Annotated in this window: 100 protein-coding genes and 13 pseudogenes; 57 read left to right on the top strand and 56 right to left on the bottom strand. The window is 69.4% G+C overall.

Annotated features, from left to right (window positions below; all coding sequences use genetic code 11):
• A partial coding sequence (locus tag ACIGEZ_RS32420; RefSeq protein WP_399838384.1) for a hypothetical protein occupies window positions 1–527 on the bottom strand: 527 nt, incomplete at its 3' end.
• 291 nt (window positions 528–818) lie between these two features.
• Here ACIGEZ_RS32420 and ACIGEZ_RS32415 point away from each other — a divergent pair.
• The gene (locus tag ACIGEZ_RS32415) at window positions 819–1,661 is read left to right on the top strand and encodes a TniB family NTP-binding protein (protein WP_399838381.1); all 843 of its coding nucleotides are present in this window, start codon (window positions 819–821) and stop codon (window positions 1,659–1,661) included.
• Between the two features lie 328 nt (window positions 1,662–1,989).
• Here the strand turns inward: ACIGEZ_RS32415 and ACIGEZ_RS32410 are convergent, their stop codons facing one another.
• Both ACIGEZ_RS32410 and ACIGEZ_RS32405 read right to left on the bottom strand, forming a co-directional pair.
• On the bottom strand, window positions 1,990–2,670 hold the full coding sequence (locus ACIGEZ_RS32410) for a hypothetical protein (RefSeq protein WP_399838378.1): 681 nt from the start codon (window positions 2,668–2,670) through the stop codon (window positions 1,990–1,992).
• A 15-nt stretch (window positions 2,671–2,685) separates the two neighbouring features.
• Entirely contained in the window at window positions 2,686–3,174 is a 489-nt protein-coding gene (locus ACIGEZ_RS32405; protein ID WP_399838375.1) for a hypothetical protein, read from the bottom strand.
• A gap of 424 nt (window positions 3,175–3,598) precedes the next feature.
• Between ACIGEZ_RS32405 and ACIGEZ_RS32400 the strand changes: the two genes are divergently transcribed.
• Window positions 3,599–4,348: a transposase family protein gene (locus ACIGEZ_RS32400; protein ID WP_399838373.1), complete on the top strand. Its 750-nt coding sequence runs from the start codon at window positions 3,599–3,601 to the stop codon at window positions 4,346–4,348.
• A 320-nt stretch (window positions 4,349–4,668) separates the two neighbouring features.
• Here the strand turns inward: ACIGEZ_RS32400 and ACIGEZ_RS32395 are convergent, their stop codons facing one another.
• The 5 genes and pseudogenes from ACIGEZ_RS32395 to ACIGEZ_RS32375 all read right to left on the bottom strand — a co-directional run bounded on the left by ACIGEZ_RS32395 (window position 4,669) and on the right by ACIGEZ_RS32375 (window position 7,383).
• The gene (locus ACIGEZ_RS32395) at window positions 4,669–5,139 is read right to left on the bottom strand and encodes a DUF5959 family protein (RefSeq protein WP_399838370.1); all 471 of its coding nucleotides are present in this window, start codon (window positions 5,137–5,139) and stop codon (window positions 4,669–4,671) included.
• A gap of 85 nt (window positions 5,140–5,224) precedes the next feature.
• Window positions 5,225–5,422: pseudogene (locus tag ACIGEZ_RS32390) on the bottom strand (ATP-binding protein); the annotation flags it as partial.
• A gap of 428 nt (window positions 5,423–5,850) precedes the next feature.
• Window positions 5,851–6,411 (bottom strand): hypothetical protein, encoded by a 561-nt coding sequence (locus ACIGEZ_RS32385; protein ID WP_399838368.1) that lies wholly within the window; start codon window positions 6,409–6,411, stop codon window positions 5,851–5,853.
• A 135-nt stretch (window positions 6,412–6,546) separates the two neighbouring features.
• On the bottom strand, window positions 6,547–7,089 hold the full coding sequence (locus ACIGEZ_RS32380) for a hypothetical protein (RefSeq protein ID WP_399838365.1): 543 nt from the start codon (window positions 7,087–7,089) through the stop codon (window positions 6,547–6,549).
• A gap of 18 nt (window positions 7,090–7,107) precedes the next feature.
• Window positions 7,108–7,383, bottom strand: a complete 276-nt coding sequence (locus ACIGEZ_RS32375; protein ID WP_399838362.1) for a hypothetical protein — start codon at window positions 7,381–7,383, stop codon at window positions 7,108–7,110.
• Between the two features lie 306 nt (window positions 7,384–7,689).
• Between ACIGEZ_RS32375 and ACIGEZ_RS32370 the strand changes: the two are divergent.
• Window positions 7,690–9,148: pseudogene (locus ACIGEZ_RS32370) on the top strand (NF041680 family putative transposase).
• Here the strand turns inward: ACIGEZ_RS32370 and ACIGEZ_RS32365 are convergent.
• Window positions 9,093–10,904, bottom strand: coding sequence for an RHS repeat-associated core domain-containing protein (locus ACIGEZ_RS32365; RefSeq protein WP_399838403.1), 1,812 nt, complete (start codon window positions 10,902–10,904; stop codon window positions 9,093–9,095). The pseudogene ACIGEZ_RS32370 and the gene ACIGEZ_RS32365 overlap by 56 nt on opposite strands.
• Before the next feature lie 16 nt (window positions 10,905–10,920).
• Window positions 10,921–11,088: pseudogene (locus ACIGEZ_RS32360) on the bottom strand (ATP-binding protein); the annotation flags it as partial.
• A 23-nt stretch (window positions 11,089–11,111) separates the two neighbouring features.
• Here ACIGEZ_RS32360 and ACIGEZ_RS32355 point away from each other — a divergent pair.
• The 4 genes and pseudogenes from ACIGEZ_RS32355 to ACIGEZ_RS32340 all read left to right on the top strand — a co-directional run.
• Window positions 11,112–11,612: pseudogene (locus ACIGEZ_RS32355) on the top strand (ATP-binding protein); the annotation flags it as partial.
• Window positions 11,613–11,731: 119 nt separating this feature from the next.
• A complete protein-coding gene (locus ACIGEZ_RS32350) occupies window positions 11,732–12,184 on the top strand; it encodes a GNAT family N-acetyltransferase (protein ID WP_399838359.1) in 453 nt (150 codons plus the stop codon).
• A gap of 287 nt (window positions 12,185–12,471) precedes the next feature.
• Complete coding sequence (locus ACIGEZ_RS32345; protein WP_399838357.1) at window positions 12,472–13,728, top strand: ISL3 family transposase; 1,257 nt, start codon at window positions 12,472–12,474, stop codon at window positions 13,726–13,728.
• Complete coding sequence (locus tag ACIGEZ_RS32340) at window positions 13,688–14,062, top strand: transposase (RefSeq protein WP_399838355.1); 375 nt, start codon at window positions 13,688–13,690, stop codon at window positions 14,060–14,062. Before ACIGEZ_RS32345 ends, ACIGEZ_RS32340 begins: the two co-directional genes overlap by 41 nt.
• Before the next feature lie 123 nt (window positions 14,063–14,185).
• On the opposite strand, the gene ACIGEZ_RS32335 is transcribed toward ACIGEZ_RS32340, so the two are convergent.
• Window positions 14,186–14,818, bottom strand: a complete 633-nt coding sequence (locus ACIGEZ_RS32335) for a DUF4241 domain-containing protein (RefSeq protein WP_399838352.1) — start codon at window positions 14,816–14,818, stop codon at window positions 14,186–14,188.
• Window positions 14,819–15,098: 280 nt separating this feature from the next.
• Between ACIGEZ_RS32335 and istA the strand changes: the two are divergent.
• Window positions 15,099–16,756, top strand: a pseudogene (istA, locus tag ACIGEZ_RS32330) (IS21 family transposase).
• A pseudogene (gene istB / locus ACIGEZ_RS32325) lies at window positions 16,753–17,550 on the top strand (IS21-like element helper ATPase IstB). Before istA ends, istB begins: the two co-directional pseudogenes overlap by 4 nt.
• A gap of 273 nt (window positions 17,551–17,823) precedes the next feature.
• On the opposite strand, the gene ACIGEZ_RS32320 reads toward istB, so the two are convergent.
• A complete protein-coding gene (locus ACIGEZ_RS32320) occupies window positions 17,824–18,297 on the bottom strand; it encodes a nuclear transport factor 2 family protein (protein ID WP_399838349.1) in 474 nt (157 codons plus the stop codon).
• A gap of 17 nt (window positions 18,298–18,314) precedes the next feature.
• Here ACIGEZ_RS32320 and ACIGEZ_RS32315 point away from each other — a divergent pair, with 17 nt between their 5' ends.
• Window positions 18,315–18,773 (top strand): hypothetical protein, encoded by a 459-nt coding sequence (locus tag ACIGEZ_RS32315; protein WP_399838346.1) that lies wholly within the window; start codon window positions 18,315–18,317, stop codon window positions 18,771–18,773.
• Between the two features lie 507 nt (window positions 18,774–19,280).
• Here ACIGEZ_RS32315 and ACIGEZ_RS32310 read toward each other — a convergent pair.
• On the bottom strand, window positions 19,281–20,267 hold the full coding sequence (locus tag ACIGEZ_RS32310; RefSeq protein WP_399838343.1) for an aldo/keto reductase: 987 nt from the start codon (window positions 20,265–20,267) through the stop codon (window positions 19,281–19,283).
• A gap of 763 nt (window positions 20,268–21,030) precedes the next feature.
• Window positions 21,031–21,513, bottom strand: a complete 483-nt coding sequence (locus ACIGEZ_RS32305) for a DedA family protein (protein WP_399838340.1) — start codon at window positions 21,511–21,513, stop codon at window positions 21,031–21,033.
• A 746-nt stretch (window positions 21,514–22,259) separates the two neighbouring features.
• On the opposite strand from ACIGEZ_RS32305, the gene ACIGEZ_RS32300 reads away from it, so the two are divergent.
• Complete coding sequence (locus ACIGEZ_RS32300; protein ID WP_399838337.1) at window positions 22,260–22,865, top strand: YrhB domain-containing protein; 606 nt, start codon at window positions 22,260–22,262, stop codon at window positions 22,863–22,865.
• A 136-nt stretch (window positions 22,866–23,001) separates the two neighbouring features.
• Here ACIGEZ_RS32300 and ACIGEZ_RS32295 read toward each other — a convergent pair whose 3' ends face one another.
• The 3 genes and pseudogenes from ACIGEZ_RS32295 to ACIGEZ_RS32285 form a co-directional block, all read right to left on the bottom strand.
• On the bottom strand, window positions 23,002–23,373 hold the full coding sequence (locus tag ACIGEZ_RS32295; RefSeq protein WP_399838406.1) for a hypothetical protein: 372 nt from the start codon (window positions 23,371–23,373) through the stop codon (window positions 23,002–23,004).
• Between the two features lie 414 nt (window positions 23,374–23,787).
• Window positions 23,788–24,027: pseudogene (locus ACIGEZ_RS32290) on the bottom strand (transposase); the annotation flags it as partial.
• Entirely contained in the window at window positions 24,014–24,481 is a 468-nt protein-coding gene (locus ACIGEZ_RS32285; RefSeq protein ID WP_399838334.1) for a hypothetical protein, read from the bottom strand. The pseudogene ACIGEZ_RS32290 and the gene ACIGEZ_RS32285, both read right to left, overlap by 14 nt.
• A 611-nt stretch (window positions 24,482–25,092) precedes the next feature.
• On the opposite strand from ACIGEZ_RS32285, the gene ACIGEZ_RS32280 reads away from it, so the two are divergent.
• Entirely contained in the window at window positions 25,093–26,007 is a 915-nt protein-coding gene (locus ACIGEZ_RS32280) for a YncE family protein (protein WP_399838331.1), read from the top strand.
• Between the two features lie 993 nt (window positions 26,008–27,000).
• Complete coding sequence (locus ACIGEZ_RS32275) at window positions 27,001–28,059, top strand: phosphotransferase family protein (RefSeq protein ID WP_399838328.1); 1,059 nt, start codon at window positions 27,001–27,003, stop codon at window positions 28,057–28,059.
• Window positions 28,060–28,676: 617 nt separating this feature from the next.
• Here ACIGEZ_RS32275 and ACIGEZ_RS32270 read toward each other — a convergent pair.
• Window positions 28,677–29,741 (bottom strand): glycosyltransferase, encoded by a 1,065-nt coding sequence (locus tag ACIGEZ_RS32270; protein WP_399838326.1) that lies wholly within the window; start codon window positions 29,739–29,741, stop codon window positions 28,677–28,679.
• 926 nt (window positions 29,742–30,667) lie between these two features.
• Here ACIGEZ_RS32270 and ACIGEZ_RS32265 point away from each other — a divergent pair.
• Both ACIGEZ_RS32265 and ACIGEZ_RS32260 read left to right on the top strand, forming a co-directional pair.
• Window positions 30,668–31,204: a hypothetical protein gene (locus ACIGEZ_RS32265; RefSeq protein WP_399838323.1), complete on the top strand. Its 537-nt coding sequence runs from the start codon at window positions 30,668–30,670 to the stop codon at window positions 31,202–31,204.
• A gap of 109 nt (window positions 31,205–31,313) precedes the next feature.
• Window positions 31,314–32,438 (top strand): DUF5954 family protein, encoded by a 1,125-nt coding sequence (locus ACIGEZ_RS32260; protein ID WP_399838321.1) that lies wholly within the window; start codon window positions 31,314–31,316, stop codon window positions 32,436–32,438.
• Between the two features lie 169 nt (window positions 32,439–32,607).
• On the opposite strand, the gene ACIGEZ_RS32255 is transcribed toward ACIGEZ_RS32260, so the two are convergent.
• The 3 genes from ACIGEZ_RS32255 to ACIGEZ_RS32245 form a co-directional block, all read right to left on the bottom strand.
• Window positions 32,608–32,829, bottom strand: coding sequence for a helix-turn-helix domain-containing protein (locus ACIGEZ_RS32255; RefSeq protein ID WP_399838317.1), 222 nt, complete (start codon window positions 32,827–32,829; stop codon window positions 32,608–32,610).
• Window positions 32,829–33,320, bottom strand: a complete 492-nt coding sequence (locus ACIGEZ_RS32250; protein ID WP_399838315.1) for a DUF2975 domain-containing protein — start codon at window positions 33,318–33,320, stop codon at window positions 32,829–32,831. Before ACIGEZ_RS32250 ends, ACIGEZ_RS32255 begins: the two co-directional genes overlap by 1 nt.
• 496 nt (window positions 33,321–33,816) lie before the next feature.
• Window positions 33,817–34,263, bottom strand: a complete 447-nt coding sequence (locus ACIGEZ_RS32245; protein ID WP_399838312.1) for a MarR family winged helix-turn-helix transcriptional regulator — start codon at window positions 34,261–34,263, stop codon at window positions 33,817–33,819.
• A gap of 118 nt (window positions 34,264–34,381) precedes the next feature.
• Between ACIGEZ_RS32245 and ACIGEZ_RS32240 the strand changes: the two genes are divergently transcribed.
• Window positions 34,382–35,509: an NADH:flavin oxidoreductase gene (locus tag ACIGEZ_RS32240; RefSeq protein WP_399838310.1), complete on the top strand. Its 1,128-nt coding sequence runs from the start codon at window positions 34,382–34,384 to the stop codon at window positions 35,507–35,509.
• A 298-nt stretch (window positions 35,510–35,807) separates the two neighbouring features.
• Here the strand turns inward: ACIGEZ_RS32240 and ACIGEZ_RS32235 are convergent, their stop codons facing one another.
• Window positions 35,808–38,198, bottom strand: coding sequence for a xanthine dehydrogenase family protein molybdopterin-binding subunit (locus ACIGEZ_RS32235; protein ID WP_399838307.1), 2,391 nt, complete (start codon window positions 38,196–38,198; stop codon window positions 35,808–35,810).
• A gap of 256 nt (window positions 38,199–38,454) precedes the next feature.
• Between ACIGEZ_RS32235 and ACIGEZ_RS32230 the strand changes: the two genes are divergently transcribed.
• The gene (locus tag ACIGEZ_RS32230; protein ID WP_399838304.1) at window positions 38,455–40,077 is read left to right on the top strand and encodes a PucR family transcriptional regulator; all 1,623 of its coding nucleotides are present in this window, start codon (window positions 38,455–38,457) and stop codon (window positions 40,075–40,077) included.
• A 254-nt stretch (window positions 40,078–40,331) separates the two neighbouring features.
• On the opposite strand, the gene ACIGEZ_RS32225 is transcribed toward ACIGEZ_RS32230, so the two are convergent.
• Window positions 40,332–40,769, bottom strand: coding sequence for a hypothetical protein (locus tag ACIGEZ_RS32225; protein WP_399838301.1), 438 nt, complete (start codon window positions 40,767–40,769; stop codon window positions 40,332–40,334).
• A 123-nt stretch (window positions 40,770–40,892) separates the two neighbouring features.
• Window positions 40,893–41,309 (bottom strand): hypothetical protein, encoded by a 417-nt coding sequence (locus ACIGEZ_RS32220; RefSeq protein ID WP_399838299.1) that lies wholly within the window; start codon window positions 41,307–41,309, stop codon window positions 40,893–40,895.
• 409 nt (window positions 41,310–41,718) lie between these two features.
• Here ACIGEZ_RS32220 and ACIGEZ_RS32215 point away from each other — a divergent pair, with 409 nt between their 5' ends.
• On the top strand, window positions 41,719–41,967 hold the full coding sequence (locus ACIGEZ_RS32215) for a hypothetical protein (RefSeq protein WP_399838296.1): 249 nt from the start codon (window positions 41,719–41,721) through the stop codon (window positions 41,965–41,967).
• Between the two features lie 574 nt (window positions 41,968–42,541).
• Entirely contained in the window at window positions 42,542–42,877 is a 336-nt protein-coding gene (locus ACIGEZ_RS32210) for a hypothetical protein (protein WP_399838294.1), read from the top strand.
• Window positions 42,878–43,065: 188 nt separating this feature from the next.
• Here ACIGEZ_RS32210 and ACIGEZ_RS32205 read toward each other — a convergent pair whose 3' ends face one another.
• The 4 genes and pseudogenes from ACIGEZ_RS32205 to ACIGEZ_RS32190 form a co-directional block, all read right to left on the bottom strand.
• Window positions 43,066–44,106: an FAD-dependent oxidoreductase gene (locus tag ACIGEZ_RS32205; protein ID WP_399838291.1), complete on the bottom strand. Its 1,041-nt coding sequence runs from the start codon at window positions 44,104–44,106 to the stop codon at window positions 43,066–43,068.
• Complete coding sequence (locus tag ACIGEZ_RS32200; RefSeq protein WP_399838288.1) at window positions 44,091–44,426, bottom strand: FAD-dependent oxidoreductase; 336 nt, start codon at window positions 44,424–44,426, stop codon at window positions 44,091–44,093. Before ACIGEZ_RS32200 ends, ACIGEZ_RS32205 begins: the two co-directional genes overlap by 16 nt.
• Window positions 44,423–44,950 (bottom strand): annotated as a pseudogene (locus tag ACIGEZ_RS32195) (alpha/beta fold hydrolase); the annotation flags it as partial. The gene ACIGEZ_RS32200 and the pseudogene ACIGEZ_RS32195, both read right to left, overlap by 4 nt.
• A gap of 257 nt (window positions 44,951–45,207) precedes the next feature.
• Window positions 45,208–45,870 carry a glyoxalase gene (locus ACIGEZ_RS32190; protein ID WP_399838285.1) on the bottom strand — a complete coding sequence of 221 codons (663 nt, stop codon included), beginning with the start codon at window positions 45,868–45,870 and terminating at the stop codon, window positions 45,208–45,210.
• Between the two features lie 172 nt (window positions 45,871–46,042).
• Here ACIGEZ_RS32190 and ACIGEZ_RS32185 point away from each other — a divergent pair, with 172 nt between their 5' ends.
• Window positions 46,043–46,756, top strand: a complete 714-nt coding sequence (locus ACIGEZ_RS32185; protein ID WP_399838282.1) for an alpha/beta fold hydrolase — start codon at window positions 46,043–46,045, stop codon at window positions 46,754–46,756.
• Between the two features lie 87 nt (window positions 46,757–46,843).
• Window positions 46,844–47,059: a hypothetical protein gene (locus tag ACIGEZ_RS32180; RefSeq protein ID WP_399838280.1), complete on the top strand. Its 216-nt coding sequence runs from the start codon at window positions 46,844–46,846 to the stop codon at window positions 47,057–47,059.
• A 53-nt stretch (window positions 47,060–47,112) separates the two neighbouring features.
• Here ACIGEZ_RS32180 and ACIGEZ_RS32175 read toward each other — a convergent pair whose 3' ends face one another.
• Entirely contained in the window at window positions 47,113–47,610 is a 498-nt protein-coding gene (locus tag ACIGEZ_RS32175) for a hypothetical protein (RefSeq protein ID WP_399838277.1), read from the bottom strand.
• A gap of 890 nt (window positions 47,611–48,500) precedes the next feature.
• On the opposite strand from ACIGEZ_RS32175, the gene ACIGEZ_RS32170 reads away from it, so the two are divergent.
• From ACIGEZ_RS32170 to ACIGEZ_RS32145, 6 genes are all read left to right on the top strand, one after another.
• Window positions 48,501–50,582: an FG-GAP repeat domain-containing protein gene (locus ACIGEZ_RS32170; protein WP_399838274.1), complete on the top strand. Its 2,082-nt coding sequence runs from the start codon at window positions 48,501–48,503 to the stop codon at window positions 50,580–50,582.
• 265 nt (window positions 50,583–50,847) lie between these two features.
• Entirely contained in the window at window positions 50,848–51,624 is a 777-nt protein-coding gene (locus ACIGEZ_RS32165; protein WP_399838272.1) for a hypothetical protein, read from the top strand.
• 101 nt (window positions 51,625–51,725) lie between these two features.
• Window positions 51,726–52,229 carry a DinB family protein gene (locus ACIGEZ_RS32160; RefSeq protein WP_399838269.1) on the top strand — a complete coding sequence of 168 codons (504 nt, stop codon included), beginning with the start codon at window positions 51,726–51,728 and terminating at the stop codon, window positions 52,227–52,229.
• A 542-nt stretch (window positions 52,230–52,771) separates the two neighbouring features.
• A complete protein-coding gene (locus ACIGEZ_RS32155) occupies window positions 52,772–53,935 on the top strand; it encodes a Rieske 2Fe-2S domain-containing protein (protein ID WP_399838267.1) in 1,164 nt (387 codons plus the stop codon).
• 200 nt (window positions 53,936–54,135) lie between these two features.
• Window positions 54,136–54,510 (top strand): FKBP-type peptidyl-prolyl cis-trans isomerase, encoded by a 375-nt coding sequence (locus ACIGEZ_RS32150; RefSeq protein ID WP_399838264.1) that lies wholly within the window; start codon window positions 54,136–54,138, stop codon window positions 54,508–54,510.
• Between the two features lie 83 nt (window positions 54,511–54,593).
• Complete coding sequence (locus tag ACIGEZ_RS32145) at window positions 54,594–55,745, top strand: hypothetical protein (protein WP_399838261.1); 1,152 nt, start codon at window positions 54,594–54,596, stop codon at window positions 55,743–55,745.
• Window positions 55,746–55,957: 212 nt separating this feature from the next.
• Here the strand turns inward: ACIGEZ_RS32145 and ACIGEZ_RS32140 are convergent, their stop codons facing one another.
• Window positions 55,958–56,206 carry a hypothetical protein gene (locus tag ACIGEZ_RS32140; RefSeq protein ID WP_399838258.1) on the bottom strand — a complete coding sequence of 83 codons (249 nt, stop codon included), beginning with the start codon at window positions 56,204–56,206 and terminating at the stop codon, window positions 55,958–55,960.
• Between the two features lie 153 nt (window positions 56,207–56,359).
• Window positions 56,360–57,874, bottom strand: a complete 1,515-nt coding sequence (locus ACIGEZ_RS32135) for a DHA2 family efflux MFS transporter permease subunit (RefSeq protein ID WP_399838255.1) — start codon at window positions 57,872–57,874, stop codon at window positions 56,360–56,362.
• Between the two features lie 310 nt (window positions 57,875–58,184).
• Between ACIGEZ_RS32135 and ACIGEZ_RS32130 the strand changes: the two genes are divergently transcribed.
• Window positions 58,185–58,757, top strand: a complete 573-nt coding sequence (locus ACIGEZ_RS32130) for a HutD family protein (RefSeq protein WP_399838252.1) — start codon at window positions 58,185–58,187, stop codon at window positions 58,755–58,757.
• 7 nt (window positions 58,758–58,764) lie between these two features.
• On the opposite strand, the gene ACIGEZ_RS32125 is transcribed toward ACIGEZ_RS32130, so the two are convergent.
• Window positions 58,765–60,213 carry a purine-cytosine permease family protein gene (locus ACIGEZ_RS32125; protein WP_399838399.1) on the bottom strand — a complete coding sequence of 483 codons (1,449 nt, stop codon included), beginning with the start codon at window positions 60,211–60,213 and terminating at the stop codon, window positions 58,765–58,767.
• 338 nt (window positions 60,214–60,551) lie between these two features.
• Between ACIGEZ_RS32125 and ACIGEZ_RS32120 the strand changes: the two genes are divergently transcribed.
• A complete protein-coding gene (locus tag ACIGEZ_RS32120; RefSeq protein WP_399838396.1) occupies window positions 60,552–61,799 on the top strand; it encodes a geranylgeranyl reductase family protein in 1,248 nt (415 codons plus the stop codon).
• 45 nt (window positions 61,800–61,844) lie between these two features.
• Here the strand turns inward: ACIGEZ_RS32120 and ACIGEZ_RS32115 are convergent, their stop codons facing one another.
• The 4 genes and pseudogenes from ACIGEZ_RS32115 to ACIGEZ_RS32100 form a co-directional block, all read right to left on the bottom strand.
• Window positions 61,845–62,297, bottom strand: coding sequence for a tetratricopeptide repeat protein (locus ACIGEZ_RS32115; RefSeq protein ID WP_399838249.1), 453 nt, complete (start codon window positions 62,295–62,297; stop codon window positions 61,845–61,847).
• Window positions 62,298–62,462: 165 nt separating this feature from the next.
• Window positions 62,463–62,867, bottom strand: coding sequence for a hypothetical protein (locus tag ACIGEZ_RS32110; protein WP_399838246.1), 405 nt, complete (start codon window positions 62,865–62,867; stop codon window positions 62,463–62,465).
• A gap of 451 nt (window positions 62,868–63,318) precedes the next feature.
• On the bottom strand, window positions 63,319–63,513 hold the full coding sequence (locus ACIGEZ_RS32105; protein ID WP_399838244.1) for a hypothetical protein: 195 nt from the start codon (window positions 63,511–63,513) through the stop codon (window positions 63,319–63,321).
• Window positions 63,514–63,721: 208 nt separating this feature from the next.
• A pseudogene (locus ACIGEZ_RS32100) lies at window positions 63,722–63,778 on the bottom strand (hypothetical protein); the annotation flags it as partial.
• A gap of 194 nt (window positions 63,779–63,972) precedes the next feature.
• Here ACIGEZ_RS32100 and ACIGEZ_RS32095 point away from each other — a divergent pair.
• From ACIGEZ_RS32095 to ACIGEZ_RS32080, 4 genes are all read left to right on the top strand, one after another.
• On the top strand, window positions 63,973–64,617 hold the full coding sequence (locus tag ACIGEZ_RS32095) for a dihydrofolate reductase family protein (protein WP_399838241.1): 645 nt from the start codon (window positions 63,973–63,975) through the stop codon (window positions 64,615–64,617).
• Window positions 64,618–64,925: 308 nt separating this feature from the next.
• The gene (locus tag ACIGEZ_RS32090) at window positions 64,926–65,543 is read left to right on the top strand and encodes a hypothetical protein (protein ID WP_399838393.1); all 618 of its coding nucleotides are present in this window, start codon (window positions 64,926–64,928) and stop codon (window positions 65,541–65,543) included.
• Window positions 65,544–66,046: 503 nt separating this feature from the next.
• Complete coding sequence (locus ACIGEZ_RS32085) at window positions 66,047–66,976, top strand: hypothetical protein (protein ID WP_399838238.1); 930 nt, start codon at window positions 66,047–66,049, stop codon at window positions 66,974–66,976.
• 325 nt (window positions 66,977–67,301) lie between these two features.
• Window positions 67,302–67,724, top strand: a complete 423-nt coding sequence (locus ACIGEZ_RS32080; protein ID WP_399838235.1) for a ribosomal protein L7/L12 — start codon at window positions 67,302–67,304, stop codon at window positions 67,722–67,724.
• A gap of 21 nt (window positions 67,725–67,745) precedes the next feature.
• On the opposite strand, the pseudogene ACIGEZ_RS32075 reads toward ACIGEZ_RS32080, so the two are convergent.
• Window positions 67,746–67,823 (bottom strand): annotated as a pseudogene (locus tag ACIGEZ_RS32075) (AAA family ATPase); the annotation flags it as partial.
• A gap of 97 nt (window positions 67,824–67,920) precedes the next feature.
• On the bottom strand, window positions 67,921–68,304 hold the full coding sequence (locus tag ACIGEZ_RS32070; RefSeq protein WP_399838233.1) for a hypothetical protein: 384 nt from the start codon (window positions 68,302–68,304) through the stop codon (window positions 67,921–67,923).
• Between the two features lie 95 nt (window positions 68,305–68,399).
• On the opposite strand from ACIGEZ_RS32070, the gene ACIGEZ_RS32065 reads away from it, so the two are divergent.
• Window positions 68,400–68,888, top strand: coding sequence for a MarR family transcriptional regulator (locus ACIGEZ_RS32065; protein WP_399838230.1), 489 nt, complete (start codon window positions 68,400–68,402; stop codon window positions 68,886–68,888).
• A 309-nt stretch (window positions 68,889–69,197) separates the two neighbouring features.
• On the top strand, window positions 69,198–69,842 hold the full coding sequence (locus tag ACIGEZ_RS32060) for a GNAT family N-acetyltransferase (RefSeq protein ID WP_399838227.1): 645 nt from the start codon (window positions 69,198–69,200) through the stop codon (window positions 69,840–69,842).
• A 14-nt stretch (window positions 69,843–69,856) separates the two neighbouring features.
• Here the strand turns inward: ACIGEZ_RS32060 and ACIGEZ_RS32055 are convergent.
• A pseudogene (locus ACIGEZ_RS32055) lies at window positions 69,857–70,046 on the bottom strand (S26 family signal peptidase); the annotation flags it as partial.
• Between the two features lie 215 nt (window positions 70,047–70,261).
• On the opposite strand from ACIGEZ_RS32055, the gene ACIGEZ_RS32050 reads away from it, so the two are divergent.
• The 3 genes from ACIGEZ_RS32050 to ACIGEZ_RS32040 all read left to right on the top strand — a co-directional run bounded on the left by ACIGEZ_RS32050 (window position 70,262) and on the right by ACIGEZ_RS32040 (window position 73,264).
• The gene (locus tag ACIGEZ_RS32050) at window positions 70,262–70,435 is read left to right on the top strand and encodes a hypothetical protein (RefSeq protein WP_399838224.1); all 174 of its coding nucleotides are present in this window, start codon (window positions 70,262–70,264) and stop codon (window positions 70,433–70,435) included.
• Between the two features lie 410 nt (window positions 70,436–70,845).
• Window positions 70,846–71,067: a hypothetical protein gene (locus ACIGEZ_RS32045; protein ID WP_399838221.1), complete on the top strand. Its 222-nt coding sequence runs from the start codon at window positions 70,846–70,848 to the stop codon at window positions 71,065–71,067.
• A gap of 1,648 nt (window positions 71,068–72,715) precedes the next feature.
• Window positions 72,716–73,264: a hypothetical protein gene (locus ACIGEZ_RS32040; protein ID WP_399838218.1), complete on the top strand. Its 549-nt coding sequence runs from the start codon at window positions 72,716–72,718 to the stop codon at window positions 73,262–73,264.
• Window positions 73,265–73,535: 271 nt separating this feature from the next.
• Here the strand turns inward: ACIGEZ_RS32040 and ACIGEZ_RS32035 are convergent.
• Window positions 73,536–74,506, bottom strand: a pseudogene (locus ACIGEZ_RS32035) (helix-turn-helix transcriptional regulator).
• A 123-nt stretch (window positions 74,507–74,629) separates the two neighbouring features.
• Between ACIGEZ_RS32035 and ACIGEZ_RS32030 the strand changes: the two are divergent.
• The gene (locus tag ACIGEZ_RS32030) at window positions 74,630–75,001 is read left to right on the top strand and encodes a RidA family protein (protein ID WP_399838215.1); all 372 of its coding nucleotides are present in this window, start codon (window positions 74,630–74,632) and stop codon (window positions 74,999–75,001) included.
• A gap of 256 nt (window positions 75,002–75,257) precedes the next feature.
• On the opposite strand, the gene ACIGEZ_RS32025 is transcribed toward ACIGEZ_RS32030, so the two are convergent.
• Window positions 75,258–75,587: a MarR family transcriptional regulator gene (locus ACIGEZ_RS32025; protein ID WP_399838212.1), complete on the bottom strand. Its 330-nt coding sequence runs from the start codon at window positions 75,585–75,587 to the stop codon at window positions 75,258–75,260.
• Here ACIGEZ_RS32025 and ACIGEZ_RS32020 point away from each other — a divergent pair.
• The 3 genes from ACIGEZ_RS32020 to ACIGEZ_RS32010 all read left to right on the top strand — a co-directional run bounded on the left by ACIGEZ_RS32020 (window position 75,570) and on the right by ACIGEZ_RS32010 (window position 77,275).
• On the top strand, window positions 75,570–76,091 hold the full coding sequence (locus ACIGEZ_RS32020; RefSeq protein ID WP_399838209.1) for an STAS domain-containing protein: 522 nt from the start codon (window positions 75,570–75,572) through the stop codon (window positions 76,089–76,091). The two genes, ACIGEZ_RS32025 and ACIGEZ_RS32020, sit on opposite strands and share 18 nt — an antisense overlap.
• 32 nt (window positions 76,092–76,123) lie before the next feature.
• Window positions 76,124–76,441: a hypothetical protein gene (locus ACIGEZ_RS32015; RefSeq protein ID WP_399838206.1), complete on the top strand. Its 318-nt coding sequence runs from the start codon at window positions 76,124–76,126 to the stop codon at window positions 76,439–76,441.
• A gap of 348 nt (window positions 76,442–76,789) precedes the next feature.
• A complete protein-coding gene (locus ACIGEZ_RS32010) occupies window positions 76,790–77,275 on the top strand; it encodes a hypothetical protein (RefSeq protein WP_399838203.1) in 486 nt (161 codons plus the stop codon).
• A gap of 84 nt (window positions 77,276–77,359) precedes the next feature.
• Here the strand turns inward: ACIGEZ_RS32010 and ACIGEZ_RS32005 are convergent, their stop codons facing one another.
• Complete coding sequence (locus ACIGEZ_RS32005; RefSeq protein ID WP_399838201.1) at window positions 77,360–78,094, bottom strand: SOS response-associated peptidase; 735 nt, start codon at window positions 78,092–78,094, stop codon at window positions 77,360–77,362.
• A gap of 588 nt (window positions 78,095–78,682) precedes the next feature.
• Complete coding sequence (locus ACIGEZ_RS32000; protein ID WP_399838198.1) at window positions 78,683–79,825, bottom strand: PP2C family protein-serine/threonine phosphatase; 1,143 nt, start codon at window positions 79,823–79,825, stop codon at window positions 78,683–78,685.
• A 199-nt stretch (window positions 79,826–80,024) separates the two neighbouring features.
• Here ACIGEZ_RS32000 and ACIGEZ_RS31995 point away from each other — a divergent pair, with 199 nt between their 5' ends.
• On the top strand, window positions 80,025–80,525 hold the full coding sequence (locus tag ACIGEZ_RS31995; RefSeq protein WP_399838195.1) for an alpha/beta fold hydrolase: 501 nt from the start codon (window positions 80,025–80,027) through the stop codon (window positions 80,523–80,525).
• Between the two features lie 808 nt (window positions 80,526–81,333).
• Here the strand turns inward: ACIGEZ_RS31995 and ACIGEZ_RS31990 are convergent.
• Window positions 81,334–82,317, bottom strand: coding sequence for an aldo/keto reductase (locus ACIGEZ_RS31990; protein ID WP_399838192.1), 984 nt, complete (start codon window positions 82,315–82,317; stop codon window positions 81,334–81,336).
• A 103-nt stretch (window positions 82,318–82,420) separates the two neighbouring features.
• On the opposite strand from ACIGEZ_RS31990, the gene ACIGEZ_RS31985 reads away from it, so the two are divergent.
• Complete coding sequence (locus ACIGEZ_RS31985) at window positions 82,421–83,008, top strand: TetR family transcriptional regulator (protein WP_399838189.1); 588 nt, start codon at window positions 82,421–82,423, stop codon at window positions 83,006–83,008.
• On the opposite strand, the gene ACIGEZ_RS31980 is transcribed toward ACIGEZ_RS31985, so the two are convergent.
• Entirely contained in the window at window positions 82,980–84,314 is a 1,335-nt protein-coding gene (locus tag ACIGEZ_RS31980; RefSeq protein WP_399838186.1) for an MFS transporter, read from the bottom strand. The two genes, ACIGEZ_RS31985 and ACIGEZ_RS31980, sit on opposite strands and share 29 nt — an antisense overlap.
• 133 nt (window positions 84,315–84,447) lie before the next feature.
• On the opposite strand from ACIGEZ_RS31980, the gene ACIGEZ_RS31975 reads away from it, so the two are divergent.
• Window positions 84,448–85,401, top strand: a complete 954-nt coding sequence (locus ACIGEZ_RS31975) for a LysR family transcriptional regulator (protein ID WP_399838183.1) — start codon at window positions 84,448–84,450, stop codon at window positions 85,399–85,401.
• Between the two features lie 256 nt (window positions 85,402–85,657).
• On the opposite strand, the gene ACIGEZ_RS31970 is transcribed toward ACIGEZ_RS31975, so the two are convergent.
• Window positions 85,658–86,359, bottom strand: coding sequence for a DUF4230 domain-containing protein (locus ACIGEZ_RS31970; protein WP_399838181.1), 702 nt, complete (start codon window positions 86,357–86,359; stop codon window positions 85,658–85,660).
• A gap of 131 nt (window positions 86,360–86,490) precedes the next feature.
• Window positions 86,491–87,084: a VanZ family protein gene (locus ACIGEZ_RS31965; RefSeq protein ID WP_399838178.1), complete on the bottom strand. Its 594-nt coding sequence runs from the start codon at window positions 87,082–87,084 to the stop codon at window positions 86,491–86,493.
• A gap of 130 nt (window positions 87,085–87,214) precedes the next feature.
• On the opposite strand from ACIGEZ_RS31965, the gene ACIGEZ_RS31960 reads away from it, so the two are divergent.
• Both ACIGEZ_RS31960 and ACIGEZ_RS31955 read left to right on the top strand, forming a co-directional pair.
• Window positions 87,215–88,225, top strand: a complete 1,011-nt coding sequence (locus ACIGEZ_RS31960; protein WP_399838175.1) for a hypothetical protein — start codon at window positions 87,215–87,217, stop codon at window positions 88,223–88,225.
• A gap of 262 nt (window positions 88,226–88,487) precedes the next feature.
• Window positions 88,488–88,898, top strand: coding sequence for a RidA family protein (locus tag ACIGEZ_RS31955; RefSeq protein WP_399838172.1), 411 nt, complete (start codon window positions 88,488–88,490; stop codon window positions 88,896–88,898).
• Window positions 88,899–89,027: 129 nt separating this feature from the next.
• On the opposite strand, the pseudogene ACIGEZ_RS31950 reads toward ACIGEZ_RS31955, so the two are convergent.
• Window positions 89,028–89,288, bottom strand: a pseudogene (locus ACIGEZ_RS31950) (ATP-binding protein); the annotation flags it as partial.
• Window positions 89,289–89,738: 450 nt separating this feature from the next.
• On the opposite strand from ACIGEZ_RS31950, the gene ACIGEZ_RS31945 reads away from it, so the two are divergent.
• On the top strand, window positions 89,739–90,389 hold the full coding sequence (locus ACIGEZ_RS31945) for a DUF4360 domain-containing protein (protein ID WP_399838169.1): 651 nt from the start codon (window positions 89,739–89,741) through the stop codon (window positions 90,387–90,389).
• Between the two features lie 80 nt (window positions 90,390–90,469).
• On the opposite strand, the gene ACIGEZ_RS31940 is transcribed toward ACIGEZ_RS31945, so the two are convergent.
• The gene (locus ACIGEZ_RS31940) at window positions 90,470–90,997 is read right to left on the bottom strand and encodes a PadR family transcriptional regulator (protein WP_399838390.1); all 528 of its coding nucleotides are present in this window, start codon (window positions 90,995–90,997) and stop codon (window positions 90,470–90,472) included.
• A 139-nt stretch (window positions 90,998–91,136) separates the two neighbouring features.
• Between ACIGEZ_RS31940 and ACIGEZ_RS31935 the strand changes: the two genes are divergently transcribed.
• Window positions 91,137–91,907: an alpha/beta fold hydrolase gene (locus ACIGEZ_RS31935; RefSeq protein ID WP_399838166.1), complete on the top strand. Its 771-nt coding sequence runs from the start codon at window positions 91,137–91,139 to the stop codon at window positions 91,905–91,907.
• Here the strand turns inward: ACIGEZ_RS31935 and ACIGEZ_RS31930 are convergent, their stop codons facing one another.
• Entirely contained in the window at window positions 91,908–92,693 is a 786-nt protein-coding gene (locus ACIGEZ_RS31930; protein WP_399838163.1) for a GNAT family N-acetyltransferase, read from the bottom strand.
• Between the two features lie 310 nt (window positions 92,694–93,003).
• Here ACIGEZ_RS31930 and ACIGEZ_RS31925 point away from each other — a divergent pair, with 310 nt between their 5' ends.
• A complete protein-coding gene (locus ACIGEZ_RS31925; protein ID WP_399838161.1) occupies window positions 93,004–93,348 on the top strand; it encodes a hypothetical protein in 345 nt (114 codons plus the stop codon).
• 293 nt (window positions 93,349–93,641) lie between these two features.
• Here ACIGEZ_RS31925 and ACIGEZ_RS31920 read toward each other — a convergent pair whose 3' ends face one another.
• Both ACIGEZ_RS31920 and ACIGEZ_RS31915 read right to left on the bottom strand, forming a co-directional pair.
• Entirely contained in the window at window positions 93,642–93,797 is a 156-nt protein-coding gene (locus ACIGEZ_RS31920) for a hypothetical protein (RefSeq protein ID WP_399838158.1), read from the bottom strand.
• Window positions 93,798–94,150: 353 nt separating this feature from the next.
• Window positions 94,151–94,654, bottom strand: coding sequence for a hypothetical protein (locus tag ACIGEZ_RS31915; protein WP_399838155.1), 504 nt, complete (start codon window positions 94,652–94,654; stop codon window positions 94,151–94,153).
• 163 nt (window positions 94,655–94,817) lie between these two features.
• Here ACIGEZ_RS31915 and ACIGEZ_RS31910 point away from each other — a divergent pair, with 163 nt between their 5' ends.
• Window positions 94,818–96,218 carry a hypothetical protein gene (locus tag ACIGEZ_RS31910; protein WP_399838152.1) on the top strand — a complete coding sequence of 467 codons (1,401 nt, stop codon included), beginning with the start codon at window positions 94,818–94,820 and terminating at the stop codon, window positions 96,216–96,218.
• A gap of 1 nt (window position 96,219) precedes the next feature.
• Here ACIGEZ_RS31910 and ACIGEZ_RS31905 read toward each other — a convergent pair whose 3' ends face one another.
• Window positions 96,220–97,284: an RNA ligase family protein gene (locus ACIGEZ_RS31905; RefSeq protein WP_399838149.1), complete on the bottom strand. Its 1,065-nt coding sequence runs from the start codon at window positions 97,282–97,284 to the stop codon at window positions 96,220–96,222.
• Window positions 97,274–98,272, bottom strand: coding sequence for an MBL fold metallo-hydrolase (locus tag ACIGEZ_RS31900; protein ID WP_399838146.1), 999 nt, complete (start codon window positions 98,270–98,272; stop codon window positions 97,274–97,276). Before ACIGEZ_RS31900 ends, ACIGEZ_RS31905 begins: the two co-directional genes overlap by 11 nt.
• Window positions 98,273–98,642: 370 nt before the next feature.
• Here ACIGEZ_RS31900 and ACIGEZ_RS31895 point away from each other — a divergent pair, with 370 nt between their 5' ends.
• From ACIGEZ_RS31895 to ACIGEZ_RS31880, 4 genes are all read left to right on the top strand, one after another.
• Window positions 98,643–99,182, top strand: a complete 540-nt coding sequence (locus ACIGEZ_RS31895; RefSeq protein ID WP_399838143.1) for an RICIN domain-containing protein — start codon at window positions 98,643–98,645, stop codon at window positions 99,180–99,182.
• A gap of 216 nt (window positions 99,183–99,398) precedes the next feature.
• Window positions 99,399–100,064, top strand: a complete 666-nt coding sequence (locus tag ACIGEZ_RS31890) for an NAD-dependent epimerase/dehydratase family protein (RefSeq protein WP_399838140.1) — start codon at window positions 99,399–99,401, stop codon at window positions 100,062–100,064.
• A 360-nt stretch (window positions 100,065–100,424) separates the two neighbouring features.
• On the top strand, window positions 100,425–101,039 hold the full coding sequence (locus ACIGEZ_RS31885; protein ID WP_399838137.1) for a hypothetical protein: 615 nt from the start codon (window positions 100,425–100,427) through the stop codon (window positions 101,037–101,039).
• Between the two features lie 56 nt (window positions 101,040–101,095).
• Window positions 101,096–101,974 (top strand): hypothetical protein, encoded by an 879-nt coding sequence (locus tag ACIGEZ_RS31880; RefSeq protein ID WP_399838135.1) that lies wholly within the window; start codon window positions 101,096–101,098, stop codon window positions 101,972–101,974.
• Window positions 101,975–102,068: 94 nt separating this feature from the next.
• Here ACIGEZ_RS31880 and ACIGEZ_RS31875 read toward each other — a convergent pair whose 3' ends face one another.
• Together ACIGEZ_RS31875 and ACIGEZ_RS31870 are read right to left on the bottom strand one after the other, a co-directional pair.
• Window positions 102,069–102,890: a class I SAM-dependent methyltransferase gene (locus ACIGEZ_RS31875; protein ID WP_399838132.1), complete on the bottom strand. Its 822-nt coding sequence runs from the start codon at window positions 102,888–102,890 to the stop codon at window positions 102,069–102,071.
• 350 nt (window positions 102,891–103,240) lie between these two features.
• Window positions 103,241–104,161: a zinc-binding dehydrogenase gene (locus ACIGEZ_RS31870; protein WP_399838387.1), complete on the bottom strand. Its 921-nt coding sequence runs from the start codon at window positions 104,159–104,161 to the stop codon at window positions 103,241–103,243.
• A 104-nt stretch (window positions 104,162–104,265) separates the two neighbouring features.
• On the opposite strand from ACIGEZ_RS31870, the gene ACIGEZ_RS31865 reads away from it, so the two are divergent.
• Both ACIGEZ_RS31865 and ACIGEZ_RS31860 read left to right on the top strand, forming a co-directional pair.
• A complete protein-coding gene (locus ACIGEZ_RS31865) occupies window positions 104,266–104,841 on the top strand; it encodes a TetR/AcrR family transcriptional regulator (protein ID WP_399838130.1) in 576 nt (191 codons plus the stop codon).
• A 30-nt stretch (window positions 104,842–104,871) separates the two neighbouring features.
• Window positions 104,872–105,282, top strand: a complete 411-nt coding sequence (locus ACIGEZ_RS31860; RefSeq protein WP_399838127.1) for a recombinase family protein — start codon at window positions 104,872–104,874, stop codon at window positions 105,280–105,282.
• Window positions 105,283–105,407 lie beyond the last annotated feature (125 nt).

The following is a 105,407-nucleotide window of genomic DNA, read 5'->3' as shown; positions in this document are numbered from 1 at the left end:
CCCGCCCACTCCCCTCCCCCAGCCAGCGAAAACACCCCGACCTGACATACCGTCACTGACACCCACCCACTGACACCCACCCGGCACATCACAGGTGGCCGGTCGCCGGCCGCAGCGGGAAATGGGAGATCCACTACAACCCCCACGACGTACGCCAGATCTGGGTCCGGCTTCCCGACGGCGAACTCACCGAGATCCCGTGGATCCACCGCGACCACGTCCACTGGCCCTTCGACGAACGCACCTGGCAGCACATCCGCACCCAGGCCGCTGACAGCAACCACGGTGACACCGAGCAGTACGAAGCCGGCCTCGCCGACGCCCTCGACCAGCTCATGCGCCGCGTCCACGGCGGCCACGCCACCAAAACGGAGCAGGCCATCATGGCCCGCACCGCCCACATCCCGCTCCCCCCAGCCCGCGATCGGAACCACGACACCGAAGCACCCACCGACAGCCCTGCGCAGCAAGACGCCGAAGGCAACGACGACAGCATCGACGACCTCGACGACCTGCCCGACAACCACGTCAGCCCCGCCCCGGCCGCCGGATTCGGGCTCTACAACGCACACGAGGAAGCTGCCACATGGTGAACCCGAGCCAGACAAGCACGGACAGCACACAAGGCGGCACCGACGACAGCGGCGAGGCCGAGCTGTCCTGGCCCCTGACCACCTGGCAAGGCTGGGACCGCTTCGCCACCACCGACCCGCCCCCCCCTCCGCCCTGGCGACCCGCCCCGCAGCACAGAGGAACGCCTGGCCTACCACTCCGCGTTCGTCACCATCCGTACCCTCGCCACCCAGGTCCGCACCCTGATGATCCTCGGCCGCCACCAGCAGACCACCGCCCGGCCCTCACTGATCGTCACCGGACCCGCCGCAGCAGGGAAAACGACCGCGCTCCTCAACGTCGGCCGCACCTGCCACCTCGCCCACACCCTCAAAAACCCCGCACCGCCCGGATCAGCGCACGCCGCGGTACCCGTCGCGTATGTCCTGGTCCCGCCCGGGTGCGACCGTGAAAACCCTCGTCACCGAATTCGCCCGCTACCTCGGCATCCCCGTCACAGCCCGCATGACCCAGACCCAGATCACCGACGCCGTCTGCCACACACCTACACCCAAGCCGGTGTACAGCTGGTGATGATCGACGAGATCCACCGCCTCAACCCCCGCACCACCACCGGCGCCCAAACCGCCGACCTGATCAAAGACCTCAGCGAGCGCCTCCCCGCCACGTTCGTCTACGCAGGCATCAACGTCACCGACACACCCCTGTTCACCGGCGTGCGAGGCGCCCAACTCGCCGGACGCGCCACCCTCGTCCACTGCGGCCCCCTCCCCGCCCGCCATGGACAGAACGAACCATTTCGCGATGTCATCACCGACATCGAAAACGCCCTCGACCTCCAACTCCCCCGGCACGCCCCCTACCTCCACCAGCGCACCGCCGGCCGTATCGGAAGCCTAACAAGCTCATCCGCCAAGCCGCCATCTGCGACGGCACCGAAAGAATCACCAAAGCGGCCCTCGACGCGGTACGACTCGACCACCTCGCCGAAACCCACCACCGCCCCCGCCGAGGCCGATAGGCCCACCTGCCAGGCAGGCAGAACAGCTCTGACCAGTACAAACACCAGCCGGGCCTTTACACACTAGAACTACCTACAACAAACCCCGCCCCACTCAACACAGAACGCATAACCCCAGCCCACACACCTCGACCAACCTGCTCAAGCCGTCAATTCCACCTCTCAGCAAACCAGCAACACCCCAGGACAGCCACCACCCCGTCTACCAACAAACCCCCCTCCCAGCGTTACCGCCGGCCCGAGATCCGACAGACCAGGGCGTCCGGGGCGAGGGGCATGATGTCGCCCGTGTCCCAGGTCCTGGTCAGGGCGGCAGCATGCGCAGTCGCGGCCGCCTTCCGGTTCCGCGCTGCCTGCCGGGCGCGACGGCCAGAAGAAGAGCAAGGGCGTCGAGATCAGAACGAGGAGCTGTCTTGCAGGACCGACAAGATCTCGCTACTGAATTCGTCGCAGAGTTGCTGAACTTCTCGCCCGTCCCTGCTTGCCCAGAGCTCCATGTCGTCCGAGGACCCCAGGATCACGTCATTACATCTTCGCTCGATTTCGATATTCCGAGTGCCAAAATATCCAAGCCCATACTCGGCAAGTGTTCTGTCGACGCCATCCAGATAAGCCTGACGTTCAGCCTCACCTGAGATCACCGAAAGAGATTGTTGGACGCCCGCATCCTCACCAATCGTCAACTGCCGCACCTTCATGAGAAGGCTCTTGGTTGCACCCTCGCGCATCTCCTCCCAAACTTCGCACAGGTTGATCCAGGCAGCCAGAACCTCCAGTTGAAGCTCTTGGTTTCCCTCTGCGTAAAGATCATCCTCCTCATCTGCAAAGATTGGGGCCCTCAAAATCTCCTCGACGGCAGCATGCAGCGAGCCATCATAGGCGTTCTTCAGAGCCGATTCACCTGCCCGCAGGACTGCTTTCAGGACCTGACTGTCGACCCCCCACTCTTGTGGCATGGCTAATCCAGTCAACGGCTGCTGAAGACGCCGCAGAGCCAGGATGGCCGCTTTTCGGCGTTGCACGGGCGTCATGCTTCTTACTTCACCAGCAAGACGCTCATCGTTGTACCAGTCCACCAATTTGACCGCCAATTACCGATAGCCCTGAGCCCCAAGGAATTCATTCCAGGTGCCATAATCTCGCCAAATACAGATGGCCTGGCCTGGAACTTTTTGCTTTGACCCCGCTGTCACTGGCCCTGTTTGGACTGCGCCAACCTGCGGCAGGAAGTCTTCACACCCCATGGGAGCAGGGCGGGCGTTACGGTTAGTCGCGCCAGCAATCGGGGTTAGCCCGTTGGACGCAATGTAGTGTACCGCGGTTGTCTCGGCATGAGCCTCCTTCATCCATGGCGATAGCGCCACCATGTTGGGGCGACCTTGCTCATCAGTGGTGGTAATAGATTCCACGTACTCCAACTGTTCGGCTGTCAGTCCCCTCTTACCCGCACCAGACACCACTGCAACAATCGAGCCATCCTGCCGCGACGCCATCGTTACGGCTGTTGTTGTCCAGATGGTCTTGATCTTCCAATAGCCTGTGATCTTGTCGTGGATCTCGTCGGCAAGGAGCTTAGCCATGACAGCGAGCTGCTCCGGAGTGCATTCCGTTGTCTTGCAGTTCGCGAATCCAGAACTACCACCAACCTTGGAACCAAGCGCCTCCCAGAATGGAACGCAGGTATTTCCCGTTCCCTGCCCCCCAGCTGGGTTGCAGTAGGTAACGCCGGTTTCTGGGTCAAGGAGATTTCCACTAGCTGTGCACTGGAACCCCGGAAGCCCTCCAGAGCAAACCTCCTCCGGGGTGAACTCTCCCTGCTCGCTGTTCAGAAGGGCCAGAAGGTACTCGGCTGCGTAGATTACATCCCAGTTATCACCGAGCGTTTTCAACGAGGCCACCGATCAGGTGAGGCCGACGAGACCGAGATGAGGGCCGCAACGCACAAGGCTCCCGTGCCGTTGGGGGAGGTGTTCGAAGTCTCAACCCATCAGCGTAGGAGCCCTGTTGGTTCCCTATCCTGCCGTACTCGACCTCCCGCACCGGCTGGTCGAGTGGGTCACGATGCTCATCGTCACCCGTGAGGGTGACCGGCGGTGCAAACTCCCGCCGCACCAGCGGGCGCTCGTCGCTCTGGTGTACCTACGTCGCCACGACACCCTCGCCCGGATCGCGGCCGGTTTCGGGATATCGGTCGGCACCGTACACGCGTATGTCACCGCCGTGACCGGCCTGCTCGCTGAACGGGCGCCGGGCTTGCTCAAGACACTGCGCGAGCGTGATCCGGAGTTCGTCCTGCTGGACGGGACACTCGCCGAGTGCGACCGCGTCGGCGACAGCCGGGCCGACTACTCGGCCAAGCACCGCCGGCACGGCGTGAACGTCCAGGTCGTCACCGATCCCGCCGGTGAGGTGCTGTGGATCTCGCCCGCACTGCCCGGCCGCACCCACGACCTGACCGCAGCCCGCACCCACCGCATCATCCGGATCTGCGAGCGTCAGGGCGTTCCCGTCCTCGCCGACCGCGCCTACCAAGGCGCCGGCCCCTGGGTCACCACCGGACTCAAACGCCCACCGGGCGGTGAACTCACCCTCACCCAGCGCACCGTCAACCGGGCCCTGGCCGCAGCCCGGGCACCGGTCGAACGCGGCATGGCGCGACTGAAGTCGTGGCAGATCTTCCGCAGATCCCGCATCAGCCCCAACCGCATGACCGTCATCACCAAAGCCGTCCTCACCCTGGAGCGGCAACGCTGAAAACGCTCACGAATTTCCACTTCCCGTCCTCAAACTCGCGCTGGGGTGCCGGCTTGTCAGGTGCGGGCTGGGGATTCTTTCCGCCATTGACGTTCTGGGGTACTTGCGGCTTTTCAATCGACCGAGTACCACCGCCACCACCGCCACTGGAGCTGCCAGCGGAACCTCCGGGGCCCTTCGGCTTTCCGCTGCCGCAGTTCGTCCTGGACGGCTGGTTGCCACGTCCGGGGTTACCTGAGGGTGGTGGGCTCTTGGTCATAGGGGCCCAGACCGTGACTACTGAACTTGAATGCGTCATGTCGGTTGCTGGGATCAGGTGGTCACCGCTTGCGGTTGGAGCTCCACTCGTAGGTTCCTGGTGCCGTCTCGATGACTTCGCGGGGCCAGGTCTGCCGGACCTGTTCCAGGCGCCCGCGGTGCTCCGCGATCCAGTCTCCCTGGGGTCGGGTTCCCAGGACCGCCGTAAGGCGGTCCGGGTCGCTGACCTGGATCGACAGCCAGCCGTCTTCGTGCACGTGGATGTCAAGGCACAGGCCGCGGTCTCCGCCGATGCTGGCTGTTTGGCCCGGTCCTAGGTTGGACAGCTCCTGCTCCCAGGAGTCCAGGTCGTGCTGGAAGAGGTAAAGGTCGAGCCGGGCGTCCACGAAGCTCGCGGAGGCGAGTACGTCCGCGTGCAGGATGTCGTGGCCGGTCAGCGCGCCCGGCTGGGACCGTCCCGTGACGCGCACGACGCAGCGATTCCCGTCCGGATCGGCGAGGTGGATCAGGTCCATCGGAGCGGGTTCCGTCATGAAGTTGCTCGCTTTCGTGCGCTGGTGTGGGCTGCATCGTCTCCTACCGGCGGACGCGTGCTTCTCGCGGGATCGCCGGCCCGGATCAGGCAACGTCGTCGTCTCGATCGATGGCCATGAGGCGGTTCTTCAGCCGGTAGCTGGGGCCGTTGATGGAGATGACGTCGCAGTGGTGGAGGAGGCGGTCGAGGATGGCGGTGGCAAGGACCTCGTCGCCGAACACCTGGCCCCACTCGCTGAAGGTCTTGTTCGAGGTCAGGATGATGAAGCCCCGTACGGTCCGTTCCCCATCGACGGGCCTCCCGCCAAGCTTCCCCTCCCACAAGGGGGTGGCGTCGTGACCGGACCACGAACAGCTCGCCCTGTGCTCACCGGAAGCCCTTGGGGGCGTGGCCCCCACGCGGCTCGCCGACGCCGAGCTCACGGTGTCCCCGCCCCCGCTGTCACCAGTGGGAGTGGAGGCGGGACTACTCGTCCCGTCCGCGCCAGCCAGCAGCGCCGCGCTCTCCCTGTCGGAAAATGGCCCGCCTGAAGTGGCGCGGGACAGGCCTGTCGGACCGGGCACGACGAGCTTGTCGGACACAGCGCACAGAGCCGCCGTCCGCGCTCCTCGTCGACGCGCCCCACCCTCGCGCACAAGCCCCTACGAGAGCTGGGACTACCACCAGATCGGCGTGCGCCAGCCCTTCGCGAACTCCCCCAGGTACGCCTTCATGCTCCGCTCTCAAGTCGGTAACGGAGAAGAACAGAGCTGACCTCACTCGAGTACTCGTCACACTTCTCCAAGAGGTCTCGCCCTTCCTTCAGCTCGAACACACTCTCATTTCCAGAGATCCCCCGAATCATCTCATGACATTGCCGCTCAAGGTCAATGTTACGGGAGCCGAAATACCCTAGACCAAAGGCACGGAGATCGTCAGACATAGCCGAAAGGTACGCCTGCCTTGCAGATTCTCCATCGAATTCCAACTTCGGATTGGTCATCCATTCATCGACGTACTTGGCCACCCCCCTGACCGTACGGATGATCTCGAACACAGTCGATTCATCCATTTCACTCAGGACTTCCTCGAGTGCCATCCAAGCCGTGAGAGTGTCCAGTTGGATTTCCTCGCAGAAATTCGGCGAGAGTTCGTCCCCGAAGAACGGCGCTTCAGCTACCTCAGAAATTGCGGCATGGAGCCCCTGGGTATCTACCGCACCTAGCTCAACTTGCCCGCACTGGACGATTGATTCCACAGCCTGGGGAGGGATACCCCACTCCGCAGGCATCGGGATATGAAGCAGTGGAGCCTGAAGCCGCCGCAAGGCAATGGCTGCAGCCTCATACCTCTGAGACTGCCCCATTTCGCCTACCTGCTGGACCAGCAGCTCGTCTCGCGCCCAATCCATCTGTACGCTCTCCCTCTACTCCCCGTGCTCTACGTACCTTGACCACGCCTGATAGTCGCCCCAGAAGTACTGAGCTTGGCCTGGGATCTTCTTCTTCGTCGCAATAGTAATCGGGCCGTACATCGTAGCACCCACCTTCTGGACGAGTTCATTGCACCCCTCTGGCGAACAGGCATTTAGATAGGCAGCTCCAGCGAGTGGCCGCAGATCATTCTCCGCCATATAGATGACCGCGTTCCTCTCCGCGTGAGTATCTGGGATGTTTGTCGCAAGAACCATATTAGGCCGGCCGAACTCATCGTGCGTGGTCAGGGATTGGACATGCTCCACTGACGCAGACTCCAGACCCCTTCCAGACCCCGAGACAACTGCCACCACTGACCCATCCCGTCTCGCAGCAAAGGTCACCGCTGTCACCTTGAACCACTCCCTCACCTTGAACCAAGGGATCTTTCCATGGATCTCATCAGCGAGCGCTTTAGCACGATTCGCAAGGTCTTGAAGGGTTACAAGCCTCAGGTTTCCAGAACTTGACGGCAGCACATCAGAAAGGGGCACACAGGTGTTTCCAACTCCTTACCCACCGGCAGGATTGCAGTATGTGACGCCCGTCTCGGGATCGAGGAGATTTCCACCTGCTGTGCACTGAAACCCCAGAAGACCTCCGGAACAGACTTCTTCCGGGGAGAATTCCTCCTGCTCACCATTAAGAAGAGACAGGAGGCACTGGGCGGCGAAAATGACTTCCCAGCCGTCCCCGATTTCCCACTTGCCGTCCTTGAATTCAGGCTTGGGCGCTTCCCGTTCTGGTGCAGGCTTGGGATTCTTTCCACCGTTGACGTTCTGAGGCACTTGCGGCTTTTCAATCGACCGAGTGCCACCGCCGCTACCGCCGCCGCTACCGGAGCTGGAGGTGCCAGCCGAACCTCCAGGACCCTTCGGCTTCCCCTTGCTGCAGTTGGTCCTGCATTGCTGGCCTCCGCCTCGCCCACGGTCACCGGCCGAAGGAGGACTGCTAGCTTGATCTTTAACCTCGGGCGTCGAACGGCCTCTCGTACTTGATCACCCGGTCTGGTAACTGCCGTACGTGCAGGCGGCCTTCGGCTGAGCATGTGCTCCGACCAAGGAACACACACGCTCAGCACGAAGGCCGTGGGGATGAGTCTGCTGCATCAAGCTGGCCGGCAGGATCCGTTCGAGGAACTGTCACGCTTCCGGGGCGAGTTCTACTCCTGCCTGACCAGACGTGCGGACGCTCTGTTCGAGCTGGCCGACGCCGTGCTGTGTGCGGACGGCCCGGTCCGGTCGCTGGTGGAGCTGTCGCTGGTGGGCGAACACCGTCGTGGGCATGGCGGGCTCTACGACGCCTTGGCCGCCGGCCGGGTGGAGGTGGCCCGGCTGCGTCGGGCACTGGCCACAGTGCCTTTGCCACGGGCGGCGGACGGGCGGCTGGTGCTGGCCGCCGACATCACCTGCTGGCTGCGGCCCGACGCGCACACCTCACCACAACGGATCCTGTGCCACACCTACGGACGCGGCAAGGACCAGCACATTCCCGTCCCCGGCTGGCCGTACTCGGTGATCTGCGCGCTGGAGACGGGCCGCAGCTCGTGGACCGCTCCGTTGGATGCACTGCGTCTCGCACCGGGTGACGACGCCGCCACGGTCACCGCTGGGCAGATGCGTGAACTGCTCGAGCGGCTCGTCAGCGCCGGGCAGTGGCGAGGCGGCGACCCGGACATCCTGATCGTGGTGGACGCCGGTTACGACGTGCCCCGCCTGGCCTTCCTGCTCAGGGATCTGCCGGTGCAGGTGCTGGGCCGGATGCGCTCGGACCGCGTCCTGCGCCGGGTGGCACCACCCCGTGAGCCCGGCACCCGGGGCCGTCCGCCCCGCCACGGTGGCGAGTTCGTGTTCGGCGACCCCGCCACCTGGAACACCCCTGACGCGGCGACCGTGACGGAGACCCGCCTCTACGGTGTCGCAGCCGCCCGGGCCTGGGACCGGCTCCACCCGAGGCTGACCCATCGCTCCGCCTGGACCGCCCAGCTGGGTGCGCTGCCGGTGATCGAGGGCACCGTGATCCTCCTGAAGGTCGAGCGCCTGCCCATCGGCGCCACCCCCAAGCCGGTATGGCTGTGGTGGTCGGGCACCGACGCCACCGCCGCCCAGGTCGACCTGCTCTGGCAAGCCTTCCTACGGCGCTTCGACATCGAGCACACCTTCCGCCTGTTCAAGCAGACCCTGGGCTGGACCTGTCCGAAGATCCGAACCCCGGAGGCCGCCGACCGCTGGACCTGGCTGATCCTCGCGGCCTTCACCCAGCTCCGGCTCGCCCGCCCGCTCGCCGCCGACCTTCGCCGGCCGTGGGAGAAACCGGCCCCCGACCGACAGACTCACCCCTGCCCGAGTCCGCCGCGACTTCCGGCACCTCCGACCGAAGACCGCCTGTCCCGCCGGAGCACCGAAATCCTCCCGCCCCGGTCCCGGACGACCACCCGGACGCAAGAACACCCGGCCGACCCCACGCCACGACGTCCACACAGTCCGCAAAACGGGCATCACGAAACCGAAAGCGAAGAAGTCCACTTCTCCTCGCCCACGCCGCACAAGTTAAAGATCAAGCTAGCCGGATACCTCGGCGCCCAAGCGACGACAAGCACCGGATCAGCTACAAATACGTCAACGATGGCCGATGCCCAGCTAACACGCGAGAAGAGAGACCTCGCGAACCCCCAGCCTCCACGTGTACTGACGCCCCGAGCCGACGTGTGTACCTGACCAGAACCCTTCCTCTTGAATACGGTCCGAGTCTTGGTTCCCAGGCTCATGTGCCCGGTGGGGTCCACGTTGCTGAGCGGGTTGGCCGACCCGTAGCCATATCGATTCGTCTGCGCTGAGGGGGTCGGTTCGAGCTGCCAGGTGTCGCGGGAGGTGAAGTTGCCGGTGCCGGGCTGGTACCAGCGGGCGGCCATGTTGACCTCGCCGGTGGCGTCGTCAGTCCAGCCGGACTGATAGCCGAGGGCGGGGTTGGTGCCGGTGGTCGCGGTGGTCTTGCCGAAGGGGTCGTAGGCGCGGGATGCCTGGACGGTGGTGCCGTCGGAGCTCAGGCTGGCGATGAGGTCGGTGTGCTGGTCGGTAACCGCGAGCTGTGCGAGGGCCGTGTTCGTCTTGGGTGTGCTGGCGAGAAGTGCACCGCCAGGAGTGCGTGTGTAGGTGGTGGTGTTGTCGGTGGTGAGGTTGTTGGAGCCGCCGTCGTAAGTGAAGGCGGTGCCGCCTGCGGTGAGGACGCGGTCGAGGGAGCCGTAGGTGTAGGTGTTGGGTCCGTTGGTGATGGTGCATTCGAAGGCGTCGGAGGTGACGGTTCGAGTGGTGCCGTTTGTGGTGACGGAGTCGGTGGTGCCGCGGGCTGTGTAGGTGTAGCTGTCGGTACCCCAGGTCTCCAGGCGGTTGCGGGCGTCATAGACCGCGCTGGTGGTGCCTTGCTGGATAAGGTTGCCGGCCTTGTCCCAGACGTAGGGGATGGTGCTAGTGCCGTTGGTCCAGGAGTCCATACGGCCGGCGAGGTCGTATGTGTAGGTGTTGGTTGAGGCGCCTGCGGTGCCGGTGGTGGTCTTCTTCGTCTGGTGGTCGGCGTCGTCATAGCTGTAGGTGATGCCGGTGACCGGCGCGCCCGTTCCGGTGTTGGTGACGGTGTCGGAGGTCAGGCGGCCGAGGTCGTCGTAGCCGTAGCTGCGCTGCGCGCCGACGCTGAACTGTCCGTCTGCACCAGGCCGGGCGTACCGCTCGAGGGTCGGCCGGCCGGCAGCGTCGAATTCGTAGCGGACCTGCGTGCCGGTGAGAGGGTCGTTGGCGGCATCGAGGCGCCCGGCCGGGTCGTAGGTGTAGGCGGTGCGGCCGGCGGCGTCGGTGCGCGCGGTCATGGCGCCGTCGGCGTCGTAGGTGTACTGAGTCTCGCCGGAGGGCCCCTGGGCGTGCAGGAGCTGGCCGCGGGCGTTGTAGGTGTAGGTGTTGGGGGCCTTGCCGCTGGTGGTGGCGGCGCTGGTGAGGCGTCCGTCCAGGTCGTACGTCAGACTGCGGGGCTCAGTCGCGGCTGCGGCGCCGGTGCCGGTTTCGGCGGTGAGGTTGCCAAGGCCGTCGTAGGTGCGCTGGCGCGTGACGTTGCCAGGGAGCAGTTCAGTGACTTCCTGTCCGGCGGCGTCGTATGTGGTGGTCCAGGTGCGGTCGCCCAGCGCCGGGTGCTGCGGCGTGATGGGTTCGGTGGTGGATTCGGGCAGGTTCCACGCGTTGAAGGAGTAGGTGGTGGTGTTGCCGCGGCCGTCGGTGAGGCGCGTGCGGTTGCCGTTCGCGTCGTAGCCGAACGAGGTGGTGATCTGGTCGGTGGCCGAGAGCTTCTCGGTCTGGCGGGTCGTCGAAGTCGAAGGACCGCAGGGACTTCTCTCGTGGGAAGCCCGCTGCCTTGATCCGCCTCTCCGACCTGCGGCGGGCCCGGTCATCGCACTCGGCCATCAGCAGTTCGGCGAGGAAGCCGCGGTAGGTCATCTGGTCCTAGATCGCCCGGTCGGCGATGTCGGAGAACTCCGAACATCGACCCGGCCACCATCCACACCCTCGCCAGCTGCGAATGGATCAAGAAGAGCCAGCCGCTCTGCCTAATCGGCGACTCTGGCACCGGCAAGTCTCACATGCTCATCGCGCTGGGCACCGAGGCCGCGATGAAGGGCTACCGCGTCCGCTACACGCTCGCCACGAAGCTGGTCAACGAGCGGGTGGAGGCTGCGGACGAGAAGCAGCTGAACAAGACCATCGCCCGCTACGGCCGCGTCGATCTCCTCTGCATCGACGAACTCGGCTACATGGAACTCGACCGCCACGGCGCCGAACTCCTCTTCCAGGTCCTGACCGAACGCGAGGAGAAGAACAGCGTCGCCATCGCCTCCAACGAGTCGTTCGGAGGCTGGACCAAGACGTTCACCGACCCCCGGCTCTGCGCGGCCATCGTCGACCGGCTGACCTTCAACGGCACCATCATCGCGACCGGCACCGACTCCTACCGCCTCGCCAGCCCGAGCCCGAGCTGAGGAACCCGCCAAGACTGGCTGAGGCCGACTGTTGTCGATCTTGACGTGGCTGACGAGCGTGAAGTCAGATGCGGTGAGAGATCGGCATCGACAAGCGGCACAGCCGCAGGGGGTTTGGCGTGTTCATCGCGGAAGAGGGCGTTTTCGATCCTGATGAGATGCTGAGCCTCTACGACTCGGTCGGCTGGGAGGGCTACACCGCCGACGTCGACAAGCTCTGCCGCGGCCTGCGGAACTCTCACCTCGTCATCGCCGCACGAGACGGTTCAGGAACGCTCCTCGGGCTGGCCCGGACGGTCTCCGACGACGAGCACATCTGCTACGTCCAGGACGTCGTGGTCAACCCGGCGCATCACCGGCAGGGCGTCGGCCGGGCCCTAGTCGAGCACCTCATGCAGCGCTACTCGCACTGCCGCTTCTTCCTCCTCTCCACAGACCACGAGTTGTCACCGGAAGGCAAGCGCAATCACGCGTTCTACCGGAGCCTTGGCTTCCTGTCCTACGAGGAGAAGCAGATGGCTGGCTTCGGACTGCCCAGGAACCGCCCTGACCTGCGTGACATGACGCCATAAAGATCCCCCCTCCCGGCCGCAGCACGGACATGGCCCCCCTCACTGACGAACCCCATCCCGGTGATGAGTGCCGGCCGTGACACGTCCCAGACGCGACCGTGCCGTCATTTCTCGGTTCTGGCACAGATCTTGGGGAGCAGTCGCGGAGCGTTACCTCGGTGTTCGATTGTGAGGAGCCGGCTCGTGCGAGACGGCGTGCGCCATGTCGCTGACAGCCGGAAGTGACGCTCCCTCAGGTTCCTCTCGTTCGCCGCTGTGGTTGGCAGTGGACGGTGATGGTGCTGGTCATGCAGACCAACGCACGGCTCTGGAGCCCGCTGGTGTTCGAGGAGATCGCCGATGTGGAGGTCGAAGCGGTTACGGCCGCCTTCGGCACGATCGAAGTAGTGGCGAGAGGTCACGCAGGCGGCGCTTCATGCCCGGGCTGCGGCCGCTTCTCGGACCGAGTCCACGACCGTTACCAGCGCAGGCTGAGGGACCTTCCTCTGGCTGACCAGGGCCTTGTGATCCGGCTGACGGTCAGGCGCTTCATCTGCGGGTCGGGCGACTGCCCACGCCGGACGTTCGCCGAGCCGTTCCCCCGGCTGACTGTCCCTCACTCACGGTTCACCTCGCGGCTCAACCGGGCCCTGGAACGGGTGGGGCTCGCCCTGGCGGGGCGGGCTGGCGCTCGGCTGGCGGCCCAGCTGGGCTTCGGTGCGGGACGGATGGCCTTGTTACGCAGGGTCATGGCACTGGCCGACCCGCGGTTCAGCACTCCGCGGGTACTGGGCGTGGACGACTTCGCGCTCCGTCGCGGCCAGACCTACTCCACCGTGCTGACCAGCGTCGAAGACCGCCGCGTGGTCGATGTTCTCCCAACGCGAGAATCCGGGCCACTGGCCGACTGGCTGGACCGCCACCCCGGCGTGGAGATCATCTGTCGGGATCGGGCAGGCGCCCACGCCGAGGGCGCCCGACGAGGAGCCCCCGATGCTCTGCAGGTCGTTGACCGGTTCCATCTGTGGCAGGGCCTCGGCCGGGCGGTAGAGACCTGCGTCGCCGCTCACCGCGACTGCCTGCGTACCCCGACACCCAGCGGCGTGCTGCCGCAGGACAACCCACCAGCTTCCGATCGGCCGCAGGACGACTCGGAGCCCGTCGGCCGACGGGCTGAGCGAAAGAAGGCAGCACACGCTCTCGTCCACGAGATGCTCGCCCAAGGCCACTCACGCCGGGCGATCGCCCGGCACCTGGGCTGGGGCCTCAACACCGTCCTCCGGTACGCGAACGCCTCACGCTGGCAGGACACCATCCGCGAGAACCGGCCCCGGCCCAGCAGACTCGATCCTACAAGCCCTACCTCGAACGACGATTCACCGAGGGATGCACCAGCGTCACCCAACTCCACGGCGAACTGGTCGCCGAGCAGGCTCCCGTCACCTACGGCATGGTCCGAGCCACATCGCCACGTTGCGCAGGGACCCGTCCGCCGCACCGCCACGGCCAGCGACCGTACGGCAGGTGACCGGCTGGCTCACCCGCCACCCCGCCACCCTGAATGAGGAGGACCGCATCGGCCTCAAGGACCTTTTGACCCGTTGTCCGGAACTGGACACGGCTGCCGGACATGTCCGCGACTTCGGCGAGATGCTCACCGACCGCCTCGGCGCCACGCTCCCTGCCTGGATCGACGCAGTCGAAGCCAGCCGGCTGCCCGGGCTCACTGGCTTCGCGCTCCACCTGCGGCGAGACCTCGACGCCGTGATCGCTGGCCTCACCTTGGACTGGAGCTCGGGCAGCGTCGAGGGAGCCGTGAACCGCATCAAGAAGATCAAGAGACAGCTCTACGGCCGAGCCAGCTTCCACCTGCTCCGGAAGATGATCCTGCTGCAGTAGTGCCTCGCAGTGGCTATTCGAGGTGCGACTCCCGGTACCTTTCCTCAGGCTGTTCCTCCCAGTGAAAGCGGGCAGCCACGTCCGGCTGCGCGACTTGCAGGACAGGGAGAGGCGGCAGCGATGTCATGCTTTGGCATCGGGCATGCCGCTGGTGACGACGATCGCCGCCACGTCGCCGGTCTTCGTGCGGCCCAACCAGACGACGCCGCCCGACTCAGCCCCGAACGTGACCAGATCGGCTTGCTGCGACTCATCGCGTACCCGTTCGCACCCGTCGGCCAGCTGCTCAGAATCGCGCGGGGCAGGGACCCCGTCTATGAACGTGCGAAACGGTGCAGACAAGGTCGTCCACGCGCCTGCATCGGCGAAGCAGCCGACATTAGCATCGGAGAAGAAGCGGGGCTCCTCGCCCGGCTGAAGCCGGGCGATGTCGTCCTCGACACTCAGGCCCATCTCCCATCCGACGACAGGGTCGTCGCTGATGCACAGGCGCGTCGCGGCGCACTCAACACCGTCGACGTGCTCGCCCATGAACTCGTACGGGCCTGCCGTCCACGCGATCACTACCCGGTAGACGCCCGGGGGAATGCGCACCGCCAGCTCCCGCGGGGGCTTGGTCGGCAGCCCCCTCTGGTACTCCCAGACCTGGTCGTCGGGCCATGGCGCATCGACGACAAGCCGGCCGCTCGGTACGCGGATCGTCGTCAGCTCCTCGATGCCCGTCACGACTACCGGCGTCATCGGATCGTCGTACACCGTCCCAAGGTGAGCACCGGGCGTGAAAGCCGCCTCCAAGTACCAGGTGGCCTCAGGCCCAGCTGCCAGCCGCGCGTCCCTGACCCACTCCATGTCTCACTCCCTCCTCGCCACCCGGCCGGGCGGTCAACCGAAAGCTACGTGGACCCGCTGACATCGGCACTTCTTGCATCGTCGCAATCCGTGATCGCTCCCCAAGATCTGTGCCAGAACCTTGTTTTGAAGTCACCGAGGGGCTTGCGGTCGGACGGTGGGGTGTGCTTCTGCCCCTGGGGGCCTTATGGGGACGTCGCAGTCGAAGGTCGATCTGTACGCAGCGATCCGCCGTGACCACCGCGGTGGCATGTCGCAGCGGGCTTTGCAGCGCAAGCACGTCACCTGGCGGACGGCGCGGCGGGCGCTCGACGGTCAGTGGCCGGAGCCTCGCAGGCAGCATCGACGCCGGGAGTCCCGGCTGGATCCTTACAAGCCGCTGATCGACGAGATCCTTCGAGCGGACTTGGACGCGCCGTCCAAGCAGCGGCACACCACCCAACGGATCTTCGATCGTCTCGTGGACGAGCACGGTGCAGATGACATCTCGTACCCCATGGTCCGAACCTATGTGAAGGACCGTCGACCGCAGGTCAGGCGGGACGCGGGGATCGGTCCGCAGGCGATGTTCGTGCCGCAGACCCACCTGCCGGGGGCTGAGGCCGAGGTCCACTTCGGTGAGGTCCATGTGGTCCTGGCCGGTGAGACGACCCGGCTCTACCTGTTCTCGCTGAGACTGTCGTACTCCGGCAAGGCAGTGCACCGGGTGTTCGCCACCGCAGGTCAGGAAGCCTTCTTCGAAGGTCACGTGCATGCGTTTCGGGTCATGGGCGGCATTCCGCGCAGGCACATCCGCTACGACAACCTGCGGGCTGCGGTCGAGCGGGTGCTGGGCTTCTACCGGGGCCGGGTGGAGGCAGACCGTTGCACGGCGTTCCGCTCGCACTGGGGCGTTGAGGCGTTCTACTGCCGGCCTGGTATCGAGGGCGCCCACGAGAAGAGCGGTGTCGAGGGGCAGATCGGCTACTTCCGCCGCAACCACTTCGTTCCCGTTCCTGAGGTCGCCTCGCTCACCGAGCTGAACGAGATGGTCGACCGGTGGGACCAGGACGACGAGGCACGACGGCTGCGAGACCGCACCCGCACCATCGGCGACTACTTCGCGGCCGAACAGCACCTGCTGGCGCCCTTGCCGACCGAGCCGTTCGAGACGGGGCGCTGGTTCACCCCGAGGGTCGACCGGTTCAGCCAGATCAGCGTCCGCCGGCAATGTCTACTCAGTGCCGGCCCCCTTCATCGGCCGCCAGCTGCGGGTGCTGCTGCACGCCAACGACCTGATCGTCTATGACGGCCGCAACATGGTCACCCCGCACGAGCGTCTCGGCGGCCGGAACGGCTCCCGCCTGGTCCTGGACCACTATCAGGAAGCGTTGTTGCGCAAGCCGGGTGCCCTCCCCGGTTCGACCGCGCTGGAGCAGGGCCCGTTCCGCGGGTCGCTTCACCCCTGTCCACGACAAGTGGTGGTCCGCGGCGAAGGCCGCCCCCGGCGACGCCGCCGGTACCCGGGCGTTGATCGACGTGCTGCTGCTGGCCCGGCACATGGACCACGAGCAGGTCGTCGCCGGGCTGGCAGCCGCCCACCGGGCGGGGGCCCTGACCACCGATGCGGTCGCCCTGGAAGCCCGCAAACTCGCCGAATCGGACGCGGAACCGGCGCCGCCGGCCCGCCCCGGGACAGCGCGGGCGGCGACGAAGAACGAGGGGCCGACCGCGTCGGTGACCTTCCTCGCCGACTGGCGTCTGTCTCACCTCCCGCCCGACACCCGGCCGCTTCCCTCGGTGGCCCACTACGACCAGCTCCTGCAACGGCCTGGCCGCACGGCCGGCGAGAAAGAAGGATCATGACGCGCAAGCGCGAGCTAACGAAAGAAGCCGCCACCACTTCCATCGACCAGGCATGCCGCATGCTGCGGCTGCCCACCATCCACCAGCAGTTCAAGGACCAGGCCGACAGCGCTGCCCGCGAGCAGATGTCCTACCGGGCCCTTCCTCGCCGAACTGCTGATGGCCGAGTGCGACGACCGGGCCCGGCGCCGGTCCGAACGCCGCATCCGGGCCGCGGCCTTCCCCCGCGAGAAGAGCCTGCGGGCCTTCGACTTCGACGCCAACCCCAACGTCGACCCGGCCACCGTCAACCCGCTCGCGACCTGCGAGTGGGTCAAGAAGGGCGACCGCTCTGCCTGATCGGCGACTGCGGCACGGGCAAGTCCCACCTGCTGATCGCCCTGGGCACCGAGGCCGCCATGCAGGTCTTCCGCGTCCGCTACGTACTGGCCACCAAACTCGTCAACGAGCTGGTCGAGGCCGCCGACGTGCCCGACGAGAAGCAGCTGTCCAAGACAATCGCCCGCTACGGCCGCGTCGGCCTCCTCTGCATCGACGAACTCCGATAGATGGAACTCGACCGCCGAGGCGCTGAACTGCTGTTCCAGGTCCTGACCGAACGTGAGGAGAAGAACAGCGTCGCCATCGCCTCCAACGAGTCCTTCAGCGGCTGGACGAAGACCTTCACTGACCCCCGGCTCTGCGCGGCCATCGCCGACCGGCTCACCTTCAACGGCGCGATCATCCAGACCGGCACCGAGTCCTACCGCCTCGCCCACTCCAAAGCCCTGGCCGAGCAGGCCGCCACCAGCTGAACCGGGCCCCACACGGGAGGGGCCGCCCGACAGCCAGCCGAAACCCAGAGCCGGTATGGCCGGTCAAGGGTGACCGAAGGTCATCGCCGCAGGCGACGCCGGAAGCGCCCTCGACGGGACGTGCCGGCTCTCATCATGAGCAGGCGGGCGGCCCCGGCCGTCCGCACGCCAGTCCCCCCTCGCGCTGCGGCAGCCCCGACGGGCTGCCGCAACACAGCTCCCTTCAGAGTCCCCGCCTATGACGCTCACCCGGTGCCTCACACCATGGCGGCCTCACTGCTCGGCGGTTGCTTCAAGGCGCTCGGTCGGTCCGGCAAAAGCCAGATACAAGGACCGAGAACTGAGAAGCCAACGGCCCTCGACCTTGAGGAACGTGTCCTCGTAGTGACCGACCTGCGTCGGGGCCCGCGGGGGCACGAAACCACCGGCATGTCCGTCGACACGGTACGTCGTGAAGTAGGTGGTCGCGGTGGCCGTCGACGCCGATGTGACGGTGACCAGGATGTTCGTGCATATCCGACGCGAGAGCCGGTCCGCGGGCCGACCAGCGAAATACGATCGAAGTGCGTCACGGCCCTCAATCCGGCGGTCGCCTTCCGCCCACTCCCAAACCCCGACATCCGTGAAGAGATCGGCCACGTCGCCCGGATCACCGAGGTCGAGCTTGTGGACAAACTCGACGATGAGGCGTTCGCACGCTCGCTCGGCAAAGAGACGGTCTGTGGGATCCAGCGCTTCAGTAACCATCCCCATGTCGTATCAGAATGATCAAGGGCACCGCGACAGCTTTGTTGACGCCGCACCCATCCGAGCGCCTGCGTCTTGCTGCCCCAGTGACATCGATTCTCATCGACATTGATCACGGAAGAACGGCGCGAGTGACTCCCGAACCCGCCCCGAAACGACATCCCTGGAGAGTGACACAGCCAGCCAACCCGAAGGCGGACGAGCAGGAAGTCCTGGCCGACATACTCACCCAGGACGCCGATCCGCCGACCACCCACCCCGGACAGACCGGCATCCGCGACAAAGGCCACGTCTCCAAACACCTCATGGCCGACCACGGCCTGACCCTGCTGCGGCCGAGCTACCGCAACAAGAAACCCCGGCCCGGCGAACACTGCTCAAGCCGATCCGGCAGCCGATCGAGCCGGTCAACGACACCCTCAAAGGCCAGCCGAACCTCGAACACCACCGAGCCACAACCCCAACCGGAGTCCTGACCCGCGTCGGACAACGCATCCCCACCCTGACCACAGCGATCCGGCACAACCGAGCCAACAACACAGCCAGCACACGATCACTCATCACCTACGACCACCGACGAAGACATCGAACCTACTCGTCTAGGTGACCGGCTCGGCTACACGCTGACGATCCGCCACCTTCCACCGAGAACCACAGGCCAACACCACGCCGCCTCGACTGCAGCTACGGCTGCGACTGCAGCTGCGGCTGCGGCTGCGGCTGCGGCTGCGGCTGCGGCTGCGGCACAGCGGCGACGGGCGACAGCCCGCCGAGACAGCCGTACTCGCACAGGGCCCCGGCCCGCTACGCACACCAGCATGAGCAGCACGCCGGCGGTCCTGAAGCGCACCGGGCGTCCACCGTGTTGGCGGAACTCGGCGGCGGCGTTCGCGTGTTGAAGCGGGTGGTCTCGTCGCTTGGCAACGAGCGTTTCCGAAGCGCTTCGACCGGGCCGACTGGGTAGCCGGGGGGGCAGTGGCGGTTCAGTTGTCGACGAAGGTGATGCTGGTGGCGTCGTAGCGGGTGCCCGCGATCTGCTCGCGCGGAGCGGCGGCCTCGATCGCGGCGAGGTCCTCGGCGGACAGTTCCAGGGCCAGGGCCGCGAGGTTCTCCTCCAGGTAGCGCTGCCGCCGCGTGCCGGGGATCGGCACCACGTCCTCGCCCCGGTGCTGTACCCAGGCCAGGGCCAGCTGGCCGGTGGTGACTGCCTTGGCTGCCGCGAGCTCGTCGAGCTTCGCGACGATCGCCAGGTTCCGCTCGAGGTTGCCGTCGGCGAAACGCGGCTGGCTGCGCCGCACATCGCTCTCGGCCAGGGCGTCGACCGAGCTGTAGCGGCCCGTCAGGAAGCCGCGCCCAAGCGGAGAGAACGGGACCAGGCCGATCCCCAGCTCGCGGCAGACCGGGGCGATCTGCGTCTCGAGGTCGCGGGTCCACAGTGACCACTCGCTTTGCAGCGCGGCGATCGGGTGCACCGCGTGCGCCCGCCGGATAGTGCCCGCCCCGGCCTCGGACAGTCCGAGGTGGCGGACCTTCCCGGCCTGCACGAGTTCGGCCATGGCGCCGACGGTCTCCTCGATCGGCACCTGCGGATCGACCCGGTGCTGGTAGTAGAGGTCGATGTGGTCGACCCCGAGCCGGCGCAGCGACGCCTCGCACGCCTGCCGCACGTAGGCGGCGTCCCCGCGTACCCGGGTCGGCTCGCCGAGACGGTTGGCGAAGCCGAACTTCGTGGCCAGCACCACCTCGTCGCGGCGCCCGGCGACGGCTCGTCCGATCAGTTGCTCGTTGTGCCCGGCACCGTAGAAGTCGGCGGTGTCCAGCAAGGTCACCCCGAGGTCGAGAGCGTGGTGCAGCGTCGCGATGGACTGCGCGTCGTCCGAGGCACCGTATCCGTGGCTCATGCCCATGCATCCCAGGCCCTGCGCGGAGACCGGCAGGCTGCCCAGGTGCCGGGTGGGGATGGTCGTCATGCTGCTGCCTCCTGAGCTCGGGAAAGTCTTCAGATCGGGACGCTAGGAGTTGGAGTGCACTCCATGTCAACTGAAGCGTCGCGCCCCGCATCCCGAGACCGAGCCGACCCCCTACCTGAGGCCTGCGCACAACCACCCCTGCGGGTGGCGGCGTGCGCCGGCCGTGTGTGTATCCGTGCGCGCCGACATGTCAGCGGGGGCGCTCCTCCCACCGGGTGCCGGCGAGGGGGGTAACAGCTCCCTTTCACCAGGAACATCCCGATGCCGCACCGGCAAGAACCCTGATGCCTCCCGATTCGGGCTCCGGCTCAACTTCTGTGGTCTGGACCGGTCGCTCAGCCGATCGCGGCCGTCGAGCAAGGAGGTCTACAGGTCGGCGGCTTGTGCCGAGACGGTGCCGGCCCACGGGGCCCAACACCATAGGAGTTGGGCCAGAACCCGAACTTGTCGACATCGCCCCTCCCTCGTCGGCATCACCGTTCTGTGGAACAGGGCGCCTGCCGGACTCTTCGACGAGTGACTTCACTACGGCTCGATAGCGCCAAACCGGGACCCGCGAAAGACGGAGCCGGCCCCACAGACCCGCAATGCCGAGCACGCGGACAGGCCACAGGTCCACGGCCATAGGTCACGGGCTAGCGAAGCGTAGGAGGCGGCGACGCTCGCGAGGGGTGGCGGTGCCGGAGCCGGCGCCGACCGACGACTGGGGCTGGCTGCCGGACGCCAGCGCTCGTGCCCGGTGTCCAAGGCGCGGAGCAGGTTTTCAGGATTCTTCGGACGCACCATCGCGGGGGGACACAGTCGCTCTTCTTCGCCGGTACGCCGCCGCACCTGCGACCGCGAGAAGGAAGGCGGCCACCACGGCCACACCGAGTGCCGTCCGCCCGGAGAACAGTCGGACCAGCACCTCGAGCGCCCCGAGCCCGGCGGTGGCGTAGACCAACGCCCAGCACGCTCCCCCGACGAACAGGGCCAGAAGGTAGCGCGGCAAGGGCATACGCATGCTGCCTGCCAGGAAGTTGGCGGCGGTCTGGAAACCGACGGTCAGGAAGGAGACGGCCACCACCGGAGCGCCCCACCGCTGAATCGCCCGTTCCGCGCGCAGGAACCTGGCCGAGGAGATCCGCCCGGCGAGCCTGCTCCGCCTGGCACCGGCACCGGCGAGCCAACCGACGGCGAACGTCCCTCCGGCGCGCAGCAAAACGATGACATACAAGGCGGCGGCCGTGAGCACGACCCTATCCACGCCGCCTCGCCCTCGGCGTCGGGCCCAGGCCCGCTCCGTCCGTCACCTGTTCTCTCTGACCCGTCCCAGCGGGCCCGCGACGGGTACACGCCTGGTCTGCATGTCTCACCTGTGGTCTGCCTCTGCCGGTTCTCTGTCCCTGCCTGCGTTTGCGCCGTGGCCGCTGCCGCTACCCGAACCTGACGCGGAGCCCGGTCAGCCCCGGGGGTTTGCGGCCGTGCTCTCCCGCCATGCTCGCCAGCATGGCCACATTAACCGAACGCGCGTGCCCCGGTGCACGGCGCTGGGCCCCGGCAAGGATGCGTGGGGTGCCCGCAGTGACGACGGCCCGGGGGGGGCGGGCAGCACGGCGGTCCCGTTGCGCCGGCCTCAGGCGGTGCCCCCTGCGCGGCGGCCATGCCGTGGAGCGGTGAGGATCCGCTGGCCGGTGGCCTCCCGCCGGGGAGTGCCCCTGTCGGGATCCGTAGCCGTGTGCTGTCGACCGGCTGCCGCCCGCCGGGTCATGCGAGCGACGCGCCGCCTCGTCCCCTTATGGCAACCGCGGCTCGCGCACCGCCCACGGTTCGTCCGTGGGATCTCCTCATACTGGCGCTGTTCACGAGATCGGGTTCTGGCTCAACTTCTGTGACGGGTCACCGTAAGTAATCGTCGGGTACCCCATCGCTCGGGGAATCAGCAGCGCCTGTTGGTGCCGTTCACGTGCGTCCGCTGTGGTCTGCCAAGACGTGAAGCGAGCAGGAAACTTGGTGGTAGCCATCCAGGCAGTACGAGATGCTGCCAAAGTCATTGAACGAGACGCCGCGGTTCAGATCGTTGAGGAAGAGCTGGAACGCGACTACCAGCGAGAGCTGTCGCTCGGGCTTGAGCCGATACGCATGGCTGTGTCACATGTAGAGCAGCATGAGCTGGTATGGATCGTTTCATGGACATCTGAGGAGTATCTGCGCACCCGAAACCCGGGCTTCGCGCTGGCCGGGAATGGGCCGTACCTTGTTGACCGCGTCGACGGAAGCCTGCACCAGATCGGTGTCGTCTCCGCAGTAACGGACGCGTGGGAGGCCGACTACCGAGTCCGCATTCGAAGGCAGGTCACGCGGACCGCAGTGGACGATCTGCACGATGAGGTCCGGGCGGTGGCAGGCGCTCGTGGAAGGGTTCATGCCATGCACACCCTTCGCCAAAAAGTGCCAGTGCTCTCCCACGCTCAGATCATCGAGTACGTGACCGCCTTGCAACACGGCGATGCTCCGGCGCACCTCGTAGAGGTCTCCTCCAGGGAGCTGGTGCCACCTACCGACCCGTTTTTGTCCGTGGTGACCATCCGTAGAGCCGAGAATCGTCGAGGTCTCTGACAGCAGCAGCGTCCCTCACGAAGCGAGGAGAACTCGCTTACGCAGCAGCGAGAAGCCAACACGGCCAAACACCTGGCGCTTGAGCATTTGATCCGGTTGACATGGCCTTCGACGACGCCCGAGCTCCAGGGCAGGGTCAAGCCGGCGATGACGGCGTCGCGGTCGCGGTCGCGGTCGACGCTGGCGGCGAGAGGGTGTGGAGGCTGGGCAGGTCGTCCTGCCGGACGGCGTCGAGCCAGTCGGGCAGCCGCTCGCCCTGGCGCTCGGTGAGCATGGTTGCGAAGGAGCGGACGTGCCCGGTGAGGGCGTCGAGTTCGGAGCAGTGCATCCGAACGGCCTTGAGCTGAAGTTGCTCGGTCTCGGTGAGGGTGTCCGGACGGCGGAGGATCCATCCGGCGACGGTCCGGGGCGAGGGCGGCCGAGCGGTCACCGGCTGCGGTGAGGTGCGCCGCTTATCGTGTAGGTAGGCGCGAACGCGCTGGTAGCTGCCCTTGTAGCCGAGTGGCACGATCTCCTCCCACTGCTTCCAGGCGTTGGTGCAGCCTCGCTCCAGCGGTCGTCCAGAGAGAGCTTGTAGTCGTCGAGGACGGAGGGCCGGTTCTGCCACTGACCGGTAAACAGCTCTTCCGGCGTCGTGGCGTCGGCGAGCTGCTTGACGGTGCGGTAGGTCCTCCCGAGCTGACGCTGGACCGAGCGCCTTGCTGTGTCCCGCCGTCAGCAGTGCGTGGACGGCGGCATGCCGGGTCCGATCGGCGGATCGGTGCCCGCGTGGCCAAGGAGAACCGGACGAGTCCGCCGCCGGCACAGCCTCGGGTTCGGGACCGGGACCGGGGGCGGGTTCGGGGACCGTGGGGACCAGAGTGCGGAGGCGGCGACGGTGCTGGGCGACGCTCCGCTCAGCGGCCTCGCTGAGGTTGTGCCAGAGATGCCACCGGTCCGCGACCTGGACGGCCTGCGGTGCACCGGCGGTGGCGCCCTCGGCGAAGAACGGTGCCCGGTCCCGGCATACGACCTCGATGCCGGGCCGATCGGCGAGCCATGCCGCCAGGCTCGATGCCTCCCGGTCGGGCAGCAGGTCGACAGGGCGGCGGGCCTCGACGTCGACAAGAACGGTGCCGTAGTGGCGCCCCTTGCGGGTGGCGTACTCGTCAACGCCGACCACACGCCGGGAAGGGCGTCGACCAGGCGCAGAACGGTGCTCCGGCTGACACAGACCCCGAGCGCGTCAGACGAGCGCCGGCCCGGCCAGCCAGGGCGAGACCGACCGCAGCCAGCGTCGCGCGCAGCCGCTCGGTCCGCTGACCGTGCCGACGGGTCAGGCCGGGTATCTGCTCGGCGAAGGTACGGCGGGTACATCCCGAGTTCCCGCAGGTGAACCGGCGGACCCTCAGCTGAAGAACAACGCTTAGTCCTGCGCTGGGCACATCAGCGGGAAACCGCAGGTAGGAGCCATGAACCCGGTTCGACCAGATCCCGAACGCCTGGCAAGCGGCACCGCTCGCAGTGGATTCCACGTCGACCCGCACTATCGCGATGCTCACGTCCACCGACAGCACCGCAACGTCCGCGATCGACGGGAACAACAGCTCGTTCAACCGGAGCACGATCTCTTCCACTGCCCCGAACTGTCATCCCAACCGCCCTGACCACGGCTCATTTTCGGGCGACTTCGCCTACTGCCCGGAGAAGCTCAGCCGTCACTCAGCGTGGCCGCTTCACGGAAGTCGTGCCAGAACCGAGAGTCGTGAACAAAGCCACCGGGCCGTGCACCGTGGTCATTCACCGATCACGATCCCCTTCCGGTACCCGCTCCGGCCGTGGGAGCCGGGACCTCGCTGCGGCGATCCGAGTCGCAGGGCGCAAGCCTGGCGCCCATACTTGAAGCAGAGTCCGATGCAGGTCACCGGCACCGCGGATGGTGCGGTTCGGGGTCTGCGACAGGCGTGGGCGCGCGGGCGGGCGAAACTCCCCTCTGCCGCCCCGGCGTCCCCTTGCGTGGTACGCCGCCGCAGCGCAACCCGACGGCGGCAGGGCGGCGTGTCCCGTGGCCCGCTGCGCTTTCCAGCCCGCAGCCCAGCACGCAGCCGACCCGGCCCGCGGCTGGCCGGGGGCAACACGGGACGTGCCACCGCCCGCTACCGAAACCTCCGAAAGCGACGCCTCCCGGCAGACCGGCCGACCACGGCGCCCTTCCCGCGGGTCACTCGATCACGAAGGTCATGCAGTAATGAACACATCCAACACGGAACAGCTGCGTGTCGTAGCCGCTATCCCGGTGGGACCGAAGCCAGCCGGTGTGGCGGTGGATGTCCACGACCACGTCTTCGTCACCAACAGCGGCGCCAACACCGTGTCGGTCATCAATTCCTCGACCAACACCGTGAGCGCCACCATCACCGTCGGCTTGCACCCGGAGGGCGTGGCAACCGATCCTCAATTCGGCTTCTGTGTGGCCAACGCCGGCAACAGCACCGTGTCACTGGTCGACAGATTCAATGCCGTCGTCGCCACCGTCGGCGTCGAAGGCCCCTTCAACCCGCCGCCCGGCACGATGAGGGTGGCGGTCGATCACCTTCTCAGTCGCGCCTACGTGACCCACCGCGGCAGCAACAGGGTGGCGATCATCCACATCGGCAACGAGCCTCCCCCCTTCCACGACTTCATCGATGTTCCCGGTCCCCTCGGCGTAGCGGTCGATCCGGCAAGTCACCGCGTCTACGTCACGCAACCCGGTCTGAACAAGGTGTCGGTGATCGACCCCGGAACCCACGGGGTCCTGGCGACCATCCCGGTAGGGCAGCACCCCGCCGGCATCACGGTGGACGCCCCAAGGCGTCGTGCCTATGTCGCCGATTCAGGCTTCTCCACCGTGTCCGTAATCGATATCGCCACCGGCGGCGTATCCGACATCACCGTCGCACCAGGACCCAACGATGTGACGGTCGACTCCCAAGGCAACGCCTACGTCACCCAATCCGGCGGCACGGTGAGCGTGATCGATGCCACGTCCCACACCGTCAGCGCCACCATCCCGGTGGGCGCCCGGCCCCAGGGCCTGGCCTTCGAGCCCCACAGCGGTCGCGTCTATGTCGCCAACAGCGGCGACAACACCGTATCGGCGATCGACCTCGCCGGGAGTTAGGAGCAGACGAGGGCGCAGGCGATGTCGGTGAACGCAAGGACGTCATCGGCCTTGCGTGCGTAGCAGCGGTGCGTGTCGGCGACAGCCGGCGAGGTGGGCCACGGCCCTTTCACTGCCCGGCGGTGGCATCCGAGCCCGCAGGCAGGGGCGTGGTTCCCGTGAGGGGGATGTGACGGCGGATACCCCACTGACCTATCTCTTCTCGGTGCCGGGGGTTAGTGCGGGGTTCGCGCCGTGGAGCATGGTGTGATGGCGCGTACGAGGAATTCGACTCCCGGTTGCCCGTCACCGGCGCTCCACCCTGCCGGATGCAGGCCGATTCCATGACGTGCCACCGCCGCGCCGGATGCCGCTTGTGTCACGCAACACCACAGCAACAGCCCACCGTTGGCGCGGAGGCAGGCCCGGATTCACGCTGAGACATGACCGAGAATCTCATCAAAGGCCATCACAACGATCTCGGTTCTCTGGCGGAACGAGCCGTCGAAATACGGCGCCACCGTGCCCTACGAGCGCCATACCCGAGACGGCAGAATCATTCCGGGCAACATCCTCATCATCGAGTCCGAGAACGTTGTCCACCTTCGCCAAGTCCGACATCATGGACCCCGAACAGGCCGGTGAGGACCGGATCAAGGTGTAGGTACGAGCCGGGGCCACGGCCTTCCGTCGGGGCCGGATCCGCACCGGTGAGGCGACGGGCACCTTCTCGGCGGCGGTGAAGAACATGACACCGCCCGCCATCCTCAACGTGCCGGGCGAGCCGACACCGACATGCGGGCCCTCAGCAAGCAATCGACCTGACGGAACACCAGGCTCCCCCACCGCCTGCCGCGACGCCGGACACGTCGCTGTACGCGGCCCCGGACACGACGACGACACAGCCGGCACCGGCCGCTGCCCGGGCACCAACACTCGACCTGTCGCGCTCAGGCCTTCGGCGGGGCCAGGGTGCTCGCTCGCGCGTGCGAAGCCAAGGCTAGGCTCGTCGGCATGCCGAGCCATGTTCCGTTCAATGAGGCGCTGCTCTCCACCGTGGGCACCCCTAAGCAGGCCAAACTCCTGGACAGCAGTCCACGGTCACGGGTGTGGCGGGTGCAGCTGGCCGACCGACGGCTGGTGATCGTCAAGCAGATCACCGACAGCGGGGACACCGGCGCCGACGCGAGCACGCGCTTCGCGCGGGAGGTCGCCGGGCTGCGCCTGGCCGGGCGGGGCTCGGGGCCCGCCGTGGCTCCTGCATTGCTCGCCACGGACCTGCCCTCGCGGGTGATGGTCCTCGAGTACTTGGACGACCTCGGCAAGACGGACGACTGGATGCCGGGGTACGCCGAGTCGCTCGCCCGGCTGCACGCCCTGACCGGGCCCGCCGACGCGGGGGCGCTACCGGTCTGGTCAGGGCCCACGGCCGCCGACGCGGAGTCCTTCCTCACCCTGGCCAGGGCGCTCGACGTGCCCGTACCGTCCGCGGTTCCCGAGGAACTCGCCGGTCTCCTGGAGCGGTTGGACCCCACCCCGCACCATGCGCTGCTGCACGGCGACCCCTGCCCCGGTAATGATCTGCGCACCGCCGACGGCGTCCGCTTCGTCGACTTCGAGCGGGCCTCGCTCGGCAACGGCCTGATCGAACTCGCCTACTTCCGAATCGGTTTCCCCACCTGCTGGTGTGCCATGTCGGTCACCGCGGCCCCGCTCGCGGAGGTCGAGGACGTCTACCGGACCACCTGGCGCGGCCTCACGGGGAAGGACGTGCCGGGTGACCTCGCCGACGCGTGTGCAGGCTGGCTGATCCAGGGCGACGCGCTCGTCGAACGAGCCCACCGCGGGACGGTCGACCAGCTCGCCCGGGTGCCCACCGAGGACTTCGAGTGGGGCTACGTCTCCGCCCGTGAGCGGCTTGTCCACCGCCTGGGCGTGGTCGCCGACATGACCCGCGACCACGATCACCTGCACGCCGTCGGCCGCCTCAGCTCCTCCTTGGCCGAGCGCCTGCTCGAACGCTGGTCGACGCTGCGTCCGCTCCCCACGCATGACTCCCGCCCTTGGTACTAGGGAGTCCAGGAAATGGATCACGCGCATAAGGTGCCGATACGTAGCCGAGTCACGTGGTCCTCCCATCTTGTCGTTCGATCGAGCTCACCGAGCTGCGGAGTCCTCGACCTGCGCCGGCCCATCTGTTCCGCCCCTCCGGGAGTACCCAGACCAGACCGCCAGCACCTTCGGCCCTGTTGAGGTGCTGCCTTCCGTGGCTTGCATCGGTGTCCTCCGCTTGGCGGCTGTCGCTCCCGCGCTCTAACCGGTGCTCCAGTGCTCCGCGTGCACCTTGGTCTGGTTCCCGCCCGTCCCGTGTGCCTGGTCAGGCGGGGGTGCTGGCCTTGCGCTTCACAACATGCGCTGGACCGAACTGGCCCAGGATTGCGAGCTCTAGCGACGCGTGCTGATCAGAGCCACTCGTCGGTGGCCGCTATGAGGACGGTCGCTGCGTAGCGACCTGCGAGCTTGTCGTAGCGGGTGGCCACCGCGCTGCCTGGTCGGGTTTGTTCAGTAGCGTCGTGCCGCATCTGGCGGAGTGAAGCGTGGTGGTGCGGGACAGCGGGCGGCCCGTGTGACCCTGTGCGTGCGACGGACCGAGTCGTCCAGTTCGCGCAGGGGCACTGTCGACGGTGCGGCTACTCGTACGGGTTCACCGGGGTTTCGGGCGCGCGAGGGACGTCGTTGTGATCCGAGAGTCGTACCGAATTCCACAGCTCCACGAGGTCGAACGGCGGCAGCCGTGACAGCTCCTCACCTGCGGCGGTCATCGCCGTGCGATAGCGCGGACTGCCGAGGACGTCCGTCAGGCCCTCGGCGATCTCGTGTCGCGTCGCCGACAGGCCCAGGGACCGGCCGAGACCACGGCGCGCGAACGCCGCAGCGTTGTAGGGCTGGTCGGCGAGAACGCCCATGGCCAGAACCGGGGTTGCCCCCTGGACTGCGTCCAGGAGGGAGGCCCTGCCTCCGTGCGTCACGAACAGATCGGCTCGGCGCAGGAGTGCCGGCTGCGGGACGTGCTCGGCAACTGTGACGCGGGGGTGCGCGTTCCGTAAGCGTTCCGCCAGGGCACCGGCTGACACGGTCACTTCGCAGTCGATGCCCGACAGGGCTGCCAGGATCTCCCCGTACAGGCCCTCGACCACGGTACGCAGGCCGGGCATCGCGGTGGTCAGGGTGCCGAGGCTCACGTAGACGAGTGGGCGGCCGGACAAAGAGCGGCCCGTTCCGGCCGGGACGCCGGCGGTCCGGTGTTCCGCGAGCGTACGTGGGACCGTGCGCATGCCGGACGGGAAAGTGCCGTAGAACCACGGGACCGGGGCGGGGGTGAGCATGGGCGGAAGAGTCGGCGGTGCCTGCTCGTACTGCTTGTAGAGCGGAGCCAGCGCGGGTGCGACATCGGTGTCCCAGAGGTCGAGGAGCACCGGCCCCAGACCGTTGTCCGCCGCGACCAGCGGCAGATCCAGGATGCGGGCCGCCAGGTGCGCGCCGAGGTCGCTGCATTCCGCGATCACCAAGTCGGGGCGCTTCCGCGTCCACGCGGCGAGCAGGTGTTCGGCCTTGGTCTCGGCCATCTGCGGCCAGAGGTGGGCGAAGACGTACCGGTTGAAGGAGGCATTGCCGGACCGCGTCCACGTCTCGCTCGCGGCCCGCTGGACAGCGGGATCACAGGTCCAGCTCGTTCCAGCTCTGTGGAACTCCATCCCTCGCCGCAGAGCTGCCCGCCGGAACATCTGGGGGCCGTAGAGCACGACGCGGTGTCCCTGGCCGCGGGCCGGGCGGATGACGTAATCCAATGCGGAGACGTGTGAGGGAATCGGTTCAGCGGTGAGCGCTATCCGGAGAATCACAGTTGTGCCAGGCCTCTCAGTGACGCAGAAGGTAGCTGTGCGGCCGACCGCACGGTGGCCGCCGGGACGGCCTGAGTCTGCGGAACGGATCGCCCGGGGCGCCATGCGCGGCGGTCAGTACGGGACGCTGGAACGCGAGAACGGTCTCTGAACAGCGCTGACACGCGAGACCTGGAACGCCGGGATGGGACAATGTGTGCTCTCGCCGTCGTCCGGGGTAGCTCAATCCGCGTCGACGAGCTCGTGCATGGTCGGCGGTAGTGCGTCGAGCGCTGCAGTCGGCGTGGGTGTCACGCCCCCGGCTGATCGGGCCCTGACCCGTCGTTCTGGGGCCGCACCCCGGTCCGCACCCGGTGCAGGATCCCGTTGATCGCCTGACGGTGATCGCAGGGCCTTGAGTGACTCCCGCAGGGCGGCGTCCATCACGGTCATCGGGCTTCGACCTCGGCTTCGTCGTGGAGCTGGTCGTCGTGGCCGTCGTTCGTCGTGTCGATGGCGGCGATGGCCGCGAAGAGCCGGGCATGGCCGTGGAGGAAGGCCTCAGCCCCAGTATCTCCGCTGGTCTCGGGCGCGCGGGGTCGGTCTCGTGCCGGCGTGCCATTTCCCAGGTCTGCTTTCTCAGCTCGGCCCAGGGGCCGTTCGCAGCCGGTTTCCCCAGGTGTTCTGCGAGCCTCCGCCAGGAACCGTTCCCGGGCGGGGGATCGTCCCTTCCCGGAAGGAAGCCCGTACCGGCGACGGCGGCGGGACGCTGACGGGGGGGCGGGGTAGGGATGGCCGGGTTGAGGGTCACACGGATCGGTACGGCCGGGCTGGTGGTCGTGCTGGCCGCCGCGGCGGTGAGCGGCTGGTTCCTGTACGACCGGTTCAGCAGCCGCTCGCAGAGCCGGGCGGCGATCACCGAGGCCTGCGAGGGGCTTGTGGACCCGGGCGCATTGCTGCGCTTCGCCGGCGGCGGGAGGAAGGTGGAAGCCGAGTCCCCGGGGGACCGCGTGTGCCTGCTCAGCCGGCAGGTGACCTTCGAGGGCGAGGACCGGATGGACGACTTCTTCTCGCTGTGGGTGGTCGCGTCCAAGGACGCCGAACCGGGCGAGAGCCGCTTCGACTTCACTGCCCGGTCAGTCACGGTGACCGCGAAGTGCGCCGATCCGGCCCGATCGGCCGGAGTGACCGCGCTGCGGGTGACCGCCGGCACCGAGTTCGAAGCCGCGACACGCGGCGAGCCGGGGGTGCTGCCTGCTTTGGCCCGCGAGGCGGCCGTGCGCGCGGCGGCGAAGGCCGGTTGCCGGACCACCCTGCCCTCCGCCCCGAAGCTGTGACGACGCGCGGTGAAGACGACCTCGTCGTCTCCGGCCCCGGAGGGTGGCTCCGCAGGGGCGATCCGGTGAAACCGCGATGCGGACGCACGGCTGCCGCCAAGATGGCGGCATGAGCGAAGAAGGTACGGGGCCGGGCGACTGGCCGGTGGTGGTGAGGGTTCCGGTAGAGCCGGTCGAGGCCGCGATGGAGGCCGATGCCGTCGATGCGGCGGCGCGCCACATCGCTGTGGCGGTACGGGGTCCGCTGTTCGGGGTGGCCTCGCAGGGCGAGGACGACGGGCTGCGGTGGCGGGTGGTCGTCGAGGTCACCCACGGCTGTCCCCAGCAGGCACGAGACGCACTGAACTCCCTGCTCTGGTTCCGGGCGAAGGACGAGGCGAAGAGCAGGGAGGAGCGGCGTGCGCTGCTGGCGGCGGTCGCCCGGCTGGAGGGCGAGTGCGTCGACGAGCTCACCGTGCTCGACACCCGCTACCGCGTGGTGCGGGCCGAGGAGTACGCGGCCGTCGACGCGCACGGCGACATCGAGACGCCGCGGCCCACCGACCCCGAACCCCTCACCCCCGACTGGAGCCCCGGCTCCGGCGCCCGCAGCCCGAGAGTCGACGACGGCCTCGTCCTGGACCCGGACGCCCCCCTTACCCCGCTCCAGGCGGCAGAGCGGCTGGCCTTGCGCTCCCTGGCCTATTCCGGAAGCAGGTTCCCCGACCCGGTAGTGCGCGACTCCGCGCGGGCTCTGGAGTCCCACCCTGACGTGATGCTCATGCCGGCGGCGTTTCTCATCGTCGAGCGGTCCGGTGCCGGGCCTTGGTCGCCGGGCAGCCGCCTGCAGGCCACCGCCCACGACGCACGCCGGACCTTGGCCTTCTCACTGACCTGGATGCAACCACGTACACGCGGCCTGATCCCCTACGACGCCGCGCCGGACGTCGACGCACGCACCGTCGTCGCCGAGAACACCAGTCCGGCCGTCGCGGAGCTCGCGGCGTTCGCCGCGGCTGCGGACCGGCTCCGCGCCGGCCGGGTCAACGAGATCGAGGTCCACGGCACCGTTTCCCGGATCGCCCGTGCCCGGCGCGTGTTGCGCTGGGGCCCCGACGGACCGGAAGGCCCTCGCCCGTCCGACATCAACACCCACGCTCCCCAGCCCCTCCACCCCCGCCTCGACGAGGACGGCACCGTCCACTTCGACGAACCCACAGACGACGAAACCGAGCCGTGTGCCGAGTCCCTCTAGGACGGACGGGGGGCGTCGGTGATCCACTCACCCACCGCCGGCAGGGAGGCCGCTCCGGCCAGCTCCGCGCACGCGGTCAGCGGCAGCATGACGTCCAGAGCACGTGTGCCGTACGCCGCATGGATCGCGAGGGTCGGGTACCTCGGTCAGACGCTCCAGCAGGGTCGGTTCATGCACCCGCGGTGTCCTCGGCCTCCCACCGAAGCAGGTCGCCTGGCTGGCACTCGAGCACCTCGCAGAGCGCGGCGAGCGTCGCGAAGCGCACCGCCTTGGCGCGGCCGTTCTTGAGTACCGCCAGGTTGGCGGGCGTGATCCCTACGCGGTCTGCGAGGTCGCCCACGGACATCTTCCGCCTGGCCAGCATCACGTCGATGTCGACGGCGATCGGCATCAGATCACCTCGTCCAACTCGGCCTGCATCTGCGCCGCTTCGACGTCGCGGGCGACGGCTTGGGCGAGCAGCATCCGCAGCACGAGCACGATGAGCGCGACTCCGAGGATGGCTACGCCGATCCCGCCCATGATGAGGGTGACGCCCGGGTCCTCCCGCTGGCCGGGGGCATTCAGGGCCGTGACCGCGAACCACACGAGAGCGGCCGCAACGATCGCGCCGATGATGACGTCCACGTACCGGAAGGCGGCGGGGGAGAACACGGTTCCCCGTCGCACCATCGTCACCAGTCGCCATACACAGACCAGGGCGACCTGGGCCGTCCCGATGCCCAGGATCGTGATCACGCGCAGCGGGGTCAGCGGGAGCGACCCGTCCTCCGGGTCATTCCCGCTGACCAGCGCCCACACCATCAATGCCTGTACGAACGCGGCGCCGGTGAGCACCACCACGAGCACGGCGCGCAGCGCGCCCACTGTCAGCTTCCCCATGACCCATCCTTCCATCGAGCTACGATGGGAATCTATCGAATCTCGATAGGTGAGGCAAGGGGACTGGGTAGGTCGGAGGCTGGGCGGCGGCCCTCCGGCCAGCGCCGAGCCCCGCTTTGCCGGTCAGGAGCGAGGGCTTGTCACCCAAGGGCGAGCGCGCATCGCCTTCAACCCGGCGGCGCCCTCCGACGTACCGATACGCCAGCCGTGCGTGCCGCCTGAACGGAGCCGCCGCCCCACCGACGGCGACGGGACGCCGAGAGGCGGCATCCGCGTAGCGATCACAGGCAGGGCAGCCCCTGCCGGTCTTCGGCCGGGGCCGCTCGCCGGGGGGCGATGGAAAGTGGCCCAGGTGACCAAGGGGACCCTCGTCGACCTGCTGACGGGAAGTGGATCCTTCCGCCTGGCCCCAGCCACTCCGTCACGCCGACTCACGGGCGCGAACGACTTCGTGGCGCTTGCCCAGCGGGGCCGGTGACCGTCGCGGGTCACCCGGTCAGGCAGGGGGCCGGGACACGAAGACCCGGTCCAGCAGGGCGTAAAGGGAGTCCCGGTCCTCGTCGCCGAGTCCGTCCAGGCCCTCCTGCGTGGTGCGCATCTTCGCGCGGATCGCGTCGGTGACGCGCTCACCCTCAGCGGTGAGGATGACGTTCTTGACGCGCCGGTCGGACGCGTCGGCTTCGCGGCGTACGAGGCCGCGCTTCTCCAGGCGGTCGATGATCCCGGTCATGTTGGACGCGTCGCAGGTCATGGTCTCGGCCAGGGCTCGCATCGCGGCCGGCCCCCGGCGCAAGACGGTCAGCGCCTTGCCCTGGCTCGCCGTGAGGTTCTCACTCGCCGCCGCGACGGTGAAGTCGCCGTAGTAGACGCCGAGCGACACCGAGAGCAGCTCCATGAGCTGGGCCGTGTCGACGGGCGCTGCTGCACGCGGAGCTTCTGTCATGGGAGCGAGTCTATCGCGAAAAACTTGACTATCTCAAATAACTACCTCTAACTTCCTCCCATTGCATGAAGTTCTCAAGCATCAAGGTTGACAAGTAAAAGCAATGAGGAGCGCCCCCGTGACCGACACCGCGTCCCCCACCTCCCGCGCGGCCGAGATCCTGTCCCGGCCCGTCGCCCTGAACGGCCTGACCGTCCCGAACCGCATCGCGATGGCGCCGATGACGCGTATGTTCTCCCCCGGCGGCGTTCCCGGCGAGGACGTGCGGTCGTACTACGCCCGCCGCGCCGCCGCCGGCGTGGGCCTGATCGTCACCGAGGGCACCTACGTCGGCCACGAGTCGGCGGGACAGAGCGACCGTGTGCCGCGGTTCCACGGTGAGGAGCAGCTGGCGGGGTGGGCAAAGGTCGCCGAGGACGTGCACGCTGCGGGCGGCACCATCGTGCCGCAGCTGTGGCACATCGGCATGGTGCGCAAGCAGGGCCAGGCGCCCTATGCCGAAGCCCCGGCCATGGGCCCCTCCGGCATCCGCCCCGACGGCACCGAGGGCACTGGCAAGGCGATGACCCAGAGCGACCTGGACGACGTCATCGGCGCGTTCGCCGAGGCCGCCGCAGCCGCCGAGCGCATCGGCTTCGACGGCATCGAACTGCACGGCGCCCACGGCTACCTCCTCGACCAGTTCCTGTGGGCGGGTACGAACCGCCGTACCGACGCGTACGGCGGCGACCCGGTGGCCCGTACGAAGTTCGCGGCCGAGATCGTGGCCGCGGTCCGCGCGAGCGTCTCACCCGACTTCCCGGTGATCTTCCGCTACTCGCAGTGGAAGCAGGACGCCTACGACGCGCGGCTCGCCGAGACCCCGGAGGAGCTGGAGGCGATCCTGACCCCGCTGGCCGCGGCCGGCGTCGACGCGTTCCACGCCTCCACCCGCCGCCACTGGATCCCCGAGTTCGACGGCTCGGACCTGAACCTGGCGGGCTGGACCAAGAAGCTCACCGGCAGGCCCACGATCACCGTCGGCTCGGTCGGCCTCGACGGCGACTTCATCCACGCGCTCGCGGGCGAAGGCTCGCCGGTGCAGGGCATCGACGACCTCCTCGACCGCCTGGAGCGCGACGAGTTCGACATGGTCGCCGTCGGCCGTGCGCTGCTCCAGGACCCGGAGTGGGCGGCGAAGGTCCTCGCGGGCCGGACCGACGAGCTGAAGCCGTACGACGCGGCTGCGGTGAAGACGCTGAGCTGAGCTGACCTGGCCGTTTCGGTTGGGGTCCGGCTGCGGGTCGGGCAGAAGGCGGACGGAGTTCGCATGGCTGCATGCGGCGCTCGGCAACCCGGCCGGCCATGCCGAGAAGGCCTTCTACGCACTCGACATCGTCGGTGACCGTGGGGCACGGCATTCGGCGGTGGCGGTCCCGGAGGCAGGGTCAGGAGTCGTGAACCTGACGGTTTCCGGAATCCTGTGCCCTCCAGGCAAGCGCCTGGACCTCGACGAGCCGGCGCCGCCCTGAGCGCCTGAACGCTCCAGGGCGGCGCCGCGCTGGTCAGAGTCCCGTGAGGTGCTCCGGGCGGACCGGCGTCTTGTTGAGCTGCAGGCCCGTCGCGTTCCGGATCGCCGCGAGGACCGCCGGCGTGGACGACAGGGTCGGGGCCTCGCCGATGCCGCGTACCCCGTACGGTGCGTTCGGGTCGGCCAGTTCGATGTAGTCGACCGGGATCGTCGGGGTGTCGAGGATCGTCGGGAGCAGGTAGTCCGTGAAGGAGGGGTTGCGCACCTTCGCGGTGTCGGGGTCCACGATGATCTCCTCCATCACCGCGACGCCGAGCCCCTGGACGGTGCCGCCCTGGATCTGGCCGACGACGGACAGCGGGTTGAGTGCCTTGCCCACGTCCTGGGCGACCGCCAGCTCGACGACCTTGACCAGGCCGAGCTCGGTGTCGACCTCCACCACCGCGCGGTGCGCGGCGAAGGCGTACTGGACGTGGCCCTTGCCCTGGCCGGTGACCCGGTCGAAGGGCTCGGTGGGGAAGTGCCGCCACTCCGCCTCGACCTCCACGGACTCGTCCTCCAGGACCTCCACGATGGTGGCGAGGACCTCGCCGTCGGCGGTGACGACCTTGCCGCCCTCCAGGTGCAGGACGGCGTCGGTCCACGCCGGGTGATGGGAGCCGAACCGGCGCCGGCCGATCTCCAGGACCCTCTCGCGGACGAGCTCGCAGGAGTTCTTGACGGAGCCGCCGGTCATGTACGTCTGGCGGCCGGCGGAGGTCGAACCGGCCGAGCCCACCTGGGTGTCGGCGGGATGGATGGTGACCTGCTGGACGCCGAGCTCGGTGCGGGCGATTTGCGCGTGGATGGTGACACCGCCCTGGCCGACCTCCGCCATGGCCGTGTGCACCATCGCGACCGGCTCGCCGTTGATGACCTCCAGGCGCACCCTGGCCGTCGAGTAGTCGTCGAACCCCTCGGAGAAGGCGACGTTCTTGATGCCGACCGCATAGCCGACGCCTCGGACGATGCCTTCGCCGTGCGTGGTGTTCGACAGACCGCCCGGCAGCGCACGCAGGTCGGCCGCGCCGCCGGCGGTCTCCCACTGCCGCAGCGGCGGCAGCGGTCGGTCCTTGACCATGCGAAGCAGTTCCACGACCGGCGCGGGGTGGTCGACCCTCTGTCCGGTAGGCATGGTCGTGCCCTCTTCCATCGCGTTGAGCTGCCGGAACTCGACCGGGTCCATGCCCAGTTCCGCCGCGAGCCTGTCCATCTGGGCCTCGTACGCGAAGCAGGCCTGGACCGCGCCGAAGCCGCGCATCGCACCGCAGGGAGGGTTGTTGGTGTAGAGGCCGATCGCTTCGATGTCCACGTCGTCGATGACGTACGGCCCCACTGAGAGGGACGCGGCGTTGCCGACGACAGAGGCCGTGGAGGAAGCGTACGCGCCGCCGTCGAGCACGATCCGCGCCTTCATGTGCGTCAGCTTGCCCTCTCGGGTGGCGCCGTGCTCGTAGTACAGCTTCGCCGGGTGGCGGTGGACGTGGCCGAAGAAGGACTCGAAGCGGTTGTAGACGATCTTGACCGGCTTGCCGGTGCGCAGCGCCAGGAGGCTGGCGTGGATCTGCATCGAGATGTCCTCGCGGCCGCCGAAGGCACCGCCGACGCCGGCCATCGTCATGCGGACCTTCTCCTCGGGCAGGCCGAGGACGGGGGCGATCTGCTTGAGGTCCGAGTGCAGCCACTGGGTGGCGACGTAGAGGTCGACACCGCCGTCCTCGGCGGGTACGGCGAGGCCGGACTCCGGGCCGAGGAAGGCCTGGTCCTGCATGCCGAAGACGTACTCGCCCTCGACGATCACGTCGGCCCGCTTGCGGGCCTCCGCCACGTCCCCGCGGATGATCGGCTGGCGGTGCACGATGTTGGGGTGGGGGACGTAGGCGGCGTGGTGGTCGTCGCGGTTCTCGTGGACGAGCGGCGCGTCCGGAGCGAGCGCTGATGCCTCGTCGGTGACGACGGGCAGCTCCTTGTACTCGATCTTGATCTTGGCGGCCGCGCGGCGGGCGGTCTCGGGGTGGTCAGCGGCCACGAGGGCGACCGGCTCACCGTGGTGACGGACCTTGCCGTGGGCCAGGACCGGCGTGTCCTGGAACTCCATGCCGTAGTACTTCGTGAGGGCGGGCAGGTCGTCGTACGTCATGACCGCGTGTACGCCGGGAACGGTCAGGGCCTCGGAGATGTCGATGGAGACGATCTCGGCATGCGCGACGGTGGAGCGCAGGGTCTGGCCCCAGAGCATGTCCTCGTGCCACATGTCCGAGGAGTAGGCGAACTCGCCGGTGACTTTCAGAGTGCCGTCCGGGCGAAGCGTCGACTCGCCGATGCCGCCTCTGGTCCGGGATCCCTGGGTGACGTCGGCAGGGATTCCGCTGGTGGTGCCGGCCATGTTTCCGACCGCCTCTCTATTCGTGACGTGCCGGTGCCTCGACCCCCGTCCGAGGCATCCGGCTCCGCGTGGCCGAAATCGCTGTCGGCCGCATGCACAGAAGTAGACACAGCGCCGCCGGGCGCGAGGCAGTCACCGATCACTCAGAACCGGCTTCTCCGCCGCCTGTGGACAACCGTGCATTCTCACCTCCACGCGCCGGTGAGCTGTGGTGATCCATGTACGGCAAGGATCGCCACATGAGAGGGTGATGATCATGCGGCTACACGAACTCCTGGACACCGACGAGCTCGGGCTGCAGCTGCTCGTGGGGCCGGACACCGACGACGGCCGGCTCGATCGAGCCATCCGTGCCGTTCCGACCATCGACCTGGCCAACCCGGGCCGCTTCCTCGCCGGCGGGGAGCTCGTCCTCACCGGGCTCGCCTGGTGGCGGCAGGACGGGGACGCCGAGCCGTTCGTACAGGTCCTCGCGCGGGTGGGTGTCACGGCGCTGGCCGCCGGCGAGGTGGAACACGGACGCGTCCCGGACGACGTCGTACGCGCCTGCCGCCGCCACGGTCTCCCGCTTGTCGCCGTGAGGCCGGAGACCTCGTTCGCCGCGATCACCGAACACGTCCTGCGTCGTCTGCACCGCCGGGACGTCGGCAGCCTCGCCGCCGTGGTCGAACGCCACCGGCTGCTCCTGGCCGACCGGGCCGCCCCGGACTCCGTACTGGAGCTCCTGCGGCTCAGCCTCGGCCTCGACGTGCGCGTCCTGTCCGCGACCGGGCGCCAGATCGCCGGGGCACATCCTCCCCTGCACGCCAAGACCGCGGCGGCACTTGCCGCGCGGTACCTCGCCGCCCGCCGCGCGTGCGAAGCGGCTCCCCACCGGGTCACCATCGGGAACCGCCTCTACTCCCTCGTACCGGTCCCCGGCGCCACGGGGCCAGCCGCCGAGCTGGGCGACTGGCTGGTGGTGGTGGAGGCCGACACCGCAGGCTGGCCCGCGACGGACGTCGAACTCGTGGACCGGATCGTCGAACTCCTCGCCGACGCACGGTCCGCACACGAACTGGCGAAGACGGCCCTCCGCGACCTGGCCCACCGGGCCCTCGAACTCATGCGCAGCAGCGTCCCGGCCGAGGAGATCCCCGTCCGGCTCCGCAGCACCGCGCAGGCCGTCGTCAGCGGGGTCGACACCTGGCCCCGCAACCAGTTCGTGGTCGCCGAGGGCGAGTGGCAGGGAAGGCGAATCCCCGCCACGGCCCTGCGCCTTCTGCTGGAGGAGGCCCTGATCCAGGAGGACGGCCCCGTGCCGGTGACGCAGCAGGACATTGCCGCCACCGTCGACGGCGATCAGGCTCTGCTCCTCGTCCTGCTGCCGGAGCCGGCCCTCGACCTGGGCCACGCCGCCCTCCAGCGGAGGCTCTCCGCGGCGCTCACACGCTGGCTCGGCCCGACGGACAGCGTCTCCGTAGGCGTCAGCTCTCCTGTGGCGGACCCCGGCGACGCCCGCCGAGCCCTCGACGAGGCCCGCAACGCGCTGCGGATCGCCCACGCCGCTCCGGACCGGGTGACCGTGCGGGGACCCGAGGACCTCACCGCCCACGTCCTGTCGCTGCTGCCCCTCGTCCCCGCCGAAGCCCGCCGTGCCTTCGCCGACCGCCACCTGGGCCCCCTACGCGACCACGACCACCGCCACCGGACGGACCTGCTGCACACCCTGGAGGCGTTCCTCGGCTGCGACGCGTCCTGGTCCCGTACCGCCGCACGACTCCACCTGCACGTCAACTCGCTGCGCCACCGCGTCGCCCGCATCGAACAGCTCACCGGCACCGACCTGACCCGCCTCGAAACCAGGCTGGACTTCCTCGCAGCCCTGAGGGCGCTCTGAGACACGGCGCTCAGGGCGCAGGCGGCGCCAGTGTGCGTCGACTGAGCGGTGCGTCGACTGAGCCGCACGTCGACTGAGCCATTGTCGACTGAGCCGTATGTCGACTGAGCCGCGCCGCTGGTACGCCCCTGCGTCGAAAGCGGGCACCAGCCCACTAGTCGGCCTGATGTCGACGCCGCGCGGGTACGTGAGAACGCGCCGGCCCGCCCGCGGGTCTTCGCTACCCGCGCCCAGGGAGCGAACCGGCGCGTGGGTCAGACTTGATCGGCTTTGCCTTGCGGCGTCCAGGTCCAGGGGTTCGCAGCAGGCGGCGGGCCGTCGAGGGCGCTACGGAACCGTTCCTTCAGGCCCTTCGGTTGTGCCTCCTTCTCTTCCCGCGAGTGAACGAGCCGGGCCGTGGTCACCCGTATGTGGCACTCGCGGTGACGCTGCCTCACGATCACGATCCATGCACCGTCTCGAGTGAGCAGGGCGTGCCGGGCAGGCTGGTCTCCCGGTCTGGCGTGCCGGGCCAGTACGCCCGGCACGTAGTGCAGCGCCGCATCCTCGGCCGCCGCGGCTGCCTCCGCCTCGTCCTGCCCGATGCGGTGCGTGCCTGCGAGCATCCATCGGTGCAGCTTCAGCTCCACGCCGTCGGCCCGTTCAGTGGTTCGCGCGTCCTCTTCGATGAGGACGTACCAATCGGCAGTCATGGCCACCGTCTACCTGTCTTCCGGGGGCCTTGCATGCCCGCTGTGCTGCGTCGACGTGCGGGCAGCAGAAACGCCCCCGCGGCCGGAATACTCCCACAAGGGTCGGCCGACCTGGCCCGCTTGTTACGGGTGGCCGTACCTCACGCACTTCAGGTACACGACCTCCGGGCCGTCCGCTCCGTTGTCCAGACACACCCGCACCACCGCGGCTCCACCCGGAGCATCCGCCGGCACGAGGAAGGAGAACGTGTCGCTCGCCCCGCACACGTTGCCGGACAACCCGACGCCCATCTGATGATTCTGCGAGTCGAGCGTGAACGCCGTAGTGCCACGGCAGCTGTTCACGTCGACCGACTTGTGCTCACCCGCCACCACCACCGACCGCCCATACCAGGTGATGGTGCCCCGTGTGTACGTCTGACCGTAGGTGACATCGAAGCTGCTGACCGGATAGTCGACAGCACCGGCTGGTGAGGCAGCCAGCAGGGCACCGCACGTAAGGGTGGCAGAACCGAGGGCGACAGCAAGGCGGGTGCGCACGTCGTCGTCTCCAGGGGTGTCGGGGCACAACGGTCAACGGCCAGTATCCGTCAGCCCGTTGGCCGGGTCCATGCCGCATCCACGCCTCCCAGACGTCGTTGGCCGGCGTTGTCCGGCGGGCGAACGGCTTCGAGGAGCCGTTCGCAGAGGCCTCGAAGGCTGTGGGGGCCAGAGCCGCGGCATGGCGGCGGAGTCGGGGTCACGCCGGGTTCGAGGTAGGAGCAGACTGGCAGGAGTGCGCGGGTGTTCGGGCGCGGCCGTCTCGTGTGATCAGCAGAGGCGCCGGGTGGCCGGTGTTGGTCCACTCAGTGAGCTGTGCAGCCGGGCAATCCGCTCACCGGGCAGCCGCCCGGTTGGACCACGGCCGCTGAGGGAACGCCCACGACAGCCTGTCGGAAGTGCGACCGGTGTGCGCCCTGCCGTATCCCCAGCTCGGGCACTCGGCCCCGAGCAGACCTTGAGCGGCCTCTACCCCGACAAGCGCCGTGTCCGCCCCACCAGCCACATGATCTTCTACCACCTCGGCGCACTCACCCTGCGGACCGGCCACGTCACCGACCCGCCCACCGTCCCGATCACCCGCGGCGTCCAACTCCACCTCCTCTACCTACTCGACACCGACGTCGGACAGACCCGCTGGCCACAGACCTGTGACTAAGTGTCTTAGCTGGCCAGTCCGGCCACTGCAGAGGACCTCGCAGTGACGCGAACCTCAGCGGCTTCGGGCCCGATCCGCCTGTGTGATGGGATGTCCACCAACGCTCGCAGAGGGCGGGGATACGTCGCGGCAACGAACAAGGGAAAGAGGAGAGGGGGCCATGACGAGCGGGCACCAGACCCTCGCGGCAGCTTCCGGCCCGCAGCCGTTGCAGACGCGCGCCCTGATCCGTGAGGCCGGGCGGGCACGGCAGCTCCTGGCCGCCGGCGAGTGGCGCCCTGCCGCGGCGGACTCCGAAGCAGCAGCGCGGGTCCTGGCCCGCCTCACGGCCCCGCTCCCGACCCGGCGGGCAGCGACCGCACGGACGCTGGCCACGGACCGGGACCGGCGCCTCCAACGCATCCTACGGACCACCCTCCACCACCTCGACGCGGGCGCAGTCAGCCCGCCCGCAGCCGCCCTCCTGGCCGCCGCCGCCCGGGCCTTCCTGCCTTGGCACACTGCCCCGAACCCACCGCCCGCAGCGGCGGCCCCGAGGTACGGGACCCCGGCGGGCACGGCGGACGGCCCGGCCGTGCCACCGACAGAGGCGGGCGAGGCCCTGCTTCCCGATCTGATCGCACTGTTCGCCGCGCTGGCCTCGGCGAGCCCACCCGGGACCGTCCCGCTCACGCCCCCGGTCGAGCCCTGGCAGGTCCGGTACGCCGGCCGCTTCCGTCGTTACGGCAGACCCTCTTTCGGGGTGTGGACAGCCGAGACCATCGGCTGCCCGGCATGCGGGGGTAAGGCCGGCCCGTGGACGGTGACCTGCGACTGGCGTCTGATCACGCTGGGCTGCCCGTGCGGGGCGGTGACCCACAAGCACGGCCTTGCCTTCTCCGAAGTCTGGCTCCTCTTGCCGGACCTGTGACCGAGTGCCGTGACTGACCGCCCGCATATTGGTGCCCAGTTGGCCAAAACCGAAGCTCACTGGGCAACTGAAGCGCCCAGCAAGCCCTGAAGCGGCGACCCGCGAAGTCCGGGGGTAGACCTAGTACTTCGATGACTTTGATGGGTGTGTGGGTGTGCTCGTGCCCCGCCGCCTTTCCGCGCGCACCTTTACGGGCTTGCGCGACGAGGAGCGGTGGAGGGAGCGGGACGTCCTGGAGCTGTGCCTCCGGGAGAGCCGGTGTACGTCCGAGGCCGAGGCGTTCCAGGTTCGCGGTCGTCGAACGCGTGCCGGCAGCCTCCTGGTGCGGCGGTCGACGACGGGTGGTCGTCGACGGTCAGGGAGTCGTAGAGGCGCGCGCTCCTGGTGGTGAGGCGCAGGAGGGCGCGACCGGGGCGGGCGGACAGGGTGGAGATCAGGCGGGCGCCCTGGGCCAGTCCCCACACGCCGAGGCGGGAGGTGGGGATCAGGGTCCTCGCCGCGCTCAGTGCGCCCGCGCGGCTGCCGTGTACGTGCTCCGCCATCGCGCGCTCGTAGGCGGGGAAGGCGCGCTCGTGGTCGCCACCCGCCCGAGCCAGCTCCCCGGCGAGGACGTACGCGCCGACGACGGCCAGGCTGGTGCTTCCCCCGACGACCGGACCAGGGCAGTAACCCGCGTCGCCGACGAGCGTCACCCTCCCGCGCGACCAGCTGTCCATGCGGAGCTGGGTGATCGAGTCGAAGTAGAACGCCGGGGTACGGTCGAGCTCGTCCAGCCAGCGGTCCACATGGGCGTGCATGCCGGCGAAGGCTCCGCGCAACAGCTCCTTCCGCCGAGACACGTCACGGTGGTGGCAGTCGAGCTCTTGCTCGCTCCTGAACAGGAACAGGGCCCGCGCATCGCCGAGGTGCCGCGCGCCGTACATGCCCGCGGTGCGGCCGACGCCCACGTGCATGAGGAGCTCGCCGTCGAGGCCAGGGAGGTTCGGAAGGGTGAGCACGCCGAAGTAGGCGCCGATGAAGCTGCTGAAGCGGGACTCCTCGCCGAAGACGAGGCGGCGCACGTTGGAGTGCAGCCCGTCCGCGCCGACGACGAGGTCGAACCGGCGCGGCGCGGCGTTTTCGAACGTCACCTCGCCATCCGGCGCGATCGCCGTGATCGAGTCGCCGAAGACGTACTCGACGTCGTCTCGGGCGGCGTCCTGGTAGATCTCGCTCAGCTCGTCACGCATGATCTCGACGTGCCGGTCGGATGCGGCGCCGAAGATCCGGGAGAGGCCGCCCGGACGGGTACCCGTGCGCCCTCCCGGTGGATGGCCGTCCGGCGGATACCTGTGGCCCGCTCCTCGATGCGCGGGAGCGTGCCCATCTTCTCTGAGACGAGCATCGCGGGCCGGAACAGGTCGACGGCGTGGCCTCCGGTTCCGCGCGAAGCCGGCGCGCGCTCGACGACGGTGACGCCGAATCCGTGCCTGGTGAGCCAGTAGGCCAGAACCGGGCCGGCGACGCCGGTACCGGAGACGAGAATCCGCATGGCATCCGTCTTCTTCATTCAGTCCGCCCGTACGCGTGGACCGCCGTGGTGAAGGCCAGCAGGCTGGTCGCGGTTCGCACCGGGTCCTCGAGCAGGGGCGAGTGCCCGAGTCCCGGCAGCAACTCGACCCGTCCGCCGGGGACGGTGAGGTAGTCGGCAGCGGACGAGGACCGCCATCGGCGGTCGTCCTCGCCGAAGATCACCCGGAGCGGCTTGCCCAGGACCGCCAGCCGATCCGGCAGTGCCCGCCGCTCCAGGTAGGAGCGGGCGGCACGCATCGTCGCGGTGAACGTGTGGTGGGTCATGCTGCGCACGTCGTCCAGCAGCTCCTCCGGGATCTGGTAGCCCGCGCGGCTGAAACCGGTGTTGGCGAAGCTCCGGAGCTGCTCGTCGGTCGGCGGCCACTGCGAGGGGCCGGTCGCGGTGGGCTCCGGTGCGATGAAGGCGTCCAGGCTGGGGCCGGTGTTCACGAGCGCGAGCGCGGTCACCAGGTCGGGCCGCACTTCGGCGAGGGCGGTGGCGACCACGCCGCCGCTGGAGTGAGGAGCGCGCCGTGATAGCGGTGGGGCACGGGACTTGTGCGCGGTGGGTGAGTCAGCCGGACGGGTCTTTCGGATACGTCGCCGTCCGCCGGCGATTCGGCACTGGTCACGAACGCGGACATGGTGGGTCAGCCACCCTCTCCCGGGGAAATCCGCCCCGGTTTGTGACGTGGCGACGACGTGAGTCTCCTCGCTCTCGAGCTCGGCGAAGACCGATGCGTGTCCTCCGCCCGGACATCGGACGGGCGGGCCCGGGGTCAAGACAGGGTGGTCGGGGCGCTCGGCGCGGCAGCCTCCCAGGCGAACCCGTCCGGGTCGGTGAAGGCACCGCTGGTGCTGCCCAGGACGATGCGGTGCGCGCCGGTGCCGTCGGCGGGGACGCCGAGGTCCTTGGCAAGGGCACGGCGCTTGTACAGCGCCAGCTTGACGGGACTGGACTGGCCGGGGGCGAACTCGGCGTACCTGCCTCCGAAGCTCTTGGCCACGGTGAGGCCCCGGCCGACGTAGAACTGCTTGGTGGCCTTCACGTCCTCGACACCGAGCAGCAGGACGACCTCGTCGATCTCGCGGGTGGCGGGCCCGGTGTCCTTCTTCGCCGACGTCGCGATCTTCCAGGCCGTACCGTCCGGGGCCTGAACAACGCCGCCATAGCCCCACAGCGACTTCGCGGCGGGCTTCAGCACCGTGGCGCCGGCCTCCACGGCAGCCCCGACGAAGCTGTCGACGGTCGCCGGCCCGGACACCGTGAGCGCCAGAGTGAAGCCCCGAAACCCGGTGGAATGCGCGTCAGACGCCCGCAGACGGATGTACGCGTCCACACCGAAGGCACTGTGGAAACGGCCGGCGGCCTCGATGTCGGCCACCTCAAGAGTGACGGCCGCGAGGGACGTGTTGGTTGCGGTGGAAAGTGTGGTTGCCATGACCAACACGCTAGGAGCTCAACGACGACCCGGGCTTCTCGAATCCTGACCGGTCTTGGGACTCGCTTCGCCGCCCACACCGGCATCCGAACCACCGCAGTGGACACAGCCAGGGCGTGTATCGAAAGTATTTTTCTAGGAGATCGTCAGGCTGCCCGGATACGGTGCGGGCATGGTGAATTTCGTGCTGGTTGCCGGTGCACGGCTCGGGGCGTGGGCGTGGGGCGAGGTGGTGCCGTATCTGCGCGCGGCTGGCCACGGCGTCTATCCGTTGACGCTGTCCGGTCTTGCTGACAAGCAGGGTGTACCGGCGGGGCAAGCGACTCATGTCCAGGACATCGTTGCAGAGGTAGAACGCCTGGGTCTGCGTGACGTAGTCCTGGTGGGTCACAGCTACTCGGGCATCCCCGTAGGTCAGGCCGCAGAGCGGATCGGTGACCGGCTGGCCCGCGTGGTATTCGTCGACTCAAGTGTTCCAACTGACGGCGAGTCGTTTGCCTCCGCCTGGCCGGACGGCGGGGCGGCAGTGGAGGCATCGATCGCCGAGAGCGGAGGGTTTTGGCCGCTCGCGCCAGCTGCTCATTACGACGGCGAGGGTCTCACCGATGAGCAGATCGCACGCCTCGTGCGTGGCTCGACGCCTCACCCAGGTGCCACGCTGACCGAGCCCGCTGTGCTGGCGGGGCCGCTCGGTGAACTTCCGGCGACATACATCCTGTGCGTGATGCCGGGGACCGAGCCTGACGACGCCGAGCCCGACGAAAATGTGGCTGAGCTGCTGAACAGCAAGCGCTGGCGGCTGGTCAAGATGGACACCGGCCATTGGCCGATGTTCTCCCAGCCGCGCGAGCTGGCGCAGATTCTCCTCAATGCTGCCGTGGAGTGAGAGCACCTCCATGCCTTGCGGGCTGGTTTTGGACGCGCTTGATGTGTGCTGGTGACAGCCATTCCCCGATGGCCGCTATGAGGACGGTTGCCTCATAGCGGACCGCTAGCTTGTCGTATCGCGGTCATCCCCGCTCCGGCCCATCACCGCGGCCACCGGCTGCGGCGCGGCAGCCGAGGCGGCAGGCCACCCGCCTTCGACCGCGAGGCATACAAGCGGCGCAACACCGTCGAACCCTGCATCAACCGCTTCCAGCAGTGGCGGGGCATCGCCACCCGCTACGAGAAGACCGCAACCATCTAGCTGGCGGGACTGTACGTCGCCGGCATCCTTCTTTGGTCTGCCAGGCCAACGGCTCAGGAGCAGGAGCGAAGCGCCTCGTCCCAGGCACCAGGGCTGCGGTAGTGGTTCTTGTGCCCGGCGGAGAGTACGTGGCGCAGTTCGCCAAGATGCTGGGTGTTCTTGGGGAGGTCCAGCCGGCCGAGGAAGGTAAGTGCGGCAGCCGGCTCCAGGTCGCCGTAGACGTCGTGGAAGCTCGCCAAGAGGCCGCGGAAGACGGCCGAGTGCAGGGCAGGAAGCCGCATGGCGGTGCGGTATGTCAGCTCCCTCACCGTCCAGCGCACCGGTCCCGAACACTCCAGTACCCGACGGGCTCGGCGGAGCAGGGCTTCCGACCGCTCGGCCACCACCCGGTCGATGTCGTTACCGAGAACCTCGGCGAAGGCCCTCGCGGAAGTGACATGGTCCTCGAACCAGTCCACCCACAGCGAGTAGGTGACGGCCCCGGCGTCCCGGTCCGCCTCCAGCCGCTGGCGGTAGCCGTTGCGCGTTGGCCGGCAGGGGACCCTCCGCATCCTTCGTTCGCGAACCGGATCTCGCACGTGACCCAGTACTCGTCGAGGAGGTCCAGCAGCCCGAAAGCCAACCGCACCTGGTCGGCTGCCTCCAGGTCTTCGGCGAACACATCACCGGCCCAGGAGTGCGCCACCTGGTTGGCCGTGAGCAACGCGTCCGGCTTCTCGTCGCTCACCCACCCGTCGCGCACCTGGCTGACACCCTGAGCGGCCGGCCAGCGCCGCGCTGCCTCCTCGGCTTGCATCTCCACTCGGGAAGTATGACAAGCCTCGCAAGATCCGAACGAAACGGCCCTTGGGGCGGGCGGCGGGCCGGGGAGGCCGGGTTCGGCGGTGAGGACGCGGGCGATGTCGGCGGACACGAACCAATGCTCGACGGCCTCCTGGGCGTACCCGAGCGCTTCGCCGAGACGGCCCTGGGAGGCCAGTTCGTCCCGGTTGCGGTCGGCCTCTTCGGCGTGCCGCAGCAGCGCCTGCGTGGGTCCTCGGTCGATGTCCGGGCGGCCGTCCTGGTCGTCGGCCCGGTCGTGGTGGCCGCGCACCGCTGGCCGGCCACCACGGAGGTATGGAGACACCGGACGCGCCCGCCACCCGGCGATGCTCGTCCCGCCACGGCCGAGGGGCGGCTCCAACTCGGCCCCGGATGCGCGCAGGCCGGCAGAGGGGGCGAGGCGTGGCTGAGTCGGAACGGGAGGCGGCGAAGCATCGTCCGACGGTGGTGCCGCCGCCGGGAGACAAGCCAGATGACACCGGGGCCGAACTGATCAGTCACCCCGACGCCAGGACGCCTGTGGTGCCATTCGTAGTCTGACCTCTTGTTTTCTGCGACACGGGAGGGGAATCAGATGATATCCATGAGGAAGAGAAGGCATGGGTGGTGGGCCGGGGCAGTGGCCTCGGCTCTGCTGGCGGTGGGGCTGCTGCCGCAACCGGCCCAGGCCGCCGAGGTGCCGAACGGGTCTGTTGTCGCCGCGACCATCACCGCGAAGACGCCCGAGGCCCACTGGACCCTGGCCTCCACGGAGACGACCGCGGTCGGGGACATCCACCGCACGGCGCTGGCGACCCACGCCGACCAGGCGGAAGCGGGCGGCATCCCGCGGCGGACCGTCACGGACGTGCTGGGCGACCTCAACGGGACGGCCCGCCCGCTGTGCCATCCGACCAACGCGGCCGGTGCCCAGGGGTTCTGCTGGAACGACACCTACGGTGACGACACGGGGACGCAGTGGGTGCCGCAGGGCATCGCCGGATCGGGCGAGTCCACGGCCAACCAGCAGGTCGTCAACGGCCGCCGCGTCGTGGTGGCCAGCTGGTCCAACTGGCTGACGCACCCTTCGTATCCCGATCAGCCCAACCAGCTCATGCGGGTCGCGTTCACGGACGTCACCGACCCCGCTCGGGTCCGCTACCGTCACGCCCTGCTGGTGACGCCCACCGCCACGGGCTACGCGCCGCTGCGGGGCCACGCCGATTCCGTGACCTGGTACCGCAACTATCTGTACGTTTCCACCGGCGCCGGTCTCGCCGTGTTCGACCTGAACCGCGTCTGGCTCATGGACGAGAGCGCCGGGAGCGTCGGCGCGTCGAACGGCGTGTACGGGGCGGCATGGCACAAGTACGCGCTGCCGCAGGTGAACCGCTACCAGCACGCGTTCGACAACCCCGACAAGTCGCCGCAGGACGACCCCAAGAGCTGCGGCACCCAGCAGGCGCACAACCCGCCGCCGTGCTTCGCGGGCATCTCGCTCGACGACAGCGGCGCGCGCCCGGCGCTCGTGACCGCCGAGGTCGCCGGGGTCCCCGCCGGCCAGCAGCAGTCCTTCAACACCGTCGGCGCGATCGTGCGCTGGCCGCTGGACCCGACGACCGGCCTTCTGGCCACGGGGACGGACGGCGTTTCCCGGCCCGAGACGGCCTACACCTCTACGGTCAGTGGCGCCCAGGGAGTCGCCATGAACCGAGGCCGGGTCGTGGTCTCGGCCCCCTGCCCCGAGTACATCGAGGGGAAGACGGAGATCCCGAGCTGCCTCTACCACGCGTGGCCCGGTGAGCCGGTGCGGCTGTGGACCCGGACGGGGATCTACGGCGAGAACGTCATGTACTGGCCTGCCACGGACGAGATGTGGACCCTGAACGAGAAGCCCGGCGACCGTACGGTCTTCCACGTCGCGTGGCCGAAGCCGGCCGTGCCGGTGCGGTCCCTGTCGGGCGCCTGGGGCGACCTGACTGGTGACGGCGTGCCCGACCTGCTCGCCATGCGGCCGAACGCCGGGACGGGCAGCGGCGCGGGTAACGGCAACCTGGTTCTCTACCCCGGGGCCCAGGGCGGTGTCGGAGCCCGGAAGTCCATCGGCACGAGCTGGGACCCGATGCGTCTGCTGACGGGGGTCGGCCGGCTGGACGGTGACGCGTGGCCGGACTTCCTCGCCGTCGACGGCAACGGGGACCTGTGGCGCTACCCCGGCATGCAGAACGGGCTCAACGCCCGCGTCCAGCTCTCTGCCGGTTGGGGTGTCGTCTCGTCCATGTCCGGCGTCGGTGACCTCACCGGCGACGGCCTGCCGGACCTCATGGCGGTGTGGAACATCGGGGATGCCTACCTCTATCCGGGCAAGTCCGGCGGCGGCCTCGGCGCCAGCGTCAAGATCGGTACGAGTTGGAACACGATGTCCCTCTACACCGGGGCGGGCGACCTCAACGGGGACTCCCGGCCTGATGTCCTCGCGGTCGACGGCCAGGGCGTGTTGTGGCTCTACCAGGGGGTGCAGAGCGGGCTCGGGCCACGTGTCCAGCTCTCCACCGGTTGGGGCGTGGTCCGCACGATGACCGGTGCCGGTGACCTCACCGGCGACGGCCTGCCCGATGTGCTCGCCGTGTGGAATGACGGCAGCGCCCACCTCTACCCCGGCACGACCGGCGGCGGGCTCGGCCCGAGCACTCCCGTGGATCTCGGCTGGGGAACCGTCTGACAGTGACGTTGGCTGCGCGATGCACTCGCATCGGGAGCGCCACGGCCAGCCTCGAGCGGCTGCCGTGCTGAGCTGACTCCGCACTCGGGCGCGCCGCCCGCGTGCGCCCTGCCGTATCCCGATTTCCGCCCCCGGAGACCGGCGTCAAGCCATTCGGCGCAGGCCAGCGGCACTGACCTGCTCCAAGAGAACGGCGACTGAAGCAATTCCGGGAACCTCGGCGCTGCTACCGGACCGACGGGGTAGCAGGTTGCATGGTGGAGACATGATCGGCACCGTGATTGCGATCCTCGGCTTGCTCGTGTCGGTGGCGACCGCAGTTGTCGGCTACCGACACGAGCAGCGCGCCGAGCGAGCTCAGCAGATGCGCGACGAGCGGGAAGAGAAAGACCGGAAACGCCGCGAGGAGCACGCCGATCGGACAGAGCGGATCCGCCAGGCGAGCTGGATCTCGGTCCACGTCGAAGCCGGCGGCCGGCGCGCCAGGGTGTACAACGGCAGCAGCCAGCCTGCCAGCGACGTCCGTGTCCTGGCAGACGACGCTTCTTTGAAGCCGGACGGCGCTCGGCTGCTGATGCCGGGCGGCTTCTTGACCTTTGTCCACGATTCAGAGGACCCGGGCAGTGAACTCGATCCCGCGCAGATGGCCGTGGAGTTCACCGACGTCGCGGGCCGCACCTGGCGGCGCACCGCCGCGGGGACACTGCGCGAGCGGATTTCGCCGTACGGCGCCCGTCCGCAGTGGGGCACGCCCGTGACTCCGCTCGTCGAACCGTACCGAGGGCCCCGTACGGACACAGGGAGCACGGGCGTCGGCAGTGATCGACCCTTCGAGCCCTCCGAGGCCCGCCGGCCGCAGGGGCCGCCTTCAGGTCCTCTCAGCGGCGGATCTGCCCGGCCGCCGGCCCAAGCCGCGCCGGAGGACATCCGCGTCCCACGCGTCCCCGTCCTTCGCGCGCGGGGGACCTTCTCTTGGCTGTTCGTCCTCGGCTGTCTGGGCGCAGCGGCAGCCCTCGCGTACCTCATCGCACAGGTGGTCTAAGCGTTGTCCCGCAATGCCCGTAGCGCCTCCAACGCCTCGGGCCATGTCCGCCCTCCGGACTGAGGTGGCCTGGTGGACCTGTCCCTTGTCATGATCGCCGGGTGAGTGATGACCAGCGCATGGCACCTTCCAAGGTGGCTGGCGACCGTGTGTCGCTGACTTCGTTCCTCGACTATCAGCGCGCCACCTTGGCTATGAAGTGCCGGGGGCTGACCGGGGAGCAACTGAAGGAGACGGCAGTGCCGACTTCGGGCCTGTCCCTGCTTGGCCTTGTCAGGCATGCGGCCGAGGTGGAGCGCAGTTGGTTCCGTACGGTGCTGAGTGGCGAGCGGGGTACGGCCCTGTGGCCCGCCGTCAGCGGCGTCTTCGGCGAGTTCCATGTGGAGGACGCCGACGTGGATGAGGCGTTTACGTTCTGGCGTGAGGCATGTGAGCAGTCCCGCGCTGTCACGGACGCCTTCGAGTCACTCGATGAGACGGTGGAGTTCCGGGGGGAGACCATCTCGCTGCGCTACGTTCTTACACACATGATCGAGGAGTACGCACGTCACAACGGCCACGCTGATCTGCTACGCGAAGCGATCGACGGAGCGGTCGGCGAGTAGGCCGCCGGTCGAACCGGATCGGCAGGCCCGCGCCGAGGCAGCCTGCCTGAGACGAGTTGGTGCGAGCGCCGCGAAGTGATCACAGCATGACTGGTGTGATCACGGCGTCGGAGCCGTCCTGGACGCACAGCCTCATTCACCGGGTTCAATCCGACTCCTACGTGGTCACCTGTCTGCACGTACTCGACGAGGACGAGGACCCCCACGGCGACGCGGCCCGGGATGCGACCGGCCACCTGGTCCTGTCGCTGCTGGTCTTCGCCGCCGACACAGCCGCCGAAAAGCCCGCCCGAACGGCTCCCCCGGACCGTGTACCGCTCGCAGGCGAGCCGCCTCCCTCGGTGGCAGTTCACACCGGAGCGCCCCGGGAGGATCACGGCCGCGCCGGGTATGGCGCCCCTGCCCAGCGGCGGGCACACAGAGCCGACCGGGTGAACCATGGGAGACCGGTCGGACGCCTGACGAATCGCGCTCTCGAACGGAACGTGTTGCGCTTGTCCACGTATGCCCGGAAGGGGAAGGTCCTGGCGAGAGGGATACCGATGACCGAGGAGGCTCACCGCACAGGCGCAGGCGGCGGGTACGTTCCGCAGGCCGGCGGCCGCGAGACGGGCGCGGTCGATCTGCGGCGCGTCGGGATCGCTCCGGACTTCTGGTACCCCGTCGCCCGGTCTGCGGACGTGCGCCGGAACAAGGTCCGCGCGGCCGCCTTCGCGGGGCAGCGCATCGCGCTCTACCGCAGCGACAGCGGGACCGCGTACGCCCTGGAGGATCGCTGCGCCCACCGCCAGGTGCCGCTGAGCCTGGGGGTGGTGGACGGCGAGACCCTCCGCTGCGCCTACCACGCATGGACCTACCGCGGGAACGGGCGTATCTCGCAGATCCCGTACCTGCCCAAAGGTGCCGAACGGCCGCCCCGCGGGGTGCGCTCGTACCCCGTCCGCGAACGCTACGGGCTGATCTTCGTCTTCCCCGGCGACCCCGCACGAGCGGAGGGCACGCCCCTGCCCGTGCTCCCCGAAGCGGACTCGGCCCGGCACCGGACGATGATGTTCTCGCGCACCGTGCGCTGCCACTACTCCTTCCTGCACGAGAACCTGCTCGACATGAACCACCAGTTCCTGCACAGGGGCGTGCTGGGCAGGATCCACCCCGAGCTCCTCGGATACGACACAGGCCCGCGTTCCGTGGAGGCCCGCTACCTCTTCGTCCCCTCCGGTGGCAAGAAGGACCGAGGCGCGGGCCTGCTGTCCGCCGAAGGCGTGGGCGGCGCTTCGACGCCCGACGTCGTCACCATCCGCACCGAATACCCGTACCAGACCCTGCGAGCCGTCCCCGAGTCGTCCGCCATGGCCGCGTTCTCCCTCTGGGCCGCCTACGTACCGCAAGACGCCGAGCAGCGCGTCAGCCACGTCTTCGGGCTCCTCGTGATCGCCAAACCGTCCATCCCCGGCGCCCTCCACCTGGCCTGGCCGCTGATCCGACGTTTCACCGAACGCGTCTTCGCCCAGGACAGAATGGCCGTCGAAGCCGAGCAACGGGCCTGGGACGAGCAAGGGGCGGACTGGAACCAGGAGGTCTTCCCACTCATCCTCGACGTACGGGAAGTCCTGCGCACCAATGGCATCCCGCTCCGGCCCTCGCCCGCCTCCGTCGTCTGCCGCAACGCGGAACCATGCGCCGACGCACCCACCGACGCACCCTGATGAGAGGAACGACGCCAGGAGCAGCGTGACGCAGGCGAGCCGCACAGGGGATTTGCCCGTGAGGTGTCTCCCGGTCGCCTCACCACGGACGTGATGCTCCGAGGATCGGCGTCTCGGTAGCCTGATCATCTGCTGCATGGAGTGTCCATGTGTCCGGCTGGTCCGTGCGGGGGCTTCCGGCGAAGAGTGATGGGGCTGTGATGAGTGAACTGACGAAGCCCGAGGTCCACGTTCCGGAGGGTGACGCTCCCACCGAGCTGACCATCCGGGACCTGGTCGTCGGGGACGGGCCTGAGGCGAAGCCGGGCATGGTGGTCAGGGTTCACTATGTCGGGGTCACCTTCGAGTCCGGGAAGGAGTTCGACGCCTCCTGGGACCGGGGCCAGCCGTTCAAGTTCGCCGTGGGCGGTGGCCGGGTCATCAAGGGCTGGGACCGGGGGGTGAGGGGGATGAAGGTCGGCGGTCGGCGCGAGATCATCGTTCCCCCGCGTCTCGGCTACGGCAAGCAGTCGCCCTCGCCGTTGATCCCGGCGGGCTCGACCCTGGTCTTCGTGGTGGACCTGCTCTCCGTCTGAGGCAGGGAGTAGGGCCTGACCGAGTCCGCGTCCCGGGCCGCGGACCATACTGGTCGGGCCCTGATCACTCACTGGACGGTTCCATGGCTAAGAACAGCACCTCATCGACCACTGTCCCCGACACCGCGTGGCTCGGGCGAGGGCGGCATCTCGGGCCCGAGGCCGAGCGGGACGTCCGGCGCAACCTGATCGCCCTCAAGGCGGCCGGGGTGATCGACGGCTTCCTGGACCTCGACCCCATCGAGGCAGCTCGCTCCACCGACCTGTTCCCTCGGGACGAGTCCGCCGACCCAGGCCCCTCTGCCCGCCGCGTCTTCGAGGCCCGTTGGGGCGTGGCCGACGGCGTCACGGTGCGCGCTCAACTGACCACGTACGAGCCCGAGTCCCGCCGCACGGAGCACGAGGGCGTCACCTGGGTGCTCGCCGCCGAGGCGGAGCGGGCGTGGGAGGGAAGCTGGCCCTCACCCGCCACCGTGTTCTGGCCCGACAGCGACCAGGTCGCCTGGGATCACGAGACGGTGCCGGGCGTGCGTCTGCGGACGACGAACCACCTGCCGAAGGACGACGGCGAGTTGCGGCGCCTGCTGCGGGACTGCACCCGGCAGAGCTGGTTCGTCCATGTCGTGGTTCACGAGGCGATGACGCCGGACACGCCGGGGCGGCGGCCGATCACGGCGTTCCTGGCACCGAGCCTCAAGCACCGGGTGGTCGAGCACCGGGCCACGCCGGAGCAGGCGCTGATCGCCGACTTCGCGATGAAGCGTGAGCTGGGCGTGGGACTGCCGCGGGGCGGTGCCGTCGTCCTGCCCCCGACACCGCAGGTGCCGGGCTACGACGCGGAGCGCTTCACCGTACGCGATGTCTTCCTGGACGGCACGGAGCCGACCGAACTCATCGAGAAGATCGTGGAGTTCGCCTCGCTGCCGCAGCCGCTTCCGGCCGACGCCGAGCAGGTCCTGACACGGCTGCGCCAAGGCTGGCACCTGCTCACTCCGGACGAGGAGCTGGTCCACGCACGGGCCATGGTCACCAAGTACGCGAAGGCGCTTGAAGCCATGACGGCATCCTGCGACCTGTACCGGGAGGCGGCCGAATCGGCGCTCGCCGCGCTCGCCGAGGCGACCAGCGGCGGCGACGCGACCGGGACGCCCGCACCGGCGGCGGCCAAGCAGGACGCCTCGCCGCTGAAATCCCTCACGAAGACGCTCGCCCGCTTCCGGGGCCCGAACCGGTAAGAGCCGGGCGGGAGGTCGAGGGGCGTCCGCACGGTCGGTGTGACGGTGCAGGTTTCAGGTCGTGAATCGGCGTCGGGGGCCGCGTGCACGTCAGTCCCGCTGTGCGGGCCCGAAGGCGGGCGGCCGAAGGTCGTCCCCGGCGGAGCCGACGTCGCCTTTCTTGGAGCCGAAGGTGTTCTCCGTGCTGACGCCGATGTCCTCGAATCCGGGTTCTATCGTCCGCTTGAACCCATGATCTCGTGGGCCTCCTGGGAACGCTGGAAGGCCCGCCCCGCCATCTCCTCGGGCGCGACGCGGGGGAAGTCCGTCGCCCCCCATGAGCCCCACGCGAGCGTCACGACCAGAACGAGTACGCCGACGAGCGCGGCACCCCCGCACCCCAGGGCGACGAGGCCGGAAGAAGTGTCCCTGCGCTCGGTCGAGTCGGGGGTGGCGGCGCTTGGCACGGTCTCGTCGGGCACGCGAGGACAGTATGCGAGCGGGGATGTGTGGCGGATGGGTGCCGCTACCGGGTGCGGAGTGAGTACGCGTACTCGCTCCGCACCGCACTCGTACGCCCGAGGGACGAGGCGCCGCAGCCGGGCAGGCGACTACCGGGCCGATCGCCCGGGGCGTCAGGTGGTTGTCTGGGCGGTTTCGCTCGTCGCGGTGCCTTCTTCTTCCTGGCCCTCCGGCGCAGCGGGCTCTGGCGGAGCGGGCGGGGTGCGGACCAGCAGCGCCACCAGTACGGCCAGTCCGCCGAGAAGGGCGCCGATGCCGAATCCCCACCGGATGCCCGTGGCCAGGGCGCCGGTGGGGTCGGCGCCATCGGCTGCTGCCGTGGCGGCGTGTCCCGACATGACGCTGATGACGAGGGCAGTGCCGGCGGCGGCCGCGATCTGTTGGAGCGAGCCCAGGATGGCGGAGCCGTGGGGGTACAGGTGTGGCGGCAGTACGGACAGGCCAGAGGTGAAGACGGGGGTGAAGACGAACGCCATGCCGGCGCTGAGGGCCATGTGAAGGGCGAGTACCAGCCACGGCGAGGTCTGTTCACCTGCGAGGGCGAACAGTGCGAGGCAGAGCGCTGTGAGTACGGCTCCGGGTACGACCAGGCGTGGTGCGCCGAGTCGGTCGTAGAGCTTGCCGACCTGTGGTCCGAGCAGGCCCATGGTCAGGCCGCCGGGGATGAGGAGCAGCCCGGTCTGCAACGAGGTCAGGCCGCACACCACCTGCAGGTAGATCGGCAGCAGGATGAACGCGCCCATGAGAGCCATGAAGGACAGGCACATCAGACCGAGTGCCACGGAGAAGTGCCGGAAGGTCAGGGTGCGCAGGTCCAGCAGCGGTGTGGACGAGCGCTGCAGTGCCAGCTGTCGCCACACGAACAGGCCTACCAGGACGGCGCCGACGAGGGTGGTGGCTTCCGGGGGAACGGCGGCCTGGGCCGCGTCCTCGGCGCCGAGCCCGCTCAGGCCGTAGACCAGCGCGCCGAAGCCCGCTGCCGACAGGGGGACGGACAGCCAGTCGATCGGGCCGGCCTGCGGCTCGCCGATGTTGACCAGATTGCGCCGACCGAATACGGCCATGGCTCCGGCGATGGGCAGCACGGCCAGGAACAGCAGTCGCCAAGTCCCCAGCTGCAGCAGCACACCGGAGACCGCTGGGCCGAGGGCGGGTGCGACGGAGATGACGAGGGTGATGTGGCCCATGACTCGGCCGCGGTCCTGCGGGGGCACGAGGGTCATGAGCGTCGTCATGAGCAGCGGCATCATGACGGCGGTGCCGCCGGCCTGGATGACGCGGGCGGCCAGCAGCACGGGGAAGGCGGGCGCGGCCGCGGCGAGAGCCGTTCCGGCGAGGAACAGCGCCATGGCCAGGCCGAAGGCGGTCCGAGTCGTCACGCGCTGGAGGAACCATCCCGTCACCGGGATGACGACGGCCATGGTGAGCATGAAGGCCGTGGACAGCCACCCGGCGAGTGCCGCGGTCACCTCGAACTCGCGCATGAGCCGCGGGATCGCGTTGACCATGATCGTCTCATTGAGGAGGACGACGAAGGTGGACAGCACGAGGATCCGCAGCACGGCGGTGACGCGGGCAGGCGAGAGGGTGGGCGTTGCGTGTGGTGCGAGCATGGTGCCTTCCGTCATGTGAGTGTCCTCCGCACGTGGCAGGTCACATGGACAGACTGCGGCGCCGGAAAGAACTCATCGGTCTCCCCCGATCCTGCCGGTACTGCCACCAGGGCTCAAACCATTTTGTCGACGTGGACATGGAGAGCGGCCGATGAGAGCTCAATGGCTCGAACGCGCGAAGCCCAAAGCCCGTCCGCCATCCCCTCGCTCCACGCGGTGACACACGGCCGGGGCGAACCGGCCGCATACTTACGGCGGATCGGGTGCCTCTGACGAGGGTCCCGCGAGGACGGATTCACAGCGCACGCAGCTCAGGAGCTTCCCTATGCACAGCTACTTCGACATCGAGACGCTGGCAGCGAGTCGATGGCGCAACGGTGGCGGCACGACCAGGGAGATCGCCTCGCAGGCTGCGGGCACCGATGACTTCGGGTGGCGTGCGAGCATCGCCGACATCGACAGGGACGGGCCGTTCTCGCCGTTCCCCGGCGTCGACCGGACACTCACGCTGCTGGCGGGCGACGGTGTCGTGTTGTCCTGCCCGGGTGAGATCGACCGGTTGGCGGCACGCGTGGGCGAGCCTGTCCGCTTTTCCGGCGACCTCGCGCTGACCGCGGAACTGCCGGGCGGGTCCTGCCGGGTGCTCAACATCATGGTGCGACGCGGTCACTGGACGGCCCGGGTGGACCGGGTCGACGGCCCCGTCGCGCCGGCCGTCGGGCACGCCGGGGTGCTCTACGTGCTGCGCGGCCGCTGGCAGGCGGGTGCCGGCGGGCGTTTCCTCAGGTCCGGCCAGGGCGTGTGGTGGTCAGGAGGCGAAGACGTGTCGGGCGAGTCGGTCACACCGCTCTCGCCCGACGCCGCGGCCCTCTGGGCAGATGTCGCTCGGGTGGACTGACGGCAGGTCAGCCGAGCGGAGCCGTCACCCGGTCGCCGCGATCCCCGGTGGCCGGGTGGATGGTCTCGACGGGTGGGTTGGCGGAGCGCCGTGCCCACAGCCAGTACAGGGCCGAGGTGACCACGAGCCCGATGATCCACGAGATGTCCGCGCCGTCGAGCCTCTTGGTGATCGCACCGGTGTAGAGCTTGGTCGCCAGGAACGGGATCTGTACGGCGATGCCGACCACGTAGCAGGTCAGCGCGGTGGCGTTCCAGCGGCCGTAGCGGCCGTCCGGGTCGTACAAAGCGGGGATGTCGACGCGCTCGCGGGAGATCAGGTAGTAGTCGACCAGGTTGATCGCGCTCCACGGGGTGAACACCATCAGGAGCAGGAGCACGAAGTTCTTGAAGTTGCTCAGGAAGTCGTCGCTGGCAGCGAGCGCGATGGCCATCGACACCGCGATGAAGCCGATGATGGAGGCGGCACGTGCGCCGGCCGAGATGCGTGAACGGCCGTCGAACGCGGTCACGGTGGTCAGGATCGACATGAAACCGCCGTACGCGTTGAGACAGTTGACGGTCAGCTTGCCGACCACGATCACCAGATAGATGAGGAGAGCGAGGAAGGCGGGGCCGGCCAGGTCACCGAGAAAGCCGACCTGGTCGGACAGGAAGTCCTTGCCGGCCACGGCGGCGGTGAGCGCGCCCAGTGACATGGCCCATTGGGAGCCGACGACGGAGCCGGTGAACGTGGACCAGAACGTCACACGCGTGCCGGTGTCCCGTGGGAGGTAGCGCGAGTAGTCGGCGACGTACGGGCCGAAGGTCAGCTGCCATCCGGCGCCCAGCCCCACGGCGAGCAGGAACGTCGCTGCCTCGAAGCCCTTGTCGCCGACGTGGGCGCCGACGTCGTACTGCGTGAACACCCGCACCGTCAGGTAGCCGAGACCGAGCGCCCCGACGGCGGTCGCGATGCGCCCGGCGATGTGGATGAGCCGGTATCCGGCGACGGCGACCACGGCGGTCAGGGCGCCGAAGAGGAGGATGCCGGCGTCCGTGTTGTCCAAGTGCAGCATCTCGGACACCGCCTGGCCGGCCAGTACGCTGCCGGTCGCGGCGAAACCGAGGTACATGAGGATCACAAGCAGCAGCGGCAGGACGGCGCCGTGGACGCCGAACTGCGCGCGACTGGAGATCATCTGCGGTACGCCGAGGTGCGGCCCCTGCGCGGAATGCGCGGCCATCACGATGCCGCCGAGCACGTTCCCGATCAACAGTGCGGGTATCGCCCACAGCGCGTCGGCGCCGAAGACGACCGCCAGCGCGCCGTCGACGATCGCGGTGATCTGCATGTTCGCGCCGAACCACAGGGTGAACTGGCTACGCGGCGTCCCGTGTCGCTCGGCGTCCGGGATGACCTCGATGGTGCGCTTCTCGATCACAGGTCGTTCCCTGGGGGCGTGCTGGACCGGCATGTTGGTGTCCCCTTCCCACAGCGTTGCCTTCATGTCGCGCGGTGATCGCGTCGTCGTTCGTGGTGGTGGCGGACCGAATCTGGCATACGCTTCAACACGCATCAAGGCCTTGAATGAAAAATTTCAGCAGCGCCCGCTCCGCTCCCCCGCCACCGGAGCGTGGGGTTTCGGGACGCCCTCGCGCGAGCCGGCCCGTGCCCGCTCCACGGCCACGCCGCACGTTCGGCCTGCGCACTGCGGGGCATAGTAGTGAAGTGATCGCAAAGAGTGACGATGCCGACGGTGGCCGCGGCGGCCCTTGGGGGCCTGAAGACACCGGTGACGAGGACGCGCAGGTCATCGTGGTGGGCGCCGGCCCGGCAGGATCGAGCGCCGCGGTGCACCTGGCGCGAGCGGGTGTGGATGTGCTGCTCCTGGAGAAGAGCGGCTTCCCCCGCGAGAAGGTGTGCGGTGACGGTCTGACACCTCGGAGCGTGTACCAGCTGGTGCGGATGGGCATCGACATCGACGCACCCGGCTGGGTGCGCAACAAGGGCATGCGCTGGGTCTGCGGCGGCCACCAGGCCGAGCTCGACTGGCCGCGCCTGGGTGCCCTTCCCGATTTCGGGCTCACCCGCAGCCGGCACGACTTCGACGACCTGCTCGCGACGCACGCCCGCGCCACCGGAGCGCGCCTGCGCACCCAGGTGAAGGTGACGGGGACCCTGACCGACCGTGCGGGACACGTCACCGGCGTGACCGCCTCCCGCGGACCGGGGCAGGAGCCGGTCACCTACCGGGCACCGCTGGTCGTCGCGGCCGACGGCGCCTCGGCACGTACGGCTCTGGGCCTGGGGCTCGTACGTGACACCAAGCGACCCGTCGCGGTGGCTGCCCGCCGTTACTACCGCAGCGAGGCCCGCACCCACGACCCCTATCTGGAGCTGTGGGCCGACCTGCGCTGCCCCCGCACCGGCCTGGACCTGCCCGGATACGGATGGGTGTTCCCCATGGGCGACGGGCGTGTCAACGTGGGGCTCGGCACCCTGCCCCAGCAGCGGCGGCGCCGGCCGGTGGATCTGCGGGAGGCACTCGAGCACTGGCTGCCGCGGCTGCCCGCGGAGTGGGGGCTGAACGAGGAGAACGCCGACTCCGGCCTGCGCAGCGCGCCGCTGCCGATGGGCCTGAACCGGCGCCCGCAGTACCGGCGGGGCGTCCTGCTCGTGGGAGACAGCGCCGGCATGGTCAGTCCGTGGAGCGGTGAGGGCATCGCCCAGGCGATGGAGGCCGCCGGGGTGGCGGCCGAGATCATCGCGCTGGCGCTGGCCCGGCCGGCCGGGCCGCGACGGGAGCACGCGCTGCGGCAGTACCCGGTCGAGATCCAGCGCCTGTGGGGGCGTTACTACCGGCTCGGCAACCTCGCCGGTGATCTGCTCTTCTCCCGTTACGGCTTCCGGCCGGTCCTCCATCCCCGCGTGATGGCCTCGCCTCACTTGCTGAACGCCCTGGCCCGCCTGCTCACGCACGTGAGCGACGAGCCGGCGCAGGACACCATCGACGCCATCCTCCACGGACTCCTGCGCCTCGTTCCCAGTCCACGGCGGTAGGGCACGACCTCCCGGGTGCCTCCTCCGTACCGCTGTAGCCGTGCGTCAGCCTCCGGTCTTGGCGGACTTGAGGCGCTCATGTGCACTTCGCGTCAACGGATGGGTCTCGCCGAGGCTTCTCAGGCGCGTGGACAGGGTCCGCTTGTAACGGCGGCGGGCCTTTCGCCGTGCCCCCACGGCCTGGTAGACGCCTGCCAGATCCAGTTGGGTGACGATGGTGTCGGGGTGGGCCGCGCCCAGCACCCTTTCCATGTCGCGAAGGATCGCTTCGAACTGGGAGATCGTCTGCTCCGGTCGTTCTGATGCGTTCCGATTCCGCGCGGAGTGAGCAGGGCCAGTGATTCGGCCGGTTGCAGGGCGTCGAGCCGGATGACGGCAGTGGCGTCGTGCCACACGGTGGCGAGTCTGCTGGTGATGAGGAAGCGGCCCTTGGGCGCGCGAGCCTGAAGCGAGGCGATGTCCGCGAGGCGGCAGACGTTGTCCAGGATGAGGAGCCATTTCGCGCCCCCGGCCGCCCATCGCGGTCGATGAGCGCGGCGACCCGGGGCAGGCGCGCGATCGCGTCCCCTGTCGTGGTGTAGGAGGTCAAGGCGGTGAGCCTGGGTCGGTGCGCCCCGCAGGTGCTTCCGCCGCTCCGCTTCGGGCTCCCTGGACAGGGCCGGGTCAACTCGCCGGGCTGGTCAGGACGCAGTTCGGATAGTCGTTGTCCGGATCGCCGATGGAGACCCAGAGCTTCAGGACCCTGCCTTGCCTCAAGGCGGCGTAGGCGTCGGCCTGCCGCCCATCCGTTTCGGGGTGATCGGCGTCGAAGGTCACACCGACGAAGCTTTGCTTCTTGTTGGAGCCCTGCTCCCAGGTGCCCGTTCCGGACCAGGCCAAATCGTCGTACCAGCCGACGGAGACGCAGACCTTATCGGCGATGAACGTCCCGTCCTGCTTCAGCGTGAGGGTGCCGCCTTCGGCATCGGTCCACGTGGTCGCAAGTTCGGCCGGCTTCAGAACGACCGGTTCGCCCTCGGGCGGCGGCATGACGGTGAACCTGCCGCAGGCCGTCAGTCCGAGGCCCATGGCGAGCACGATCAGCGCAGTACGACAGGAACGCAACACACTCCACCCCTGGGGGGTTCCGCAGGCCGCGTGCGCGACCGCTGGGCTCAAGAACGCACGCCGTACCTTGGGCACGGAGTTTGAACAGGTTCAAGTCAGGGTCCTCCGCGGCCACTCTTCGCGAAGCGTGAGGCGTGAGGCGTGAGGCGGTACAGCAGCGCGGCCGCCTTTCAGGAACCTTGCACGTCCGCCACTCGCCCCACCGGGCACGGACGACATGCCGGAGACGCCGTCGACGGTCCTCGCGTCCCGGCTACAGGCCGACGGCGCGCGTGCGGTGCTGGGACCCGCCGGCCCGGCCCGGCGAGAGCCGAGCCATGGACGTCCGCGACCCCGGTACCAGAGAGCCCGGAGGTCGCTCTGGAGGGTGCGGACGCGGCGGTTCGTGGTCACGGAGTGGCCGGCCGGCCGACTACGCCCTCGCTCCCGGCTCGGGAGGTGGTCGGTCGTGACGCGAAGCGCTGTCCCACGATGTGGCCAGGGCGAGGCGCTGAGCCACGGCCCGTAGGTGGGTCAGGACGGCGTCGTCCGCGTCCACGGTGTACGCGGCCGGGAGCATCGTCAGCGTCTGGGCGATGCGGACCAGCGAGACGTCCGATGCGTCCACCCTGCAGGCGGTGGTGTCGACCGGGCGTAGGCGGGTGCCCAGGCCAAGGGTCCGGGCACGGGGCTCCTGCGCGGAGGCCCGGACGGTGGCGACGGCCCCGGTGGCGGGTGGGGGCCGACGCGAGGCGTGCGGCCACGGAGTCCGCGGGTGCGACGTCACCCGGGAAGGGGCGGGACGGCACGCGACGGCCCGTCGGTGTGGGGCGGGTGGTGCGGTCAAGGCGGAGGACTCGCCAGTCGTCCCGGTCCGCGTCATGGGCAAGCAGGTACCAGAGGTCTCCGGAGGCGACCAGGTGCTGCGGTTCGACCCGGCGGGAGGCCGCCGTGCACCCGGCACTTCCCGGGCCTGCTTCCGGGTGGCGTCCCGACCGGGTGAAGCCGGGTTCCGCGTGGCGATGAGTCTGCGGGCGCCCGCAGGTCTATCTCTTGAGAGAGACAACCGACGCTTCGGGAGCAAGCCATGGGCCTCATTCACATCGAGATGTTCGCGACCCTCGACCTCGTCGGGCAGGCGCCCGGCGGCCCCGACGAGGATCCGGCGGGGTTCCCGTTCGGCGGCTGGCAGGCGCCCTTGCTGGACGAGGTGGCCGGGGCGCAGGTCGATGCCGCGTACGAGGGCACGGACGCCCTTCTCCTCGGTCGGCGGACGTACGACATCTTCGCCGCCTACTGGCCCCACCAGGAGGGCGGCGAGCACAACGAGTTCGCCCAGCTCTTCAACAGGGTCCCGAAATACGTGGCCTCGCGCGGCAAGCCCGACCTGTCGTGGGCCGGCTCCACGCAGCTCGGTCCGGATCTGGCCGCCGCGGTGCGCGAGATCCGTGACCGGCACGAACACGTGAAGGTCGTCGGGAGCCTCAACCTCGTGCAGACGCTTCTGAGGGAGAAACTCTTCGACCGCCTCGACCTCTGGCTGCACCCCATCGTGCTCGGCATCGGGAAGAAGGTGTTCGACGACGGCGCGGTGCCCACCAACGTCACACTCCTCGCACCCCCGGCAGCCAGCCCGAAGGGGACCGTGTACCTGCGTTACGCGCTCGCCGACGGCACACCCGCCACAGGAGACATGAGCGCACCCGACCACGGCATCCAGAGCAACGACTGAAGCCCCACGCCTGGCGGGGCTGGACGCACCACGGCGGCGAATACCCGTGCGATGGATGCGCGGCCGCTGGTTCACGGTGTACTGCGCGATGCATTCGTCGGGCCTGCCGTACGCCGTCACCTCGACTGCCCGGTCGGTTCGCGCGACGGACGGGGTGGCGCCACGCACGACTCACCAAGGTCTTTCGCTGCGACGGTGAGCATGCTGTCCCGGGCGCACTCCCTGTTCGCCGGGACCGAGCGGCGGCCCACCGGGCACCGCTGCCCCGGCTCGGGATCGACCCCCGTTACTCTGCCCGTGTGAACGGTATGGATGAGGTGCGGGGTCTTCCCGACTGGCGGGTGCTCGTCGTCGGGGGTGCCTCGGGGATGGGGAAGACCGGTGTCGGCCGGGCATTGGCACGGCGGTACGACGTCCCCGTAGCGGAGGTCGACGACATCGTCGAGGCCCTCCTCGCGGTGACCCTGCCCGAGCACCTGCCGGACGTCCACTTCTGGCGTACCCACCCGGAGGCCGCCCGCGAGGCGCCCGAGTCGGTTGTCGAGCGGCAGATCGCGATCGCCGAGGCGCTGGCGCCGGCGGTCGAGGCGGTGGTGTCCAACCATGTGGGCACCGACACCCCGGTGATCCTTGAAGGGGACTACGTCCTGCCCGCACCGGCGGCGCCCGGAGGTCCGGTCCGTGCCGTCTTCCTCCACGAGGACGACGAGGCGCAGGTGACGGCCAACTACCTGCGCCGGGAGCCGGAGGCCGGACCGCAGCGCCATCGCGCACGCGTCAGCGTGCTGTACGGCCGGTGGCTCGCCGCACGGGCGCGGGCGGCCGGCGTGCCGGTCGTCAGTCCGCGTCCGTGGGAGGACCTGGCCGACCGTGTCGCCGAGGCGGTCGGGGATGCGGAGCGCCGCCGTCTCTCGCTGCGTGACTGAGGCGGGATACGGGCTTCCTCGGTCGCCCGCACACGGGCCGACGGACTCCGTGACTTCATAGGGCGAGATCCAGGTTCTGGCACAGATCTTGGAGAGCGGCCGCAGAGGGTGACGGCGCCGCTCAATTGCTGGGGAGAGTCCTGAGCCCGGGGCCGCCGGCGTTCCCATTGGCCTCCAGGAGCACCAGCCGGCAACGCCAGGCTGCCGCTCGCACCTCCCCCCCCCAGCCCCCTCAACTCAACGGCTCGGTCAGGGCCTGCCGGCTCGCGGCATCGGCGAAGGGCCCCATCGCTGTGTCTGCCCCGGACCCGACCTCAGCACCCGGGACGCCCGGCGGCAGCGCCGCCTGTCGCCACCTGCGGTCGGAGTCGGAGGTCGGAGTCGGAGGTCGGAGTCGGAGGTCGGAGTCGGAGGTCGGAGGCAACGCGGGCGCCCGATCCGACGTCTGCCAAGCGGAGAACGAACCGGGCGGACCGACCCCGCCGTGTGAAGGGAGCCTGCTGGTGCTCATAGGACTACTGACCGCCGTCGCCGCCTCAATCTGTTACGGCACGGGATCCGTATTGCAGGCGGTCGGCTCCCGCAAGTCCGCCCGGCGGGAGGCGGCCGCGGCGGGGCAGATCACCCAGCACGGCGGGCCGAGCCTGTCGTCGACCGCGAAGGCCGCGATGACCTGGGAGTTCATCGTGGGCACGATCCTGGACTTCGTCGGCTTCGGTCTCGGCGCGCTCGCCGCCCGCATGCTCCCGCTGTTCCTCTCCCAGACCGTGATCAGCGCCAACCTGGTCATCACGGCCGTCCTCAGCGTGAGACTGCTCGGCATCCGGCTGACCCGCGCGGAGTGGACCTCGATCGGTGTGGTCTGCTCGGCCCTGGTGCTGCTGGCGAGCGCGGCGGGCCCGGAGGGCAGCGGACGCACCCCGATCGCAACGCACTGGTGGCTGCTGGCGGTCTCGCTGCTGCTGATGGTCGGCGGTACGGTCCTCGTACGCGTGCTCGGCGCCCGGGCCGCGATCCTCGCGGGCCTCCTGTCGGGTCTCGGCTTCGGCGCGCTCGGGGTCGGCGTACGGATCCTGAACGGCATCGACCCCTTCGACCCTGGCGCGGTCCTGGCGGACCCGGCCCTGTACGCGATCCTCGTGGCCGGCGCCGGCGGCATGTACCTGCACACGGTCGCGCTGCAGATCGGCTCGGTGAACGGCGCGACGGCGGCGCTCGTGGTCGGCGAGACCGTGCTGCCGGGGATGATCGGTGTGTGGTGGCTGGGTGACGCCTCCCGCCCGGGCTTCGCCTGGCTGGCCGTCCTCGGCTTCGTGCTGGCCGTCACGGGCGCGGTGGCGGTGGCGTGGTTCGGCTCCCCGGAGAGCCATGGGGCAGAGCCCGAAAACCTGCCGCAGCCCGCGCGCGTTCCGGATCCCGCACGCGTTCCGTAGTCCCGGCCCTCGGCCGGACACCGCTGCGCGCACGTCGAACTCGACGGCATCACGTCGACGCGAGCGGGGTGGGCCCGACCGCCTCGGTGGCTCCGGGCTTCTCTGCGCAGCACGACTGAGCTGACCCCCCTCGAACAGTCGCCAAGCGAGGCGGAAGGCATCGTCGCAACCCAAGGTGATCTCGTCCAGGCGGGTCATCTCGCCGAGTACGTTCGTCCGTACGGCACTGAGCACGTTCTGGAGTACGCCGACCTCTGGCCTTGGCGCTGGGCTGCTTGCGGGATGGTTCACTTGCCGGACAGCTTGATGCCGCCGGGGAGGGTTCGTGGAAGAGCCAGGATTCCGTGTTCTGCTGACGGGGGCAGGAGACCGGAAAACGGAGGCGGTCCGTGCGATCCGGACGGTCACAGGCCTCAGCCTCTGGAAAAGCCAGCTTCTGCTGGACAGTGCGCCGGTAGCGGTCACGGAACCCGACTGGCTCGAAGCCGCCCAAGACGCGGCCGAGGTCCTTGAGGCTGCGGGTGCCCACGCGACAGTGCTGTGCGACTGGTGCGACCGCACCGTCGCGCGGGATGCCGGTCCGCTCGACCCGGCCCCGTGCTACGGGCCATGGCCTCCCCAGACCTGCCGCGCGAGTTGTCCACCGGCAACGGACTCGATGCGGCCACTGCTGACGAACTCGCAGTCAGACCTGGAAGACACGCTCTGGCCGAGTTCGTCGATGCAGAGAGGATCGACACGCCCTTAGCGGGCAATGGGGTTACTCGGCTGCATCGAAATCGAAGGTCCGCAGGGACTTCTCCCGGGGGAAGCCGGCCACCTTGATCCGCCTCTCCGACCTGCGCCGGCCCGGCCGTCGAACTCGGTGTCTTTGGCTGGTTGGGCTTGACGGGGTCGGCGCGGGCGCAGGCCGGAAGCGGGGCGCCCCGGCTTGCGCCCGTGCGTCAGGCCACTGTGCCGGCGACTCCGGTGCGACCGTCGGGGACGCCGACGATCGTCACGATGACCTGCTTGCGCACGGCCTCGCCGAGCACGCCGACCAGTGCGTCGGTGGTGGTGGCAACCAGGCGGGCGGGTGCGTCCGCGACCTCAGGTAGGTGATACGCGGCCTCGCGCATGCTGAGGGTGACGAGAGGTGCATCGTTGTCGGTCGGTTCACCGCCGATGCCCCGGCGGCTCTGCGGGATGCCGATGACGTCCACCCCGACGAGCCGGCGGAACTCGTCGCCGTAGACGGCACCGAGCGCGTCGGCCAGGGCCCTGATCAGCTTCGGTTCTACCGTCCCGTCGAGGGATTCTTCGCGGATGTGCACGCTGAAGTGCGGCATGGGTGGCAACTCCGTTCACGTAGGTACGTACGATGGGAGCTAGCTTTGGAGGCAAAATACCTTTGAAGACAAAGATAAATGAGGAGGGGTGTGCGATGTCAAGGCCCTCGACGCGCGACGCCGCAGAAGGCGGCGACAACGGAGTCGACGACGCCGTAAGGGCCCTGCTCCTGCTCATGCCCCGGATGGTGGGCCGCGCCAAGAAGATCCCCGTGCCCGAGGTGCTGCAGTCCATGGCGCTGGCCCCGCGCCACCTGTCGCTGCTCGCCTACCTGCTCCTCGACGGGCCGATGACCGTGAACGAGCTGGCGGGCCGACTGCAGGTCGCGCCGACGACAGTGAGCCTGTTGGTAGGCGACCTGAGCCGCAAGGGAATCCTGGAGCGGCGCGAAGACGAGGCGGACCGGCGTCGTCGGATCATCGGCATCGCCGAAGACCAGCAACCCACCATCGCTGCCTGGCTCGCCCCGGGCGCGGCCGCGTGGCGCAAGGCGCTGGCCCCGCTGACGCCGGATCAGCGACAACTGTTCGTCGACACCTTGCTCGCGTACGAAGCCGCGGTCAGCGGCGGGGAACAAGGCTGAGCCGAGCCCACGGGCAGCACCGCCCGCAGGCAGCACCGCCCGCAGGCAGCGTCAGTCACCGGGGCGTCACCAGGCCACGACGAGCAGGGCGTCCTCCCCAGCGGACGCCCTGCTCGCTGCGGAAGCAGCAGCCGTGGCAACGGGTGACGGTGTGGGTGCGGTGGTGAGTCGCCGGGAGCCGGACGGGCCGACAGGCTTCGATAAGCCAAGCGCCGCCGGCTCAGGACACTCGGGTCCCGCCCCCTAACGGGCGGCGCTGGGAGCGGAATTGGCTGGCCGCGCGGTCCCAGCGGCCCGTAGCATCCGCACATGGTCGAGGACGTGGCAGAAGCTGTGGCGGAGCGCATTACCGGGGAGAATCCCGAAGCAGAGAACACGGGATCGCCCCGTGAAGTGTGCTGGCGCGGATCGGGTGTCGGCTTCGCACCCCTCGACGTCGATGACGCCGAGCTGATCCATACCTGGCGCGCTGACCCCGTGGCCTCCCACGAGATCGGCATGTGGCCGCGTTCCCTCTCCGCCGTGCGCGACCGCATCGAGCGCGACCGCGACGACCACGACCGCGACGACTTCCTCGTCCTGCTCCCCAACGGCACGCCGATCGGCCATATCGCCCTGTTCGATCAGGACCTGGTCGACGGCACGGCCGAAATCATGCTGGTGCTCGACTCCGACCACCGGGGCCGGGGGCACGGTGCGGACGCAGTGGACGCGCTGGTCGACCTCGCCTTCGGCGAACTGCCCATGCACCGCGTCCAGGCCGTCACCCATACCACCAACACCGCAGCCCTCGATGTCCTCGCCAGGGCCGGATTCGTCCAGGAGGGAGTGCGCCGCTCCGCCTGCCTGCACCGGGGCCGGCGCTACGACGTCGCGGTGCTGGCCCTGCTCCGAGAGGAGTGGCAGGCCCTCACCCGCCCCCGGTCCTGGGACGTACCGGTCGCCGGCCAGTGACCTGAGCCTTGGACCCCGGCCGCGCTGCGGCTTCGCGCCGAACCAGGGCGTCAGCTTGCCGACGAGCTCCCGGTCGTCGATGCGGATCGTCTGCTCCATCGAACCGGACGGGATCACGAAGGCCTGTACGAGGAAGGTCGCCAGGACCAGGGCGCTGAGGACGGCGACGGTGATGAGGAGGATCTCCTTGCTGGCGTAGTCCATCGCGGCGAGCGCGCCGACCGTGTGGAGTCCGTAGCGCTGGAGCGCGGCCGCCTGGGCCGGTTCTCTGAACTACCGTCGCGGAGCGACCGGGCCGGCTGCTCTCCCGATCCTGATGCCAGCCACGTACGCCAGACATGGCGTGTGTTCGGTACCTCGGGACGATCGAGGAGCCAGAGAAGGTAACTTGCGTGCAGCCGAGCCCAAGGACTGTCCGGATGGCCCGCCTTACCGAGCCTTCGGCGCAAGTCCTCGCCGTCGACTGCTCGCGCAACGCGAACGTATTCGCGATCCTTGCAGCGGTAGGCGCGACGGATGACGATTCCGACGAGGCGAGCGAGTTCGCCCTGACCGTCTCGTTGTGGTCGGGGACAGCCACGCTGCGGATATGAGCCTGCTTGTTTCCCAAGCCTTGGCGGGCAGCACGTAGGGAGAACCCGGCCAGGCCAGAAGGCCGGCTCCCGGTACTGATCCTCCGTTCCCAGCGGCAACGGCAACTGCCACAACTCGTCGGACCGATCAAGAGCATCCCAGGTGTTCTTCCTAGCCTGATCCTGGTGTGCAAGAGCCACTGCTCGGACAGCAGAATCATCTGCCATGAGACCAAATGCCCACCCCAACCGGGCGCTCCAGGCACGGGCATCATCGTCGCCCGAGCCCAAGCACTGCCCCCCATCGTTTGTCACGCCGGGGATCATCTCCTGGGACTTGTCCGGTCGATCACGGTCTCGGCTGCCCCAGGATGTGAGTCGCCCGGCCCAGCGGTCGATCTGCTGACCATGGCAGGTTTTACGATCGGCCCATGATTGATACTCCGGAGCACTGGACCGTGCGCCATTTCTCGCAGGCCAACCCCGCTGGCCCGGGCTGCGATAGCGTCCCCGCTCTCTTGCGACGGCTGGCCGACACCATCGACGCGTTGGGACCTGTTGAGATCCAAGACGTGGTGATCTCGTCAGAGACGACCGAACACGGCCCCTGGCGGTCGGGGACCGTCTACTACCACCTGCCGAACGACGAATGACGACTGCCCCTGACCCTGACCCTGACCCTCACGAGCGGAGCCAGATGACCAGTGCCGCAGCAATGGCGGTGCCGAGGTAGACGTATCGGCGCTTGTCGTATCGGGTGGCCACGGTGGCGGTGTTGCTTGAGCCGGTTGATCGCCCGTCCAACGGTGTTCCGCTTCTTGTACCGCTCTTCGTCGAAGCCCGGTGGCCGTCCGCCACGTGAGCCTCGGCGCAAGCGGGCGGCCTGGCTGTCCGCCTTCTCCGGGATGGAGTGCCGTATGCCCCGGCGCCGCAGGTACTGGCGACAGGGCCCGTTGCTGTATGCCTTGTCGGCCGCGACGCTGCCGGGCATCTTGCGAGGCCTGCCCGGCCCGTTCCGCGGGACGCGGATGCCTCCAGGACCAGGATGAACTGCGGGCAGTCCGCCCGCTGACCCGGCGTGACGACCAAGGACAGGGGGCGGCACCGGCCCTCCGCACCCAGGTGAAGCTTGGTGGTGAACCCGCCACATGAGCGGCCCAGGCCCTCGCCTCCCGCACCACCTCCACCAGGCGGGCGACGAGACTTTGCCACGGCGTCTCGCCCTGATGTTCGTGCCGTTCGGCCCCCTTTGAAGCAGGGGCGGGCCCCGGCAGCGTGCTGGTGCGCACCGACGATGGTGTAATCGACCGAGACATCCCCGTCGATCTCGCGCGCGGGATTCCGCCGCCGCCTGAACCTGCTGGAGCAGACGCTCCCAGGTCCCGTCCGCCGACCACAACCGATGGCGTTATAGACCGTCCGCCACGGCCCGAACCGTTCGGGCAGGTCACAGCCGTTCCCACTCGGCCTCCGTGAGATCACCCCGCCCCATGTCCACATCAACGAGTCGGACACGCAGTACATTCGATTCTGCTTGCGGCCGCTTCGTCGTGTCTCCCGGCTCACAGGGAAGGTCAAAGGCACCTTTCGGCGCCTCGGCTCTGTTTTCGTACAGCTACCGCCAGGTGGCGTGTAGCGCTGTGTAACTTCCGTAAGAACGTGGGCTGGCGGTGCGTGCCTCGTTCACCTGCGGCTACCTGCCCCGACGCCGAGACGCGCGCCGGGAGATCCACCAGGGTCGTGAGACCGCGTCCCACCGTCGCCCCGACCTCACCCGCTTACGGGCCGATGAGACCTATCTGACGGTCGCCCTGGCCCGCGTCCGAAAGGTCGTGGCCGAACAGCAGGTGGAGCTGCCCTCGCGTCGCCCGCTGCCGGACGCCCCGGCCTGGGGCGTCTCCTACCTCCGCCGGGCAGCCGGTCGATCCCTGGCAGCATCCGTGCCCGGGACTGCCGGATGGCCGGCGGCAACAACGAGCCCATCACTGCCGACAAGGCGCGCTGCGCGCCCGCCGCCGGCAGCCTTACCGAGAAGTCCAATACCACTGCCCCGGGCCCCTGAGCGACACAGGCTTCGTCCCCCGCGAGGGTCCGGCCCGCCACGTGCTTTCCTCTGGGAGGAGCATCGACGCTGTCTGGTATCAGCACGGCACGAGCGCCCCCTCCTGCCGCACCGGATGCCCGCTGCCGTCGTAGGGGCAAGACATCTGGGGTAGTCGGAGGCAGTGGTGTCCGTGCGCCATGGCACACTCCTTCCTTGTTCACGGGGCGCGTGGCCCCGTGAACGGGGAGGGGACGACTGTGCGCAGAACGAAGTGGGCCGCCGCGGCGATAGCGGTCATCGCGCTCGGGACCGTGGGCTGCGGCACCAGCGACACCGGCATCGGGGTGGCCGCCACCACGGCCCCGCCGTCACCCCGGCCCCAGGGCACCGGACCGCTCACGAAGGACGTCGTGCGCGCGGACCTCGACACCTCGGTCGCGGACTCGGGCGTCCCGGCGAACGATCCGTACTACGCCCGTACGCCCGACCGCGCCCCGGCCGGCTCGAGGCTGTCATGCAGCGTCACCTACAAAGGCTTCGGCACGGAGAGCACACCGGTCGACCTCGCCCACTATGACGGGTTGGTGGGCGAGCTGCGTGAACGCGACTGGCGGCAATCCGGGGACCGCCGGGAGCGCAAGGACGCGGACGGCGTGATCGGAGTGGTGTCGGCGGTCCTCAAGCAGCGTGGCTGGACCATGGCCGCGGAGTACCGCATCACGGCGACGGGCGGCGTGATTACCCTGGTGGCCTTCGATGACGCGTGCGTGAAGAAGAACGCCGCCGGCACCGGCCCGCTCGGCTGACTGGCCGGCCGCGATGGAAAACAGCTGCCCTGACTTTGTGGACGTCGTCTCTGGCTCGACTGCCCTGTATCGAAGATGTTGTTCGCGCCCCTCGCGAACGTTGCCGTGACCTCAGCGGTTTCCTGTGCCAGGCCCGGGAATGTTGGGTAACAGCATGAACGGTTGGATGGTCAGACGACCGATCACCGGTGCCGCTGGGTGGGGTCGAACCCCGGCGGGCCCGGTCGGCGCTTGTCGGCTTCGGCGGCGTCCCGCAACAGGCGACTGTCGCTCAGGACGAGGCTCCGTAGCGGGTGGCGATCGCGGCGGCGCGGTTGCGCAGGGAGCCGCGCAACCACTGCGGGGCCAGGGCTTCCGCGTACGTGCCGAGGTGCCACAGCGCCCATTCGGCGTGCCTCGGATCCTGGAAGGTCACCTCCGGTCGCAACCAGCCGTCCGGGGCGGTTTCTTCGGCGAGGACGGCCAATGCGGTGCCCACCAGGTCCTCCCGTCGCGACGGGTCCACCCGCACCAGCACGGTGACTTGGTCACCGCCGGCCCGAAATCTTGTGCTGCGTTCCCGCCAGGCGCGGTCCAGATCGACCCGCTCCGGTCGCTCTGCCGGTTCAGCGAGTTCCTCGGCAGCCAGGATCCGGGACAGTCGGTAAGTGCGGTCCGCGCCTGACCTCGTGGCCAGCAAATAGCCCTGGTCGCGCACGGTGACCAGGCCGATCGGGTCCAGCGTGCGCCACTTCGGGGTCTGGTCCACGGCCTCGTAGTGGATTCGCAGCTTGTGTCCGGCGAACACCGCGCGCAGGACCTCGGCCACGATGGTGTCAGGCACCTCCTCGGCAAGCAGCCGGCGCGACAAAAGGTCCGTCTCCGGGTCCATGAGCAATCGCCGAGCCGCGCCGGCCGCGGTGTCCCGATAGCTCTCGGGCAACGCGTCCACCACCTTGAGCATCGCGGAAGCGAGTGCAGAGCCGAGGCCGAACGCTGCGCGCCGCGCCGTGATCCGGCGACCAGCAGGGCGCCAGTGCCTCGTCGTGGTTGAGTCCGGTGAGCTCGGTCCTGAAACCGGGCAGCAACGCGAATCCGCCGTGCCGGCCGCGCTCGGCGTAGACCGGGACACCTGCTGCGGACAGCGCATCGATGTCACGCAGCACGGTGGGTGGACACCTCAAGCTCGCGGGCCAATGTGGCCGCGGGCAACCGGCCGTGCTGCCGCAGCAGCACCAGAGAGACCAACCGATCGGCGCGCACCCGAAGACGCTTCCGGAATACATGACACAGGATGTCGTGATGCGTTGGAAGGCTTCAGCACGACACCGCCCATCGCACACGAGAGGTGACCCCCATGGCACACGCCATCGTCAATCCGGACGGTTGCACGACCCTGCCCCGTTCGGCTACAGCCACACCGCCACCGTCCCCGCGGGGACGGAACTGGTGCTGATCGCGGGCCAGTACGGATCGGGCCCGGACGGCGCGGTCGTCTCGACCGACTTCAGCGAGCAGGTGGAGCAGGCGTTCCGTAACGTCGGCGTCGCTCTTGCCGCCCATGGGCTCGACCTGAGCCACGTGGTCCAGCTCAGGACGTATGTGGTGAACCACGATGTGAGCAGGCTCGGGCCGGTCGCCGGGGCCGTACGGGAGAGCTGGGGCACGAGACCGCCCACGCAAACCCTCATCGGTGTCGCGAGCCTGGCCACGCCTGACGTGCTCTTCGAGGTCGGGGCCGTAGCCGCCAGGCCCTGAGTCGCGGCCGCGCGCATCCGGGCCGTTCGACCCGACGCGGGTGGAGGTGCGGTAAGGGGGTGGCGTACGGAAGGGGCGCCATCGGACACGAAGGTCCGGCCGTCACGTCGCTCTGGTGAGGGACCGTCCCGTGGGCGAGCGCACACGGCTCGCCCTCGAGAGGTCGGCGGACGCCGCCAGGTGCCTCCCGTTCTCGTGAGGGCTTCGCAGACGGGCGGTCCCGGCCGGTACGCATGGGAGCCAGGTTCTGCCGTGGTCAACCCCTGTCCGGTCTCTCGGGGTGGTGGCGTTCGGCGAGGAGAGCGAGGAGGCCCGCGATCTCGTGGCCGGCTTCGGCGGGGTGGCGGAAGGGAGCACTCGGCACGATCACGTAGTGGTTGCGACGGCCGTCTTCCGCGCGGCTGCGAGTGAGGTACCCCGCTTCTTCCAGATCGGCGACGATCCCCTGCACGGTCCGTTCAGTCACGCCGCAGCTCAGCGCGACCTCTCGCAGGCGGACACCGGGGTCCCGGGAGATCGCCAGCAGTACCCGGGCATGACTCGTGAGGAACGTCCACTCTGAGTGACTATGCCCCTTCTTCTTCATACTGTGCATGGTGCACCCGCACGACGAGCGGGGCAATCACCCGCAGAAAATTACACGCAATTATTGACGCATATCGGTCGACAGGTGACAATTGCGCAAGAAGCCTCCCTGCCCTTGGAGGTCGCCATGACTCCCCTCGTCCCCGAAGGTAGCTGGGCCGTATCACGACCGGCCCTGGCGGACGCCGCAGGTGTCGCCATCACCGTGAGGCCGACTGCGAGCAGCACCGTGGTCAGCGTCCACGGAGAAGTAGACATGGACAATGCCGGCGACCTGCGCATGGCGCTCCTGCGCGCCATCGCAGCCTGTCCCGACGGTGCCGCGGTCCACCTGGACCTGTCGGAGGTCTCATTCTGCGACTCCGTGGGCCTCAACGTACTCCTGCGCGCACGCAACCGGGCTCTCAGCGAACACCGCGCGCTCATCATCACAGCGGCCAGCCCCCGGGTGCTCCGCCTGCTGGAGATGACTCGGACCTCCCACCTCTTCGGAATCACGGTCTGACAGCCGAGGCCGCCGGCCCTGGGAGGCGCCTGATGAGCCACACGCTCGTACATGAGGTCGAGACCATCCTCGCCCAGGCCGGATTCGGCCCTGCCGGCGGTCTGACCATGCACAGCCACGGTGACGCAGTCATCGTGCGCTGGCACGCGGACCGTCTCCTCCGACCCACGATCACCGCCCACGCCGCAGATCCCGACCTCGACACCACTGCCGCGATCACCGGCATCCGCACCGCGCTCGACACCGCCCTCACCTCCGTCCTCCGCGCCGCAGGACTGGCCACCGCCGCCCATCCCGACGGAATCATCCTCGTCACCCGCCAGCCAAGACGGACCGACCGGCCATCGTGACGACTGACTCGGGGCCCGGGCCGCCATCTCCCAGCGCGTAGCGCCGCAGAAGGTGTACTTGATGACTCGACGCGGTCCGCACACTCCGCGAGCGGGCGGCCCCGCCGACGGCCTAAGCGCGGCTCGTTGTGCCGAACAGGTACGAGCTCGACCGCGCGGTACCGGTGCCGGACGACGGCCCTGGCCCGGATGGCGCAGGCGATCGGGCCGGCCGTCGGCGGTCGGGCTGGTGCCCTGCTCGCCGGTTACCTGCCGGTGCGGACGAGCCGGGACGTGATTTTCGCTCAGCCTCCATGACAGGGGCACTCTCCTGATCCGGGGTTGCCTGGCTGCATGTGACATCCTGCGGTGGTGCTCTTCAGTGATCATGCGAGCAGCGTCGAGCTCTGGCCCCTGCGCTACCAGTTCCCTACCGCCGCGGGAGACTCATACGACGACAACTGGCTGGTCATCGGTGGAAAGGTGACAACTCCCGAGGGCAGTTGGTCGTTCGCTGATCCGTGTCTGCTGATCGACGAGGCCCGTGAGGTGACCGCCTGGCTGCGCGCGGTGGCAGCTGAGACAGTGCCCGCGACTGGTCGGGATGCCGAAGGTCAGTTGTCTCCGGACACCTGGTTCGTCGAGCCGGTCCTGGGCTTCAGCCTCGCCGGCCGAAGCGAGGGCGTGGCGGTGATCCGCGTTCACCTGTCCTTGGAGGCTGCACCCGCATGGCAGCAGGGTGCCGAAAGCACGGGCGTTTACCAGTACGCCGTGGAGGTACGGGCGGATACCGACGCCCTGCTTCACGCCGCTGAGCAGTGGGATCTTGCTCTGGCGTCCTTCCCGCCCCGCTGACCAGCATGGTGCGACAGCGGACGTCACGAAATATCGGGACAGCCATGTTCAGGCATCCCCATCACCGTCGGGCGGACGGCGGGGTCAGGCGACCTCGTCCAGGAGGTGGGGGCCGTTGTTGCGGACGCTGTTCACGGCCGTGGAGACAGGCCGGGCGTCGAGCCGGCCGCCTGCGGGCTGGGTGAGCAGGGCACGAAGGTCATCGGTGTTCTGGTGGCGCGGGTCGAGCCAGGTGTCGTAGTGATCCGGGGTGAGGGCGAGCGGCATGCGGGGGTGTACTCGTCCGGCCACGTCGGTGGCTTCGGTCGTGATGATCGTGCAGGTGATCAGCCAGGCGTCCGGGTCCTCGCTGTTGTCGATGTCCGGGTTGCGCCAGTACTCGTACAGGCCTGCCAGCGCCATCACCTGCCCGTCGGATGGGTGGATGAAGTACGGCTGCTTACGGGTCTGGCCCGTTCCCTCGTCCTTGAGCGGATCCCATTCGTAGAAGCCGTCGGCAGGCAGCAGGCAGCGACGTCGGGCGAAGGCACGCCGGTAAGCGGGCTTCTCGTGCACCGTCTCGACCCGGGCGTTGATCATCCGCGAGCCGGCCTTCGCGTCCTTCGCCCACGAAGGGACCAGCCCCCATTTGAGCGCCCGCAGCTCCCGACGTACGTCGTCGCCGTCCTCACGCCCGGCGCGCTCGAGAACCGCGTAGACATCGTCGGTGGGAGCGACGTTCCAGCTGGGCGCCAGCGTCTCGTCGGGGTTCCATTCAGTGACCTGGAAGAGCCGGGTCAGGTCCTGGGGGCTGCGGGTGGAGGCATAGCGGCCGCACATACGACCACTCTGCCACGTCACCGGGCCCGGCTGCCGGTGGCGTTGCCAGCGTCGTCCACGCCGGCCCGCGTTCCTCGGCAGGTACGGTTCCAGTCGTGCCCATTCGCCGGGACTCCCGCCTACTGCGCCGCGTACGCCGGAGCCTTCGGCGGCGGCCGACGCGTGTCGTCCCAGCGAGGCCGGCGCCGCCGTCATCGACTGGACACGGCCTCTTCGCCCCGGGGCTGTCTGAGTACGACCCCTCCGCCGCAGCGCGAAACGTCGGCGCCGGTATCGGTGCGTGGCGTCGGAGTCGTCACCCCGCGTGTCGCCGACCGCGACACCGGGTGCGAACGCCGTCCCGCCGTAGCCGTCGTGGTTGGGGGCTTCGCGCTGGGCCCGTTCGGGACTGCTGACGAATGCTCGACCGGTACGGGCACGGTCATTCGGTCCTCCCGCCGCTGAAGGCCTGAATGCCACGCCCTGGCAGGGGCCGTCCTGTGCGGTGCTCCAGACCGGTCAGGTCGGTGCGGCCGTCCTCGCACGGCAGCAACTCCGCAGACTCGGCACCGCCCGCCGAGCCGTACGCCACCCGTTGGTCACGACCGGTTATGGAGCCGGGGCGAGCCGCTCGACCGCGACGAGGGCCGCGTCGTCGCCGAGGTGGCCACCGGCGTACGCCTGCAGGTCGGCCCGCAGCCGGCCGAGCAGGGTCGGCGGGTCGTACCCGACCCAGGCCGTGAGCCGCTCCGCCAGCGGGTAGAAGGCGCGCGAGTCGTCGCGGGCCTCGAGGACTCCGTCGGTGTAGAGCAGCAGCACGTCGCCGACGTCGAAGGGGAAGGTCTCCACCGTCACGTCGGGGGCGAGGACGTCCGACAGCCCCAGCGGCGGGCTCGCGTCGGCCGTGTCGAGGGGGATCACCTGTCCCGTTCTGAGGAGCAGAGGCGGCGGGTGCCCGCAGTTCACGAGCCGCACGACCGGCTCGTGATCGGGGATGTCGAGCACCACCGCGGTGACGAAAGCCTCGTCCGTGCTGTCCGCCGTCTCGTCGGCGCCGGGCCCCTCCCCCGGCACGCCGTTCGTGTCCTCCGCCGAGCCGACACCCGCCTCCAGGTGCCCGACCAGTTCCGGCAGGTCCTGCTCGCGGCGGGCCGTGACCCGGAAGGCGCCCAGGACGAGCGAAGCCTCGCTGATGGCGTCGAGCCCCTTGCCCCGGGCGTCCCCGATCAGCAGCCGGGTGCCGTGCGCCGTACGGGCCGCCGCGTACAGGTCGCCACCCATCTGCGCCTCCTCCTCTGCGGCCAAGTAGACGGAGGCGATGTGCAGGGGCCCCGCGCGGTGGGGCAGCGGGCGCAGGACGACGCTCTGGGCGGCGTGGGCGATGGAACGCAGACGTGTCACCCTGCTCTCGTCCCGCTCGCGCAGGTAGGCGAAGAAGGTCGCGATGATCGAGATCAGGATCAGCGCGACGATCTGATAGGTGTGGTTGAGGTCGGTGAGGCTCGTTCTCGCCAACGCCACCGTGGACTGGGCGAGCACCGCTACCGCACCCACGAAGGCCGTCATACGGGGTCCGGCGAACGAGGCCGTCATCGCGGGCGCGGCGATGAGGAACGGCCCGAGATGCACGTCGGGGGGAACCAGGACGTCCACCACGGTGACCGCCGCGATCAGTGCGAAGGGCACGGCGAGCAGCAGCCGTCCGCCGGCCCGAGAAACGCGGGGGACGAATCCTGGCCGACGGGCATCCATAGGAAAGGCATACATCACGGGGTGGGCCCATGTCCCGTTGCCGGGGCCCAGGGTGCGGTGCGCCTCCCTACATCTGGATCGATTGCGGTCGCGGGGCCCCTCCGGGGCGTCCAGGAGAATGGCGCCGAGGTGTGCCGGTGGGGTGGACTCCGGCGCGGTCAGCCGGGGTCCTTCATCCGGCCAGGCGGTCGGGTTGAGCATGGGCGGGGAGACCGCGCTGGACTTCGCCCTCGCCCACCCGGAGCGCGTCACCGCACTGGCCCTGGTCGGTGCCTCGGTCAGCGGCCACGTCTGTCCGCAGAGTCCCGAGTTGTCGGCCTATGCCGCAGCCCGGCGCGAGCGTGAGACGGCCACCCTGGCCGAGCTGGAGCTGTCGATCTGGGCGGCCATGGGCCGTACCGCTCCCGGAGGAGAGCTCATCGAGACGATGGTCGCCTCGAACGCCGAGCGGCGAATCGTGAGCGAACGGTACTGCGTTGTCTCCCCCGGCCGTGATGCCGAACCACACCTCGGGGACATCTCCGCGCCCACGCTGGTCATCCACGGCGAGCACGACCACCCGGAGATCGCGGTGATCGCCGAACGACTTGTCAGCGACATCCCCGGCGCCTGCGGCGAGACGATCCCGGACGCGGACCACTACCTGCCACTCCGTACGGCCGAACGCCTCACCAAGCTGCTGCTGTCACACCTGCCCTGACACGCGGACGGGCACGTCGAGCCGGCAAGGAACGCGCCCCCTCTGTGGCCGGCCATGTCCATTCCCGTGGTGGTGGCCCAGCCGAGTGCAGCTTCATCTGAAGCAACAGAAGGGGCGGGAGAGTTGAGACGGAGAACGCTGCTGCGGGGAGCGGTCACGGTGGGACTGACCGCGGTGGGCAGCGCGGTCACGGCACGGCCGGCTGCCGCCGGTTCGGCCTGCCTTCGCGTGGTCGTCGAGCAGGCTGCCAACCAGATCCAGCGCTTCGGTAGCGGTACGACTGACGGGAACGGCAGCCCCGGCTGGTGCTGGACCGCTCCCGCGGACGAAACCTGGAGGTACCTGTCCGACGCCAAGCGGCGTGTCACCGCCAACTGGGACGAGGTGCTGGTGTGCTGCGCGAACGGCTCCGCCGGCACCGGCGGTCGCGCCGCCCCTCCGGCCGAGCGGACTGCGTCCGCTCCGGCGCGAGGTTCTACAAGGCGCGCTTCTGGTCCCACGTCCTGACCTGAGCGGCACTCCACATGCTCGGAGTCAGACCGCCGTGACCACCATGGCCCGCACTCCGAGCACACGCGACTGGCTCCCGCCACGGCCGCCCAGCACAGCGCGACCGCCACTCAGCACAGCGCGACCACGTCCACGGCCGGTGGGCTCGTGGGCGCCGGATGAGCAGGGCGACGACGAGCAGGCCTGCCTGCGGCCATTGCCGCGGTGGTTGCATGCCCGGACGGGAACGCGTGGCGCAGTGCGTGCGTGATCACAATGATCAGCGCCGCCGACGCGGGCCTGATGTTCGCTGTGCCGGTCAGCCGTTCAGGGAGCTCATGAGCTCGGGGGCGTAGCGGTCGCCGGAGGCGACGCCGCGCGGGGCGACGGCCTCGATGGCCGCGAGGTCTTCCGCGGTGATCGTCACGGTCGTGGCCGCGGCGTTCTCCTCCAGGAGGCGGCGGCGCTTGGTCCCGGGGATCGGTACGGCTCCCTGGCTGAGCACCCAGGCCAGCGCGAGCTGGGACGGGGTGACCGACTTCTCCTCGGCGATGCGGCGCACCTGGTCGACGACGGCGAGATTGCGCGCGAAGTTGTCGCCCTGGAAGCGCGGATCGGTGCGACGGAAGTCGTCGGCGGCGAAGTCGTCGGGTGAGGTGATCGCGCCGGAGAGGAAGCCGCGGCCGAGCGGCGAGTACGCGACCAGGCCGATGCCGAGCTCTTCCAGGGTGGCCCGTACGCCGTCGCTTTCGAGGCCCCGCTCGAAGAGGGAGTACTCGCTCTGCACCGCGGTGAGGGGATGCACCCCGTGGGCCCGCCGAATGGTCCCGGCGGCGGCCTCGCTGATGCCGAGGTAGCGGACCTTGCCCGCGGTCACGAGTTCCGCCATGGCGCCGACACTCTCCTCGATGGGCACGTCGGGGTCGACGCGGTGCAGGTAGTAGAGGTCGATGTGGTCGGTGCCCAGGTGCCGTAGCGAGCGGTCGGCGGCGCGGCGGATGTAGTCCGGCGTGCCGTTGTGGCCGACCATCTCCCCGTTGTCGGTGAACTCGACGCCGGTCTTGGTGGCGATCACGGCCTTCTCCCGGCGACCGGCCAGCGCCTTGCCGATGAGTCGTTCGTTGAGGAAGGGGCCGTAGCCCTCGGCGGTGTCCAGCATGGTGATGCCGAGCTCCAGGGCCCGGTCGATCGTGGCGAGGGCCTCGGTCTCGTCGGTGGCGCCGTAGAAGGCGCTCATGCCCATGCAGCCGAGTCCTTCCGCGCCGACCTTCAGACCCTGGCTGCCCAGTGCGCGCTCCTGCATGTCCTTCACTCCACTCCAAAGAAGTAACTAACTGGATAGTTCCATCATGAGCCGCGAGCGTCCCGCTTGTCAATAACCAGATAGTTACTTGTAGGGTGAGCCCATGGCACGGGACTCCAGCGCAACCAAGGCACGGCTCCTCGACGCGGCCCTGAGCGAGTTCGCCGCCCACGGGATCGCCGGCGCCCGCGTCGACCGCATCGCCGAGGCGGCCGAAGCGAACAAACGGCTCATCTACGTCTACTTCGGCAACAAGGAACAGCTCTTCGACCACGTCATGCAGCGCGCCCTGGAAGCCGGGGCCGAGTCCGTGCCGTTCGACACCGCCGACCTCCCCGGATACGCGGGGGCCATCTTCGACCACCTCACCGGCCGGCCCGAACTGATCCGCCTCGTGGCCTGGAAGCAGCTGGAACGCCCGGCGGCCACGCCCGAACAGCGGACCGCGTACGCCGCGAAGACCGACGCGCTGGCCGCCGCCCAGCACGCCGGACAGATCGACGCCGCCTTCGAACCGTCCGACATCCTGACCTTCGTCCTCGCCCTCTCCCAGGCCTGGTTCGCCGCAGCGGGCGACCCCGCCCTCGCACCGGACGGATCCCCCTGGAGCGAGCAACGGCGGGCCGCGCACCGGGCAGCCGTCGTGGAAGCGGTCAGGCGCCTCACCGCCCCGCCCTCGCAGCACGGCTGACCCGCTCGGGGCGATGCGCTGCCGCGCGGCGGGGCAGCAGCAGGGGGGTCGCCAGCAGGAGCACGCCGGCCAGGCCGATGGCCGTACGCGGGCCGAGCAGAGCGCCCAGCAAACCCCAGACGGCCGTCAGGAGCGCGGTCGAGGCCTTGGTCGTCACCGCCCAGGCGGACAGCGTGCGGGCGACCCGTTCGGTCGCGGTGCGCCCGAGGCGGTGGGTGGCGTAGACGGGGTTGAAGACCCCGCAGCAGAAGACGAGCCCGAGCTGGACGCCCATCACCAGCAGCAGCCCTCCGGTGCCCGGCCCCACGAAGGCCAGGCCGACAGGCCAGATCACACGCAGCGCCCCGGCCACGAGCAAGACCCGGTGCTGTCCGAACCGGGTGACGAGCGGCCGGGCCAGGCGTGCGCCGAGCAGCCCGCCGACCGAGGGCGCGGCGAAGGCGAGGCCGTACTGCCACGGTGTGAACCCGAGCCGGCCGAGCATCCGGACGGCGAGCAGCGGCTGGGCGGCCATCACCAGGCCGTTGAACAAGGCCGTGTTGAAGAACAGCGGACGCAGCGTCGTGTCGGCGACGATGTACCGCCAGCCGTCGAGCAGGTCCCCGACCCGCATCCGCGCGGCCTCCCGGCGCTCGGGCCGCGGCTCGTCACCGCCCATCGCGCGGATGCCCAGGGCGGAGAGCAGGTAGCTGACCGCGTCGGCCACCACCGTCGCCACCGGACCGAGCAGCCCGATCATCGCGCCGCCCAGGGGCGGTCCGACGATCGTGGTCGCCCAGGCGGTGGACTCGAACCGGGCGTTGGCGACAAGCAGGTCCTCGGCCGGCAGCAGCGTCTTCAGGTACGCGCCCGAGGCGGCGCGGAAGCCGATGTCGGCCGCCGCGACGACCACCGAGACGAGCAGGAGCTGAAGGAGGCCGAGCACGCCGAGCGCGTACGCGGCGGGGATCGTCAGCAGCGCCGCGCACCGCACCAGGTCCATCGCGATCAGCACCGGCCGCTTGCCGCGGAACTCCACCCACGGACCGAGCGGCACCGCCACGACCGCGCCCGCCGCGGCCCCCGCTGAGGAGAGCGCGGCGACCTCGGCCGGTCCGGCGTCCAGCACCCGGACGGCGATCAGCGGGAACGCACCGAAGGCGAGCCACGTACCGAGCGCGCTGGTCCCGTACGCGGCCCAGAGCCACCCGAACCGGGGCCCCGGCCGACGTCTCAGCCGACGTCGGGGCAGAGGCCCGAGCAGAGGCTCTAGCAGAGGACCGAGCCGAGGACCGAGCCGAGGCCGCCGCTTGTGCTCGCCGCTCATGCCCGACACCCCTCGCCGCCCACTCGTACAACCGACCCGCGATCGGAAGCATCAAAGCGAGCACCGTACTCACGGGTCAAACAACCCCGGTGCCGCTGGCCACAACCAGTGGTTGTGACCATAGGGTTGCGGCGTGGACCTCGATACCGTCCGGACCTTCGTCGTCGCCGCCGACGCGGGGCAGTTCCAGGAGGCCGCCGCCGAGCTGGCGGTCACCCAGCAGGCCGTCTCCAAGCGCATCGCCGCGCTGGAGCGCGACCTCGGCGTGCGGCTGTTCACCCGCACCGCGCGAGGCGCCCGGCTCACCATCGACGGGCAGGCCTTCCTGCCCCACGCGCGCGAACTGCTGCGCATCGCCGAGCGTGCGGTCGCATCCGTGCGCACCGGCAGGCGTCCGCTGCGTGTCGACGTGATCAACTTGCGCGGCGCGGCGTCGGGCCTGATGCGCGGCTTCCACCGCGCGCACCCCGAGATCGAACTCGACGTGGTGACACTGTTCGACATCGAGACGGCCGTCGCCGCCCTGCGGTCCGGTGCGATCGACGCGTCCTTCCGTGCCGTCGCCGCGCCCGGCCGGCCCCTTCCCGAGGGCATCGGTGCCGCCCGGGTGGTCGACGAGCCGCTCCAGCTCCTCACCGGCCCCGCCCACGCGCTGGCGGGCGCCCGGTCGGTGCCTCTGGCTCAGCTCGCCGGTCACCGGATCTGGATGCCCGGCATCGTGCCCGGTACCGAGTGGGCCGCTTACTACGACGACCTGGTCGCCGAGTTCGGCCTCACCATCGAGGCGACCGGCCCCAACTTCGGCTCCGACGCCCTCCTCGACACCATCGCCGACACCCCCGCCCTGGCCACCTTCATGGGCGAGCAGACCCGCCTCGTCTGGCCCACCGACCACGGCCTGCGCCGCATCCCGGTGACCGACCCGACGCCCGTCTACCCGCACTCGCTCCTCTGGCACCGCGACAACCCCCACCCGGCGCTGACCACCCTCCGCACTCACCTCGCCGCCACGACCGCCGGCCACGACGCCGCCGGGACCTGGGCGCCGGGCTGGGCGACGAATCCGGGCACGGCCCGGGGCAAATGACGGGACCCCCGGCACGGGGGAAGCCGGGGGCCCAGAAGCAGCACCGCCACTTGGGGCGGCGCCACACACCCATCGTAGCCCTGTGCTCTCGCACGCATCCGCTGCGTGACCGAGTTCGTCAGGTCGGTCGCCGGCTCTGGTCACGCGAGGAGGCCCGGATGAACGGATCGGAACGGAACCTGGCCGGCGTCTTACGACGCCACCGTTTCCCCGCCCGGTCCCCGCCCGTTCGGCGCGCCCGGCTCCGACGAGCGTGTCAGACGTACGCCACCGTCACCTGTTCGAAGCCCAGTGCGCGAAGCAGTCCCAGCAGCATCGACGTGGTGTTCCGCTCCGCCCGCAGCGTCAGGTCGCTCTCCCGGGCCGCATCGCCGATGCGTTCGGCGGCGAGCATGTGGACGGCCCGCTCGTCCGCCGGGTTGTCCGAGAACAGGTCGCCGAGCCGGTCGAGCAGGCCGCGCTGCTTGGAGACGGCGTAGGACCGTTCCGGATTCAGGGCGGGTTCGGCCAGCCGCGCGTGCGGCAGGCGCAAGGTGGCCGAGGTGCGTTCCTCGTTCACGGACACGGCGTCCTGGCCGATGCCGCCGAGCTCGACGTAGGCGCCCACGCTGCCGCCGGCCACGAAGAGGGTACGGGTCCCCCGGATCGAGTCCGGCAGGAACCGGGCGTCCTTCTCCAGGTCGACCACCACCTGGAAGTTGCCGGCGGCGCCCTCGTACCGGTGCATGTCCTGGATCGACTTCAGCAGCACAGGACCGGAGCGGTCCTTCGTATCCACCCCGAACACCTCGCCGAGACCAGGCAGCCAGTCGAGGCGCGCCACCAGGAGCCAGGCCAGCGACAGGGCCAGCAGTACGGCGACGAGGGCGGGCCATCGGCGGGGCGCGCGCTCGCGGCTCGCGGCTGAGCGCGGAGGTGCGTCTTCCGCGTCTTCTGCGTCCTTCGCGTCTTCTCCCATGCGATCCTGTTGCCCGTGGCGCCCGCCGCCATACCCAAGTGCCGGACGGAATGGGCAAGTTGATGCTGAGCCAGAGGGCATGACTGCGCCCTTCCCCGTGCGCCGCCCCGGCGCGCGCCCACGACGGCGTCCTACCGGGCCGTACGGACGCGACTCCGCGGCCACGATCGGCGCCGCCGCGTCCGCGGATGCACCGCGCGACCGAGTCGCCGCCCGCTGAGCAGATAGCCGATCAGGGCTCCGCTGATGTTGAGCAGGACGTCGTCGATGTCGAAGGCCCGCCCCGTGATGAGAGCGCCCTGGATCAGTTCGACGATCAGCATCGTGACCACCGTGACCAGACCCACCCGCACCAGACCGCGTGTCCTCCGTGCCAGCAGAGGCAGCAGGATGCCGAACGGCACGCCCAGCACCACGTTGCCGCCCAACTGCTTGACCGTCTCCACGAACGCCGGCTGTTCCAGGTAGGCACGGATCGACCTGCCTGGCCTCAGGTTGACGTGGGTGAGGGGCACCGACTCCGGTGACGCGTTCAGCGTGAGCCGCGCCAGAACCACCGCGAACACCACCATGCCCGCGAGGGCGACAAGCGCCGACAGAGCCCGGAGCAGCCGGCCCGGTCTTCGGCGCCCGGTCCCCTCCGGTGTCGTCGACGCCCGCCGGGAGGCTTCGCCGCGCGCCTCCCGCGTCTTGCCCGTACCCCGCCCACCCCTCGATACGTTCATGAACCTTCCCCGCCTGAGGGCCGCTTCCGGTGCGGTGCGGGTACCCGGGAAGCCGCCGGGCACGCCGGCGCGGAGCCACACGAACGAAATTCCACGTCGGTTGCTACGCCCGCGGACGTAGCCTCGGGGCGTGCTCCAACTCGTCCTAGCCATATCCGTGTTCGCCGTGGCCGTCGCCGTGTACGGGGCCATCGGCCTTCAATGGCGGCGCCTGGCACGGATCCGGCGGGAGATCCTCGGTCTGGTCGCCGCCCTGGACCTCGAGCCGTACCACGCAGCCGCGATGCAGTCCCGGGAGACCGAGGCGGCCGCCGCCGAACTGCTGCTCGGCGGGTACCTCGACATCGACGAGGAAGGAGCGGTGCTCCTGACCGAGACGGGCCGCGACCCCGACCGGATGCCCACCCATCCGCTGCCCGCCGCCCTGCTCGAGGCCGTACGCCGCCACGATCCCGAGCCGGTGTCGTTCGGCTGGATCGACTGGTGCGACGTGGAGTACCAGTCGCGGCGCATCGCGCACCGAAGGGAGCGGGACGCCCTGCTGCCCGGCATTCCGCGCATGCCGGACGGCGACGGGCGGCGGCTGCTGGCCTGCTGTGCCTGTATGGGCACCGTCATGCTGGTGAGTTTCTGGGCCCTGGCGGCCGTGCTGCTGGTCATGGCGCGCCCGCACGGCGTCCGGGAATGGGCCGCCGCCGCTGCGGCCGCAGCCGGCCTGACCGCGCTCTGGTTCGCCGACGACGCCCGTCAGGCGGTCCGCGCCCGCACGGCCTGCGTGGATCCGCTGGGGGACCGGAGCCTCGCCGACCCGCATCCGTCCCTCGCGGCGCTGGACGACCAGCAGCGGTTCCACATCCTCCGGAGCATCGGCGACCACAGCAGGTGGCGGGGCGCCGACGTCGGACTCGGCGAGGGCGGCGACGAGGACGACGAATGGCTGGATGACGAATGGCCGGACGACGAATGGTGGGCTGACGCCTACCACTACCGGGGCACCGACCACGACGAGGTGCCCGATGACCAGAACGAGCCTGAGGGCGAACGCACCGGCGAGGCACCATGCACGTCTGCCGCGGCTTGTCCGTCCGATCAGGTGACTGCCGCGTGCCCCGATGGTTGCTCCGGGCACGGGGCGGGGTGAACTCGCCCGGTTCACGGGCTCCTCCAGCGCGGGACGCGCAGGCGGCCGAGTTCCTGCTGTTGCAGCCCGGCCCCGCAGCCGAACACCAGCAAAAGCGTTCCTCGACGGGTTCCGGAGTCCGCTGGTGATCACCCGATCCACACGTGTCGACCGGAAACGACGGCATTGCCGAGGGGGTGGCGAGAAAAATGGAAGGCGGGTGCCAACGGGTTGTTGACAGGATGTCCGCGCTCAACTCCCGATGGGAAAGGACCCGACGACCGTGGCTCGTGCCATCACGCTGATCCGCTCCGCCTCCCTGTCCGACATCGCCGAGTATGCCTATGCAGCCACGGCGCCCGCCGACTCCCGCCTGATCTTCCTCGCAGGGGCGTGTCCCCTCAACGACGACGGCTCGACGGCAGCGATCGGAGACTACGCGGGTCAGGCAGGGAAGGCAGTCGAGAACATGCGGGCTGCTCTCACCGCCTCCGGCGCGTCACTCCAGGATGTCATCAGTACCAGGGTTCTCGTCGCATCGGCCCGGCGGGAGGATCTGGTGGCTGCCTGGGAGGTAGTCCGGGACTCGTTCGCTGACCATGACGTCCCCAGCACCTTGATGGGCGTCACCGTGCTCGGCTACAAGGACCAGCTCGTCGAGATCGAGGCCGTAGCCGCCGTACTCGACGCTTGAGGCCCATTGACACACCGCGGCGGCCGCGCTGGCCGGACGGGAAGCACCTGACGGGAGCACCACGAAGGCGAGGCGAGACCGCCAACCGCCCTTCAGGGCGGCTGGCGGTCAAGGCAGGTAGCGGCAGACTCAGCCGGCCTTCGCGGGCTCCTCGACTCGCGCTCGGGTGCCGGCGAGACGGTAGGAGTCGGTGCCGGTCTCGATGATGGTGCCGTTGAAGGTGAGGCGGTCGACGATGGCTGCGCAGAGCCGGGGATCGGTGAACGTCTTGGTCCAGCCGCCGAAGGATTCGTCGGAGGCGATGACGACGCTGTTCTTCTCCTCGCGTTCGGCCAGGACCTGGAGGAGGAGCTCGGCGCCGTGGCGGTCGAGTTCCACGTAGCCCAGCTGGTGATCGAGCTGCGGGTCGCGAGCTGAGTGACACGAGGGTGAAGGGCCGGGCGTAGCGCCCGGGCTGGGCGCGTCAAGCGCAGCGGTGACGGGCGAGGCGCACGTTTCGGGTGGGGCGCAGGGGGCGCCGCCCGCTGTTCCGAGCCAAAAAGGGGGCCCCTCGTGGGGCGATTGTTGGCCGGGCTCCCCCCTGCCCTGTTGTGCCCGGCCTTCTAGCATTCGACCACCCCCGCCCGCACCGGCGGGGCGCCTCGCTGAAGCGCCTGACATGTACATGATGCTTCAACCGTTGCCGGCTGCACCACCCCTTGCGCGCCACCAGTTCCTCGATCCACCCGCAGTAGGTACGTAACGGCCGCCCACCCCCGTGGCGCGCCGCAACACAGCCGCGCGACCGGACGCACGCGTGCGTCCGCGCTCGCCCGGCGCCGAAGCCTGGATGGGAGAACCATGAGAATCCCCCTGCTGGTCAGCGGAGCGATCGCCGCTCTGTTCGCTTCGGCCCTGCCCGCGCAGGCAGGTCCGTCGTCGATCGTCGATCCGCCCCCGGACAGGATCGTCATCGACATCGCCACGGTGAACGGCTCCGGCTGCCCCCTGGGCACCGCCGCCATCGCCGTGTCCGAGGACAACACCGCCTTCACCGTCACCTACAGCGAGTACCTGGCGCAGGTGGGCGGCAGCTCCTCCCCCACGGCGGCCCGCAGGAACTGCCAGCTGAACCTCGTGGTGCACGTGCCCCAGGGCTTCACCTACGCGATCGCCAGCGCCGACTACCGGGGCTACGCGTCGCTGCGGCCCGGTGCGAGCAGCACCGAGAAGGCCTCGTACTACTTCCAGGGCTCACCGAGCACCGCGTCCCGGACGCACGCCTTCCGCGGTCCCTACGAGGACAACTGGCAGGCCACCGACGACACCGACTGGGCGCAGCTCGTCTGGGCGCCCTGCGGCGTGCAGCGGAACTTCAACATCAACACCGAGCTCCGGGTCAACGCCGGCACGTCGAACCCGGCCACCACCAGCTACATGACCATGGACTCCACCGACGGCGACATCAGCACCATCTACCACCTCGCGTGGAAGGAGTGTCCCGACAGCTGACGCCTCGCCACCCGGCCGGGCCCCCGCCCGGCCGGGTGGCCCGGCGGGGGCTCCGCCCGGCAGGGCCCGCGCCGGGCCCCCTAGCCCTGTTCCAGGTCGGCCAGGGTGGTCCGCAGCCAGGCGAGCTCTTCCTTGGTGGTCGCCCGCGCCACCGCGAGGATGCCGCGCCGGAAGGGATCGTCCAGTTCCTCGGCGCGCAGCGGGCGCTCGCCGTCGTAGAAGAAGCTCGCGGGTTCCTCGAGGAAGGCCAGCCTGCGCCGCAGCACACCGGCTTGGGCGGCGGGATCGTCGAGGTGACGCAGAAACGCCAGCAGTGTGAACCACCGGTTCTCGTCCGACACTTCAGGCCCCTCGGGCTCGGCCAGACGCCGGCGCAGTTCCCGCCTGCCCTCGGCGGTGAGGCTCAGGACCTGACGGGGTGCGGCGGCGGGACCCTGCTGGGCCTCGCGCACCAGCAGCCCCGCCTTCTCCAGGCGCTTGATCGCCGGGTACAGCGTGGACTCGCCTACCGGGCGTACGTGGCCGGTGAGGGCGGTGATGCGCTTGCGCAGCTCGTAGCCGTGCAGCGGCTCTTCGTAGAGGAATCCGAGGATCGACAGCTCCAGCATGCCCTCATTCTCCCTCACCATCACAGTACCTCGTTGACGTAGTACTACGACAACGAGGTATGGTGGCGCTCTCGACAGCCCGGACGCGGACGCGTTCGGCCGCAGCCATGGCCCGGAGGGGCGGACAGGGGCGTGAACGGTGCGTGAGGCACGATTCGACGAGCAGGGCAGCGTGATCCGTTGGACCGAGGCGCCGGGCGACGGGCCTGCGACGGTGTTCGTCCACGGCCTGGGCGCCTCTTCGACCGTCTACCACGCGCACATCGCGGCCCGCCCCGAGTTCGCGGGCCGCAGGATCCTGTTCGTGGACCTGCCAGGACACGGCATCAGCGACCGGCCCACCGGGTTCGGCTACACGCTGGAGGATCACGCCGACGCGCTGGCGGCCGCCCTGGACACTGCCGGCGTGCACGGCGCGGTGATCGCGGGCCACAGCATGGGGGGCTCGGTCGCCATCGTCCTGGCCCACCGCAGGCCCGACCTGGTGGGGCGCCTGGTCGTCACGGAGGGGAATCTCGACCCGTTCCCCGCGCCCACGGCGGGCAGCAGTGGGATCGCGTCGTACACGGAGGAGGAGTTCGTGCACGGCGACGGCTTCGCCCGCGTACTGGAGCGGGTCGGACCCGCCTGGGCGGCGACCATGCGCCTCACCGACCCGCTCGCGCTCCACCGCACGGCCACGCACTTGAGGCAGGGCACGGAGCCGGTGATGCGGGAGATGTTCCAGCAGGCGCGCATCGACCGGATCTACCTCCAGGGCGAGCTGAGCGGCGAACTACCGGGCAGCGACAGCCTCAAGACCGCGGGCGTGGACGTGGTGACCGTGCCGGGCGCGGGGCACAACATCATGTTCGACAACCCCGACGCGTTCACGTACGCGGTGACCGGAACAGGGTCGCGCAACGGGTGATCAGGGCGACCAGACATACGGTGTCGTCGTGGTAACCGCGTGCAGGCCAAGCCGGGTGAGGATCGGTGCGCTGTCGGCTGAGGCGTCGACGTAGACGTAGGGCACGTCCCGGGCAGCGGCGAGCTGGGCTCGGTGGGCGACCATGGCACGGTAGATTCCCTGTCCGCGCCATTCCTTGAGCGTTGAGCCGCCCCAGAGGCCGCCGAAGTCGACGCCGTCGTGAAGCACAAGCCACGCGGCGCAGACGACTTCGGTGTGTGCCTCGGCGACGAGTACGACGGTGTTCTCCGGGGCGTTCTCGATCCGGGCGGCCAGGTCGTCGGCCAGCCAGCTCCAGTCCTCGCCCCAGACGGTGCTCTCCATAGCGGCGATGCGCTGGAGGTCTGATCTGGCGGTGACACGGCGGAGGGTCACACCGTCGGGCAGGACGGGGTCGGCGGCAAGGTCTGCGGACCGCCCGATGAGCACGGTCTCACTGTCCTCAGCGGTGAAGCCGGCCGCGGCGAGTCGGTCGGTGAGGTCGGCGGGGAGATCGTGAGCGCGAGTCTTCCATTCGACCGCCTCACCACGGGCAGCGTAGAAGTCACGCTGCCGGGCTATGAGCCCGTCGAGTTCTTCCCCGCACACACCGAGGTCGCGTGGGCCCGTGACGAAGCCACGGTGCCATCCGACGACGCGGGTCAGCGGGCCGTCCTTCTCGACGCGGACGCTGCCGCCGGGCGGGGTGACACCGCGGAGTTGTGCGTCATACGCGGTGCGGAGTTCGTTGATCAGGGTGTCTTTCACTCGAACACCGTACGGAACGGGTCAAGCGATTAAGCGCCAGTCGAAACCGCGTGAACGTCCAGGGCTGCACTCTCTCACTCGGCCACGGGAGTCCGGAAACTGCCCTCGGAAGCCGTCGGAAGCCTCGGCGAACGCTGCCCCTGGAGATCGACGAAGTCGATGGCACCAGCGGTCGGTCGTACCCGTCGGGTCATCTCTCATGTGACGAGATGGCGTAGGGGACATCCGAGTGAATGTCCCTTAATGCCGCAACTGTCCTTACTCCCGAGCCGTCGTCCACTGCAGTTGCACAACGACCGAGGAGGCACTCATGACTGGGGTTCAGGCTCTCACCACGACTTCGACCGCGATGCTGGATCTCGACCCGTACCGCTTCCCTGCCGCCTTCATCGACGACCGGCACGAAGAGATGCCAACGGCCGCCGCCACCATGGCGTTCGGCGACTCCACGCTTCCCGCGCCTGCCCCCTCGAGCCGCCTGCCCATTCGACTGGAGCCGGCCGACCGCCGCCGTCTGGAGCTGCACGCCTCCCTCACTGCGGCAGGCATCGCACCCCTCCCGGGCGACCTCGACGCCATCGAGGCTCTGTGCACCTTGGACGACACCACCCACATCGCGCTCCGGCGGTGGCTCAGCAGGTTCGACAACCTCTGACTCTGACGAACTCAAGAGGCAGCGGGTCGAATCCGCCCCTGCCCACCTCCTGACAACCGATGAGCATGGCGGCCCCGGAAGTGATCCGCTTCCGGGGCCTTCGCTGCGGCCGCGTGGCCGACCTGGGGATCGGGGCGAACCACAACGGCCCGAGGGTCCGGGCTTCGAGTTCCTGTCAGCCGCGCTCAGGACGGCCCTGACCCCCGAGACGGATGCCCGGGCGAAGGCAGTCGCCTGCACGGTCCGCACTGACGGGCCCCGGGGCACGCCCCGCCGATGAACCGCGCCACCGCCTAGTAGGCGAGTGTGACCCGCAGGAGGAATTGCTGGACCGGCCAGTAGCCGCCCATGTAGACGCAGTTGGAGTAGACCCGGTAGCCCTTCGCAGAGTAGTAGGCCCTGTAGTACGCGCCGACGTATTCGCAGACCGGGAAGGGGTACACCCCCACGTTGTACGTCCTCGACGCGAAGACCGCGGCCAGTGGCGGGACCGCATCCCCGAGGTGCCGTACCGGGAGACCTGCGCGCGGACGGCGGACTCGGCCCGGTGATCCCGCCCCCGCACCGCTCGCACAGCTGTTGCTCATGCCCCCGGGGCGGCTCCCAGCCGGGCTCCGGACGCCTTCCAAGATCACGATCTTGCCACGGAGGGGCCACCCAGCAGCGGTGAGCCGGGGCCCGTCAGCGCCCTTCGTGTGAGAACCATCCGCTGGGAGTCCCGTACACGAGCGCCCTCGGCCCCGGCGCGGGCGCTCCGCGCACCGGCCGGGGCCGAGGGGCCGTACGGCATCGGGGTCGTGCGTCAGCCGATGGTGCGGTCGGCGTCGACGACGACGCAGCGGGTGTACTCGGAGCCGTCGCCGCCGCCGGTGTACGGGGTGCTCGCCTCGCCCTTCTTCGACGCGCCGCCCTCCACCCGCAGGTCCTCGACCTTGGCGAGCGCGATGTCGGCGGCGCTCGAACCCTCGGCGCCCTTGAACTGCAGGGTGACGTCGTAGAGGTACGCCGACGAGTCGCTGTTGGTCACCGTCACCTTGGCGACCAGGTTCTTGCGGTCCGCGCTGAGCGCGCACTCGTCGATGCGGACGTCGCGCTCCGCGCGGTCCTTCGACGAGCCGCCCACGCCGCCCGTCGTGATGCCGCCGGAGCTGGAGCTGTTGCTGTCGGAGCCGTTGTTGGAGCCGCCACTGGAGCTGCTGGAACCGTGGCTGCCGCCGCAGCTTCCGCCGTGGGAACCGCGGGCGCCAGTGAGGGCGACCAGGGCGATTCCGAAGACGGCGACGGCGCGGACGTGACGAAGCTTCACGCTTCAACCCCCGTTGAGTGTTTGCAGATACGCGTGTGCAATAGACAGGCCCGTCTTGACGAGCGCACGTCACCCTACTGGATCTCGAGGACCTCCATCGCACACCCCTCACCCGGTCCACCACGCCCGGGCGCTGTCGGTGGGACCGTCTAGCCTGCGTTCCATGATCGAGGGGGAATACGCCGCACCGTCACCCGGTGCGCTCGCCGACGAGCTCGCGGCCGTGCTGGCCGACCGCCGCGACCCGGGCGTGGAGACGTTCGAACGGCTGCTCGGCGCCGTGGTGGTGCACGCCTACCGGGACCGGGAGGCCCTGGCCACCGCGCTGGGGTCCGTCCCGCGCGAGTTCGCGGTACGGCCGCACCCGCAGGTGGCGTGCCTCGCGGGCATCGTCGGCGCCGCGGTCGAACCCGTACGGCCCGAGGAGTCGTGGGAGAGCGCCGGGGCGGGCTGGCTCGAACTGTGCCAGCACGTGGCGCTGGACTACATCGCGGGGGCGCGCGTCGGCGAACTCCACGCACGGCTGCGGGCGGGCGACCCCGTCCCGTTCCCGCTGTCCGCGCCGAGCGGTCCGACCGGTGCGGTGGAGCCGCGCCACCTGGTCGAGCGGCTCGCGGAGTACGGGCGCCTCGGTGTCCGGCCCGGGCCGGCGGACCTGGGGCAGGCACTGCTGCGCTGCGGCGGCCCGGTCGACGCCGAAGCCGTGCGCGCCGCCGAGAAGTTGGAGATGGCGGAGGGGCCCCGGGTGGCCGACTGGCTGCGGCAGGGCGGCCTCCCGCAGCCGGTGGGGTGGCGGGAGCGCGAGTCCGGTGCGCCCGAACGTCCCAGCAGGCGTCGGGGAGCACGCGCCGGCCGCCGGATCCTGGTGGGGCACGAGGCGATCGAGGGCCGCGGAGCGTTCCCCCGGCAGTTCTGGTCCCTGTTCCGGAAGTTCGAGCCGGCCATCTCCTGCCCGCACTGGTCCCTGCCGGACTTCCGGGACGGGCACACGGTCGCGACCCTGCCCTGGCACCCGGAGATAGCCGCGGCCCGGCTGCTGACGGGGGTCGCCTCGGCGGCTGACAAGGACGGCGGCCGCGGCGCGCCCGCCTTCCTGGAGGCCCTCGCCACGGCCGACGGCCCGGCCGGACCGGCCGTGCACCTGGCTGTCGCCTATGGGCTCGCCTCCGTTCCCCAGGAGGACCGGGACTCCGCCGTGCGGGCACTGCTCCTGCTGGCGGCGCGGGGCGGGCTGGACGGGGAGCTGCTGGGCCGGGAGCTCGCCGAACTCGTGGGGCTGGGCACGCTGAAGGTCACCCTCGTGACCGAGTCGCTGCGAGAGGCGGCGGCCGTCCCCCAGGGCGCCGCCCCGGTCTGGGCGGTCCTGGCCGCCGGGCTCCCGGGCCTCCTGGCCTGCACCCGGCCGCAGGCGCACGGGGCGCTGCTGGCCGTCGCGGCGGACGCCGCGCGGCTGTCGGGTGCGCGCGGTGAACTGCCCGACGTGACCGCCCTGGCTCAGCGGCCGGGGTCGTCCGGCCTGCTCAAGGAGGCCCGACGGCTGCGCGACACGCTGGCGGGGCTCTGAATCACGGGGCCCGCCGGTCGGCAGCGTCGAAGCGGGCGAGTGCGAGCGCGCCGGCGCGCAGCGCCCGCTCCAGGGCCGTGGCGAGGCCGTCGTCGAGGCCGCCGAGGGCCTCGGCGGCCTCCTCGACCGCGTCCCGGGCGATCTCGGCGGCGACCTCCTCGGGCGGGGTGCGCGGGCCCAACTTGCCGACGGCTGCCGCCGCACGGGCCGGGGTGAGTAGCGCGGCGACCTGGCCGAGGAGCCAGCCGGGCACCCCCGCCGCGCCTTCGGCGGGCGCGCGGTAGGGGCGCGAGCCGTCGAAACGCTCGTCCTCGGCGAAGGCGGGGTGCTTGAACTTGGCCACCGGACGGGTGGCCGGTCCGGTGCCGACGGGGGCGACACCGTCGGGGCCGGGGGCGGGGGCGGGGCCGGGGGTACCCCACTCCTCGGCGGGCTTGACGACGAGCCCCTCCGCGAGGTTGCCGGGCAGCTCGGGCAGGCCCAGCAGGGCCGGCACCCGGGTCGGGAACACCGGCGTCCGCTCCTGCACCTGGGCGAGCGTCCCCCGAGCGATCAGCGGGGCGCAGTGCAGGCCCGCGGCGTCGGCGGCCTCCCGCAGCGTCCGGTCGCCGACCCAGCGGGGGCCGCAGCCGACCGTCTCGACCGTGGCGTCGAACGGCAGCCAGAGCAGCCCCGGCGCGTACCAGACACCGGTCTGCACCGGCTCCGTACCGGGCGAGGGCGGCACGTCCGGGTGCGGGTAGCGCCCGCCGGCCAGTTCACCGTAGACCGTGACCGGTACGGAGTGATCGGCGTCGTGCGCGCGGCGCAGGGCGGCGGCGCATCGTTCGGCGGCGACGGCCAGGGCCGGCCAGATCCGTCCCACACCGAAGAAGTCGTCGAGGCCGCTCTCGCCCAGCAGTTCGCGGCGCTTGGCCGGGCGTACTCCGGCTCTGTCGCACACGACGGCGAAGTTCGCCCCGTGGACCTTCTCCAGCGCGACCCACTCCCGGGCCGCCGGCGCCTCACCCAGCCGCGCCCTGGAGGGGATCTTGGGGTACGGCGACCAGCCGCTGTCAGACGCCATGCCGACCGCCGCCGTGCTGGTGCTGTTCGGGCAGCCGGCTGTCGGGGTGCGCCCACAGCAGCACGTTGTCGGGGCGCGCCTCTCCGAAGAAGTCGAGCACGTCCTGGTCCGAGTGGCGCAGGCTGAAGTGGGTGAGGACGAAGAGGGTGTCCGGGTGGGCTTCGACGAAGGGCCGCAGCCGGCTCCACACGGTGTGCCCGACCCGGTCGGCCCGGTCGAGCTCGGCGTCGTCGAGGTAGGTGCACTCGGTGATGACCACCGGGTACGCGAAGAGCCACGGGTTGTCCTCGAAGACGCTCACGTGGGTGTCGCCGAGGAACGCGAACAGCGGTTTGAGCACCTCGTGTTCCACCTCGACCCCCTCCTTGCGGCGCTGCGCGAGGATGCGCCCGAACTCGGCGCCGCCCCGGCCCTGCGCGGTGAGGGAGCGCCGCAGCTCCTCGTACTCGGGCAGCAGTTCCCTGCGGCGCTCGGAGAAGGCGTAGCCCACGCACGGCACCTTGTGCGCGCACTCCACCACCCGTACGTGGTGACCGCGGCGGCCGAAGACGAACTCGTCGCCGCCGCGCACCCCGTGCAGCCGGCAGTTCGCGGCGAGGGCGGGGTCGTAGGCCGTGCCGTGGTTGAGTTCGGCGGAGGCACGCAGGTAGCGCTCCACGTACGGGACGGCCGGGGCGGGCAGGTGGATGTCGACGCCGGCGGGCCTGGCCGCGAGGTAGTCGAGGTCCTTGGAATGGTCGTGGTGGGTGTGGGTGACGAAGACGGTCTCCGGCTGACGGCCTTCCGCGAGGCCGGCGTCGAGCGCGCAGCGCAGTTCGGGGATGTGGAAGAACGTCTTGTCGTTGGCGCGCGAGTACCCCGTGAGGGTCAGCTCGGTGCCGGGTATCCGCCAGGTCTTCCACTGGCGGAACGGGTGTCCCCGCTCGAGCCGTTCGGGGTGTGCGGCGTGTGCGGGGTGGTCGGGGTTCCGCTCGGGGGCCTGTGCCATCGGTGCCTCCGTCGGACCGCCGTGATCAAGGTGCGCGGCCGATCGTAGCGGGCGGTGTGGGCGACTGCCCGTGGTTTTCCGTGCGGGCGGCACGGCCCCGGACCTGCCCGGGGCGGGCGCGCGGGCACGGGAGTTCGACCTCGGTTCCCCGCCCGTCGCCCGGCAGGCCGGCCACGGACTTCCGGGGCCGCTCCTGAGTGCTCGCCGGGGAGAGAAGCGGAGGAATCGACTCCGCCAACCCGGCGGGCCCACGCGACGCGTCACGACCCAAGTGGGCGATGTAGGAAATCAGTTACGTCGCAAACTTATGCGATCATGAGCGGCGATTTCCGGCCGCTCGCCGGACTTTCCCTATCGATTGCAGAGGACCATGAAGCCCACCGCGTTCGTCCGTGCCCGGCACGGCCTGCTTGTTCTTGCAGCCTCCCTCGGCCTCGTCTTCGGCCTCTCGGCCGCCCCGGCCCAGGCCGTGTCGTCCGTCTACTACCTCGCCACCGTCGAGATCCGCGCGGACCACTCTGGCCAGTGTCTTGAGGTGGCGGACTGGAGCACGGCGAACGGCGCGGCCGTCCGCCAGTGGCCCTGCACCGGTGGCGCCAACCAGAAGTGGTACCGCTACTCCTCGACGGAAGTGCCCGTCGGCTCGTTCTTCTACGTGAACGCCAACAGCGGCAAGTGCCTGGAGATCGGCGGCTGGGGGCGCAACAACGGTGCGACCGCCAACCAGTGGGACTGCCACTACGGGCTCAACCAGCTCTTCTACGGCCAGTCCGGTTTCGCCATGGACTACACGTACGTCCAGAACAAGTGCCTGGAGATAGCCGACTGGAGCACGCAGGCGGGCGCCCCCGCGCGACTGTGGACGTGCCACTACGGCGCCAACCAGTCCTTCAGCATCAGAAGCGTGTGAGCCCCTGGGCGGGCGCCGGGCACCTGCCCGACGCCCGCCCGTTCACGCGGATGCACAGCTGCCGCGGGGGGACCCGTCAGACTCCGGGGACCGACGCTCATTCAGCAGCCGGCCGAGTACTCGGCGACATCACTCTCCCGTGGATCCGGGCGTGCTCGCTGCTGAGCGACAGACATTCTCGAAACCCACCTACACAGCCAATCGGACGGAGTCGACGTGAAGGTAGTTCTCTTCGGGGCATCGGGCATGGTCGGCCAAGGTGTCCTGCGCGCATGCCTGGAAGAACCTGCGGTGACCGAGGTCATCGCTGTCGTGCGACGTCCGCTCGGCAAGAGCGCTCCGAAGCTCCGCGAAGTGCAGCACCACGACTTCTCCGATCTCACCCCGATCGCGGCGGAGCTGTCGGGGGCCGACGCGTGTTTCCACTGCCTCGGAGTGTCGTCGGCGGGGCGCAGCCGCGAGGAGTACGAGAAGATCACGTACACCTGGACCCTGGAGGCGGCACGTGTGGTGTCGGCCGGCAATGCGCATCTGACGTTCGTGTACGTGTCCGGGGAAGGCACCGACAGCACCGAGCGAGGGCGTGTCTTCTGGGCCCGGGTGAAGGGGCGAACGGAAAACGCGCTGCTGGCCATGGACATGCACGCCTACGCCTTCCGCCCCGGATGGATCCAGCCCGTCCACGGGGAGACCTCGGCAACGCGGTGGTACCGGCTGCTCTACCGGCTCACGTCCTGGCTCTATCCGCTCCTGCGCCGTCTGGCACCCCGCTACGTGACCAGTACCGAGCACATCGGGCGGGCGATGATCGCAGTGGCCCGGCTCGACGGTGCCGGACCACGCGTCCTCCGGTCGGACCAGATCACCCGACTGGGGGTGTAAGGACCTACGTTCGGCCGACGGGCCGGTCGACCGGCCGAACCGGTCGACGACAGCGTGCCAAGGGGCACGACCTCGTGATCCGAAACGCCGAGGGTCCCTCGAACTGATCGACATCCTCTGACCCCCGTCCCCCGTCCCCCGTCCCCGGAACTGGACGGGGGACTCCTGCGATCCGCGTTGACCCGGCCGGGTCCCGGGCAGTGCGTGCCGGGGCGAGCCGTAGTGGAGTGGGGAGCCCGGGCACGCTCGCCGACCGGCGCGCGACGACAACGAGGAGCAGAGCACGTGCGCCGACATCACGCTCCCCCGCCCTCTGGGGCCACTGCCGGCGATGTGCCCCTCGGGGAGCCACGCTGGCCGATGGCCATGGCTGTCGTGGTGGCCATGGTGCTGACACTGCTGCTCCCCGACGACCTGCGGCTGGCGCCCGTCTGGGTGCTGCCCTCCGTGGAAGGGTTGCTGTTGCTCGCGCTGATCGCGGGCGACCCCGGCCGGATCGACCGGCGCTCCGTCGCGCTCCGCTCCGTTTCGATCGCCCTGGTCGGCGTCCTCGCGCTCGGCGCCGTCTGGTCGACCGTCCAGCTGATCGACGACATCGTGCACAACGGGAAGGAGACCGCGTCCGCCACAAGCCTGCTGCAGACCGGAGCCACCGTCTGGGCCGGGACCGTGCTCGCCTTCTCCTTGCTGTATTTCGAGCTCGACGGCGGCGGGCCGGCCGCGCGCGCCCACCGTATGCCCGACCATCCGGCCCTTGCCTTCCCGCAGCAGCTCAGCCCCGAGCTCGCCCCGGCCGGCTGGCGACCCCGGTACGTCGACTACCTGTACCTCGGGCTGACCAACGCCACCGCCTTCAGCCCCACGGACGTGATGCCGCTGGCGCCCTGGGTCAAGGTCACCATGGCGGTCCAGTCCCTTGTCTCCCTGCTCATCCTGGGCCTGGTGGTCGCGCGGGCTGTCAACGTCCTCACCTGAAACGTATGGAACGGTACTAAAGGGATGTTCCGCCGCCGGAGGGGTAGAGTCGGCTGGTGACCGGAACGAAGGAGCACTCCGAGGGGGCAGGCCCGTTCACGACACGGGTCACCTGGCGTCCCGAGGACGGGGGCACCGCAGTCTGGGAGTCGCGGCTCGCCCGGAAGCGCGCCCGGCTGACGGTCCACGCCGTGGGTGAGGCGGAACCCCGATCGCGGACGGCGGACGGCGTCTCGGTCGTCCGCATCCGGCGGTTGAACACCATCGCCGCTGGCGCGTTCATGGTCGGCGGTGCGCTGTTCGCCCTGGGGGCCGGGCTGGCCCAGTTCGGCCCGGGCGACATCACCAGCGCCTGGATCTACTTCACCGGCGGACTGTTCTTCAACACCGGCGGGTACGCGTCCTTGCTCCAGGCCGTCAACACGCCCCACCGGGACAGCCGGACGGGGCGGCTGACGACCCAGCGCTGGCGCTGGTGGAGCTATGAACCCGCCCGGATCGACTGGCTCAGCACCTTCGTGCTGTTCGCCGGCACGCTCGTGTTCGGCGTCAACCTGGTGGACTCCCTGCTGCACGGGCTCTCGGTGCAACAGGTGAACCGGCTCGTCTGGGCTCCCGACGTGGTCGGCTGCGTACTGTTCCTGATCTCGGGACACCTCGCGCTGGTCGAGGTCAGCCACGGCCGTCCGCGGCTCCTCGTACGGGACCTCGGCTGGTGGATCGTGGCGGTCAACCAGCTCGGTTCGGTCCTCTTCATGGCATCGGCGGTCACCGCCTTCGTCCGGCCCTCGACCGGGGACGAGGTGAGCATCGCCGTCACGAACTGGTGCACGCTTCTGGGCGCGACGTGCTTCTCCGCGGGCGGAATACTGCAGTTCTTCGAACGCCCGCAGCCCGTGCCGGGCCCGAAGCCTCCGGTCGCCACAGCAGCATGAGCCACCGGGCGGACGGGGCAGACGGGGGCGGCAGGGGCGAACGGGGCAGACGGGGCTTCAGAGGGCCGGCCGATCCCCGGCTCCGCGACGCTCCTCAGACCAACTCACTTGGTGCCTCCCCCGCGTGGACTGCCCGTCGTCCCTGAACCGCCCATGCTCGAGCGGTGAGCGCGATCGACCCGTCCGGCTTCACGGGAAGGGCTTCGCGGAGCATGTCGCGCAACCGGTGCCGAGCGGCAGGCGCCAGGGCGGCCACGTAGCCAGGGGCAGGGCCCTGCCCGTCCAGGAACGGCTCCCAGAGATCCGTGAAGCCGGCGAAGACGGTGGGCACCTCGATCGGGGCGACCGCGACATCGACCAGTCCCGCCTCCAGCCACAGCGTACGAAGCGGACCCGGCTGACACAGCGGGAACCGGCGGCGCTCGTCCCATTCGACGGCCGAGGGATCCACCGCGACCGCGGCGCCCCAGAAGTGCGTCAGGAACTCCACGCCGCTGGCGTAGTCCCACACGTACGCCGCAACCAGCCCTCCCGGCCGCACCACCCGGGCCGCCTCGAGCACGGCCGCTCCGGGCGAAGGCAGGAAGTTGAGCGCCAGTCCGCTCGCGACCACGTCGCACGCCTCATCGCGCACCGGCAGAGAAAGCGCGTCGGCCAGCACGAAGCGGGCGGACGCGGGAGCGGCGGCACGGGCCGCGACCACGAAACCGCCGGACCGGTCCAGCCCGGTGACGAGCCGGGGCTGACTGGCGGCCACGGCTGCCGTCAACGCCCCCGTTCCGCAGGCCACATCCAGCCATCGCAGACCGTTCCCGCAGCTGAGCCACGCGACGAACTCATCCGCGACCAGACGACTCCACCTGCCCATGTACCGCTCGTAGGCACCCCCGACCGCCCACATCCCGTGCTGATCCATGCCACCACGATCCCCGCGACCCGGTCCGCAGGGCCGGCAGACACGCGGGGGACCGACTGAGCGGCCGATACGGAGCAACGCCGGTCCGGTCTGTCCGGGGCAGTCCGGTACAGCCCGCGGTCATGGGATGCGCCGGGAGGCGGTGTCAGTCTGCGCCCTACCGCGCCTGGTGCCTGGCCCCCCTGCGGCGGGCGATGATGAGCCGGCCGACGAGCCTATGGACGCGTGAGCCGATCCAGTCCCGTCACCGCCCGCACGACGGGCAGCCGTAACCGGCGGGACTGGGCAACCCTCGAATCGGAACAGCTGGGCGGCATGCCCTCCTGGGCACGCCGCCCGGCTGTGGTCAGTCAGTAGGCCACCGTTGGCTCTACATCCAGGACCGCCTTGCCCGCGATTCGCCGGTCCAAAAGCGCTTGGGCGGCCTCGGCGACACGCTCCCAGGAACCGCGCCAGTCGACCTCTGGGGAAAGCTTCCCCGCAGCCACGAACTCCAGCAGGGTTGCCAGGTCCGGGCCGACCTCATGGACGTCGCCGAACGTGTTCATCGTCTTGGACGGCCCCACGGAGAACAGTGAGTACGGCGCGAACACCGCCGGTTCGCCGGAAGCCCAGCCGATGTTCTGCACACCCCCGCCCGGCGCGAGGAGTTCCCAGGCGGCGGCCAGCTGTCGGCCGCCGACATTGTCGAGGATGAGGTCCACCGGCTGGTCGATGCCTTCCAGGCCGACCACCACTTGGTGGGCGCCCAGCTTGGCCAAGCCCGCGGCACGCGTCGGCGATCCCACGGAGGCGATCACATGGGCACCCCCCAGGGCTGCGAGCTGGACCGCGTAGCGGCCGACGCCGCCGGCCGCGCCGGTGATCAGCACTCGTCGGCCCAGGATGGAGCGGGAGCGCAGCGTGCGTAGCGCAGTGATGCCGGCCATCGGCAGCGCGGCGGCGTCAGCGAGGTCGACCTGGGCGGGAACTTCGGCCACCGCAGTGGTGTCCACGACCATCCGCTGGGCCCACGCGCCGGCGCCGAACGCCGTGACCCTGGCTCCTACGGACGGTCCGGTGCCGTCCGCCGCGGCACGTACGACGACACCGGCGGCGTCGTAGCCGTGAACGGTCCCGGCCGGAAGTCGTCCCGCGAAGGCCATCTCGCCGCGGTTGAGCGAGATGTGCTGGACATCGACCACCAGCTGATGCGGTGCTGCCTGGGGTTCTGCGACCGTCCCCAGACGCAGGGATCCGGGAGCGTCGGGATCGACGAGGAGCGCGCGCATCACCATGAGGCCTCTATCTGTAGACGTGCACTATGCGGACCGCCAGTCCGGTTAATGGTCACGGTAGTATGCGGACTAACAGTCCGTCTAGCTGAGGGGTGCCGATGCCTGGACAGCAGGCCGAACGCGCCGACGCGGTCCGTAACCGTCGCGCGGTGCTACGCGCGACTGAGCAACTCTTGACCGAAGGCGGCGGGGACCATGTGTCTCTCGACCGCGTTGCCGCCCTTGCCGGAGTCGGGAAAGGCACCGTCTTCCGGCGCTTCGGCAACCGCGCCGGACTGCTGCAGGCGCTGCTGGAGGAGAGGTCCCGGGAACTGCGCGACGCGGTCAGGAACGGGCCCCCACCCCTGGGGCCCGGAGCGCCCACATCGGAGCGACTGCTCGCCTTCCTGGATGGGCTCGGCGCGATCGCCGAAGGCAACGCCACCTTGCTGTCCGCGCACGGGCAAGCCTGCGCGGAGGACAAGTACGGGGATCCCAGCTATCAGTTCTGGCACCGCCATCTGAGCACCTTGTTCGCCGACGGAAATCCAGATCTCGACGAGGACTTCCTGGCCCACTCCGTGCTCGCAGTCTTCGACGGCGACCTGATCCGCCACATGACACCGCCTGACGACCCTCGGCGCTTCACCCGTTCCGTCCAGCAGGTGGCCATGGCACTCCTCCGCCGCGACTGATCGTCGGAGTGCCCAACTATCGGCCGATTGATGGGCAAGATCGGCAAGTGGCTGCGCGGGGAACCGTGGAAGGCCCTCGACTGCCTCCGCGAGGGCGGCACCCTCGTCGTCCCTCGCCAGACCGGCTCGACCCGCTCTCTCCAGGACCTCATCGCCATCGCGTCCGGCCTGCGCAAGCGCGGCATCGGCTTCACCTCGTTGCACGAGTGGCTCGACACCACCACGCCCGGCGGGCGCCTGGTCTTCCATGTCTTCGCGGCCCCGGCAGAGTTCATCCGCGAACTCATCGTCCAGGGCACTGACAAGGGCCTGGACTCGACCCGCGCCCGCGACGCCCGCCCCGGTCGTCCGCGGTCGCATTCGCCGACAATTCATTGCAACGCTCACCCAGCTGACGTTGCGTTACCTACCAGGGTCACTGCAACGATTTCTCTACTCTGACCTGGACTTATGCAGTTTTCACGCAACGACGGTGTTGCCGAGTCTTTGAACGCAACGTAGCTTTTCCCTCATCGAAAACAGCGCGGCGCACGGAGCGCCCGCTGAAGAACAAGGGAAACCGCCAT

The organism is Streptomyces sp. NPDC085481 (genome assembly GCF_044541845.1).
Classification (GTDB): domain Bacteria; phylum Actinomycetota; class Actinomycetes; order Streptomycetales; family Streptomycetaceae; genus Streptomyces.
This window is presented reverse-complemented; position numbering and strand designations above follow the sequence as displayed.

Coding starts and splice junctions, on each gene's coding strand:
- ACIGEZ_RS32415 (WP_399838381.1), top strand. CDS start 819: ATGATCCTCGGCCGCCACCAGCAGACCACCGCCCGGCCCTCACTGATC.
- ACIGEZ_RS32405 (WP_399838375.1), bottom strand. CDS start 3,174: ATGGCTAAGCTCCTTGCCGACGAGATCCACGACAAGATCACAGGCTAT.
- ACIGEZ_RS32395 (WP_399838370.1), bottom strand. CDS start 5,139: ATGACGGAACCCGCTCCGATGGACCTGATCCACCTCGCCGATCCGGAC.
- ACIGEZ_RS32385 (WP_399838368.1), bottom strand. CDS start 6,411: ATGCCTGCGGAGTGGGGTATCCCTCCCCAGGCTGTGGAATCAATCGTC.
- ACIGEZ_RS32345 (WP_399838357.1), top strand. CDS start 12,472: ATGCAGACCAACGCACGGCTCTGGAGCCCGCTGGTGTTCGAGGAGATC.
- ACIGEZ_RS32320 (WP_399838349.1), bottom strand. CDS start 18,297: ATGGTTACTGAAGCGCTGGATCCCACAGACCGTCTCTTTGCCGAGCGA.
- ACIGEZ_RS32315 (WP_399838346.1), top strand. CDS start 18,315: ATGATCAAGGGCACCGCGACAGCTTTGTTGACGCCGCACCCATCCGAG.
- ACIGEZ_RS32310 (WP_399838343.1), bottom strand. CDS start 20,267: ATGACGACCATCCCCACCCGGCACCTGGGCAGCCTGCCGGTCTCCGCG.
- ACIGEZ_RS32280 (WP_399838331.1), top strand. CDS start 25,093: ATGAACACATCCAACACGGAACAGCTGCGTGTCGTAGCCGCTATCCCG.
- ACIGEZ_RS32275 (WP_399838328.1), top strand. CDS start 27,001: ATGCCGAGCCATGTTCCGTTCAATGAGGCGCTGCTCTCCACCGTGGGC.
- ACIGEZ_RS32270 (WP_399838326.1), bottom strand. CDS start 29,741: ATGGAGTTCCACAGAGCTGGAACGAGCTGGACCTGTGATCCCGCTGTC.
- ACIGEZ_RS32260 (WP_399838321.1), top strand. CDS start 31,314: ATGAGCGAAGAAGGTACGGGGCCGGGCGACTGGCCGGTGGTGGTGAGG.
- ACIGEZ_RS32255 (WP_399838317.1), bottom strand. CDS start 32,829: ATGCCGATCGCCGTCGACATCGACGTGATGCTGGCCAGGCGGAAGATG.
- ACIGEZ_RS32250 (WP_399838315.1), bottom strand. CDS start 33,320: ATGGGGAAGCTGACAGTGGGCGCGCTGCGCGCCGTGCTCGTGGTGGTG.
- ACIGEZ_RS32245 (WP_399838312.1), bottom strand. CDS start 34,263: ATGACAGAAGCTCCGCGTGCAGCAGCGCCCGTCGACACGGCCCAGCTC.
- ACIGEZ_RS32235 (WP_399838307.1), bottom strand. CDS start 38,198: ATGGCCGGCACCACCAGCGGAATCCCTGCCGACGTCACCCAGGGATCC.
- ACIGEZ_RS32230 (WP_399838304.1), top strand. CDS start 38,455: ATGCGGCTACACGAACTCCTGGACACCGACGAGCTCGGGCTGCAGCTG.
- ACIGEZ_RS32225 (WP_399838301.1), bottom strand. CDS start 40,769: ATGACTGCCGATTGGTACGTCCTCATCGAAGAGGACGCGCGAACCACT.
- ACIGEZ_RS32205 (WP_399838291.1), bottom strand. CDS start 44,106: ATGCGTGACGAGCTGAGCGAGATCTACCAGGACGCCGCCCGAGACGAC.
- ACIGEZ_RS32200 (WP_399838288.1), bottom strand. CDS start 44,426: ATGAAGAAGACGGATGCCATGCGGATTCTCGTCTCCGGTACCGGCGTC.
- ACIGEZ_RS32190 (WP_399838285.1), bottom strand. CDS start 45,870: ATGGCAACCACACTTTCCACCGCAACCAACACGTCCCTCGCGGCCGTC.
- ACIGEZ_RS32185 (WP_399838282.1), top strand. CDS start 46,043: ATGGTGAATTTCGTGCTGGTTGCCGGTGCACGGCTCGGGGCGTGGGCG.
- ACIGEZ_RS32175 (WP_399838277.1), bottom strand. CDS start 47,610: ATGCGGAGGGTCCCCTGCCGGCCAACGCGCAACGGCTACCGCCAGCGG.
- ACIGEZ_RS32165 (WP_399838272.1), top strand. CDS start 50,848: ATGATCGGCACCGTGATTGCGATCCTCGGCTTGCTCGTGTCGGTGGCG.
- ACIGEZ_RS32155 (WP_399838267.1), top strand. CDS start 52,772: ATGACCGAGGAGGCTCACCGCACAGGCGCAGGCGGCGGGTACGTTCCG.
- ACIGEZ_RS32150 (WP_399838264.1), top strand. CDS start 54,136: ATGAGTGAACTGACGAAGCCCGAGGTCCACGTTCCGGAGGGTGACGCT.
- ACIGEZ_RS32145 (WP_399838261.1), top strand. CDS start 54,594: ATGGCTAAGAACAGCACCTCATCGACCACTGTCCCCGACACCGCGTGG.
- ACIGEZ_RS32135 (WP_399838255.1), bottom strand. CDS start 57,874: ATGACGGAAGGCACCATGCTCGCACCACACGCAACGCCCACCCTCTCG.
- ACIGEZ_RS32130 (WP_399838252.1), top strand. CDS start 58,185: ATGCACAGCTACTTCGACATCGAGACGCTGGCAGCGAGTCGATGGCGC.
- ACIGEZ_RS32125 (WP_399838399.1), bottom strand. CDS start 60,213: ATGCCGGTCCAGCACGCCCCCAGGGAACGACCTGTGATCGAGAAGCGC.
- ACIGEZ_RS32115 (WP_399838249.1), bottom strand. CDS start 62,297: ATGGCTCCTCATCCTGGACAACGTCTGCCGCCTCGCGGACATCGCCTC.
- ACIGEZ_RS32110 (WP_399838246.1), bottom strand. CDS start 62,867: ATGGGCCTCGGACTGACGGCCTGCGGCAGGTTCACCGTCATGCCGCCG.
- ACIGEZ_RS32095 (WP_399838241.1), top strand. CDS start 63,973: ATGGGCCTCATTCACATCGAGATGTTCGCGACCCTCGACCTCGTCGGG.
- ACIGEZ_RS32090 (WP_399838393.1), top strand. CDS start 64,926: ATGGATGAGGTGCGGGGTCTTCCCGACTGGCGGGTGCTCGTCGTCGGG.
- ACIGEZ_RS32070 (WP_399838233.1), bottom strand. CDS start 68,304: ATGCCGCACTTCAGCGTGCACATCCGCGAAGAATCCCTCGACGGGACG.
- ACIGEZ_RS32065 (WP_399838230.1), top strand. CDS start 68,400: ATGTCAAGGCCCTCGACGCGCGACGCCGCAGAAGGCGGCGACAACGGA.
- ACIGEZ_RS32060 (WP_399838227.1), top strand. CDS start 69,198: ATGGTCGAGGACGTGGCAGAAGCTGTGGCGGAGCGCATTACCGGGGAG.
- ACIGEZ_RS32050 (WP_399838224.1), top strand. CDS start 70,262: ATGGCCCGCCTTACCGAGCCTTCGGCGCAAGTCCTCGCCGTCGACTGC.
- ACIGEZ_RS32045 (WP_399838221.1), top strand. CDS start 70,846: ATGATTGATACTCCGGAGCACTGGACCGTGCGCCATTTCTCGCAGGCC.
- ACIGEZ_RS32020 (WP_399838209.1), top strand. CDS start 75,570: ATGCCCCTTCTTCTTCATACTGTGCATGGTGCACCCGCACGACGAGCG.
- ACIGEZ_RS32025 (WP_399838212.1), bottom strand. CDS start 75,587: ATGAAGAAGAAGGGGCATAGTCACTCAGAGTGGACGTTCCTCACGAGT.
- ACIGEZ_RS32015 (WP_399838206.1), top strand. CDS start 76,124: ATGAGCCACACGCTCGTACATGAGGTCGAGACCATCCTCGCCCAGGCC.
- ACIGEZ_RS32005 (WP_399838201.1), bottom strand. CDS start 78,094: ATGTGCGGCCGCTATGCCTCCACCCGCAGCCCCCAGGACCTGACCCGG.
- ACIGEZ_RS32000 (WP_399838198.1), bottom strand. CDS start 79,825: ATGGATGCCCGTCGGCCAGGATTCGTCCCCCGCGTTTCTCGGGCCGGC.
- ACIGEZ_RS31995 (WP_399838195.1), top strand. CDS start 80,025: ATGGGCGGGGAGACCGCGCTGGACTTCGCCCTCGCCCACCCGGAGCGC.
- ACIGEZ_RS31990 (WP_399838192.1), bottom strand. CDS start 82,317: ATGCAGGAGCGCGCACTGGGCAGCCAGGGTCTGAAGGTCGGCGCGGAA.
- ACIGEZ_RS31985 (WP_399838189.1), top strand. CDS start 82,421: ATGGCACGGGACTCCAGCGCAACCAAGGCACGGCTCCTCGACGCGGCC.
- ACIGEZ_RS31980 (WP_399838186.1), bottom strand. CDS start 84,314: ATGAGCGGCGAGCACAAGCGGCGGCCTCGGCTCGGTCCTCGGCTCGGT.
- ACIGEZ_RS31970 (WP_399838181.1), bottom strand. CDS start 86,359: ATGGGAGAAGACGCGAAGGACGCAGAAGACGCGGAAGACGCACCTCCG.
- ACIGEZ_RS31965 (WP_399838178.1), bottom strand. CDS start 87,084: ATGAACGTATCGAGGGGTGGGCGGGGTACGGGCAAGACGCGGGAGGCG.
- ACIGEZ_RS31945 (WP_399838169.1), top strand. CDS start 89,739: ATGAGAATCCCCCTGCTGGTCAGCGGAGCGATCGCCGCTCTGTTCGCT.
- ACIGEZ_RS31940 (WP_399838390.1), bottom strand. CDS start 90,997: ATGCTGGAGCTGTCGATCCTCGGATTCCTCTACGAAGAGCCGCTGCAC.
- ACIGEZ_RS31925 (WP_399838161.1), top strand. CDS start 93,004: ATGACTGGGGTTCAGGCTCTCACCACGACTTCGACCGCGATGCTGGAT.
- ACIGEZ_RS31910 (WP_399838152.1), top strand. CDS start 94,818: ATGATCGAGGGGGAATACGCCGCACCGTCACCCGGTGCGCTCGCCGAC.
- ACIGEZ_RS31905 (WP_399838149.1), bottom strand. CDS start 97,284: ATGGCGTCTGACAGCGGCTGGTCGCCGTACCCCAAGATCCCCTCCAGG.
- ACIGEZ_RS31900 (WP_399838146.1), bottom strand. CDS start 98,272: ATGGCACAGGCCCCCGAGCGGAACCCCGACCACCCCGCACACGCCGCA.
- ACIGEZ_RS31895 (WP_399838143.1), top strand. CDS start 98,643: ATGAAGCCCACCGCGTTCGTCCGTGCCCGGCACGGCCTGCTTGTTCTT.
- ACIGEZ_RS31885 (WP_399838137.1), top strand. CDS start 100,425: ATGGCCATGGCTGTCGTGGTGGCCATGGTGCTGACACTGCTGCTCCCC.
- ACIGEZ_RS31875 (WP_399838132.1), bottom strand. CDS start 102,890: ATGGATCAGCACGGGATGTGGGCGGTCGGGGGTGCCTACGAGCGGTAC.
- ACIGEZ_RS31870 (WP_399838387.1), bottom strand. CDS start 104,161: ATGCGCGCGCTCCTCGTCGATCCCGACGCTCCCGGATCCCTGCGTCTG.
- ACIGEZ_RS31865 (WP_399838130.1), top strand. CDS start 104,266: ATGCCTGGACAGCAGGCCGAACGCGCCGACGCGGTCCGTAACCGTCGC.
- ACIGEZ_RS31860 (WP_399838127.1), top strand. CDS start 104,872: ATGGGCAAGATCGGCAAGTGGCTGCGCGGGGAACCGTGGAAGGCCCTC.